Consider the following 100450-nt stretch of genomic DNA (forward strand, 5'->3'; position numbering starts at 1 on the left):
AAAGCAAAGACAATAAATAAATATTTAGGAAACGATTACGTCGTTAAATCGAGCGTTGGTCATATCCGCGATCTGCCAACCAGCAGTAGCAAAGATAAAGTCCGTACTACCGATAAGAGCCTGAGCAAAGAGGAAAAAGACTATAAAGCGCTGGTTGATCGGATGGGGATCGATCCGGCGCATGGCTGGAAAGCCCGTTATGAGATCTTGCCAGGCAAAGAAAAAGTGGTAAAGGAGCTTAAAGCACTGGCTGATAAAGCTGACACCGTCTATCTGGCAACGGATTTGGACCGCGAAGGGGAAGCTATAGCATGGCACTTACAGGAAATTATTGGCGGCGAACCTGAGAAGTTTAAGCGGGTTGTTTTTAATGAAATTACCAAATCAGCCATTACCAATGCCTTTGTCGAACCCGGTCAGGTGAATGTTGATCAGGTGAATGCGCAGCAGGCCCGACGGTTTTTGGACAGGGTAGTGGGCTTTATGGTGTCCCCCCTGCTTTGGAAAAAAGTAGCACGTGGTTTATCCGCTGGCCGGGTGCAATCTGTGGCAGTACGCTTAGTGGTAGAACGGGAGCGGGAAATAAAGGCCTTTGTTCCTGAAGAATACTGGACTCTCGCTGCTGATACCCTGACCGACGCCAGGCAACCCTTGCTATTGGATGTGGTGCGGGAAAACGGTAAAGCCTTTAAGCCGGTCAATAAAAAGCAGGCTGACACTGCGATTGAACGTTTGAAAGATGCCAGTTTTGAAGTTAAAGAACGGGAAGACAAACCGAGCAGCAGCAAACCTCAGGCGCCATTTATAACCTCAACCTTACAACAAGCTGCCAGTACCCGCTTAGGTTATGGTGTTAAAAAAACCATGATGCTGGCACAACGGTTATATGAAGCTGGCCATATTACCTACATGCGTACTGACTCTACTAACCTCAGTACAGAAGCCGTCGGTGCTTGCCGGGATTATATAAATGAGAAGTTTGGTAAAAAATACCTGACCTCTGAGCCTGTCAGCTACGGCAGTAAAGCTAATGCTCAGGAAGCCCACGAAGCGGTGCGGCCATCTAATGTCAGTGTGTTAGCAAGTGATTTGGGCGATATGGAAGCCGATGCCCGTAAACTTTATGAGTTAATCTGGCGCCAGTTTGTGGCCTGTCAAATGCCACCCGCGCAATACGATGTTACTAATATTACTGTGGTTGCCGCAGATTTCGAATTAAAAGCTAAAGGTCGGGTACTTCGTTTTGATGGCTGGACCCGGGTGCAACCGGCGGTTAAACGCAAAGGTGAGGAAGACAACGAGCTGCCAGATGTGAAAAAAGGCCAGCAATTGCAGTTACAGCAATTACAAAGTGCTCAGCATTTCACTAAGCCGGCCGCACGTTTCAGTGAAGCCAGTCTGGTGAAGGAGTTAGAAAAGCGCGGAATTGGCCGACCCTCTACTTACGCTGCCATTATTTCAACTATTCAGGATCGTGGTTATGTCCGGGTTGAAAATAAGCGCTTTTATGCCGAGAAAATGGGTGAAATAGTCACCGACCGGCTGGTAGAAAACTTCGATGATTTAATGAATTATGATTTTACCGCCAACATGGAGCTGACCCTGGACGACATCGCTAAAGGGCAACGGCAATGGCGTAAAGAGCTGGACAACTTTTATACCGGCTTTTCTGACAAACTGAAAACAGCGGAGCAAGACCCTGAACAAGGCGGTATGCGCGCTAATCAGTTTGTTTTGACTGATATTGATTGCCCGAGTTGTGGCCGTAAAATGGGCATTCGTACCGCTTCTACCGGCGTATTCCTGGGATGTTCAGGCTATAACCTGCCGCCAAAGGAGCGCTGTACCACGACGATGAATCTGCTGCCGGGTGATGAGGCGGTGAAGGTAACGGATGACGATGAGCTGGAAACCGAAGCGCTGCGGCAGAAGAAACGCTGCGATAAATGCGGTACGGCAATGGACAGTTATCTGATAGATGAACAGCGAAAGCTGCACGTCTGTGGTAATAATCCGGAATGTGATGGTTATGAGCTGGAAGCGGGTAATTTCAAAATAAAAGGTTACGACGGCCCACTGATAGAGTGCGACAAGTGTGGCAGTGATATGCAGTTAAAATCTGGCCGCTTTGGCAAGTATTTTGGCTGTACCAACAGTGAGTGTAAAAACACCCGTAAACTGCTACGAAGTGGTGAAGCTGCGCCACCAAAAGAAGATCCTGTTCATTTGCCTGAGCTGAAATGCGAAAAATCTGACGCCTATTTTGTACTGCGGGATGGCGCGGCTGGATTGTTCCTTGCAGCGTCGACATTTCCTAAGTCCAGGGAGACCAGGGCGCCGTTAGTCAGTGAACTTAAGCTGTTCCGTGAACGGATTTCACCGAAATTTTATTATCTTGCTGACGCACCGGTAAAAGACAAAGAGGGTAACCCCAGCATTGTTCGTTGGAGCCGTAAAACGAAACAGCAGTATGTAATGACCGAGAAAGAGGGGAAAGCTACGGGGTGGGCGGCCTGGTATGAAAACGGCAAATGGGTGGTTTCATCCAAAGATAAACCTGCCACCAAATAAGCTCACGGTTGCTTAGCAATATGGCTGACTAAAAATGGCACTTATGGTGCCATTTTTAGTGCTCACCACTTACGTTTAGGTGCAAACAGCTCGTCGATATCTTTGTTTTCTTTTTCTTCTTTCTTCTCCCGATCCCGCAGATTGCCGGCCTTCAGTTCAGTAGCAATATCCTCGAGGGTTTGCACAACTTCTGATTTACGGCTAATAACATACTCATCCTGGTGACTGCTGCCGTTTAACGAAGTAAGGGCTTTTTCAAAATACTGACGGGCCGACCCAAGCATATTGTTACTCCGGGCCTGCTTGCCACGTTTAATCTGGCTCTCAACATTAATTCGTACCTGAAGTATCTCTAAGCGTTTGTCTTCGGCAATAACCGTAGAGGTATCGATGTTGCCTCTGGCATGTTCACTGCGAAGGGTGGTGCGTAATTTTTTGATGCCGCGTATCAGGCCGATTAATTGCTGGTCGTTGTCGGGCAGCGTCAGGTTGTCAGTTGCTGTCACGTCAGTGTTTACAGGTTCATTCAGACGGGTCTCTGTTTCTTGCAGCCGTTGCTTTAATTCTCTGGTTCCCGGGTCAAGTTCAACCATGGCACGCAAAGCAAAAGCCATCCGTTTTAACAGCATAGTCGTGATGGCGGGGGTAAATGGTACGTTAGCCGTATTTGCCAGCATATCTTCGGTATCATCAAGCAAATGGCGTAATTTGGTAAATTCCGCGCGTTTAAGACTGGCAATCCGCTCTTTGTGTTGTTGCACAACATTAACGACAACAGCAATAATCACCAAAGCCACAATGAGCGAGATGATAATGGGTAACAACATGCAGACCTCTGACCGTATACGCGTTTATAAATTATAGTAATCTGAATTGATGGCAATGAACAGTTTTCTGAAGATCAGGGTAATGCTAGCCTGAAACTTCCACCATTCAGCACTCCATCATTCTGCAGACTTACCATGCCCCGCTGGCTTTTATTGTGATGGGCCCGGGCAATTAATTTAGCAAAAAAAATGCCAAGCCCGGTATGACCATGCCGTAAGTCCAGTTTATGCATATCAGGAGCAGCGTTGTGTAGCATAAAGTCAGGAAAGCCCGGGCCGTCATCAGCAACCACGATGTGCAACATAGTATCGACGACCTCGGCGCTCAGTAGTATTCGCTGACTACTGTAGCGCATGGCATTGGCAATGGCATCGTTCAGGACATTCATCACCAGATCGCGGTCAAAAAACCAGTTTAAATCACTGTCTGAGTTGATAATCACTTCGATATTGCGCTGGGTAGCAAAGTATTGATTTTTCAACAATAACTCTTCGAAGACTTCATTCAGATAATGCTGGTCAATTTGTACTGGTAATTGCTGGCGATCCAGACGATACAGCGACAATAACTGCAGCAAATTTGAATTTAGCCGGTTTGCTTCATAGTTTAGCAGCGCCAGCTCGTCACGGGCATCATTTGACAATTTGCTGCCTTCGGCCTGTATAAGCTCTGCCGATTGAATCACCATGCACAGTGAGTTTTTCATGTCGTGAACACTGCAAGCCAGTACTGTCGCGAAGTCGATTTCTGTTGGGTTAGTCATAACTGCTCCGGGCACCTGATGATAACGTCTGTCATTCAGTTGTTAAAATTTTTTGCTACTAATAGTTATAGCTTTGCCACTTATAAAAATTAGTTGGAATATCTGACAAGACGGGTATATTGAACGGTGATCATTCTTTACCGGACCTGGGCCAGATGAAATTACAGCAATTGCGTTACATTGTTGAGGTGCTAAACCATAACTTAAATGTGTCGGCAACGGCAGAAAGCCTTTATACCTCGCAACCTGGAATCAGTAAACAGGTTAGAATGCTGGAAGATGAGCTTGGCATCCAGGTTTTTGGCCGCAGCGGCAAGCACTTAACCCATGTGACCCCGGCCGGACGCGATGTTATTGAAATAGCCCAGCAAATCCTGGCCAAAGTAGAAAGCATCAAAGCGGTTGCCAAGGAGCATACCTTACCTGACCAGGGTAAGTTAAATATTGCTACAACTCATACCCAGGCCCGCTATGCCTTACCTTCTGTTATCAGTGGTTTTATGCAGAAATATCCAAAGGTATCGCTGCATATGCATCAGGGTTCACCACAGCAAATTTCCGAGGCGGCGTCCCGTGGCGAAGCTGACTTTGCCATCGCCACCGAAGCCCTGCATTTATACGGTGATTTAGTTATGCTGCCGTGCTATCACTGGAACCGCAGCGTTATCGTCAGGCAGGATCACCCGCTGGCTCAGCTTGGCCGTAAAATTGCGGTAGAAGACGTAGCACAGCATCCCATCGTAACCTATGTATTTGGCTTTACCGGGCGCTCTGAACTTGACCGGGCTTTTGCCGCTAAGGGGTTGGAGCCGCGCATCGTATTTACCGCAACTGACGCTGATGTGCTGAAAACTTATGTCAGGTTGGGCCTGGGGGTAGGGGTGATTGCATCGATGGCGATAGACCCGCAATTGGACAAAGATTTAGTCGCCCTGGACGCCAGACATCTGTTTGAGGCCTCTACTACCAAGATTGGTTTCAGGAAAGGTGCGTTTCTGCGGACCTACATGTATGACTTTATTCAGCGGTTTGCACCTCACCTGACAAAAGACGTGGTAGAGCGGGCGAATCTGCTGCGTAACCAGGAAGAGATAGACCGGATGTTTGACACCTTTGAGTTACCCGTACGCTAAACCCTGCAGTTAAAAACGGTCAGGTGTCGCTCCTGGCCGTTTTTATCACTGTTATTGCCCTAACTGCTACAACAGCTCGCTACGAAGCTCTTTGCAGGCTTTGACCATATTCAGCAGGGCAGAACGGGTTTCGTTCCAGCCTCGGGTTTTCAAGCCACAGTCCGGGTTTACCCACAACCGCTCAGCGGGTATTTTTCCTGCAGCCTGTTTTATCAGTTGCTTTATCCAGCTTACCGTTGGCACATTCGGTGAGTGGATGTCATACACCCCGGGACCAATTTCATTCGGGTAAGCAAAGTGCTCAAATGCACTCAGCAATTCCATATTGGAACGGGATGTCTCAATGGTAATCACATCAGCATCCAGTGCCGCTATGGCCACTATAATGTCGTTAAACTCGCTGTAGCACATATGGGTGTGAATTTGCGTGGTATGGCTTACGTCACTGCAGCAATATTTAAACGCCGCTACCGCCCATTGCAGATAAGCCTGCCACTGGCTTTGCTTCAGCGGCAGGCCTTCGCGAAACGCAGGCTCATCAATCTGAATAATCTCAATGCCTGCAGCCTGTAAGTCCTGCACTTCAGCTGCCAGTGCCAGACTGAGTTGTAAGGCGATGTCCTGGCGACTGATATCATCACGTGGAAACGACCAGCCTAAAATGGTAACCGGCCCGGTCAGCATGCCTTTGACAGGTTTACTGGTAAGCGACTGAGCATAGCGACTCCATTGTACAGTCATTGGCTGCGGTCGGCTGATATCACCGATGATAATGGGTGGCTTAACACAGCGCGAGCCATAACTTTGCACCCAACCAAACTGGCTAAACACAATACCGTCCAGCAACTCGCCAAAGTATTCCACCATGTCGTTGCGCTCTGCCTCACCGTGCACGAATACATCGAGGCCAATCTGTTCCTGCTCAGCAATGGCAAGTTGAATGTGCTGCTTAATTTGTTGCTGGTATTGGCTGCTATCAATCTTGCCGGTCTTAACGGCCAGTCGCTGCTGGCGTATTTCTGCGGTTTGCGGAAATGAGCCAATAGTCGTGGTTGGCAGCAGTGGCAATTTAAAATGCTGACGCTGGGCTTGCTGGCGCACAGTGAAAGATGCAGAACGATCGGCTGAACGTGTTTTAAGAGCTGCTACCGCCTGCAATACGGTCGGGTTATGCACCCTGGCCGACTGCGCCCTGGCTTGAATTGGCACACTGTACTGATCAACAGCACTAAGTTCATTTGTTTGCAGGGCATGCTTCAACAGGGCCAGCTCCTGACACTTTTGTTTGGCAAAAGCAAACCAGCTCAGGCATTCACTATCCAGCGCCGTTTCCAGCTCAAGGTCTACCGGACAATGCAGCAGTGAGCAGGAGGGCGCCAGCCACAGCTTATCACCGCGTTGCTGATAAACCGGCTGTAACTGCTGGTACAGCGCTGCCAGATCACTGCGCCAGACATTGCGGCCATTTATAACACCTGCAGACAATACCCAATTGTCTGGTACAGCCTTATGTAGCGCTGCTATATCACTGTTATCGGCAACCAGGTCAACATGCAGGCCGTCCAGTGGCAGCCCTGCAAGCAATGGGAGCTGGTGGCTAACATCACCAAAGTAGGTTGCCAGTAATAACTTTACCTTGCCTTTGTTCAGTTGTTGGTAGCCTGCAGCCAGGGCCTGTAGCCAGTTGTCCTCCAGCTCCAGTGCCAGCAAGGGCTCATCAAGTTGCAGCCAGCTGACTCCCAGCGCGTTTAGCTTATCGAAAATGTGCTGATAAGTTTTTAATAGCTGTGGCAACAGGGTCAGTTTGTCCTGTCCGGCAACGCTTTTGCCTAAGTACAGGTAACTTAGCGGTCCCAGCAGCACCGGCTTTGCGTTAACGCCAGCTTGCTGCGCTTCACTGATCTGCTCGAACCAAAAGTTGTCGGTTAGCTCAAATGTCTGGTTTTCAGAAAATTCCGGCACGATATAGTGATAGTTAGTGTTAAACCATTTGGTCATGTCACTGGCAGCCGCAGGCTTACCTTTGGGCGCGCGGCCACGGGCGATCCGAAATAACGTATTGAGATCAACAGTATCGTTATCAGCACGATGACGCTCTGGGATCACCCCAAGCAATAACGATGTCGCCAGCACATGATCGTACCAGGCAAAATCGCCCACAGCTACCAGGTCAATTCCTGCTTCGGTTTGAATTTTCCAGTTTTGCCGGCGTAAATCGCTACCCTTTTGCAGTAATTGTTGCTGGCTGATTTCGCCTTGCCAATATGCCTCTAATGCTCTTTTTAACTCACGCTTACGGCCGATACGGGGAAATCCAAGATTGTGTGTTAGCATAATACTTTCCTTTTAGACGTCTAGATGTTGATGCGTCTATTGTTAGTGGTTATGCTGATGCTGACAAATGAAAAAAAGGCTCGCGGCAGATGAAGAAAATTCATAATGATTGAAATTAAACACTTAAAAGCCATTCAGGCCATTGCTGAACAAGGCACCGTTCAGGGTGCAGCAGAATCGCTGTGCATCACTCAGTCTGCCTTATCGCACCAGCTGGCGGAGCTTGAGCGGCGACTGGGGCAGCAACTGTTTGTTCGAAAAAGCCAACCGCTGGTATTTAGCCAAAGTGGCCAGTTGCTGTTAAGCACCGCGGCTAAGGTCTTACCGGAAATTAATACTATAATTCAGTTGCTTAAACCGGTAACGGCTAAACCAAAACGTCTTAAACTCTGTGTCGAGTGTCATGCCTGTTTTCACTGGTTAATGCCGGCAGTAAAGGCGTTTACCAGTCAGTCGCCGCGAGATCAAATTGAATGGGTAGCGGAGATTGAGCATCAGGCCGTAGAAAAGCTACTGCAGTGGGAGTTGGACGTGGTGCTGACTTCAGACAAGCGGTCTGATAGCAGGGTGAGTTACCAGCCACTTTTCAGTATGCAACTGCGGGTATTATTGAGCCCTGAGCATCCCTTAGCCACAAAAAGCTGGCTAGAACCGGCGGATTTGCAGCAGCAGACATTATTAGGGTACCCGCTACCTCAAGCCCGACAGGACGTTTTTCGCTTTTTCCTGGCGGATTTACCTTTTCTGGGGGTGCAAAGACAGATAAGTCAGGCCAGCCAGATTTTGCAATTGGTAGCAGCCAATCAGGGAGTGGCGGTTTTGCCAGACTGGATGGCTCAGCCATTCTTACAGCAAGGACTGATTGCCAGCCTGGCACTGGGCCGTAATGGGTTGTGGCGACCTATGTACCTGTGCTGCCGGCAACAGGACGCCAATACACAACCCATTACGCATCTCATTGATGCCCTGTGCAGCAACCGCCCCGAAAGCAGCCGCGCGGCTTGTGCAGTGCCGCTGGAATAACGTACTATTTGTCGTCGATATACCAAACAGTGAACAGCCATGCCACCAGTTGAGTTAATTTTATTACTGCTAAGCCCGGTATTTTTGCTCTGTGTAATGCTGGAGTGGCGCTTTGCCGTGCTCAGACAGCAAAACTGGTATCAGTGGCGTGATACTCTGGCGAACGCCGTGCTGGCGCTACTGCATCAGGGTTCAGATATGCTGGCGCTGTTGCTGTTAATGCCATTTTTTTACTGGTTACATCAATACAGCTTGTTTACTATTGAACTCACTGCGTTGAATCTGCTGCTGGCCTTTGTGCTGCAGGACTTTCTGTACTACTGGTTTCATCGTGGCTCGCATCATATTCGTTGGCTGTGGGCATCCCATGTGGCACATCATAGTTCCCGACTGATGAATTTCAGCACTGCCTTTCGCCAAAGCCTGACGTATCCACTGTCAGGTATGTGGTTGTTCTGGCTGCCAATGATTTTGCTGGGATATGACCCAACGTTAGTGTTCGCTGTAGTTGCCCTTAATTTAGCATTTCAGTTTTTTGTTCATACCCAGGCCATTGGCCGGCTTGGTTTGCTGGAGCACATTTTTAATACCCCTTCACACCATCGGGTGCATCACGCTTGTAATACTATTTACATTGACCGTAATTTTGCCGGCGTACTGATTATCTGGGATAAAATGTTTGGCACTTTTGTCCCCGAGCAGACGGACGAGCCTTGCCGCTACGGTATTACAGATGATTTCAACTCGACTAATCCGCTTACCATTACTTTTTATGAATGGCGGCGGATGTGGCGTGAGGCAAGTAGCGCCGGGCGGCAGCAGTCTTTGTGGCAGGTACTTTTTAGAATGCCGCCAAAATTAACCGCTGGCACCACAGAAAAATTAGCTGAATAAGTTGCCGTTCAGCTGCGCAAAAAAAGCAATTTGCACTAAGCTTGAATAAAGTCATAACACCCTGAGGTGATTTATGAAGTCTATCAAGCTTTTAGTCTTACTAGCTGTCACGTTAATGCTGTTTTCTTGCAAACCTGTCTCTGAACCTGAAATAGCCGTGCCGGCCGAGCCGGTGGCGCAGCGGATGTCGGCGGTACCGCCCCAGTGCTCCCTTACCATGGGCTTTGATGCTTGGGAGCCTTACCAGTATATGACGGTAGGTAACACCGTTACCGGACTCGATGTTGAGCTGGTAAGGGCTGTCGCTTCTGAAATGCAGTGTGAACTGAGTATTGTTCAGGGGAGCTGGGTGGAATTGCTGGGTTTACTCAAAGAGGGGGAAATAGACTTTGTGCTGGGGGCTTCCATTACTGAAGATCGTCAGACTTTCGCCTATTTCTCTGAACCCTATCGCCAGGAACAGTTTTCGTTGTTTGTACGTGCAGACGACGCTGAGTTGCCCGTGACCAGTATTCAGGAGTTCGTCAGCGCCGGTCACAAGCTGGGTATCGTCAACGAGTATTACTATGGCGATGAAATTGCAGAGCTTTATGCCTCAGCCGAGTTTAGGCCGCAGTTTGTTGGCGCCATCATCAGTGAGATGAACATGGCGCGGCTACTGGACGAAGAAATAGACGGCTTTCTGGAGGACAGCTTCGTCGCCACGTCGATACTGCGACGTAAAGGGCTGGATGAACTTATCAAGCCGCATCAGGTAACCCTGGGCAATAATGATGTATATGTGATGTTCAGTAGAGCGTCTGTTGAAGAAGAGTCAGTTGCTGAGTTTAATCGTGGGTTAGCGGCTATTAAGCAGAATGGTCTTTATCAGCAAATTGTCCAACGTTATCAGGACTAACGTTATCAGCGTTAGTATTTTAAGGACTGTTCAGCCAGATTGAATTGGCGGCTGAGAATGGCTGCAGTGAAACTGGCTTTCAGATAAAAGCCGCGGGGCAGGGTTTGAATCGGTTCACCATTGGCCCCGACCGCGGCAGTTAATGCTTTGCTATCGGCTGCTTTGGGTCTGAGTTGTAATACTTTGCCATGGGCACCACGGATCTGGTCGATGCCACCGAGAGTGATTAATTCCATTAACTCTTCCCAATCCTGCTGCAGCGCTTGCTGTTCAGCAACAGAGGGCTGCCATAAAAAGCCAGTGCCAATAACGCGCTCTGCCAGAGGAATTTGTCGTTCGGCCAATATGGGTACCCAAAGTACGTGCTGCAGCTTCTGGCAAATCCAAGATTGCTGCCAGCTTTGACTGGTGACGCCAGTCAGAGGCGCGACACAAACGTAGGTGCTTTCCAGTGGCTTGCCTTGTTGATCAATGGGTAAGGTTTTTAATTCAATGCCCAGCGCCGGGAAATCGGGTATTGCCTGAGAGCCCGCCTCTGCACCAAGCGCGAGTTCAAGTAACTGACCAACCCAGCCTTTATCCCGTTTTAAATTAGCGGGAACGTCTACCTTTAGCTGGGCAGCCAATTGACCAAGGGTCAGACCTGCAATGCTATGACAACAATGCAGTAATTGTCCGGCTGTGTTCAATGGCGTTTTTTTCAACGAATTACTCGCCGTAGTATGCGGTTACAGGTCGACGTTACCGTAGCATTTTTATCGCATTGACGCTGCTTAAAAACGCAGCAAACTAACTTATGCACAGCCTGCAAATAAAAATATCGGCAGTATTGCGTGCATAAGTTATTGTAATTTGCAGGATTAACAAAAAATAATAAGGCGATGAACAGGCAGAATCTATCGTTACTCAACAGCCTTGTGCAACTTAACAACAGTTTTATCCACAGAGTCTGTGAAGAAGTTCACATAGGTTAGGTAAAGAAAATGGGAAATGTGGATAACTATGGATTAGCACAAGCATTGCGGCTAATGAAATTCCGTTTGCCGTAACCGCGACTTTGTGAAAGAATCTTTGTTATAGCAGAAATAGACTCGCTAGAGGTTTGTGTGATCGATGCCGAAGGTTTTCGGGCCAATGTCGGCATAGTGATTTGTAACACCCAGGGACAGGTGTTTTGGGCGAAAAGATATGGTCAGCATTCCTGGCAGTATCCACAGGGTGGTATCGACGATGGCGAAACGCCAGAGCAGGCCATGTATCGCGAACTGCATGAGGAAGTCGGGCTACGGCCTGAAGATGTAGAAATAATCAGTGTTACCAAGCATTGGTTGCGCTACAAACTTCCGAAACGCTTAATTCGCAAAGACAGTAATCCTGTGTGTATCGGGCAAAAGCAAAAGTGGTTTTTATTGCGTTTGACCTGTCGGGAAGAAGATGTAAATCTGGCTGTAACATCGCATCCTGAGTTCGATAACTGGCGTTGGGTCAGTTATTGGTATCCAGTGCGTCAGGTAGTGGCTTTTAAACGAGAAGTGTATCGAAAAGTCATGCGTGAATTTGCCCCGGTTGCTTTGCCATTTACCCGCAGAGATATTAAAAAAAAGTATTAAGAAAATATATTAATAACTATTAAATTTGCTAAAACCGACAGGACAATGAGGTTCTTATGCTAAGCCAGTTGCGGCGGATTGTTCAGGATGTGGCTCAGGAGCCAGCTCTAGACAATGCTCTGGCTGGCTTAGTCTCAAGCATTAAAACCGCATTGGCCACCGAATGTTGTTCGGTGTATCTGGCTGATTATCAGCAACAGCATTTTATGCTGATGGCTACCGACGGCTTAAATCAGGATGCTGTGGGTAACGTTGCTATCGGCTTTTCTGAAGGATTAATCGGTTGGGTAGGGCAACGGGAAGAACCTATCAACCTCGCTCAGGCTCAACTCCATCCGCGCTTCAGGGTTACGCCTGAAGTTAGTGAAGATCGCTTCTCTGCTTTTCTCGGTTGTCCTATTATTCACCATCGAAAAGTGCTTGGCGTATTAACCATTCAGCAATCGGCTGAGCGGGTGTTTAGTGAAGATGAAGAGTCTTTTCTGGTTACCCTTGGTGCCCAGTTAGCCTCGGTATTAGCGAATGCAGAAATGCGTGATGCGGCCAGTCAGAGCCCATCTACCATGGCGAAGTCAGGTCAGCTGGCTGGATTGCCGGGCGCGCCGGGTATGGCCATTGGCGAAGCATATGTACTGCAGCCCTCCAGCGATTTCGACGCCATTTCCCTGAAAAAGTCTGATGAACCAGAAAAAGAACTGGCATTGTTCTACCGTGCCGTAAAAGTGACTAAAGCTGAGTTTAACCGGCTGGCCGAGCGAATGGCCGGCCATATCCCGGCAGACGCCCTGGCGATATTTGATGTATATCACCAGTTGCTTGATGCGGCCAGTCTGGGCCAGGAAATTGAGCAGCAAATTGCTGAGGGCTGGTGTGCGAAAAGCGCGCTGAAGCGGGTAGTGGAAAAGTTTGCCCGCCAATTTGACGATATGGACGACGCTTACCTGCGAGAGCGGGGCACTGACATCCGGGATTTGGGACAGCGGGTTTTGAATAATCTGCTCGACTCGGAGCAGCGTAAAGTGAAACTGCCGCAACGAGTGGTATTAGTTGCTGACAACGTTACTGCCACCATGCTGGCTGAGGTCCCCCGTGAGCAACTGGTTGCTATTGTTTCGCTGCGGGGCTCGGTTAACTCTCATGCGGCTATTATGGCCAGGGCCCTGGGCATCCCGGCCGTAATGGGCGTGAACGAACTGCCGTTGCTGCACTGGCAAAATCAGCAGGTGATAGTGGATGGTTATGAAGGCCATATTCTGCTGTCGCCGGTTGAAGCTATTTGCGCGGAATATCGGCGGCTGATTAATGAAGATGCAGAACTAACAGCGCGTTACCAGCAGGAAGTGGCGCTGCCGTCACAGTCTTCATGTGGCAAGCCTTTTAAGCTGATGGTGAACTGTGGCCTGGCTATTGAGCTGGAAACCAGTAATGCCGAATACACCGATGGGGTTGGCCTGTATCGTACCGAGTTTCCGTTTATTATGCGTAATCGTTTTCCCACTGAACAAGAGCAAGTGGAGCTTTACCGCAAAGTACTGAGTGGTTATGCCGGCAAGGCCGTGGTGATGCGTACGCTGGATGTCGGTGGTGACAAAGCTTTACCCTATTTTAGTATTGTTGAAGAAAACCCGTTTCTTGGCTGGCGCGGCATAAGGCTGACGCTTGATCATCCTGAGATTTTTCTGGTGCAAATCCGGGCGATGTTAAAAGCCAACATCACTTTGGATAATTTACACATTCTGCTGCCAATGATTTCTGATCTGGCTGAGGTCGATGAAGCGATCCGGCTGATCAGACAAGCCAGTTTTGAAGTCAGTGACGAGCTTAATATTGCGCTACCAAAACCGAAAATTGGCGTAATGATTGAAGTTCCGTCAATTATGTATCAGCTGCCAGAACTGGCAGCGCGAGTTGACTTTTGCTCAGTGGGTACCAACGATCTTACTCAGTATCTGCTGGCAGTTGACAGAAACAATGCCCGGGTTGCTAACCTGTATGATGCGCTGCATCCGTCGGTGCTACGCGCGTTGAATTTATTGGCTGAACAGGCCCGGCAGTTAAAGTTCCCAATTAGTATTTGTGGTGAGCTTGGTGGTGAGCCGGCAGGTGTGTTGGTATTAGCAGCAATGGGCTACAGTCGCTTTAGTATGAACAACAGTAATCTGGCGAAAATTAAGTGGTTGTTACGTCGGGTGAAAGTGACTGAGCTCGAAGCAATATTACCCGAGGTGCTGGCATGCCAGTCGCCAAAGCAGGTGAAACAGTTGGTACAACGCTTTTTGGAGCAAAAGCAGTTGCTTAGCCAATTGAGAGCTTAAAACTTATTCAGCTGATTTAATGGTACAAGCAGCACGCTTGTACCGCAGTATTTATATTGAGATGTCCTTTGTTAACAATACTTCTGATTTCTGCGCTAATTGGTTGTCTGGCTGGCTTTCTGGCCGGTTTACTGGGTATTGGCGGTGGTCTGGTTATTGTGCCGGTTTTGGTGGTGCTGCTGCCGGCATTAGGCGTGGTTAGTCTGGATAACGTTATGGTGGTTGCAGTAGCCACGTCACTGGCCTCGATTATTATTACCTCAGGCTCCTCTATTCGTGCCCATCATAAACGCAATAATGTCAGTTGGTCATTGGCCGGCACTGTTATGCTGGGTGCCGGTATTGGTGCAGGGATGATTGGTCTGGTTGCCCATCATATAAATGGCACGACCTTAAGAGTAATTTTTGGGGTGGCAGTATTTTTGCTGGCATTAAGAATGCTTGGCTCACGCAGTGTAATGGGCCGGGCGCCGTTGCCGGCAAAACCCGTGCTTGGTGCTATTTCAGCAGTGCTTGGCGCTATATCAGGTTTACTGGGTATCGGCGGCGGCGCGCTGGTGGTACCGGTGCTGAACTATTTTTCTGTCGACATGCGCCGGGCTATCGGCTGTGCCGCAGCCAGCGGTATCGCTATTGCTGTCCTTGGCACCCTGGGGTATGTTATTGCCGGCTGGCAACGCTACCAACTGACCGACGGTTTTGTTGGTTATATTTATTTGCCTGCATTAATTGGTGTTGTCTCCACCTCGGTATTTACGGCGACGTTGGGTGCAGCTATGACCCAGCGCCTGCCAGTGCTTACCATAAAAAGAGTGTTTGGTGTGTTCCTGATGCTGGTTGCCGCCAGAATGGTTTTTAGTTAATAATATCAACAGTTTAAAATTTTTGGTTATGATGGTTTTTAAAGGATAAAGATGACAAGTTCCTACCTCGACTTTCCTGATATCGATCCGGTATTAGTTTCTATAGGCCCGTTATTTGGTTATGGACCGCTCAATATCCATTGGTACGGCGTCATGTATGCAGTCGCATTTGGCCTTGCATACTGGTTGGCCAACCGCGCAGCCGCGAAACCGGGCTCGGGCTGGACTAAAGAGCAAGTCAGCGATTTGCTGTTTTTTGGCTTTCTCGGGGTAATTGTTGGCGGCAGACTGGGCTATGTGTTCTTCTACAATTTCGGACAACTGCTGGCAGAGCCGCTGTACCTGTTTAAAACCTGGGAAGGCGGTATGTCGTTTCATGGCGGTTTGCTCGGAGTGTTACTGGCGATGGCCTGGTTTGCCCGGCGTTACCATAAATCTTATCTGCAGCTGGGCGACTTTGTCGCGCCACTGATTCCTCTTGGCCTGGCTGCCGGCCGGCTGGGCAATTTTATCAACGGCGAATTATGGGGCCGCACCACTGACGTGCCGTGGGCGGTAATGTTTCCCAATGCAGGAAGTTTACCCCGTCATCCGTCGCAGCTATACCATGTGCTGCTGGAAGGCATTTTATTGTTTATTATTATTATGCTGGTTCGGCGCTTAAAACCGGCTACCGGTACTGTGGGTGGGGTGTTCCTGCTGGGCTACGGTGTGTTTCGCTTTTTCGTGGAGTTTTTCCGTCAGCCCGATGCCCATCTTGGTGTATTATCAGCCGGTATGACAATGGGGCAATGGCTGTGTCTGCCGATGATCGCAGCAGGCCTCGGCCTGATAATTTACGTGAATAGTAAGCCCGCAGTGTCAGTACGGGGGAGAAAATGAAGCAATATCTTGATTTAATGCGTCATGTGCTGGAGCACGGCCATAAAAAAACCGACCGTACCGGCACTGGTACCATAAGTGTATTTGGTTACCAGATGCGTTTTGATTTGCAGCAGGGCTTTCCGCTTATTACCACCAAAAAATGCCATCTGCGTTCGATTATTCATGAGTTATTATGGTTTTTAAAAGGTGAAACCAATATTGGCTACCTGCAGGACAATGGCGTATCTATCTGGAATGAATGGGCGACTGAAACAGGAGAGCTGGGGCCGGTATACGGCGCGCAGTGGCGCAGCTGGACCAGTCATGACGGCCAGGTAATTGACCAGATAAGCGAGCTAATTAACGATATAAAACGCACACCTGACTCACGCCGCTTAATTGTCAGCGCCTGGAATCCTGCTGTACTACCCGATACCCGTTATTCACCTAAAGAAAACGCCGCTATGGGTAAACAGGCTTTACCGCCGTGTCATACTTTGTTCCAGTTCTATGTCAATGATGGCCGTTTATCATGTCAGCTATATCAGCGCAGTGCCGATATCTTCCTCGGTGTGCCATTTAATATTGCCAGTTATGCCTTGTTAACGTTAATGGTGGCACAGGTTTGCGGCCTGGAACCCGGCGATTTCGTGCATACGTTTGGCGATGCGCATCTTTATTTAAACCATTTAGAGCAAGTGAATACCCAACTGGCCCGCGAACCTTATCCGATGCCAACCATGCGGTTGAATCCGGACATTAAAGATATTTTTGGTTTTAGCATTACTGATTTTACTTTAGAGAATTATCAGGCTCATCCCCACATTAAAGCGCCAGTGGCGATTTAATGACAAAAATATCCTGATTTTCTGGCCTGGATCTTGCTTTTGATAATGGCAAAGCATTCAGGCTTGAAAAGAGGTAAATATGAAGTGGCTATGGTTTGCAGCAGGTTTTCTGCTGACAGGCGTGGTGCTTGCCGGTTGTGCGCGTCCGGCGGCACCTGCGGCGACACCAACAACAGTATCTGAGCTGAGTCCGCAGCCGCTGGGGTTTTATACCGAGCGAATAGCCAGGCAATTATTTGCCCAACTGGATGACAGTCCACTTTGGCTTACCCGGCCGCAAATTGCCGTCAGCAGTTTTTTACCTGCGACAGCTTTACACTTGCGCGACGCCAACACCGAGCAGCGCGACTTTGCCAATCAGCTCAGTGAAAGCATGCTTGCGCACAGCCGCCAATTCGGTTATGCCGTTTACGAGTACCGGTTGAGCAATGAAGTGATGCTGGCAGATGATTATGAGCAGGCGCTTAGCCGCCAAATAAGCGACATTAAAAGCAAAGGCGAAGCCAATACGCTGCTTACCGGTACCTACACCCTGCAACAGGACGCGGTTATTGTGAACGCCCGCCTGATCCATATTCCATCCAAGCAAGTGTTGGCAGCGGTGACTGATTATATTCCGGCAAATGTGCTGTGGAGCACACAGCAAGTTAATAAACGTGGTGCCATGTTTTACCGGCAAAGTCCGGCAGGAGAAAATCAATGAAACGGCTAACAACTATAGCAATTTTAACAGTGCTTAGCGGCTGTGCAGCACCCGAGCGCACTGTTACCGTTACAGGTCAAAGCGGTGATAGCCAGGACAACCGCACGCAACGCATCGCCCAGCTACCAAGTACGGCATCACCTGCAGGCAATGATTTGCAAAGCTCCACTGGTCTGCCGCTGTTAACGGTTAACGACTATGTAAGAAATCTGGTGCATGAATTGATGGCATTGCAGCAGAGTCTGGATAGTGACAGCCAGATCGGCGTAACAGATTTTAGTTATGTTGATTCAGCGCTGGATCAGGGCTCGGTGTTCAGCAATCATTTAAGTGAGGCAATGATTTATGATCTGCATAAATTCGGCGTTCCGGTACTGGACTATAAAGTGACTGATTATATCCGGGTCACTGAAACGGGCGATTTTGTGTTGAGCCGCAACTACGAAGAGCTTTCCGATGAAGTGGCTATTCGTTATGTGGTTACCGGCACGCTTACTACTCATCAACAAGGCGTCCTTGTTAATGCCAGGCTGGTACAAATCGACAACAAGCGGGTGGTGTCTGCAGCCCGCACTTTTGTGCCGCGCCATATTGTGCAGGCGGTTATTTCCCGTCAGGGCGAGCAAGTGATGCGGATTAAATAACCTTAAACACCTTGTTTATGTGTTGTCCGGATAAAGTCAGGACTCGCCTAAAGAAACCCTACCTGGTGCCGATATACTGAAACAGACGTTCAGTATATCGGGCATACCATGATAAAAAAAATCTCTCTAATTATCTCTGGCTGCATGGCTTTGTTTATAAGTGGCTGCAGCATGTTACCTTTCAGTCAGCATGATCCCTCACAGAATCCACAACTGTCTTCTGAAACGCCATATATTATTACCGAACCCGGCAGCCGCAGTCAGTCAACAGAACCTGATTATCAGCTGAGGGCATATCCCGCTAGCAGCAGGCTGTACGCCAGCCATAAACAGCTGGATGACTATGTCGCTGAGCTGGCCATGCAGCTGTATCATAACAGCGCCATGCCCATGGTTAATGCAACAGTAGCCGTGGCTGGCTTTGCCGAGTTAACACCGGCACGCAATACCCTGCACCCGCTGGGCAATGATCTGGCTGAGCGTTTTCTGCAGCAACTGCCCCGTTATGGCGTCACTATGGTCGATCATAAACTAACGGGAGGCCTTAAACTGACCGCAGACGGCGATGCGGTATTTAGCAATCGTACTGGCCAGATTACTGCTAACCAACAAATTGATTATGTGCTAAGCGGTACGGTACAACACAGCCAACGCGGGGCTATGGTCAATGTGCGAATTATGCATTTGAAAAACAAAACCATCCTGGCCAGCGCCAGCCAACTGATTCCACTGTTTGTGCTGGATAACAATCAGGCGCTCTGGTAAACGCCAAAACGAATGAGGTACAGCTCAATAGCCTGTCATTTCCAGGTAGCCCTTACCTGAGTGACTGCCTGTGAAGCGGATTGGTCCCTCCCAATAGGCAATCCCTGTTGCCATCCAGGCATTGGGATTTAGTGCCTGAGTGCGTATATCGATGCCAAAATCTTCTACTGTGAGCTGCCATTCTACCGGCAGCTCTCTGCCGGCTACGGTATGCTGTTGTAATAGCTGCATCCGTATTTGCTGTGGTTGCAGCGGTTGGATTGTGCCATCGGCGCGGATGTAAGTGCCGGAAAAATAATCATCCCCTTGCGCATGTCGCAGCCGAAAAAGCATCAGCTTATCTCCATGATCCAGGTGCAGCGAAAACCAGTCCCAACCTTGCTGATCTGCCGACAGCGGTTGACTGCTCCATTCTCTGTCGAGCCAGGCGTCACCGCTAACACTCAAGTGCTCATCTCCTATCTGAATTACACCCGAAACCTCCAGAAAAGGCAGGCTAAGGTAGTAGGACGCTTGTCCCGCCGCTGATTTTAAGCTAAAACCTTGCTCACCCTGTAGTACCGCAGGTCCAATTTTGTTTAATGTCAGGGTATAGTTAAAATCGGCTGTGTTGGCACGTAAAGTAAAGGCTGTGGCGTCTGCATCCAGTGCAGTAATCGACCAGTTATCTATCCAGACAGAAAATGGGTTCATCGTAACACCTGCCTGGCCAATACCACCCCGGGCATAGGTATCGGCAAAAAAATGCTGATTAGTGCTTGTTAAGCCGACATGTCCTAACCAGCGTTGTTGATTCGCCCAGCCATCACGCTGTGGTGAAGGCGAATCCGCCAGACGAAAAAGGGTCCACTGAATGCCAAGCATTTCTCCTGATTCACTTTCCAGGTTAGCCGTTACGTACCACCATTCAATGCGATATTCCGGATGTTGCTTAAGGGCATCGGGGTAGCGGATCTCAATGCCTGGCTGAACCTGGGCGAACCCGGTTGCATCTGACCCCAGCCCGGCAAAGCCCTGGTCAGACACTGAAGGTGAAGGCTCACTGCAGGCTGCTATTAGCAACAGCATCAGCAAAGACGCCAATAAAACGGCTTTATTGATCATCACGAAAACCTTTTAGAAGCTCACCGGGGGAACTGAACCGGAGTTTTAACACTGGCACAATCGCAGCTAAAAAGGCACTAAACAATGCGGCTAGTGTTAAGTATAACCATTGCAGTGGAAAAACTTGCCAGGGAAGTGCCCAGCCAAAAGCACGCACATTAATGACCGTTACTAAACAGTAACTGATAATTAAGCCCAATGGGATCGCCAATAATGCCGTCATTAAAGCTAATAGTAACAATCTGAACAATTCGGTTATGACTAATTGCCGCCGTGAGATGCCACAGGCCCAAATTGGCGCAATTTGGCTCAGCCGCATAGTTGATAAGGTTAACAGACTACTAAATAGCGCAATTGCCGCTATCGCCAACACCAACAGGTTAAGCGCCTGAGTAGCGGCAAAGGTGCGTTCAAACAGTTGTAATGAGTAGCGTTTAACGGCTTGCTGGTCGATAACCTGGGTCTCAGTAAAAGAGAACCGCTCAGTCAGTGCCTGAATGAGGACATCAATCTCTGCTGGCTCAACCCGCAGCGCAAAACTGCCACGCTTTGCATCGGCCCAGTTTAGATATAACGTATCCAAAGCCATCATCACCTGTCCTTTAGGGTTACCATAATCGCTGAATATTGCGCCAATTGTAAATTCAGTTTGTTGCATGCCGGGTATAGTGATGTTATCACCAATGTTGAGCATTAACTGTCGGGCCAGTTGCTCATTAATCATCACCGCTGCACCCGATTCAACGTCATGCCAGGCTTGAGACGTTTTGCTAAGCAAAGGCCAATGGTCAATATAGGTACTGTGGATCTGGATGCCACGCAGTTCAATCGGCATGTCTGCCAGTTGAACGTCTTTACCAGCAGAAGGAAGAATTGCAGTGACATTGGCTTGTTGGCTAAGCCATTGGGTCACTTCCTGAGCCTGTGTTTCACTGTCAGTGCGGACGTAGACTTCTGCAGCAAGACGTTGATCAAGCCAGCCTGTAAAGGTGTTTCGAAACCCCTCAACCATGCCGCCGACACCGATGCTGGTCGACAACGCCAGCAACAATGCAATCAGAGCCACGCTTAGGTGAGGGACTTGCATACGGGCATCTGCCCAGAGCCACTGTGCAGTGGCGGATGTCGGTGTGACTGAGTCTGCAGAAAATGAGTGAGCAAAGCGCTGACATAGCCGCAAAAGCGAGTCTAATATCACCGGCATGAGCAGCGCTGCACTTAGGAACACCAGAGCGAGCAGTAAAAATCCACTTAGTAAGGAATCACCCAGCCATGCCATTAATAAAGCAAGGCTTGCGGTAAAAAGGCCAGCTGCCATTAATGTGTTACGCTGTTTTTGCTGCCCCGGAAATGACATCGATTGGCTTGGATGACCACCGTCGTGCTTGATAAGTTTGAGCAGCGGCACGATGGCAGCAATCAGTGTCCCGCCCCATGCCATAAATACACCCTGCAGCCACCATTGCCATGAAAGTTGTAAGTCGCCTGAAATTTGAGCGCCATATAGCCCGGTCAAACTTGCAGACAGATCAGGTAACAACAATGCCGCAATCCAGTAACCGAGGACTAAGCCTGGCAAGGCTATAAGGCCGCTGAGTAATAACAACTCCACCAATAACCACGCCATCAGCTCACGCTGACTGACCCCACAACTGAATAGAATACGGCGCAGCGTTAATCGTTGAGTCAGCGCCAGGTGAATTGCGGAGTACACCATCAACAAGCCCACTAAGAAAGCAAGTAAGCTCAATGCGGTCAGGTTCAAATGGAAGCTTGCCGTTAACCGCGAGATATCATGATCGCTCTGCGGCAGAATTAAACGCATACGTGTGGCCAGTTCTGCCGAAAGCTGTGAGTGTTGAGTATGATCGAACAGAAGAAGCCTGGATAATTGCCCCTCCATGTTAAGCCAGTGTTGTGCCAGATAGATGTCAGTAATAAGCTCATTGTTTGCCAATGCTGAACTGACTTTAATACTGACCTGATCGCCCTCCGGGTTGATCGGAAAGCCAGCTTTGGTAGTATTTTTCAGTAGGGGGGTAATACGCTCAGCGGTTAAAGGCGATACCCAAACCTCCCAGGGGGGTGTTAAAAAATGATTTAACGACAAATTGGCCGGTAATCCGCTGGCACCTTGATAAGATGCGTTCGCACTTTGCAAGGTCAGCGGCTCAATACCAATAACGTTAAGGGTCAGATCATCTGTAGCAAGCGCCAGTGCTCCTTCCACCAGTGGCGAGACTTTCCAGCCTAAACCGCGCAACTGAATATAATCTGCTTCGGCCAGATGTTGCTCGGTTGTACTGACAATATGCGCTTGATTAATACTATTGAATCTCGCCGCTGCCTGTTCGTAACTGAAACGTGCCTGCTGGTTCAGTGCCTGAACGCCGCTCCACAGCGCCGTTGCCGCGAGTAACCCCAGAATAAGCGTGCTCAACTGCACAGGATGGCGCCACCAGTGGCTCAGTAACGCATGTAATACCCATAGCGAAGGTTGCCGGAGTTGCATTAGCTCAATTGTCCCTGGCTTAAGGTCATTGCACGATCTAGCCGCGCGGCTAACAGGGAGCTGTGAGTCACCATTAGCAAGCTGCTGCCTGTTTCTTTTACCAGCGCTAATATCAGTGACATGACCTGTTCCGCATTGGTTTCATCCAGGCTTCCGGTGGGCTCATCAGCAAACAACAGGGGCGTGCGAGCTGCCAGAGCACGTCCGATCGCAACCCGTTGCTGTTGGCCACCAGACAGTTGCGCTGGATAGCGTTTTAGCATTGTTTCCAGGCCCAACGTTACCACAAGATGCTTTAACCACTTTGGGTCTAACGTACCGGCGAGTCGGGCCTGAAAAGCTAAATTGTCCTGAATTGTCAGACTGGGAATTAAATTTAGCTGCTGAAAAATAACCCCTACATGATGACGTCGAAGCAGGGCGCGTTGGCTATCATTCATTTGAATAAGATCTTGGTTATTAATGATAACCTGTCCCCGATCAGCATGCTCAAGGCCAGCCAGAATATGTAATAAAGTTGATTTGCCACAACCTGATTCTCCCATCAAGGCGACGCTTTCGCCTGCTTTAATACCAAAACTTATGTCACTAAACAGAGGTAGCGGGCCTTGTGGCGTTTGATGTGATTTTGCTAAGCGGGTAACTTGCAGCATTTAACTATCCTGCCAGAGGGGGCTTGGTTGCCTGAGATTAATATAGACGATATGTGTACAAGTGAAATGAGGATCACCGGAAATAGCTTTTGGCTGCCCCAGCAGGAATCGAACCTGCAACTGCCCCTTAGGAGGGGGCCGTTATATCCATTTAACTATAGGGCAAATATCGTGGGTTTGAACGCGCGAAAGTTTAACAGAATAAACAGCTTAAGTGAACGGCAAAAAACCTTGTCATTCATTCGTGTTATATGAATACCAGGGTTACAAACCTGCGCTGTTGATACTGATCAAATCACCAATTTGTAAATGACTTAACAGAGTAGGGGTGCTGGCGCTGGCCCAGGCATTATCGCTGCTGATTTCAGTAATTTTAAGAGTGACCGGGCTTTTATGCATTTTTTCCAGGCCATCTTTACCGGCAAAGCGTTGAATTTGCATCACGGTTACGTTATCGCCGACCTGCAACCCCTGGCGGGCGCCTTTGTTAATTGCCACTTGATGCTGGTCAATATGGCTTACCTGCGCCAGTAAACCCTGACATTGAGTGTGCTGCTGGATGTCTTTCGCTACAGCCTTTAAAACCGTATCAATTTTCTGGCCATAAGGTTGTTGCCAGAACTGCTGGCTATGGCTGCCCGCCACAGATAACTCGCTGTTCCACTCGGCCTGGGTGCGATATTGCTGTTGAAAAACCAGTTGATTATTAAATAAGTCATACAGGGCAACATCCAACGCAAAATAGCGCTCGAAACGGTCGTCTTGCCAGAAACGGCTGGTTTGCTTACCCAGCGACAAATCAGTAATCTGGCTTAGTAACACAAACTGCTGGCCGTCGGTAAATAACTGGCGGTTTATGCTTTCAGTCATCAACTCGGGTTGTAAACTGTAATCTACTGCGTTGACCACAATTGCCGGGCTGTAGTCCTGCAGGTGGCGAGACAGCTGAGCTGTAGCGTTCTTATCCAGCTCAAACAACTGGCCGTGAATAGCGTCGCGCCGGGCGCCGAGTTCTACCCTGGCCAGTAATAGCGGTTTCTTTTGCTGGCTGCCATGACAACTTTGCTGTTGCGGTAAAATCTCAGCCTGCAAGGTCACGGTAACATAATCGCCGCCGTAGTTTTCGCTAAGCAGCCGGATCTCACGAATTTCTGAACTGCTGTCCAGGGTAAGCTGATGCTGCTGCATAACCCCGGCAACCAACTGTTGCTGGCTATTTACCCTTACGCCGGCAAACAAAGCAGCCCGCTCCAGAGCATCAGCTATGGCTGCTTGCTTCGCCTTAGCAATATCGCCTTGCTCTATCGGTGCCTGGCCTGTCATCTCATACCAGTTGGCACTAACAGGGGCACTTAGCAATAGCGCGCAACAACAAGTAGTGACTAACAGTCGTAATTTCATAAGTCGCCAATAATGAGTTGAAATTATCTTCATTTACCATCTAAAGCAAAAACTGTGCCTTGATTAAAGTGGCGTAGAATTTGCTAAGAAACTAATGATATTACTTGATATCGAATTACAGCAATAAATTCAGGATAGGTCCTGACTACGGATGCCTTATGATGAAAATAACCTTTATCACATTTTCTGCACTATCTGTACTAATGCTTAGCAGCTGCAGCCAGATTTTTGATAAGCATATTGAGTATGCGTCAGTTACGCCCAAGGCTTTCCCGTTATTGCATGCAGTCGGTATGGCGCCGATTTCGTTACAACCGGGTGAGTCCGACAGCCAGAAAATATTGCTGGCGATGCGGGCGTCGAAACTGGAAGCTTATCGCGAGCTTGCTGAGCAGGTGTATGGTCAAAGAATTGACAGCAGTAACAGTGTCAGCTCGATGGTTGCAGGTAATGATCAGTTCGGGACCTCGGTGCAGGGCGTTATTCGTGGTGCCAGGGTAGTAAAAACGTATGCGCTTGATGATGCTTATATTACGGAGTTAGAGTTGGATTTTGAGCAGGTGTATCATTTGTACCAAAACGTTTATCCACGCCAGACTATTAAAAGCATTCACTACTATTAAGCAGGAAGGGGGTCACAGCGCAAAAGCAGATTCAGGCTTTAATGCCCTTACCTATATTATCTACAGTGGGTTTACCTTTATTGGTATAGGTTAAGCCCGACTTCCCTCTGGCGGACAATAACTCTGTTTTAAGGCGTTGCAACGTAAGCTGGCTTTGTTCCAGGGTCAATTGATTCACGTCATTTTGTTGCTTACAGTCAGCCAGTAACTGCTCTAACACAGCAACCTGTTGTTTGAACCAAGGCTCTTCGCTGGCGGTTTGCAGCAGCTCACTGGCCGCAATCTTGCTATCGGTTGCTTGTATCTCTGTAAGTAGCGATTGTTTTTCGGCTGTATTGGCGCTGAGGTTTTCGATATCGCGGGCGGCAAGCGCGGCAAGTTCTTGCCGTAATAGCAACAGCAGCGCATCCAATTGCGCTTGCTGTTGTTGTAGCAGGGAGCTTAGAGGTTCAAATTGGCTGTTCATTATTTATTAAACAAGTCACCTTCGAATTGCATAATCCGCCGGGCAAGCTGTTCAACATTTACCTTGTACTTGCCTTCAGCAATAGCTTGCTTAATTTTATCAACTTTTTCCTGATCGATGCCACTGGCAGCATTTGCTTTTTCCTGCAATTTAGTAAATTGCTTAGCTTGTGGTGTAATCGATACCGAGTCCTGGCGCTGTGTAGCACCTTGCTGGGTTGCTTGTTGAGTTGCATTTTGTTGTACTGTGGCCTGCTGCCGCTGTGCACTCTGATCAACTTTGTCATTTTTTACCTGAGAAGTATTCTGCAGGTTATTGATATTTATAGCCATGATAGAACCTCTTTACCTTAAACCAGTTCCCTATGTTCAGGTTAACGGCTGAGCTTTAAAAAACTTTAATTTATTTTTTAAAATTTTACTCTTACCTGATTAACAGCAACGACTTCTGTCTGAATTTTCCGGCCAGACTGCTGATTCTTTACAGCAATGGTATCGCCAAAGGTACCATCCTGTTCAGCAATACCGCTGGCTGATACAGAAAGGCCACTGTTATCAATTAGTATTGTAACAACATCCCCGCGACAGACAAGGCAAAGATCCTGCATCGTGATCAGCTGCCCATTACTCAATGCTCTTTTACTGCGAGCGCCAACTATCTGACGCGGATCGCTGATCAGATTGCCCCGGACAAAACGCCGCTCTTTATCTGTCATATGGAGCATATCGGCTGTTATTACCGTACCTGTAGCGATATTTTGACGAACTGCAACGGCCTCAACCATTTCAGTCACCCTTACCGGTATGTATAACTGCCATGAACCCGGCTGGCTGCAGCTGATATTAACGGTGAACTGGCGGGAGTTCCCGTTTTGCGGCCGGCTGAATTCGGGGGCGCCGGCGCATACTTTACTGCCGATACGGTTATCCAGCGGCACTACCTCTACCTCAATACTACTGTCAGCTTGAATGCCGAGATCCTGTTGCAGCCATTGCCCGGTCATTTCAGTTAGTTGCTGCGGGCTGAACTCGGCCACGCCAGATAGCCCGGCCCAACTCAGATTACTGATAAAAAATAATGAGATAAAGAATATCGGATAAAATTTATCGTACTTGTTCATATGGTTTCAGCTATGCTTTGTGGGCTAACAGTTATACTATTGCCGGTGTAACGAAAATTAATATTGCCAGGACACTAACCCAGAATAAACGGTTGAGTGTCCGTCGCAATTTGCTCTGGTTGCGTCATTGGGTAATTGCCACAGACGTTGCTGCAATAATAGCGCCAGAATGTAGTAACAGGAGTGGCAAATGGCCAGTATTTTAGATTCCGTCAATCAGCGTACCCAGCTCGTCGGCCAGAACCGGCTGGAGTTACTGTTGTTTAAGTTAGCTGGCCAGCAACGATATGGTATCAATGTATTCAAAGTACGCGAAGTATTGCAGTGTCCGCCGCTAACCGCTATTCCAAAGCGAAACAAATATGTCCGTGGCATTGCCCATATTCGGGGCCAGACTATTTCCGTTATTGATCTTAGCCTGGCAACCGGTGGTCAACCGGTTGCAGATCTCACTACTGCCTTTATTATTATCGCTGAATATAATCGTTCAGTGCAGGGATTTCTGGTTAATTCGGTTGAGCGCATTATAAATATTAACTGGGAAGCGATAATGCCGCCGCCAAAAGGTACGGGTGGCAAACAAAGCTATCTGACAGCGGTAACTGAAATTGATAAAGAACTGGTTGAAATTCTCGATGTAGAGAAAATTCTGGAAGAGATTTCACCTTCACCAACCACGATAAGCAGTGAAGTGGATACGGCAACAATCAGCACTGATTTGGGCGACAGGGTAATTTTAATTGCTGATGACTCGGCGGTAGCCCGTAATCAGGTAAAAAGAGCACTGGAAGGCCTGGGTGTGAAAATGCATCTGGTTAACAATGGCCGCGAGGCGCTCAGCTACTTACAGCAGGTAGCAAAAGAGTGCGAAACCTGTGTTACCGAAAAAGTCGGTTTACTGATTTCTGATATTGAAATGCCAGAGATGGATGGTTATACCCTTACGGCTGAGATAAGGCTTGATCCGCAACTGAAAAACCTGCATGTTATTTTGCATACTTCGTTAAGCGGGGTATTCAACCAGCAAATGGTTAAAAAAGTTGGGGCTAACGACTTTATCGCAAAATTTAACCCTGATGAACTGGCAGAGTCGGTGCAAACGTGGCTACATGCAGAATAAGCGCTAAGGGCGAGTAGTGACCAATAAAGAGCTACAGGAAGGCGAATACAAACTGTTTCGGGATTTTCTCGAGCAGCAATGTGGCATTGTATTGGGTGATAATAAACAGTATCTGGTCAAAAGCCGGCTTGGGCCACTGATGCACCGGTTTAATATTGCTACGTTATCAGAACTGGTTGGTAAAACCCTAAGCCCGTTTGAGCGGCAATTACGCTCTGCGGTAATTGATGCCATGACAACTAATGAAACGTTATGGTTCCGGGATACCTACCCTTACGAGTTGTTGAAGAAACAAATTCTGCCGGAACTGGAAAAAAGTTGCCGTACGCTTAAAATCTGGTCAGCGGCCAGCTCGTCGGGGCAGGAGCCATATTCAATTGCGATGACCGGGCTGGAGTATCAGCAAAGCCGGCCAGGTGCGTTTAGTTTGGGGTTAAATATTCTCGGTACGGATATTTCTAATGCGATGCTCGAACATTGTCAGCGCGCCGAGTATGACGGCCTGGCTTTATCCAGAGGCTTGTCGCCTGAGCGACGTAGCCGGTTTTTTGAAGACAGTGGCAACGGCATGATGCGGGTCAAAGACTTTGTCCGGAAAAACGTGAGTTTTCGGCATCTTAACCTGCTGGATAGTTATACCTTACTTGGCAAATTCGATATTATTTTTTGCCGTAATGTCCTTATTTATTTCTCTCCTGATTTAAAAGCCAAAATTATTAAACAGTTTGCCCAATCCCTCAACCCCAGAGGCTATCTGTTTCTGGGCGCCTCTGAATCTATTTCCAGCGTCAATAACGATTTTGAAATGCTCCGCTGCAACCCGGGCATTATTTACCGTAAAAAGGTTTAACCCCAGCTGCTGAAAAACTGGCCTGTGTTTTGCATTTGATTTGCCATAGTTCCAGCTAAGGTGGCAAAAAAATGGCAATCAGTTTTGAAAAAGCATTTGGTATGCACCCACATGCATTATTAATTCGTGAAAAACGCTCTGAAGTGTTGGCCGAAAATATTGCAAACGCCGATACCCCTGGCTACAAAGCCAAAGACGTTGATTTTCAGCAGGCACTGCAACTAGCAAAGTCCCGCCAGGGACAAGGCGCCAGCCGCACCCACGAACAGCATTTCCATATTGCTTCTACTATGGCTAAAGACACGTTGTTCCGTCATCCGGACCAACCTGATACAGGTGACGGCAACAGTGTGGATATTCATCGTGAGCGCAACGCTGTCATGCAAAACAACCTGGAATATCAAACCAGTTTAACTTTCCTTAATAGTCGGATTTCAGGGATGAAGAAAGCTCTGACCGGCTCGGGGCAATAATTATGAGCATTTCAAAAGTCTTTGATATTGCCGGCAGCGGCATGACCGCTCAGTCGGTACGAATGAATACCACCGCCAGTAACATTGCAAACGCCAACAGCGTTAGCAGCAGTGTTGACGAAACCTACCGCGGCCGTCATCCGGTGTTTGCTGCCCAATTGTCTGAAGCGCGGCGTCAGCAAGGTGACAGTGCGGGGGTGAAGGTATTAGGCATTGTTGAATCTGATGCGCCACTTAACGTGGAGTATGCACCTAATCACCCGTTGGCGGACGAAAATGGCTATATCTACAAACCTAATGTCAACATTATGGAAGAAATGGCCAATATGATTTCTGCTTCCCGCTCATACGAGACCAATGTGCAGACTGCAGATGCGGCAAAACAAATGATCATGCGCACATTGCGAATGGGTCAGAGTTAACAAGGAATAGCAGATGAGTACTATTAACAACAACCCGGCCAATAATAACCCTGCGTTAGATGGCATGTACTGGGAAAACGGCAATAAAGTGCCGGATAAAAATAACGGTGCGCTAACCCAATCTGATTTTTTTGCGTTGTTAACCCAGCAGCTGGCGTATCAGGATCCGACCAAGCCGGTAGAAAATGATCAGATGATCGCGCAAATGACCAATTTCACCATGGCTGATGGTATTGGCTCACTGAATGAAAGCTTTAAGGGGCTTTCAGAGAGTATGACCTCTAACCAGGCATTGCAGGCATCATCGCTGGTCGGGCGCAGTGTACTAACCCAATCAGAAGAAATCGTGTTTAGCGGTGAAGCTTTGTCACGTGGCCACATTAATCTGGAAAGTCCTGCTGACAATATGCGGGTGAGGATTGAAAAACCGAACGGTGAATTGGTCACTAATTTTGATGTCAGTAATCCGGCACAGGGTAAAAATGAATTTGTCTGGGATGGCACTGACGCTAATGGTGAACAAATGCCACCCGGTGTTTACAAAATTAAAGTTGAAGCCAGCATTGCCGGTGAAAATAAGTCGGTGCCGGTAAATGTATTTACCCCGGTGTCCAGTGTCAGTCTGGCAGGCAATGGCAAAGGAATTACTCTTAACCTGGTTGGGTTAGGGGCTGTAAAATTAACTGATGTTCTGGAAGTTTCTTACGGTTAAGCGACCGTTTAAGGTGAGGTGATTTATGAGTTTTCAAATAGCATTAAGCGGCCTGGCAGCTGCCCAGAAAGATCTGGATACCACGGCAAATAACATTGCTAACGTCAATACAACCGGCTTTAAAGAGTCACGGGCTGAATTTGCTGATGTTTATGCGACATCTATTTTCTCTTCGGGCCGAACCAAGGTTGGTGATGGTGTAACCACATCGACAGTAGCACAACAGTTTAATCAGGGGTCGTTACAATTTACCAATAACTCGCTTGATTTGGCGATTACCGGTGAAGGCTTCTTTGCCACGACACCCGATTTACAGTCACAAGATTTAACCTACACCCGCTCTGGTGCTTTTAAACTCAACAAAGATAACTTTATTGTTGATAACAGAGGCAACTTTTTGCAGGGCTTCAATGTTGACGCTGTTACCGGTGAAAATAGTTCAGTGAGTTTAAGTACGTCAGCTCCTATTGCTATTCCGACGTCAGCCGGAGCGCCCAGAGCGACCAATAATATTTTTCTTAGCATGAACGTAGATTCCAGAGTTGTTGCTCCGCCTGTTGCCTTAGCTTTCGATCCAGCAGATCGGGCGTCATACAATCATTCAACTTCAGTAACTGTTTATGACAGTCTGGGGGAATCACACATAGTAACGACATATTTCCGTAAACTTGATACCCTGCCACCTGCAAACAGTGAATGGGAGACTTTTGTTGTTTGGGATGACAATACGGCAAATCCAACCGTGCCACCACCAGTTGCGCCGGCAACCCGTAATCCCGATTCTTACTTCATTGGCGACAATATTGAGTTTGACTCCAGTGGTAATTTCGTTCCAACAGCTCCTTTGCCAAATATTTCATTGCCGTTTGCAGATTTAAATGATCCCATTAACGGCTATCTGACAAATGGTGCGCAATTCTCCAGCGATGTCATAGTTAACTTTCGCGATGCGTCTGGCACTCGCACTCCGACGCAGTATGCGTCAGGTTTTGATGTCACTAACCTAAGCCAGGACGGTACTACCGTCGGTAGCCTGACGGGAGTTGACATCGACTCCTTTGGTCGGGTGCTGGCCACTTACAGTAACGGCGACTCATCGTATTTAGCGCAGGTTACTCTGGTGCGTTTCGCCAACGTACAGGGATTAAAGCAAGTTGGTAATACCTCGTGGAAACAAAGCTTAACCTCCGGTGAGCCAATAGGCGGCCAGGGCAATACCGGTACTTTTGGCTCAGTAAACGCGTCGGCATTGGAACAGTCCAACGTTAACCTCACCACTGAGCTGGTTGATTTAATAAGTGCTCAGCGTAACTTCCAGGCTAACTCACGGGCATTGGAAGTGAACAGCACCCTGCAACAAACCGTACTACAGATACGTTAAGTTTAACCCGCTTAAAATACTTAAAAACGCCACCTTCGGGTGGCGTTTTTTATTCACTTTTCCATTCACTTTTCCATTGCTCAGCTAACTGGCATTAAAGTTGCTTCACAATAGCAGAGACGTTTAACGGAGCGCGTTATGGACCATTTGTTATATATCGCCATGAGTGGTGCTAAAGAAAATATGCACGGCATCAGCGTGCGGGCTAATAACCTGGCTAACAGCAATACCGTTGGTTTTAAAGCTGATTTTGAACAGGCCCGGGCTATGCAGGCATTTGGTGAAGGATTACCGTCCAGAGTGTTTGCGATGACTGAGCAGCCAGGTCAAAACTTTGACGCCGGACCGATGATCATGACTGAGCGCGAGCTGGATATTGCTATCCAGGGTGATGGCTGGTTTGCCGTACAGGATGAAGATGGCAATGAAGCCTATACCCGGGCAGGCAATTTGCAGTTAAGCCCAACCGGCATGCTGGAAACCGCTAATGGCCGGGCAGTCATTGGTGATGGTGGACCGATCCAGTTGCCGGTACCGCTGGCAAAATTAGAAATTGGCCAGGATGGGACTATTAGTGCCTTGCCTCAGGGCGCGCCCGCAAACGCTCTGGAAGAAGTGGGGCGGATTAAGCTGGTAAACCCCGTGTATGCAGACCTTACCAAGGGGACAGATGGTCTATTCCGGCGCAAAGACGGCCAACCGGCAGCGGCTGATATCAATGTCAGCCTGTTGCATGGTGCTTATGAAGGCAGCAACGTTAATGCCGTTGGTGAAATGACTTATATGATAAGCCTGCAGCGTCAGTTTGAGCTGCAGGTAAAGATGATGAAGAGTGCCGAAGAAATGGACCGCCAGCAGAACGCCTTGCTGCGGATCATGGGCTAATAAACTGATTAATGGGCGCGAGCCCGGGAGGTAGCAGATGCATCCAGCTCTGTGGATAAGTAAAACCGGTTTAGACGCGAAACAGCGTGATATTTCGGTTATTTCAAATAACCTGGCAAACGCCAGCACAGTGGGCTTTAAAAAGAGCCGGGCAGTGTTTGAAGATCTGTTGTACCAGAATGTTAATCAGCCTGGCGGCCGCTCTTCCCAAAACTCTGAGTTGCCCAATGGTTTAATGATTGGTGCCGGTACTAAGGTAGTCGCAACCCAGAAAAACTTTACTCAGGGCAATATGATTACCACTGAGAATAGTCTGGATATGATGATTCAGGGCCATGGATTTTTTGAAGTGCTGATGCCGGATGGCACGACTTCTTATACCCGAAACGGCCAGTTTACCGTCGATGGTGACGGCAACCTGGTAACCTCTGGTGCAGGCTTTCAGGTGCAGCCAAATATTGTTATTCCGCCTGATGCCACCAGTATCACTGTATCGCAGGATGGTGAAGTATCGGTACGTCTGGCCGGCCAGGTCGATAACGCCGTGTTGGGCCAGTTAACCGTTACCAACTTTATTAACCCGGCAGGTTTAGAGCCTACAGGCCAGAACTTATTTAAAGAAACCGCGGTAAGTGGCGATCCGGTGCAAGGCATCCCGGGTCTGGAAGGGTTAGGTATTATTGTCCAGGGCTCACTGGAAACCTCCAACGTTAATGTGACTGAGGAGCTGGTGAGTCTGATTGAATCACAGCGGGTTTACGAGATGAATTCAAAAGTTATTTCCTCGGTCGATCAGATGCTGGGTTTTGCAATTCAGCAATTATAAGCGGAGGCGTTATGCGTACTTTTGTGTCGGTATTATCCGCGGTATTTGCAGGCCTGTTATTGTCGGCTTGCGCGGCAACGCAGCAACCTTTTGCTGACGATCCTTATTACTCGCCAATACCGCCGGAGCCAGCGCCACGGCCGGTGTTGAAAACCGGCTCGTTGTTTGCGCAGCATCATTCTAATAGCCTCTATTCTGATAACAAAGCGAGACACGAGGGCGACATTATAACTGTAGTACTGCGCGAGCGGACTCAGGCCTCCAAGCAAGCCAAACATGAATCTGGCAAGGACAGCAGCGTAACAGTCGACCCGATGATCGGTTTGGGTGGCCGCGCAGTGTCAGTGGCCGGCAATGTATTGCAGTTTGGTGCGAATTCAACGTCGGAATTTACCGGTGATGCCAAAGCGGATCAAAGCAACAGTCTGGTGGGTGATATTTCTGTCAATGTATTACAGGTTATGGCTAACGGCAATTTAGTTATCCGTGGTGAAAAGTGGTTAACCCTGAATACCGGCAAAGAATACATCCGCTTAACCGGCATTATCAGGCCGCAGGATGTTGATGTGAATAACACGGTTGAGTCAAACAAAATTGCTAATGCCCGCATTGAATACAGTGGTACCGGGGCTCACCATTATGGTCAGTCGCCGGGTTGGTTAAGCCGGTTCTTTAACGGGCCATTGTGGCCATTTTAGACGATTCGTTGCGACGGTTGCAGTCGATACGTTATGGCCTTCTCAGGAGTAAAGACGATGTTGCGGATAAAATTGGCCGGGTGCCTGGCACTATTGCTGCCGCTGTTTTTAACAATAGGCTCAGCCCAGGCGGCCCGGATTAAAGACGTAGCTGATATTGACGGCGTGCGGGCCAACCAGTTAGTAGGGTATGGTCTGGTAGTGGGTTTACCTGGTACCGGTGAGCAAAGCCCGTTCACTGAGCAAAGCTTTCGTACCATGCTGGCAAATTTTGGTATCAATATGCCGGCCGGTCAGCGCAGCCAGATTAAAAATGTGGCGGCGGTGGCGGTACATGCTGAGTTGCCGGCATTTGCCAAGCCGGGGCAAACTATCGATATTACGGTGTCGTCTGTTGGCAGTGCTAAGAGTCTGCGTGGTGGTACCTTACTACAAACCTTTCTTACCGGTCTGGATGGCAACGTTTACGCTATTGCCCAGGGTAGTTTAATTGTCAGTGGCCTGGGCGCTGAAGGCCTGGATGGCTCACGTATTCTGGTCAACACGCCAACCGTTGGCCGCATTCCAAATGGTGCCATGGTAGAGCGGGAAGTCATCTCGCCGTTTGGTAATGGTGACTTCATTACCTTTAACTTAAAACGGGCCGACTTTACCACGTCAAAACGACTGGCTGAGGTAATTAACCAGTTTATGGGCCCTGACACGGCGTACTCGCAAGACGCCAGTTCAGTGCAGGTAAGGGCGCCGCGTGATCTGTCGCAGCGGGTGTCTTATTTGTCTACTTTAGAAAACCTGGAGTTTGCGCCAGCGGATCATTCAGCCAAAATTATTATTAACTCGCGCACCGGCACTATTGTTATTGGCAAAGATGTCAGATTGTTTCCGGCAGCGGTTACCCATGGCGGCTTAACCGTTACCATCGCCGAAAACCCGGAAGTGGTGCAGCCTAATCCGTTTGGAGAGGGAGTTACGGCGATTGAAGAGAATACCATTATTGATGTCACCCGGGAAAACTCGCGGATGTTTAAATTTGACCCGGGAGTCACCCTTGATGACCTGGTGCGGACCGTTAACGCGGTTGGCGCAGCACCGGGTGATTTGATGGCCATTCTGGAGGCACTAAAAGAAGCGGGCGCCATTCATGGCGAACTGGTGGTGATCTAACATGAGCCTGACTAAAACCCAAGTCTCTTATCATGATGTTAACAGCCTGCAGAATATTAAAACGGCCGCTAAAACCGACGAAAAAGCCGGTTTAAGACAGGCTGCCGAGCAGTTTGAGGCGATTTTTATGAGCATGCTACTGACCAGTATGCGCAAAGCCAATTCTGCATTTGAATCCGAAGGCATGATGAATAGTCAGACCACTGAGTTTTACCGGGATATGCACGACAGTCAGTTGTCTACCGACTTGGCGCAGAAAGGCGCGCTTGGCCTGGCTGACTTATTAGTGGCCCAGCTGGACCCGACAGCGGGTATCAACCGGCCTGTAAAAGACAGTGAACTGAAGATGCCGGGCACAGCCAGTTTTAATCCGCTGCCACAGCGACCGGATGTCAGTAAGGCAGTAAACAGCAGTGAGCTGAGCACGGGTGTAAGACACACTTTACAAGCTATCGCTGATTTGCCTGCAGGCCCACCAATTACTAACATGAACAAAGCAACAACGCAGACTGCTGCAACTGAACCGGTTGTGCCAGCTGACTGGAAAATTAGCTCGCCGCAGGAATTTGTCCGTAAATTATTGCCGGCGGCAAAGCAGGCAGCAAAAGCGCTGGGGCTGGATCCGATGGCGATGATCGCCCAGGCAGCGCTGGAGACCGGCTGGGGCCAGCGGATGATTAAAACCGCCAAAGGTGACAACAGTTTCAATTTGTTCGGCATTAAGGCTAATAACAATTGGCAGGGCGAAAGTGCGGTAGTTGATACGCTGGAGTTTCGGGGGGGAGTAGCTCAGAAGGAGCAGGCCAGGTTCCGCTCTTACGGCTCGCCAGAGCAAAGCCTGCAGGATTATGCCAGTTTTATCAGTAATAGCCCGCGCTATCAGCAGGCGTTGCAGGTCACCGCGGAGCCGGCTGCATACTTTAATGAATTACAGGCGGCAGGTTATGCCACTGATCCTGAATATGCCCAAAAAATTATGGCGGTATATCAAAGCCCTACCTTTAATCAGGTGCGGGCTGAGCTAAATGCCGCTCAAGATTTTAATTTTGGCGCCGATGAATAGCATGTTAGCCACCCGATGTGGCAACGGAGCAACCTATGTCAGATAACTTACTTAGAATTGGTACTTCAGCCGTATTGGCTAATTCTACTTTGCTGAATACCACAAGTAATAATATCGCCAATATCAATACCCCGGGTTATGTCAGACAGCGCACTGAATTTGAAGCTGAGCAGCTGGGCCTGGGCGTTGGCAGGGGTACGACAGAAAGGTTGGTTAGCGAGTTTACCCTGAAACAATTACGTCGTGATACGTCAAACTATTCGTTTGCTCAGCAATATGTTTCAGAAGCAAACCGGGTGGATGCGTTGTTTTCAAACCCGGCCAATAGTATAGCCACCGGCGTGAATGATTTATTCAAACAATTTCAAATTGCTAATAATGAACCTGCTACCCTGGCCAACCGGCAACTGATTATTGGTAGCTCTCAGGCGTTGCTGGACAAGTTTTCGACCTTGTCCAGCCTGGTATTGGATCAAGAGAATTTTGTAAACCAACAACTGGATATTTATACCAGTGAAACAAATGGTTACATCAAGCAAATTGCAGATCTGAACCTGGAGATAGCCTCATTCGGTACCGGAGCCGCCCGCCCGGTGCCGCTGGACCTGCTGGATAAACGCGATTTTGCCATTCAGAAGCTGGCTGAAATGGTCGAGATTAAAACGCTTGATTCAGCAAATGGTGAAAAACTGGTTTTCTTAGGTACCGGTCAGTCTTTGGTTGTCGAGCGGGGGCAGTTTAATCTGATGACGTTGCGTGGTGATCCTGATCCAACACAGCGCGAGCTAAAACTGCAGTTATCAGCACGTTCCAGTATAGAGCGTGATATTGATATTGAGGCTGTTGGCGGCAAAATTGGCGGCTTGCTCGAGTTCAGAGAAGAAATTCTTATCCCTACCCAGAATCGTCTGGGCCAGTTGGCATTGTCGATGACCGACGCCATTAACAGCCAGAACCGCCTGGGTATGAATTTAAATGGTGAGATAGGGGGCGACTTATTCACCTTGCCTGTTAGCGAAGGTTACGATTTTGCGTCTAATGCCGGCACAGGTTTTGTAAGTGTTGCCATTGAACCCGGTAAAGGCAATAGTTTGCCGCCAAACGATTTTTTACTGACCGTAACTGCAGCTGATGAAATAACGCTGCAGGCGCTTGACGCTAAGGGCAATGTTATAGCGGGTTCCGACAAAGTCGTTAGCGGTTTAACCTTCCCGGTAACGATAAACTCAGCGGATGCTGCTGATGATTTGTATGGTCTGGAGATCACGATTGATGGTGCCCCCGCGGTCGGTGATCAGTTTGAGCTAAAACCGTTAAGCGTTGCCTCCCGTACCTTACAGCTGGCCACCACCAGGCCAGAGGATGTCGCGTTAGCATCGCCTGTGCGAACAGAGTTTACGGTTGCTAACCTGGGTAATGCTCAGGTAGAAGGTTTAACGGTAACGGACACGACTCCCGCAACCTTACCGGATTATGGCTTTGATACACCGTCAGGGTTAATTAATGGTCCCTGGACTATGACTTATACTGGTGGTGATACTTTTGAAATTGTTGACAACCTGGGTAACCCGGTAGCAACGGCAGCCTTTGGCTCAAATCAATATCAGGACGTTTTTGCTCAGGCGGGCGTAGATGTCGGCTTTGATTTTTCAGTAACCGGGGTGCCGGCGGTAGGTGATACCTTCAGTATAAGCTTCAATGATGGTGGTTTTAATGATAACCGCAATGGCCTGGCCTTGTCGGCGTTACAAACAGATAAAACAACCCGCTTGAATCCGTTGTCAGCGCCAGACAGTGCTAATGCTGTGAATTTCAATCAGTCCTATGCAGAGATGGTTAGCTTAATTGGCGAGCGAACCAGCCAGGCCCGTAACAACGAGGCTGCCAGTAAAGCTTTACTGGATCAAACTACTGCCTGGTATGAATCATTGTCAGGGGTAAGTCTGGATGAGGAAGCATCCAATTTAGTCCGTTTTCAGCAAACCTACGCAGCAGCAGCTAAGATTATTTCGACATCACAAACCGTTTTTGACACCTTGTTGGCATCGGTGAGGTAGTAATGAGATTATCATTTAATATGAAGTTTAATGCTGGCCTGGACGGCATTTTAAATACCCAGCAAAAGATGAACCGGGCGCAGGATCAACTGACCAAACAAACCCGGATCCTGACCCCTGCAGATGACCCGGCTGCCTCCGCTAAAGTGTTGGGTCTGGATCAGAACCTGGAGCAGGTTGCGCAGTTTCAGAATAATAGTGTGCTGCTGAAAAATAACCTGGCACTGGAAGAAACCGTGTTAACCAATATGCGCACTTCTATCGACCGTGCCCGGGTGTTGGCAATTGCCTCTGGCAATGGTGCTTACACCGATAATGACAAGCAAGCCGTAGCACAGGAACTAAAAAATATTCAGGTAGAATTACTGGATTTGATGAATACCCGCAATGCTGAAGGCGGCTATATTTTTTCGGGGTATCAGGACAAAACACAAAGCTACACGTTTAATGCTGCGACGGGTATTTATGAGTTTCAGGGCGATGATGGCCAGAAAGCACTGCAAATATCACCCACTATAGCCTTGCCAGGTAATGACAGTGGTAAGTCAGTATTTGAAAACGTTGATGCCAGACTCAAAACCACGCCGGCGGCGATAGTGGCTGGCGGAGCTACGGCAGCCACAGTGTCGGTCACTAACCAAAGCCGGTTTGATACATTCTATAAGCAAACCTATGACAGCCTGACACCCGCTAACAATGATTTTAATGTTGTTCTGACTGCGCCCTCGAATTATGAGATCCAGCAAAACGGTACGCCTTTGGTACCTCCGGTAACAGGCACTTTTGTGGCCGATGAGCCCATTCAGTTTAATGGTTTAACTATAGAGATTAGCGGAGCAGCAGCGGTGCCCGGCCAGGTAGATTTTTCACTGCAGCCACCAGAGAAGAAAAATATTCTGACTACCATTGGTGAATTTATCACTGCACTTGAAGATCCTTCGCTTTCTATTTCTGAATTTGGGGAATCAATCAGTGATACCCTGACTCAGGTGACATCAGCGTCATCAAATATCGACAGCACCTTGTCAACAATCGGTGGCAGAGTGAATGTGCTGGATAGTGTGTTTGGTACGAATGAAGATTTAACCATTAACAATAAGTCGTATCGCGCCGATTTGGCTGAGGTGGACTACGCGGCCGCATTGACAGAGATAACTAAGCAGGAAATTGCCCTGGAAGCCATTTCAGCAACCTTTACTAAGGTATCCGGCGTAAGTCTGTTCGACTATATAAGATAAATCATATCCTAACGCCTGACAGCCGTCAGGCAGAAAAATCTTAAAAAATAATTCAAGTTTTCCAGGATAGCACCGATAAATAAGTATCAGGCAGATAAATCAGGATTTAAGGGCTGATTTATCACTAGTTACGGATTATCGGGAGCGATATCATGGCTTTATATGTAAACACAAACATTTCATCTTTAAATGCACAACGCCAGTTGGTTAACTCTGGTAATTCACTTGATACTGCATTTAGACGCCTTTCTTCCGGTTTTCGGATTAACAGCGCTGCTGATGATGCAGCAGGCTTACAAATCAGCAACCGCTTAACCAGTCAGATAAACGGCTTAGATCAGGCAGCGCGTAACGCTAACGATGGTATTTCACTGGCTCAGGTCGCTGAGGGGGCAATGGAAGAGATTACCAATTCATTGCAACGTGTCCGCACGTTGGCCATTCAGTCACAAAATGGTATTAACAGTTCAACAGACCGTGCCGCACTTCAAAAGGAAGTCACTGCATTAAAAGCTGAGATGAGTCGTGTTGCATCCAGTACTCAATTTGGTACTCAAAATTTGTTAGCAGGTGGTTTTTCTGCTACTTTCCTGGTGGGTGCCAATGCTGGTCAAAACATTGATATTAAGTTGTCGCGCACGGGTGGCTACGGCACTAATGCGTTGGGGTTGAGCGCGTTAAGTGTGTCGTCAGTTGGCGGCGCATCAGCAGCTTTGGCACTGATCGATACCGCTATTGGGGTAATTGATGGCACACGCGCTGATTTAGGTGCGGTGCAAAATCGCTTTCAGGCAACCATTCGCAACTTAACTAATATTTCTGAGAACGTATCTGGCGCGCGTAGCCGGATACGAGATACTGACTTTGCCAAAGAAACAGCCGAGTTAACCCGAACTCAGATCCTGCAGCAAACCAGTACGACGGTGTTGGCGCAGGCGAATCAGCGGCCGCAGGCAGCGTTAAGTTTATTACAGGGCTAATATTCTCCTTCGTAAAAAAGCCACCGCAAGGTGGTTTTTTGTTTTTAAGCATGCTTAATTGCTATTTATTGATTAAGTAGTTATTTGTATTTCTTTACTAAAGTTTTTCGTTTTTTTTCCGATACATATATGACACTTTTTAACGGTTATCTGCCAAATTAAGGTTGATTCTGTTAGTGTTTAATTTAATATCAGGAGAGTAAACATGGCTTTATATGTCAATACGAATACTTCGTCATTAAATGCCCAGCGTCAGCTTTTTAACTCTGGCAATGCACTGGATACTGCATTTAAACGATTATCATCTGGTTTTCGGATTAACAGCGCAGCTGACGACGCCGCGGGCTTACAAATCAGTAACCGCTTGACCAGTCAGATTAACGGCCTTGACCAGGCTGCTCGTAATGCCAACGACGGTATTTCTCTGGCGCAGGTAGCAGAAGGCGCGATGGAAGAAATTACCAATTCATTGCAGCGTGTTCGCACATTAGCCATTCAGTCTCAAAATGGCATTAACAGTTCAACAGACCGGGCTGCGCTGCAAAAAGAGGTCACCGCATTAAAAGCTGAAATGAGCCGCGTAGCTTCTACTACTCAGTTTGGGGTAACCAACCTGTTGTCCGGTGGCTTCTCAGCGTCATTTTTGGTCGGCGCCAATGCCGGACAGAATATTGACATTAAACTGTCAAGAACAGGGGGTTATGGTACCAATGCGCTGGGGTTAAGTGCTCTGAGTGTGTCGTCAGTGGGCGGCGCTTCAGCAGCCCTGGCACTGATCGATACTGCCATAGGGGTAATTGATGGTACGCGCGCCGATTTAGGTGCGGTGCAAAACCGGTTTCAGGCAACTATTCGTAACTTAACCAACATTTCAGAAAACGTATCTGGTGCGCGTAGCCGGATCCGTGATACTGACTTTGCTAAAGAAACGGCCGAGTTGACCCGGACCCAGATTTTACAGCAAACCAGCACTACTGTGTTAGCCCAGGCTAATCAGCGGCCTCAGGCGGCCCTGAGCTTACTGCAGTAAAACCGTTAGCCGGGATTATGTCCCGGCTGCCAAAGGCTTTTACATAGGAGCAGTAATATGGCACTTGTTGTGAATAGCAACCAGTCGTCACTGGCATCTCAGCGCTTGCTAAGTAATGCTACTGCCGGTCTGTCAACCAGTTTTGAACGTCTGGCATCCGGTCTGCGGATAAACCGGGCGGCAGATGATGCAGCCGGCCTGGTAATCTCTAACGTGTTAACCAGTCAGGTCAATGGATTGGATCAGGCAGTGCGCAATGCCAATGATGCGATCTCTTTGGTACAGGTAACTGAGGGGGGAATGGATGAAATCCAGACCAGTATTCAACGCCTGCGCGTGCTGGCCATTCAGTCTGAAAATGGTATTAACAGTGAAGCTGATGTCAGCGCATTACAGCAGGAATTTGATGAACTAACAGCAGCAATTCAGAACATTGCGGAGAATACTGAATTTGGCGGTATTAAACTGCTTGACGGTTCGGTAACCGCTGCGGTGTTTCAGATCGGTGCCAACGCCGGTCAGAAAATTAGCATTGATCTGGCAACTGGTTATGGAAGTGACGCTACCGGTTTAGATATTGCGGACATCATGTTGGGTGCAGACGATATCGCCGATACCTTGCAGCGACTCGATGTCGCTCTGATAACCGTGGATGGGGCCAGAACCGACCTTGGGGCCTGGCAAAATGTACTGGAAACAACCATTAGCAACTTAAGTAATATCAGTGAAAACGTATCTGCGTCGCGGGGCAGGATCCGTGATACCGATTACGCCAGGGAAACCACTGAACTAACCCGAACTCAGATAATACAGCAAAGCAGTACCTCGGTGTTGGCACAGGCTAATCAACGACCGCAGGCTGCACTCAGTGTTCTTAACCAGTAGCTGCTTTGGTGACGCGCGCTAAAATATGACGCTAACCGTTAACACTCTGTTGAAACTATTCAGAGTGATAAACACCCATGAAAGCCATCCAGCGCCTGTTCTGCATGGCTTTTTTTACCCTCAGCTTTACACCTCGTTTTTGCTTTGCACAGCAAACTAAAAAATAATAAAAAAAATTATTTTTTTCCTAAAGTTCTTCAGAGTGCGGCCGACAACCTGATTAAGCCAAGTTGCAGCTTGGCTCAGATAGCGGAATATCCGTACTTTTAATCATAGTCTGAAGTAGCTAGTTACTGATGACTAAGGAGTGACTCATGGCTTTATATGTCAATACCAATACCTCGTCGCTGAACGCACAGCGGCAGTTATTTAATTCAGGTAACAACCTTGATACAGCGTTCAAACGTCTGTCTTCAGGTTTCCGGATCAACAGTGCTGCAGATGACGCAGCCGGCTTGCAGATCAGCAACCGCTTAACCAGTCAGGTAAATGGCCTGGACCAGGCTGCACGTAATGCCAACGATGGTATTTCAGTTGCCCAGGTTGCTGAGGGCGCGATGGAAGAGATTACTAACTCTTTACAGCGGGTTCGTACTCTGGCAATACAGTCGCAAAACGGTATAAACAGTTCTGCAGATCGTGCAGCACTGCAAAAAGAAGTTACCGCGTTAAAAGCGGAAATGAGCCGCGTTGCGTCAGTAACGCAGTTCGGTACTCAGAACTTGCTAAACGGTTCATACTCAGCCAAATTTCTGGTTGGCGCGAATGCTGGCCAGAATATTGAAATTAAATTATCACGCACCGGTGGTTACGGTACTAATGCGCTTGGTTTAAGTGCTCTGAGCGTGTCTTCTGTTGGTGGTGCATCTGCTGCTCTGGCGGCTATCGACACAGCTATCGGTGTAATTGACGGTACCCGGGCTGATTTAGGTGCGATCCAAAACCGTTTTCAGTCTACCATCCGTAACTTAACCAATATTTCAGAGAACGTATCAGGCGCTCGTAGCCGGATCCGTGATACTGACTTTGCCCGTGAAACCGCAGAGCTGACTCGTCAGCAGATTTTGCAGCAAACCAGTACAACAGTATTGGCGCAGGCAAACCAGCGGCCACAGGCAGCTTTATCGTTATTGGGTTAAACTAATACGCGTAGCGGTGAGAGCTTTAATTAAAGCTTTCACCCTGCGCGCCGATAAGGAATCTGAATATGAGTAGTATTAATGCAAACAGTGCAACGGCAGTAAGATTTTCCCCGGTTGCAGAAAGTGTCGGTAAGCCGCTTGTGGTTGAGCCGATTAAGGTAGGGCAGGCTGAGACCGCAAAAGTGGTAACACCGGTGACCGATATTAGTAAAGCTGAACTGCAGCAAGCTGTTGACGTGGTTAATCAGGCGGTAGCGCTGGAGCAACGTTCGCTCAGTTTTTCAATTGATGATGCATCGGGTCGTTCGGTAATAAAAGTGGTAGACTTTGCGACAGATGAATTGATAAAACAAATTCCAACTGAAGAGTTGTTGAAAGTCGCACAGGACATCAAACGGTTACAGGAAGAAATGGGGCAGTCAATTGGCCTGTTAATAGATAGCAAAGTGTAGAGGTTTCTTATGTCTGGTATTAATTTCCTTGGTTCTGCTTCCGGTCTGCCGCTCGAAGAGCTTGTTAGTACTCTGGTAAAAGTGGAGCGTGACAGTAAACTTAACCGTATTAATACCACCAAGCAAACGTTAGATTCCTCTCTATCTGGCGTCGGCCAGTTAAAGTCAGCCCTTTCTGCGTTTCAGGATGCAATCAAAAAGCTTGGCGGTAATAACCTAAACTCTCGTGTTGCGAGTGTAACTCAACCCACTGAAAACAAAACTTATCTGGAAGCCTCTGCTTCGAACACAGCGGTCGCCGCCAGTTTTGATATTAAGGTAAATCAGCTGGCATCGGGTAGTCGTTTAGAAAGTAATGATCTGGCATACAGCTCGGCAGATGATGTTATTTCTACCACTGATGGTACGTTAACGCTGAGTGCCGGCACCAAAAGCTTCGATGTGGAAGTGACGGCTGGCATGACGCTCAACCAGTTGAGGCAGCAAATAAATGCGCAGACGGACAACTTTGGCATAAACGCTAACATTATTAATGCTGGTGGTAGTGTTGGTACCAAGCTGGTATTAACGTCAGATGAAACCGGTGCAGGCAACGACCTGAGTATTAGTAATAACAACGCTGAGCTTGACGCGATTTCCACAGTGCCTACCGGCGCTACTGCCGGATTAACGGCAAGCCAGCTAGCACAAGATGCAATTATAGAAATTGACGGCATTGTTGCGACCAACAGCAGCAATACTTTTACTAATGCCATTCAGGACGTTAGTTTGACAGTCAAAGCCATTACGCCTGACGGTAACAATGCAAAGGTAGATATTGCCACCGATAAGGAAGCCGCTGAAGAAAATATTCAGAACTTTATTAATAACTATAATGTTTTGGTTGATCAAATTGCTGATCTTACAAAAAGCCGCACTCTCGGTGCAGACGGTAAAACCGTCACGGCTGAAGGGGGGGCATTAGCTGCTGACTCCCTTCCCCGTTCAATTATCAATCAGCTGAAAGGTATACTTGGAGGAGTAGTAGGCGAGTCTGGCTCTGAATTAGCAACACTGTATTCAATGGGCATTACCTTCAATAATGATGGGAAGCTGGAGATTTCAGCCAGCTCCGAATTTGGTGGTGACTCCGGGCGCGTGCGGTTTGACCGCGCCCTGAACGAAAACTATGATGGCGTTGCAGCTATTTTTGGTGGCGATACCGGCCTGAGTGCTTCTTTAGATGATTTTATTAAACAGTTTACTGAAGCTGGAGGCATTATCGCCAGTAAAGAAAATTCGCTAAAAACACAATTAGATAAAAATACTAAAGATTTGGAAGCGGCTAACCGATATATAGAGAGCTTTGAGCAAACATTACGTAAACGCTACACCGCTTTAGATTCCTTATTAGGCTCTATGCAAAATATGGCTTCTACAGTTACGTCGCAGCTAGCGAGTTTGCCAGGATTTGGAACCAATAAATCGAATTAGTGGAGCACCATATGAGTTACGGAATAAAAGCATATAAAGCAGTAGGTATTAAAGATGACTTGGCCGTTGCAGATCCGCATCGTGTTATTCAGCTATTAATGCAAGGTGCGCTAGAGAATATGGCGAAAGCCAAAGGTTGTATTGATCGCAAAGATTTTGCTGGCAAATCAGAGGCTATTTCTAAATCAATTAATATTATCTCTGCACTGCAAGGTTGTTTGGATATGAGTGCCGGCGAAATCTCAGATAACTTGTTTTCGCTTTATGATTTCATGCTTAACCATCTTATTCAGGCTAGCAGGGACAAGAGTATAAAGAAGCTTGACGAAGTTATTGAAATTCTAATCACAATAAAAAGTGGCTGGGATCAGATCCCACCGGCAGCTCGTGAGGAAGGCTACGTTATGCAGGCGCAAAAAAATCAGCAGCTGGCTGTTGGTACCTGATGTCATTAGTTGAGCGTTCTGAGCAGTGTGCTGCGCTGCGCACTGAAATTGATACAATAGTTGAGCAACCTGCCTATGATTTAGAGCAGGTTGCTCAATTACTGGCAAAATTAAATATACATTTATCCGAAAGTCCTTCCCCGCGAGACGATATTGAGCAATTTGCACTGTTTCTGCAGCAAAACCTTGACTGGTTGCAGGTAACAATGGCAAAACTGTCAGCTGAAAAAGATGCTGTAGCTGACAACATGATGCAGATTAAGAAAGGGTACCGCGCCCGTCATAGCTATGGCCAACATAATTAACCATTAATATCAGGCCTTTGCATGCTGAAGTATATCAATCACCAGCTTAATCCAGATAGCGACGCTCAAGCGGCATCTGAGCAAAAAGTCGCTGCCGGTGTCAAACAGCGTTTTAACAATAATCTTAGGGCTTTAGCTCAGTATATTCCCTCTGTATTGCCAATTGCTCAACAGCATACTATGCAGCAGTATTCAGTATTTTGTACCCATGCTTCTGAGCTGAATATTGTCGATTTCGCTACAGGCCGTGTCTGGTACAGCGAGAATCCCTCTGATGAAGTATTTTCTGAGGTGGACAGTTTTTGCAATCTTGCCCCTTACATTAATGTTGAGAGCAATGGTGAAGCTGTTAGTGCTGAACAGCCCTGGCCGGCTGAACGCTTACCTTCTCAGTTAGACATTGTTGTTATGTTTGGCTTGGGGCTCGGGTATCAGCTGAATGAGTTGCTGCAACGAGTAAACATTAAGTACCTTATCGTTTATGAACCCAATGTTGATACATTGATTTGTTCACTGCAGGCCAACGATTGGGGACAGCTTCTGGAAACAGCAGCGAGTAATGGCACGCAGCTTTTTCTGCAACTTGAAAATGATGGTAGCTCGGTGACGGAAGACCTGGCAGAACTGCGGAATGTCGCAGAATTTAACCGGGTTTACATTTATCGGCATTACTGTCATCCAGTTATGGATAAAGTTGCAGAATATTTGTTTGTAAACAGTGGCCGTCCTGAACAGTTGCTTGGTGGCACCGCTCAGTTTTCGGCATATGAAGATTATAACGATTACGTGGCGGAGCGTAGCGTTAATGTGCTTGGAAATTTGCATCCACAAGCAGTAAAACCGGCTGGAGATTTGGTTCAGCGAAATATGGTGGCGTTACAGAAATTTTATCCCAAACTGCATGATGAGATAGAAAAACACCAAAACGGACACTGGCAACTTTCTCTGGATCAAAACAATAAAAGTAATTTGTATCACCCCGGTCGAAAAGTTTTTTTTTATCATGACCTTGATTCTGAGTCAGAAACTCTGGTAACTCACTTTACCCGCCACCCCTACAAAGATGATGTGTTACTTGGTCAGACTTCGGTAGACAAGTTTAGTCATTACATTCATTACTCACACATAGCAAAAACGCAGCCACTGATTAATAAACAGCTACAACAGAAAATTCAGCTGCCGGAAGAAGTTGATTCACTGATTATCTTTGGTGTAGGTCTTGGTAAACACATTGAGATACTTACTGAGCAATATAAAATTAAGAATCTGTATATTTGTGAGCCTAACATAGATTTTTTTGCCGCGAGTCTCAAAGTAACAGCCTGGGCTGATATCTTTGAGAGAGCTGAGCAAAATGACCAGCGAATTTATCTTAATCTGGGGGGTGATGGCTCAACCTACTTTTACGATTTACTCGCTCAATTTTATCAGGTTGGCGCATACTCTATCGCAGATACCTATATGTTTTGCTCTTATTTTAATCAGAAAATGCACAAGGCTATCGCTGATTTGCGTGCTGAATTAAAAGTTGTTCTGGCGCTAGGAGAGTATTTTGATCATTGTCGTTACGGCATTGCTCACACATACAATAGTCTTGCAAAGCAGCATAAGTTTTTACGCTACGACAATAGTGACTATCGTGATTTGGCTGCGGTTAATCTGCCAGTTTTTGTGGTCGGCAATGGTCCGTCTTTAGACAGCAGTTTCAGCTATTTACAGGAGCATCGTGAAAATGTCGTCATAATCAGTTGTGGCACTGCATTATATTCTTTGTATAAAAAGGGTATAAAACCTGACTTTCATGCCGAAGTCGAACAAAACCGTTCGACATTTAATTGGGTGAGTCAGGTAAAGGATGCTGCTTATTTAAAAGACATTCGACTGATAAGTGTCAACGGTATTCATCCCGATACAGCAGAGTTGTTTAAAGAAACCTTGTTGTGTTTTAAAGATGGCGAGTCATCAACTAACTTTTTTGATCTGCGCCTGAAAAAACAAGGTGTTCATGTCGCATCGCTTAGTTACGCTTACCCAACGGTAACTAATTTAGTCCTTAATTATGTGTTGCGGCTGGGTTTTAAAGTGTTTTATCTGTTTGGGGTTGACCTTGGGTACGCTGATGTCCGGCAACATCATTCGCAATCCTCGGCTTACTATCGCCAGGACGGTTCAGAAGTTTATGACTACCAGCAAACTCATGGTGGCGGTATGCCTGCTAAGGGGAATTTTTTACCTTATGTGTTTACCAAGCCTGAATTTGATATGTCGCGAAAATTGCTGGAACAGGCTATCAGCAAAGCCGGACGCAAAGTAGAAATCTACAACTGCAGCAACGGCGTGAAGATTGACGGTGCTGTGCCATTGCAGCCGGAAAATATTTTGTTCAGGGATTTACCTGAACATAAAGACCAGTTGTTGCAACAGTTGATAGATAACGCCTACTACCCAGATTTATCTGCGCACGCCCAGCAAATATTTAATCAAATCGATTTTGTAACGTTTCGTCGCACTATTGACGCCTGGCTGGTGCTATTTGACGAACAGATTACCACACAAGAACAAGCCAAAACCTTTATTTCTAGACAATGGCGCTTGTTGCAAACCGCTGCGCGAGACCCGTCAGATCCAACCTTTTATTTGTTTTACGGTAGCACCAATTACTTCGGCGGCCTGATGACAAAAATCGCCTCTTGTATCAGTGATGATACACCGGAGATCTTGCCGGTGTTTAATCAGGTTCTACAGGTATGGCGTGATTATGTGCAAAGCGCCGGCGAGCAGTTTGAGCAACAGCCGTTAAAGTTTGACGATGTGGATGTACAACACTTGTTTGCCAAAAGCTGACGCGTTAGTTTTTTGACATTTTATCGGTGTAAAACCGGTAATATTCTGCATATCGCCTACAGAGTCAGGTTATTTTATCCTGTGCAAAATGTGGCGTTATCTTTGCATGCTCAAGTCCATTATAGTTTGGTTATTGCGCTGAATGGAAAGGGAAAAATGACAATTGCAGATATTAAGCAAACAGGCATCATCTTAATTGATTGCCAGGATAGCGTCGGCGATGATGTGTACTTTAATACTGCGGACCCGCAGAGCAATGTGCTGGTGTTTAACTGCGGCACCAAAGGCTATGTAGAGCCTTTATTGTCTGCACTACGGACTCATTACGTAAAGTTTAACGCCGTAAGTTTTGTCACAAATAACGCTGGCATACATGCTGAGTTAACGCAGTTCTTTCCCGAACTGTTCCGGGGAGTTCACTTAATACATCGACTGCCATTGTCAAAAGCGGACATTGCGCAGCTGATGTCGGTTGCTGTGGCCCTTCCTGCTTTTGAGCTGAAGCTGGCGGAACCTTTGGTGTCAGCAGAATTTGAGAGGTTGAAGAGCTTCTTTTTGCTGGACGAACGTCTTACCGATATTGCTGAGCATGAATCAATAAGCCAGCTTACCGCTGCGTTTATTGCCGGGTTACAAGGCCAAAAATGCGCATTTTCTGTCTATGTACAGATTCGGTTACTGAATTTTTATGCCAACAGACTAAACAAATATGGTGAGGTCTATTTTAAAAGTCTGTCATTAAAACTGGGTGACACTAATGTCAGTATTTTACATCTGTGGCAATTGGTGTCGGATAGTCGCTTTACACTTAATCAGCGGTACTTTATCTATAACCAACTTCTGTCGTTGGAGTTTAACGGAGCGTTAAAAAACAAGTCTGATTTTAATACCCGTTTTACCGCATATAGCAATGTGGTGCGGGAGTTCGCGTTGCAATTGGGCCCCCCCGGCGCTTTTTTTGATAAAGAAGAGCGAAATCCCGATATCGTGTTTGTTTTTATCGCACAGTTTCTCAGCCCCAGGCATGCCCCGAGTAAAATTGTATTAGAAACCATTAAAGCGCTGTGCTTATCTGCAAATAAGCAGGTTGTATTAATAGACACCTGCGAGCTATTGCCCACGAGCGGTGCTTTGCCCTGGTACGATGCCGCATACGGTAGCAGGGGGCAATACAATGCTGAAACACTGACTTATGAGGGCGCGCGTTTTAATTATCTGCAACTCTCCGCCGGCATGCCTAATCTTGTCGAGATAAGCGGTGTGATTGAGTTGATTAAAACGTACAAGCCTTATTTCACCATAACAGTGGGCGAGAGTATTACTGCCGATATCATCAGCCAACTTGTGCCTAATGTGGTGGTACCAACAGTGTCGCGGTTGCCTCATACCTTAAGCCAATACAGGGTTTTTAATAAGCGTTTTATTACAAATGCCGACGAAGTGCCGGAGTGTTTGCAGCCGGGGATCTTGTCTATTGACATGTTACCTGAGCGCGCTTTGGCGCAGTCAGAGCTTACACGTGATCAATTTCGTATACCCCGCGATAAAGTTGTATTGGCCGTGCCCGGTAACCGGCTTGATGCGGAAATAGACGATAACTTTATTTCTATGCTGTTATGTATCTCCAGCGATAGATATTTTGTGGTCTTTGCCGGCGTTTTTAATGACTATGAAGATTACTGCAAAAGATTTCCTGTCCTGCGCAGTATCTCTGTTTTCGTGGGCTATCAGGAAGACTTTCCGGCATTTATAAAGCTGGTTGATATATATGTTACGCCACCACGTGTTGGTGGTGGTTTAACTGCATTGTGTGCATTGAGTATGGCCGTACCGGTTTTAACGTTGAAATACGGTGATGCTTATTCGTTTGCCGGTGAGCTTTTTGCTTTTAACACTTTGTCCGAAATGGGCAGTGTAATCAGTACTGTCTGCAATGACTTTACGGCGTTAGATGCGTTGAAAAGTAACGCTTTGCAACGGTTTGTTGAGCTTGAAGCTCTTAGTGATAAATATACAGACCTCTTTGACAACGTGGTGAATGGGCCAATGTTTAATGTAGCGTCTGTGGTGGAAAGGAGAGACTGAATGAAGCGTGTAGCCATTTCTCAGTCAAATTATATACCTTGGCGTGGCTATTTTGACCTGATTGCATCGGTGGATGAATTCATCTTGTATGATGATATGCAATATACCCGCAGGGATTGGCGCAACAGAAATAAGATAAAGACCGCGCAGGGAGCTTGTTGGTTAACGATTCCTGTTGAGGTAAAAGGTAAGTACTTTCAGAAAATTAAAGATACCAAAGTATCAGATAGCCATTGGTATAAATCACACTGGCAAACGCTTTCGCAAAACTATAAGAAATCCAGATATTTCGCCGGGATTGCTGCCTGGCTTGAGCCTCTGTACCTGGCTGAAAATCAGGACATGCTGTCAAATATAAACTACACCTTTATTGCGGCGATATGCCGCTACTTAGGTATCAACACTACTATTTCACTGTCTTCTCAATACCAACTGATTGACGGGAAAACAGAACGATTGGTCGATATTTGCCGGCAGGCAGGCGCGGGGCTCTATGTATCAGGCCCGGCGGCAAAAGATTATCTCGATGTAGCCTTGTTTGAACAAGAAGGTATTGATGTCGGATGGGCTGATTACAATGGTTATCCGGCGTATCCCCAACAATGGAGTGGGTTTGAGCCTTTCGTCAGTATATTAGATCTGTTGTTTAACTGCGGTCCTGAGTCACTTTTCTATATGAAAAAGCCAACGGATTCGCTGATCAAATATGAGGGCAAAGCATGAAAGACAACAGTGGCATTATTAGTCAGGTATCTGATTATTACTCAAGTAAGCTTTGTGAGCATGGCGCAACCCCGCAGGGTGTGGATTGGAATGGCGCAGAGGGACAATTTCTGCGCTTTGAGCAATTGAACAAGGTTATTTGCAACAACGGAAAGTTTACGCTAAACGATATTGGCTGTGGCTATGGCGCTTTCTATGATTTCCTGCGGACAAAATACAGCTCTTTTGATTATGTCGGCGTTGATGTTGCTGCCAGTATGATTTCAGCCGCCCGGCAGCGCTATATTGGTTCAGCTAATGCAAAATTTCTCTGTGGTGCGGTACCGGAAGTCGCGGCAGACTTTACTGTGGCCAGTGGTATTTTCAATGTCAAATTGGAAAATTCAATACATGATTGGCAAAGTTATTTGATTGAAACTATTGCTATTATTGATAAGTTCAGCACGAAAGGGTTTGCCTTTAATTGCCTGACGTCGTACTCGGATGCTGAGAGAATGAAAGACGGACTTTTTTATGCTGATCCCTGTGAATTGTTTAACCATTGCAAAATACATTACGGCCGGAATGTTGCTTTATTGCATGACTATAATCTGTTTGAATTTACGATTATTGTGAGGAAGTCATGAAAAATAAATTAGTTATATTTGGTTCGGGCGATATCGCACAATTAGCACACTACTATTTCAGCAATGACAGCCTCTATGATGTAGTGGCTTTTACTGTCGACAGCGAATACAAGACGGTTGAGGAGTTTTGCGGTTTACCTGTAATCGCATTCTCTGAGCTGAAGGCGTTTTTTTCACCGCAGGACGTCAGCGTGTTTGTGGCGTTGAGTTACTCTAAATTGAATGCTGTAAGAAAAGAGAAATACCTCGCGGTTAAAGCTATGGGATATACCCTGGTGAGTTATATCAGCAGCAAGGCGACAGTATTGAACCAGCAGGACATCGGAGAGAACTGCTTAATTCTCGAAGATAACACCATCCAGCCTTTTGTTAAAATTGGTAATAACGTGACCTTGTGGAGCGGCAATCATATCGGCCATCACTCGATAATACGGGATCACACTTTTATTGCTTCACATATCGTTGTATCCGGCGGTGTAGATATAGGCGAGCAATGTTTTATCGGCGTTAATGCCACATTGCGTGATCATATTCGGATTGGCGACCGCTGTGTTATTGGTGCCGGTGTATTATTGCTGGCTAATGCAGAAGCTGATGGCTTGTACAAAGGTACCGCTACAGAGCGGTCTGCATTGCCAAGTTCAGGGTTGCGCAGAATATGACATTTCAACCTGAATGGCAAAAATTGGGCTTGCTGTATAGTCCGCAAGGCAAAACCCGTCACGCTAAACTGGCTACACATGCGGCCAACCCCTTAGCGTTGCATATGGCTGATGATGTCTTTCGGGTATATTACAGTGGCAGAGACGAGCAAAACCGCTCTTCTGTAGGGGCGGTAGATATCGATATTGTTCGCGGCGAAGTGGTTAAAGATCATTTTGAACCATTTTTGATACATGGCGCTGCCGGCAGTTTTTTTGCTGACGGCATCAGTATTGGTAATCACTATCAGGTTAACGGTTCAACCTTTATTCTCTTTATGGGTTGGCAAACCCCGTCGGAGGGGCATTGGCGGGGTGATATTGGCCGGATAACCGTGGCTGAAGATTTGACTTTGCAAGTGACAGACAGGCAACCCTATTTGGCTTTGGACACGGATGATCCTATCAGTCTGTCTTATCCCTGGGTTATGCAAACCGCACCTGAGCGCTATGACATGTGGTACGGTTCAACTCTTACGTGGGAAGCTGAGAACGGTGAGATGGTGCATATCATCAAGCATGCGCAGTCTGCCGATGGCGTTAGCTGGCACAAGACCGATTCAGCAGTACCCTATCAGCTAAACTATGCGCAGGTGTTTTCCAGACCTTCTGTCATTAAAAGTTCTGAGCATAGGCTGGATATGTGGTTTTCTTACCGTTGCGGTACAGGGCAGAAATACCGTATTGGCTATGCATATAACACTGGTGAGGGCTGGCAACTGGCGTTGAACAACAGTGGTATCGATGTCTCAGAATCTGGTTGGGATTCCGAGATGATTGAGTATCCGTTTGTGTTTCAGCATAAAAACAAAACGTACATGCTTTACAGCGGTAATGGATATGGCCGTACTGGTTTTGGTCTGGCGGTTCTGAACACGCCGTAAATACGCATCTGAAGGTCCTTAAACTATGGATGAAGGCAAAATTCCAACGCAGAGCTATGGCATTCTTGAGCAGAAGCAGGTGCTCACTGACATTGAAGAAATCAGGGAGCAATTTTTAACCAACGGCTATGCTATTTTGGATGCCGGCTTGTCCGGTGCAGACATTGCCACTATACAAGCGGATTTTGACACCCTGTCACAGCGTTATATTACGCATTATGGCAGTGACAAGTTGAAAAGTTGTGATGAATATCACACGGTAAGAGCGCCGCTATTGTTTGAGAACAGCGATACGTTTTTACGCTTAGCGTTAAACCCTGTCCTGCTCGAATTCGTCAGTAGTGTTATTACCGGTAGTTTCATCCTTAACCAGCAAAATGCAATTACGAATCCTTCAAGGCAACCTTATAATCAAGGGAAATGGCATAGAGATTTGCCTTATCAACACTTTGTAAGTTCACGCCCTATCGCGGTAAATGCGCTGTACTGTGTCGATGATTTTACCAGTGATAATGGTTCTACCTATGTTTTACCCTTTTCTCATTTGCGGGAAGAAATGCCCTCAACGCGGTATATAAAAAATCATGCTGTTCAGGTATGTGCAAAAGCAGGCCGGTTTATAGTGATTAATTGTATGACTTTCCACACCGGCGGCTTCAACCTTTCACCTTTAGATCGTCGCGCAGTCAATCACTTGTTCAATATTCCTTTTTTTAAACAGCAGATAAAAATACCCGGCAATTTGTCTGAAGAGGGTTTAAATGAGAAACAGAAGAAAATTCTCGGTTTCGGCTTCGACGAAATACAGTCTGTTGATGCTTTTGTCGCGCAGCGGCTACAGCGCCTTTGATGATTAAATGCAGGGATATCAGCATGCAAATTCCTTTTAACAAACCTTATATGACAGGTAAAGAGATCCAGTATATTGCCAAAGCGCACAAGCTTGGCAAGCTTGCCGGAGACGGTGACTTTACCGCTAAATGTCATGACTGGCTTGAGCAGCAGACCGGTTGCAACAAAGCGTTGTTAACCCATTCGTGTACTGCCGCACTGGAAATGGCCGCTATTCTGTTAGATTTGCAGCCGGGCGATGAAGTAATAATGCCTTCCTATACTTTTGTGTCCACGGCCAACGCCTTTGTCTTGCGCGGTGCTGTGCCTGTTTTCGTTGATATCAGATCCGACACACTGAATATCGATGAAAAGCTGATTGAAGCGGCTATTACGGCGCGAACCCGCGCGATAGTGCCTGTGCACTATGCCGGTGTGGCCTGTGAGATGGATACGATTTGTGCTATTGCTGCGCGGCATGGTCTTAAGATTGTAGAAGATGCTGCACAGGGCGTGATGTCGACATACAACGGCAGGCCGCTCGGAACTATAGGCGATATAGGAGCCTACAGTTTTCATGAGACAAAGAATGTCATTTCAGGCGAAGGTGGTGCCCTGTTAGTAAACCGGCCTGATTTAGCTACAAGAGCCGAAATTATCCGTGAGAAAGGTACCGACAGAGCACGGTTCTTCCGCGGCGTTGTAGACAAGTATACCTGGCAGGATATTGGTTCCTCATTTTTACCGGGTGAGATTATTGCAGCATTTCTGCTGGCTCAGCTGGAAGACGCTCAGAATATAACTGCACTTAGGCTTGCTCGCTGGGATTATTATCATACTTTACTTGAGAAAGCCGAAAATGAAGGCTTGCTCACAAGACCGTCAGTGCCTGCGCATTGTGGCCATAACGCACATATGTACTATGTGTTACTGCCGGCGCAACTCGAGCGGCAGGTAATTATGGATAAACTTAAAGAAAAATTAATCAGTACAGTGTTTCATTACATACCATTGCACAACTCTCCCGCGGGGCAACATTTTGGTCGTGCTGCGACTACTATGGCAGTAACAGATGATGCGTCTGCACGGATTTTAAGATTGCCATTGTGGGTAGAGCTTACCGGTGAGCAACAGGAGTATATCGTTAGCGCCTTACTGGAAAGTATCAATGAACTGATTCATGGGAAGCATTATGAACCCTCCGAAGCTTCACAGGCATAGTATTCAATGTCTGCAGAGGCCCGGAGGGCTGCTGGCGGATATCAAACGAAACTGATATTGGCTCTTTGTTTGCCATAAATAACTTTGGCAGATGAGATAAATTGATACGGCAATTCTACATAGGCGACATCTGAGTTTGAGATAGCTATATCAACAGCCTGAATCATCTGGGAACCCTTTCTGACCAGGATTACGTCAGACCAGTCAGTATTGGTAAGTGCAAGCGGGATAAAATCTGTACGCTTCATAAAGCTTGTCAACGCTTCCAGAACGCCAAGATTCTGTTTAGTACCGGCATCACTGTGACAGCAGTCATTCAGTATCATAAAGCCGTTTGGCGCCAATAATTCTTTGTAGTACATCAGGTCCCGTAAAACATACTCATACTGATGACTGGCATCGACATATATCAGATCAAACTTGTCTATGCCGGTAGCGGGGCGTATTTTACTGATTGCTTTAATCGTATCGTCGCGGATCATAGTGACATTGCTAAAGTCGCTAAACTTAACTAAACATTCTTCGTATATTTTGTCAAAAGTTGACTGTTTGTTAAGAGAGCCGCCGAAGTAGTAGGAATAGGTCTCAACCGGATTTATCCAGGGTGGCAAAGTGTCAAAAGGGCTATATGTTTTTGTAATATCTTTACTCCAACTATCAATCAGCACCATGTGTTCAGGAGATAAAATATTATACATATTTAGTGCGTTCTCGCCTCTTAGTACGCCAAGCTCAGCAATCAAAGGTTTCTTACCGTAAGCGTTAAATACAGCGCTGACGACATGTAAGAAAAATTCTCTGTTAGCATTGCAAACTTTCATATAGCCACCCGTTAATTAAAAAAATCACAGATAACCAGCAATTTTTATGCCGCTATTTATATATACTGACTGTAGATCTTACTTATGCCGTAAGACGTGTATCAGGCGTGCAGCTGAGCACCTTGTCGTTTATAAACAGCTAAAATTAGTCTGGTTTTTTTATTCCCGGTGTCATCTGATTGACTATGGGGTGTATGATAACAGTACTGAGCCGCTGGCCGGATTTGACTGTACGACTACAGAGGAAGAAAAATGAAAACCGATCGCACTTTCGAGTTAAAACAGGCGTTGTTAAATAAATACCACTCTGCAATAGACAGTGCGGCGGATACCCCCGGAAAAAGCGGCTTTGTTGATTTAACAGCTAATCAATCAAGCAGTGACAAGCTAAACAAAGCAATGTACGACAATTCACAGTCTGTTGAGATATACAGAAATTTTCTTAACTGGCTGTTTGGTACTTTTAACGTAGAGGAAATGGACTTTCGCAGAGACTGTTTTGAACGACTGGGGAATATCACGGGTAAAAAAATACTGATCACCAGTTGCGGACTTGGAGAAGATATTAAGGTCGCGGCAATGTTGGTGGGCAAAGATGGATTTGTGCATGCACAAGACCTTAGCAGGCATTTCATTTCTCTGGCGGCAGATAAGTATTCTGCGGAAAATATTGTTCTTACTGTTTCCAACGCCTTAGATCTGCCGTACAAAGATGGCTATTTTGACGCCGTTTTCCACTTTGGCGGGATAAACCTTTTTGGCGATATCGGGCTGGCCATATCGGAAATGAATCGGGTTTGTAAAGTTGGCGGAACCATTCTATTTGGTGATGAATCTGTAGCTGAGCATTTAAGAGCAGATGATTACGGCAAGATGTTTATGGAAAATAATGCCCTTTGGCAAGAAAAAGTACCACTTGAACATCTGCCATTATGTGCATCTGACATAAGCCTGAGTTACGTTTTAGGTAATTGTTTTTATCTTATCAAGTTCACTAAATCTGACCAATTGCCTTATGCAGATATTGATATAGAGCATGTGGGTTATCGCGGCGGCTCTGTGCGCAAGCGGTATTTTGGAAAGATTGAAGGTATTGCTCCGGATTTGAAAAATTCACTCTACGAGCTGGCTAAGAAAGAAGGCAAATCTGTCAGCCGGATTATCGAGGAACTAATCAAAACCAGATTGTAATGAAGATGTCCGGAAACAGCCCGGTGCCGTTATTAAAAACCGCCACTTGCACAGAGAATTTTATAGCCGTGGTTTAGAAATAATATTCTCTGATAAGTAATCTTTATAACTGCAGTCGGGCATCGTTTGCATTTGCCTTAATACCTCTTCACGTGACAGCCAGCCATTCAGATGAGCAATTTCCTCCAGACTGGCAATTTGATAGCCTTGCCGCTTCTCGATGGTTTCGACAAAGGTAGACGCTTCCGACAAGCTCTCATGTGTACCTGTATCCAGCCAGGCAAAACCACGGCCGAGCAATTCAATTTGCAGTTGTTTCTGCGCCAGATAGGCCTGATTTACACCGGTAATTTCCAACTCACCACGCTTTGAAGGGCGCAGATTTTTGGTTATCTCAACAACATTATTATCGTAAAAATACAGTCCGGTAACGGCATATTTGCTTTGCGGTTGCGCCGGTTTTTCTTCTATAGATTGTACTTTAAAGTCGGCGTCGAACTTTACTACGCCAAAACGTTCCGGATCTTTTACCTGGTAGCCAAAAATCACTGCGCCCGGCAGGCGACTGCGCGCTCTGTGTAATTTAGGAGTGAAGCCTTCGCCATAAAAAATATTGTCGCCCAGCACCAGACATACATCGTTATTGCCAATAAACTGCTCTGCAATTAAGAACGCCTGAGCAATACCTTCTGGCTTATGCTGCACGGCGTACTGCAGATGAATGCCAAATTTGCTGCCATCACCCAGTAAGCGCTGAAATGCGGCTTGTTGGTCAGCAGTGGTAATCAGAAGAATATCGCGGATACCCGCCAGCATCAGAACGGATAAAGAGTAGTAAATCATCGGCTTGTTATGAATAGGCAATAGCTGTTTGGAAATGCCCAGCGTAATAGGGTAAAGCCTGCTGCCGGTGCCCCCGGCCAGTAATATACCTTTCATAACTGCTCGCTATTCTATAACAATGTAAGAGGTAAGCGGACTCAGCGGCGAGCGTCGTATGGTGTATTTATCCAAACCAAATACCTCTTTTAATGCCAGCGTTTCTCCAGGAAACTTATGGTAATTCAGTTCATCAAAACCTATCACACTGCCTTTGGTTAAATGGTCCTTGATTAATTCCAGACATATTTTGGTCGGCTCGTAAATGTCAAAGTCAAAGTAGGCCATGGCGATAATAGTCTGTGGATTATCTGCCAGGTATCGCTCCAGGGTAGCTGTGGCATCACCTTTAACAAGTTCATACTTTTTAATGTGGCTTAGCGGACTTTCTGATTCATGATATTGCAACACACTGTCCAGGTAGTGCTCGTAACCTTCTGTAACGCTGTAAGCACCTTTTTTAATAACGTCGTTGTTGCCGTCTTTTTCAGACACGGATGGGAAACCCTCGAAGGTGTCAAAACCAATGATCTTACGGTTATAGTTGTAAGGTTCATACATGCCACGAAACGAGGAAAATAGCGCGAGGTTTTGCCCCCAACGCACGCCAAACTCCATTATCACACCGTGCACCGGCAGTGCCTTCTTATACAATTCATCCATAAACATAATACGCGACAGGTCCTGTCGGCGCATAAACAGGCCTAAGTTGTTCAGCATTTCTGCCGGTGGCACCGGGCAGTCGCTAAAGGTTTGGTAAAAGCTCTTGCGGCTATCGGCTTCTGTAGCGGATGAATCTGTTGATACCACCGGTTTGGTGTTTGCTTTGTTATTCATATTTTTTATTCCCGAAAAGTAAGGCTTACTCAGGTGTGACATAAGCGATCAGCTCGCGGCCAAAGCCCAGGGCTGTAATGGCTTCAGCATAGCGAATATAATTGTCGATGTTTTTGCCAATCATAAAGTTTTTACTAAATACCCGGCTAAAATGTATTTGTAACTGTGCCTCAGACGGCTTGGGCATCGCTTCAATAAAACCCAGCGCGTGGCGTTGTTCGGTAAATTTTGTTTGATCAGACATTATTGTGGTTACCTTTTAGCAACGGCATCAGCTCAGTAAGAGTATGCAGCCGGGTTTTAGCATCATAGCCGGGTTTAGCCTGCACATTCTTATGGCAGCCAGTCAGTATACGAATGGTTCCGGCGCCTTTTTTATTTAGATTAACAAAGTCTTTTGCCGGATTATCACCGATATAAACCAAATCCTGCCAGCGGCATTGTTCTGCTTGTTGGATTAAATCAAAACAATGGGTAGAAGGTTTTGCATGCTTTATGCCAAAGCGGTGGGTAATAAATATACGCTTAAAATAAGGTGCTAAACCCAGCGCTTGCACTTTGTTTTGCTGCACTATTTTATGACCGTCGGTAACAAGGTACAGCGGCCCTGGCAGGCTTTGCAGCATTTTCCGGTGGGTAGGCGGCAGTGAGAGCTGCGGTTTATGCAACCGGTAGCGGTGTACACAGGCGCTGATATTGGTTTTAGTGGCTAAGTTATGGGGTGCTAACCAATCGTCAAAAATACGTCCGCGGCCCTGGCTGTCTAACAACTGACATAAGCGCTGAAAACTGGTAGCGGCATCTAATTGCCAGCACTGCTGCGCCATATCGGCTACGGAACGAAAGCCACTTTCAACAAACTGGCGTTCATCGTATAAGGTGTCATCCAGATCAAAAATCAGGATCATACTGGTAGGTATCCATACTGTATCGCAGTTGCCTGATGGACTGCGTTGCTGCGGTATATGCTGTCAGGGTAGCCTCTGGCTGCATGGCTTGCAGAAAGCTCCAATACAGGCTGTCCAAGCCGGCCAAGATGCTTAACGTAGAGGCTCCGCCAAAACGGCTGTTGCACTCTATAATATGCGGCTTGCCTTTAGCATCAATTATAGCCTGCATCACCACCGGGCCTGTTAGTTTCAGCTGCCTCAATATTTTGCTGCATTGTTGCGTTAAAGCCGCATCGGTAAAGGTGGTGCTAATTTGTGATTCGCCGGCGACTACTTTATCGCGCTGTCGCAGCACCAGGCCTTTTACACTGCTGTCTTGATCCAGCCAGGCGTCGATACTGACTTCTTTGCCACTTTGCATAGGCTGATAGAGTGGATTCTGTAACTGTTTAGCATGCTGAATGGCCTGTGCCTTGCTCAGGGCAAGGCCTATTGATTTGGCGCCGGCACCAAAACGCTCTTTAACAACAAACTGCTCTGCGATGACATTATCAATATGTAATGACGCCGGAATAATGGGTAATTGATGCTGCTGGCCAAAGTCAGCAAAGGCCAGTTTATCCAGACATAAGGCTGTGCCGGTGGCCGGTGATACAATAATCTGGATGCCGGCCTCGGCAAAATAGGGCTTACTTTCAGCCCAAAACAACAGTTCTCCATCCCGGCTGGGCAGAATAACCTTGATATTTCGCTCAATACAGCCGCGGCGCAGTTCAGCTTTATTTGCATTAACTGTGGCTGGCATTTGCCAGAAACTGTCAGCAAAGGCTCTGCTTACGCACAGCGGCTGCATGTCACCGGCAATAATACCGCCGGTTGGAAACAGCCGAAGCCAGGCTTGCCTGGCTGCTTGTAACATAGGAATTTTAGCACCTGCACTGGTTAACAGGAGTGCAGCGCCGGCTTGGGACTCTGTCACAGTAGATCCCAGCTTAGCGGAGTGCCCATTACTACATCCTGCTTTACCTTGCGACCTAGAAACTGTGGCAGGTACTTCGGCTCCAGGCCAAGCCCGGGGCGCACAGAGCGCAGGTTATCTGCAGTAAAAATATCACCGGCTTGCATATCTTTGGCAATATAAAGTGAGCGGCGGTGTATCCGTGAAGCAATTTCTTTGGCAGTACAACCATAATGCACTTTACCTAACGCATCTTTAGCTTTACGGCATTCTGATACCAGCAGGTTGAATTCGGCAGGCTCCATCGAAAAAGCCGCATCAATGCCGCCTTCACTGCGGTCCAGTACAAAGTGTTTTTCAATTACTGTTGCACCCAAGGCGACAGCAGCGACGCTGACACCAATACCGGCGGTGTGATCAGATAAGCCGACCTGACAGCCAAACAGCGCCGCTAAATGCGGAATAGTATGTAAGTTGGCGTCGATGGGGCGGGCCGGGTAATTGCTGGTGCATTTTAACAAGATAATGTCACGGCAACCGTTACGTTGCAGCACGTCAACTGCTTCAGCCAGTTCGGCTTGGGTGGCCATGCCGGTAGACACAATAACCGGCTTGCCGGTGCGGGCAACGGCGGCAATCAAACCATGGTCGATATTTTCAAACGAGGCAATTTTATAGCAAGGCACATCCAGTTGTTCCAGATAGTCTACCGCGGTTAAATCAAACGGTGAGCTGAACGCCAACATACCTAACTCATTTGCGCGGTCGAACAGCGGTTTGTGCCATTCCCACGGGGTCATAGCTTGCTTGTACAAATTGTAAAGTGAGCTGCCGTGCCAGAGGCTATCAGGGTTATCGATATAGAACTCGTTATCGTGCACATCAAGCGTAATGGTATCCGGAGTGTAGGTTTGCAGTTTAATCGCGTCGGCTCCACACATCGCTGCCGCTTCCACCATTAACAATGCTTTGTCCAGACTTTGATCATGGTTACCGGATAATTCTGCAATAATAAATGGCGGTTGATCCGGACCTACCGCGTGTTTGCCAAGCATAATTACTGCCATTGCTTACCCTCGTTACTGATGTCCGTTACTCAGTGTCTTCATTATAGTTTCAGTTACCAGTGGTGTGCCTGCGGCAGCCGGTATCAAACCGGCTGCCGTGCGGCCCATACTATCAAGCAGTGCTGGCCTGGACAGGTAATAGCACAGTCGCTCTGCAAAGAACTCTGCTGACATATCAGCAGCCTGTCCCAACCACACACAAGCGCCAAGCTGGTCAAGAAAAGCCGTTGTCGCCTGCTGATTTTCGGCAACGGTAACAACCAAACCTGGCAGAGCACTAATACACCTTTCCCAATGACTGGCACCACCACCACCAAGCATGAGTCGTGCCTGATGCATTAACTTCGCCATATAGTTACATTGCACATGTAACCGCATATTGGGCAGGCTCGCAGTTAGTTTGTAAATTTCTGCATGCCACGGGTTATTAGCTCCAATTACAATATCGGCCGTAAGTCCCGGAATCTTTAGTTTATTGACTGCATCGATAGCCAGGCTAGTTAAATTTTGCTCGTCACTGCCGCCAAAGCCAATCAGTATCCGGTCAGAAACGCGTTGCTCCGGGGGGTGATAAAATTCTTCGCGCAATAGCGCATATCGCGGCCCGGTAAGCACTTTACAGTGAACCGGCACCAGTTTGCCATACCGCTGCTCTGCGTTGGCTACCAGGTTTTGATCCAGCAATAGATCGCAATCATAGCTGCGGTTGGCCAGATCATCTATTTGCATAATATGCCGAAAATGGCTTCGCAGTTGCCGGCTGTAATCCGCGGCCAGCGCGTAGTGATCTATAATCAGCAGGTCATAATTCTGTGTGAGTTGTGCAAGGGTTGCACTTGCATCTGCCATTTCAGTAGCAATAACATCCGGTAACGGCAGTATGTTAAAGCCCTGTCTGCGGATAACATCAGCCAGATGACCGGATGTTAACCGGCAGGCAAAATCACAGTTGGCACCAAGCTTTCGTAAAGCATCTGCCAATGTCAGGCAGCGCATAACATGGCCTGAACCTAACGCAACAGAAGCATCGGTGCGAAACAGTACCTTCACTGCGCAGGCGCCTGTAACAGTTGATACAACAACTCAGCACGACGCCAATCTTCAGCAGTATCAATATCCTGTACCAAATGAGCCGGTAACAGCAGCATTCGCGAACCGGTGCCGAATACGGCTTTAGCAGTATCCAGCCAGGTATCAGCGGTTGCCCAGTACAGTTGGCCGGCATCATGGAATGTCTCAGCCAGATCTTGTGAGCGCTGCATAATGCTGGCCGGGTCAAACGGCACTACGCCTTCTGCGTTTTGCAGCAAGGCGCGCTGAATGGGAAAAGAAAAACGGGCGGCGCTAAACACATAATCGGCTTTACTGCTTAACAGCATCCGGTATGCGGCTGCAATACGTTCGCTGTCTAATAACGGGGTAGTTGCATAGATGCAGGCACAGCTGCTTAACGGCCAACCCAGTTGTTGCAACTCCTTAATGGCGTTACGTATTACGTCTGTGGTGCCGGTAAAGTCATCCGCCAGCTTTGCCTTGCGCATAAACGGTGTTTCTGCACCGTACTGGCGTGCTATGGCGGCTATTTCGGTGTCATCGGTGGAGACGACTACTTTATCTACCACGCCACTGTTCAGTGCAGCCTTAATTGGATAAGCCAGCATAGGCTGGCCACAAAACAGTTTAATATTTTTACGTGGAATACGCTTACTGCCGCCACGAGCCGGAATTATGGCGACTCTCACGTTAATAGCTCTTTTAGTGTATCAGCGATAAATTGCTGCTGTTCGCTGCTTAACTCCGGAAACATCGGCAAACTGATAATCCGCTCGTAAAAATCTTCTGCGTGCGGAAAATCGCCCCAGTCAAAACCGAGTTGCTGATAGTAGGGCTGGGTATGGATTGGAATATAATGCACGTTCACCCCAATGCCGGCAGCGCGCAAGCCATCGAATACCGCTTTGCGTTTGGTTTTGTCATCCAGCCGGATAATATAGAGATGCCAGGCGCTGATAACAGAGGGGTCTGGTTCAGGTAAACCAATAGTAAGGTTTGCCAATAAGTCGTTATAGCTGGCAGCCAGCATTTGGCGTTGTTGCATAATAGGCAGCAAGCGTTGGCTTTGGCTTAACCCCAGCGCAGCTTGCAGATCGGTCATCCGGTAATTTAAACCCAGTTGGAGTTGCTGATAATACCAGGCACCATGACTGGGTTCTGTCATCAGGTTTTCATCACGGCTAATGCCGTGGCTGCGAAGTAAACGCATTCTATCGACAAGGCTGGTATTATTTGTCAGGGCGGCGCCACCTTCGCCAGTGGTGATAATTTTTACCGGATGAAAGCTGAACACGGTGATATCACTGTAACGACAGCAACCGACGGGTTCATCCTGATAACTCGCTCCTACAGCATGCGAGGCATCTTCAATAATCTGAAATCCAAACTCATTGGCCAGATAATGGATTTGCTGCATATCACAGCTGGCGCCAGCCAGATGCACCGGAATAACCACTTGCGGTAAGGTATCATTGCTTCGGGCGAGCTCCAGTTTCTGCCTCAGTTGATCCACTGCCATATTGCCGGTGTCCGGCTCTACATCAACAAAATCGATCATGGCGCCACAATACCGGGCACAATTAGCCGAGGCGACAAAGCTGATAGGGGAGGTCCAGACCCGGCTGCCAGGGCCAACACCTAATGCCAGGCAAGCGATATGCAATGCGGATGTAGCACTGTTAACGGCAACAGCATACTGTGCTGTAGTTAATTTACAAAGTCGTTGCTCAAAAGCCGGCACCGCCGGCCCCTGGGTTAAAAAATCACTTTGCAACACCTCAACAACGGCATCAATGTCCTGCTGGCTAATATGTTGGCGGCCATAGGGGATCATTAAGCATAATCCTGGTTAAACTGGCGAATAGTCTCTATATCCATAAAATCAGGGTTGGTATCAGACACATATTCAAAGTTAACATCTACAGGCTTGCCTTTCTCACCCAGGGCATTGCCACTAAAGTCATTGCTGCGATTAAAAAACTTGATGGCCGGCGCAATCACATAATGGTCAGCAAATTCATAGGTATGATAAGACATATCGCCCGGACACATCATTTCGTGCAGTTTTTCACCAGGGCGGATGCCAACAATTTTAACAGGTAAATCAGGCGCCATCGCTTTGGCTAAATCGATAATTCGAATTGACGGAATTTTAGGCACGAAAATCTCACCGCCAAGCATCCGTTCAAAGTTTTTCAAGACAAAATCTACACCTTGTTGCAGGCTGATCCAGAAACGAGTCATTTCAGCATGCGTCACCGGCAGGTGATCATGGCCTTTAGTAATAAGCTGCTGAAAAAACGGCACGACGGAACCCCTGGAGCCTACTACATTGCCATAACGAACAACGGAGAAGCGTGGCCGGGTGCCGCCGGATATATTGTTGGCTGCCACAAACAACTTATCGGAGGCGAGCTTGGTAGCACCATATAAATTAACCGGGTTGGCCGCTTTATCAGTGGACAAGGCAATCACCTTTTCCACATTGTTATCAATCGCCGCATTGATAACGTTTTCGGCACCGTTTATATTGGTTCTGATACACTCCATCGGGTTATATTCGGCAGCGGGTACCTGCTTTAAAGCTGCAGCATGAATGACGAAGTCAACGCCATGCATGGCTCTGCTCATCCGCTGGGCGTCACGGACATCGCCAATAAAATAACGCATGCAACTCTGGTCAAACTTTTGCTGCATTTCGTATTGTTTCAGCTCGTCACGCGAATAAATTATAATTTTTTTTGGCTTGTAGCGCGCGAGCAGTGTTTCGGTGTACTTGTGGCCAAAGGAGCCGGTACCGCCGGTAATTAAAATTGTTTTTCCATCAAACATAGCGCGCCCTCAAACAATTATTTCGCATTTTGCTGCCTTCTGACTTTAGCACAAAGTTGTTAGCTTGAAGTGCTATTTGCATATAGTAAGCATAAAGTATGCCCGAAATAAGATTGTTAGTACTTTTATAGCGTTAGCGGAATAATGCTGGTCTGAATGTCCTCTGGGTATTAAGTTGGTACATTATTGCCAGATCGGCTAAACTATAACCAATTTGTTTGCTTAAGTGGTGCAGTTATGAAACTGAATGACTCAACGGGTTTAAACAGTCTGAATCAGGCGCAGCAGCAACAGGAAAGTTTGCTGAAAAAACTGGCAACGGCGCGGCGGATTAACAGCGCTGCTGATGATGCTGCAGGTTTGCAAATTGCCAATCAGTTAAGTAGCAGTATTAATGCCAACGCGCAGGGTGAACGTAATGTTTACGATGGTATCTCATTGGCCCGGGTGTATGAGCAGGGCTTGCAGGGTATTAACGATAACCTGGGTGAACTTAACCGCTTGGCGGTGGCTGCCGGTAATGGCATCTACGGTGCAGAAGAACGGCAGGCGTTACAAAAAGAAGCGGACAGCTATCTGGCGAATATCCAGCAAACTATCGATAACACGGAGTTTGCGGGTAAAAAGTTATTTGGTGCTGATGCCAGTGTCGCCTTTGGTACGGGCAACGGCGCAGTCAATCTGACGACCACAGACGTGCAAACTGCTTTACAAAATGAAGATGCATTTAATATCGACTTCACTTCGGCAGCATCTGCTGAGCAGTCGTTAAGCCGGATAACCGATTCAATAGAACTGATTGGTGGTTTACAGGCACAGGCAGGGGCTGAAGCCAACCGCTTTGCCAGTGCCGGCAGTAATTTGAATAGTCAGCAGATTGCAGAATCAGCTGCCCGTAGCCGGATTGAAGACTTAGACTACGCTAAAGCGACCAGTGAAAAAACGGCGGCCGATATTCTGAGTCAAAGCTCAACCAGCGTGGCTATGCAAGCCCGGATGCAACAGCAGCAGGCATTAACTCTGCTGAGTTAACCATTGCATTAATCATCTATACCTTGCAAACGCTATTTTTTTGACAGCTGTCAAAAAAATAGCGTTTATGGTTGCAAGCTCAGGCTAGCGCAGTACAATGAAATCAAAGCAATAACAATAATGCGGCACAATGGCAGCAAATCCTCCTCTCTATATTGTTGACTCACAGCAGCGTCGCGCCGAGAGACTGGCGACAGTTCTCAGTTTTATTAATGAACCTCATCAAGCGCTCAATTATCAGGCGCTGCGGCAGCAGCTGACGCTGGATACCGCTGCGGTTGTACTGCTTGGCGCTATTGGCGAGAGCGAGCACGCTGAGTTATTGTTGCGATATCCGCGCTGCGCTTTTTTACTGATCGGCGAGCCGCTAACCCCGTTGTTGCAATATCCCAATGCTGTTGGCTTGCTGACAGAGCCATTTTCATATAACTCTCTGACGCAACTGCTGCGGGATTGTCAGCAATATCATCGTTTGTTACCCGGTCAGCGCCAGACTGAAACTACCCTGAAATTTGATGGCATGGTCGGTCAGACAGAGCCGATGCAGCAAGTCCGCTTTTTGATCTCTCAGGTTGCGAAAACCGATGCCAATGTGCTGGTATTGGGGCAGTCGGGTACCGGCAAAGAGGTTGTTGCCCGCAATATCCATTTATTGTCTAATCGCGCAGCGGGGCCTTTTGTGCCAATTAACTGCGGTGCCATTCCGGCTGAGTTACTGGAAAGTGAGTTATTCGGTCATGAAAAGGGCGCCTTTACCGGCGCAATTTCCACCCGTAAAGGCCGGTTTGAACTGGCTCAGGGCGGTACCCTGTTTCTGGATGAAATTGGTGATATGCCCCAGCCAATGCAGGTTAAGTTATTGCGGGTGCTGCAAGAGCGCATTTTTGAGCGGGTTGGTGGCAGCCAGACCATTAAAGCTGATGTCAGGATTATTGCTGCTACCCACCGTGATCTGGAACACATGATTACCGAAGGACAGTTCAGGGAAGATTTATTTTACCGGCTAAATGTCTTTCCAATTGAAACGCCGGCTTTAAGTGAGCGTTGTGATGATTTACCCCTGCTTATCCAGGAGCTACTGAACCGTCAGGCCGCAGGTCATCAGGGGCGGATCCGGTTTACTGAGCGGGCACTGGAGAGTCTGAAGCTGCACAGCTGGCCGGGGAATGTACGTGAGTTGGCAAATTTACTGGAGCGAATGCTAATCATGTACCCGGACCAGGTGGTGGATGTCGCCGAGTTACCGCAAAAATACTGTTATCTGGATGTAGACAGTTATCAGCCTGAATACCCGGAAGCGTTGCTGGAACGCGATATGCTCAATGATCTGTTTGCTGCCAGTGCCGATGATAATGATAACGAAGATAATGATAGTTTTAACCGCAGTGATAACAGACAGCATAGCACAGGCAACACCAGTGGCATCGCCGTTAGCCTGCCGCAACTCAGTGATATTCCGGCCGATGGTTTCGACCTGAAAGAATACCTGGCGGAGCTGGAAGTTCAACTGATATCCAACGCTTTGCAACACCATGATTATGTTGTTGCCCGCGCCGCAGAAGTATTGGGACTGCGCCGGACCACTCTGGTTGAAAAAATGCGCAAGTATAACCTTGGCCGGGACGAATAGCGGCATTTTGTCAAGCCTTTGACGGTGCAACTCCGCTTTTTATCATAATAATCAATAATTTAACCTTGGCATAATCTCTGCATCGACTTTATTATTTGAATAAAGGTCAGTTGTTATGCCAGGTGTCAGCCACTTTACTTTAAGCAATTCTCAGCCAGCACTGAGCCAATCTGCGTTTTGCCAGCAGGATCTGAGTAGCATGGTCAGTCAGGCTTTGGCAGGGCTTAACAGTGTTGCTGACAATCGCCTGCAGCATATTATAAATGTGTTGCCTGCCGGGGTGGTGCTGCTCAGTGCCAGAGGCATTGTGTCAGAAGCTAACCCGGTTGCGACGACGATGCTAGGCCAACCTTTATTGGGCCAGCCCTGGCTTGAAGTAATAAACCGTTGTTTCGCTCCGCGCAGTGATGATGGCCTGGAAGTGTCTTTAAAAGATGGCCGACGGATTAAGCTCGAAATCAGTCCCCTGAGTCCGGAGCCTGGCCAGCTGATTGTGCTGACAGATCTGACGCAGACCCGGCAATTGCAAAGCCGCTTGGCTCATTTACAACGCTTATCTACCCTTGGCAAAATGATGGCAACTCTGGCCCATCAGATACGCACGCCACTGTCATCCGCGATGTTGTATGCTGAAAATCTGGGGAGCAGTAAGCTTACCCCGTCTTCACAGCAGCAGTTTCAGCAGAAACTGCTGGCCAGGTTGCATGATCTGGAGCAGCAGGTAAATGATATGCTGTTATTCGCTCGTGCCGGCACCGCGCAGGCCGTGCAACCTTTTACCCTGCAAACGCTCCTGAATGAAGTTGACGCTGTAGCAGAGGCATTACTGCAGCAGCATCAGGCACAGCTTACCATCAGTACCCGCTGTCAGGACTTGTATTTACTGGGCAATCTGAGCAGTCTGGCCGGCGCTGTTAATAATCTTATTCAAAACAGTATTCAGGCCGTTAGCAGTGGCTCCCATATCCATATTTCTGCCCGCCAGGAAGGCACCAGCTTACAACTAACTGTGAGTGATAATGGCCCCGGCATTGCCGCTGATTTACATCCTCACATTTTTGAGCCTTTTTTCAGCAGACGGCAACATGGTAGTGGTTTGGGGCTTGCCGTGGTGCAGGCAGTGGTGAACTCGCATCAGGGCAATGTCCAATATGTGCAACGCCCGGATTGTGGTGCCTGCTTTGTTATTAATCTTCCCATTCATTTTTCAAAATCAACAAACTAGCACGCTAATTCTTCAAGCAGAGGTATCGAATGACGACAGCTACGCCAATACTGATAGTAGAGGATGACGCCGGGTTGCGTGAGGCCTTGTGCGACACATTGAGCCTGGCAAATTATCAGGTGTTTAGTGCTGACAGTGCCGAAAGTGCCTTGTTGCTGCTGAAAAAACAGCAGGTACGGCTGGTGGTCAGCGACGTGCAGATGGGCGAGGTCTCCGGTTTAACCTTATTAAAGACCTTACGCCAACATTATCCGCAGTTGCCGGTATTAATGATGACCGCTTATGCCAACGTGCAGGATGCGGTAGAGGCAATCCGATTGGGCGCAGTAGACTATCTGGCCAAACCGTTTGCGCCTCAGGTATTGCTCAACACCGTTAGCCGTTACGTTCTAGCCGAACAGGCCAACCCTGCGACACCCGTGGTAGCAGCACCTGCCAGCATAGCGCTACTGGAGTTAACTGCCAGAGTGGCCCGTTCGGAAGCCAGTGTAATGATCTCCGGGCCCAGCGGTTCAGGCAAAGAAGTATTGGCGCGTTATATTCATCAGCAATCTGCCCGCGCACAGGGCCCTTTTATTGCAATTAACTGTGCTGCTATTCCGGAAAACATGTTGGAATCTACCTTGTTCGGCTACGAAAAAGGCGCCTTTACCGGCGCGATTGCCGGCTGTCCTGGCAAATTCGAACAGGCGCAACATGGCACTTTGTTACTGGATGAAATAACCGAAATGGATTTAAACCTGCAAGCTAAACTGTTGCGGGTATTACAGGAGCGTGAAGTTGAGCGGCTGGGCAGCCGAAAAACTATCAAACTCGATGTAAGGGTGCTGGCCACCAGCAACCGTGATTTACAGCAGGCGGTTGCTGATGGAAGCTTCCGCCAGGATTTATTTTTCAGGTTAAATGTATTTCCGCTAAATTGGCCGGCCCTGGCTGAGCGGCGCGAGGATATCACACCACTGGCTATCCATCTTATCAGCAAATACTGTCGGCAACAGGGGCGGGCGGTGCTGACCCTGAGTGATAGTGCAAAGCAGCTGTTGTTGCAGCATAACTGGCCGGGCAATGTACGCGAACTGGACAATGTGATCCAACGCGCGCTTATTTTATGTCAGGGTGAGCACATTACCCCTGCAGATATTCTGTTATCAGCAGAGGGTAACGCTGCCACCTCAACATCAGCCCCGTCTGTCAGTCAGACGACAACAGAGTCTTTGGCCAAGCCCTCAGCAGAGCCATTGTCAATGCCATCAGCCCAAACCCATAAAGCTGTAACTGATACCGCAGTACCAGACGATTTTAAAACTGAGTTACACGAGCAGGAGCACAGAATTATTCTGGCAACGTTAAAAGCTTGTGCCTATAAACGCAAAGCGGTGGCAGAAAAGCTCGGGATAAGCGATCGCACCTTGCGTTATAAACTGGCCCGGATGCGGGAGTCAGGTATAGAGTTGCCCGCCTGAGTAACCCGAGCGTCAAGATAAAAAGCCGGCTTGCCGGCTTTTTTGTTTAAAAACAAAACCATAAATGTGGCATAACTCCTGCTTAGTAAACCTAGCAGCCAACCATTGGCAATTTATTGACACAACACTTTTCGGTCAGGTTCGTAAAACAGGGTACAGTTATGAACATTAAAGGTCAGGCGTTATACGCCCAAATGCAATCGATGGCCAGTCAGGCCCGCAGCGTGTCGGCCGAGATGAAACCGCTGCAGCAGCTGACAGAGGTTAACCCCAGCCAGTCTGAATTCAGTACCCTGTTTAAAGATGCGCTGAAAACCGTTAATACCACTCAGGTAGAGGCGGGAGAGCTGAGAAACCGGGTAGAGATGGGCGATCCTAGTGTATCGCTGGTGCAGGCAATGATAGCTGCCCAAAAATCGTCCCTGGCGTTTGAAGCAACAGTCCAGGTGCGCAACAAAATGGTTGAAGCGTACAAAGACATTATGTCAATGCCGGTTTAAGGGGTAGCACGTGGCAGATAATCAATCGACAGAGCTGGCAATTAGCCCTAATGATTACAACAGCTCAAATAATTCTGAAGCACAGGAGCAGAAGTCGGGCTTTCTGGGCGCGATTGGTGGCGTAGACATGATGCGTCAGGTTACCCTGATGGTTGCCCTGGTTATTTGTCTGGTTATTGCGGTGCTTATCTTTTTCTGGGCCAGACAGGCAGAAATGCGCCCACTGGGTACTTATGCCACGCAGGAGCTAATTCAAACGCTCGATCATTTAGATACGCAAAAAGTTGAATATCAGCTTGAAGGTAATGTTGTCTACGTGCCTGAAGATCAGTATCAGGCGGTAAAACTGGGACTGTCCCGGGCAGGCCTAACTCAGGAGCCCTCAGCGGGAACCGAGTTTTTATTGCAGGACAGTGGTTTTGGCGTAAGTCAGCGCCTGGAAATGGAGCGGTTAAAGCACAGCCGCGAACAGCAACTGGCCCGTACCATTGAAGAGTTGCAAAGCATTGCCCGCGCCAGAGTATTACTGGCTATTCCTAAAGAAAATGTATTTGCCCGTCAGGCTGCATCACCGTCGGCAACCGTGCTGGTGACCTCGCGTGGTGGTACGGTGATCCGTGACAGTGAAGTTGATGCCATTGTCGATTTGGTTGCCTCTGCTGTACAGGGAATGGAACCAAGCAAAGTAACGGTAAGCGATCAGAGCGGTCGGTTACTGAACAGTGGTTCTCAGGATGGCAGCGCTGCCCGAAGCCGGCGCGAGCATGAGCTGCAACGGGCCCGTGAAGACGAATACCGGCAGAAAGTAGATTCTATTTTGTTGCCGGTACTGGGCTATGGCAACTATACCGCGCAGGTAGACCTGATGCTGGACTTTACTGCTGTAGAACAAACTCAGAAGCGTTTTAACCCTGACTTACCTGCTATTCGTAGTGAAATGACCATTGAAGAAAGCAGCGTTGGCGGCAGCAGTGGTGGTATTCCCGGCGCTTTATCTAACCAGCCGCCACTTAATTCAACTATTCCGGAAGAAGCGGACGGTGGTAATGCCCGGCCGGTGATCCCGGGCCGCAATCACAAAGAAGCCACCCGCAATTATGAGCTGGACACGACTATCAGCCATACTTCACAGCAAAGTGGGGTTATTCGTCGGTTGTCGGTGTCGGTGGCGGTAGACTATGAGCCTGGTGAACCTAACGCCGAGGGGGTCAGTGAGCTACAACCGCGCACGCAGGAAGCGTTGGCCAATATTCGTCGCCTGTTACAGGGTGGTATTGGCTTTGATGCCCAGCGTGGCGATACCATCGAAGTTATCTCTGTGCCTTTTGTCCGCGAAGAGCTGTTTGAAGAAGAGAAGCTGGCAATTTATCAGGAGGAATGGTTTCTGCGAATTCTGCGTTTGCTGATCGGCGGCATTATTATTATTGCCCTGATGCTGGGCATCGTGCGGCCAATGCTGAAAAAGCTTATTTACCCTGAACAAACTGACGATGCTTATGATGACAATGCGCTGAGCAGTGGTTTAGACCTGGGTGATGACACCATAGATATGCTAAATTCAAGTTTTGATGAAAACGCAGTGGGTTTTGCACCTGACGGTACCTTAATGCTGCCAGACCTGCATGGCGATGAAGATTTACTGCGGGCGGTTCGGGCCCTGGTTGCCAATGAACCTGAGTTATCCTCTCTGGTAGTGAAAAACTGGTTGGCTGAAGATGAATAATATAGAAGAAAAACCCACATTTGATGTTGGTAAACTGGATGGTGTTGAAAAAGCTGCCATTCTGCTGCTCAGTTTGTCGGAAGAAGATGCCGCTCAGATTTTAAAACATCTGGAGCCAAAGCAGGTGCAGAAAGTCGGCCTGGCGATGGCACAGATGACTGATTTAAATCAGGCTAAAATTTCTGCCGTGCATCGGCTGTTTATTGAGCAAATTCAGAACTTCAGCACCATCGGCTTCCAGAGTGAAGAATTTATCAAACGGGCGCTGACCGCAGCACTGGGTGAAGAAAAAGCCGCTAATCTTATCGATCAGATTGTTCTGGGCGGCGGTGCCAAAGGCCTGGATTCCCTTAAGTGGATGGATTCAAAACAGGTTGCCAATATCATTCGCAACGAGCACCCGCAAATACAGACCATAGTGCTGTCCTATCTGGAGCCAGAGCAATCAGCCGAAATTTTATCGCAGTTCTCAGAGAAGGTACGGCTGGATTTAACCATGCGTATCGCCAATCTTGAGGAAGTGCAACCTGCAGCATTACAGGAACTAAACGAAATTATGGAAAAACAATTTGCCGGTCAGGCCGGTACCCAGTCAGCGAAAATGGGCGGCTTAAAAGCGGCTGCCGATATCCTGAACTATCTGGATACCAATATGGAAGGTCAGCTGATGGATTCTATCCGTGAGCATGATGAAGAAATGGCGCAGCAAATTCAGGATCTGATGTTCGTATTTGAAAATCTGGTTGATGTCGATGATCGCGGTATCCAGGTGTTGTTGCGGGAAATTCAGCAGGACGTGTTGATGAAAGCGCTGAAGGGAACCGATGAAAATCTGAAAGAGAAAATCCTGAAAAATATGTCGAAACGGGCAGCCGAATTGTTGCAGGACGATTTAGAAGCAATGGGACCTGTCCGGGTTAGCGAAGTAGAAACCGCTCAGAAAGAGATTCTGTCTACCGCCCGTCGCTTATCAGATGCCGGCGAAATTATGCTGGGTGGTGGCGGTGGCGAAGATTTCTTATAAACAGGCTTCCTTTAACAGGCAACGGAATCAGCGATGACTAAAACCGCCTATAGCCGTAACCGGCCTTATTCACCCGATCCTGACGCATCTGAGCAGGTAAAGCATTGGCATACTCCGGATTTGACCGCCGATGCCCGTAGTCAGGACACCCGGACTAATGCCCTGAATATGCATCTGCCAGAAGCCACAGCTGCTGCAGCTGAAGAGCAAGAACAGGAGTTAGTGATTAAACCACTGACCGCAGATGATATCGAGCAAATGCGCCAGGCAGCGCATGATGAAGGAATACTTCAGGGCAAAGAAGAGGGGTTTGCTAAAGGTTACAGCGAAGGCCGCGAGCAGGGCCAGCAAGATGGATTTAAACAGGGCCAGGCGGAAGGTAAAAGGCAGGGTTTGGAAGATGGTGCCACAGAGCTTGATACCCTGCGCGCCGAGTTAAGTGTGTTACTGGATCAATTGCAACAACCGCTGGCAAAAATTGACAACAGGGTTGAGCAAGAGCTGTTGCAGCTTTGCCTTGCTATGGCGAAAGCCGTGATCAACGTCGAAGTGACCACAAATCCGAAAGTGATACTGCAGGCATTACAGGAAGCGGTCAGTGCTCTGCCACTGCAAAGCAGCAACCTGATTATTAAGCTTAACCCGGCAGATGTTGCCAGTGTAAAGCGTCATTACAACGACACTGAACTGACTGAACGTGGTTGGCAGTTACGGCCGGAACCGTTGGTTGAACAGGGCGGCTGTCTGGTCGAAAGCATTAGCTCCAGTGTCGATCGCAGTTTGAACCAGCGAATTCAAAGCAGCCTTGAGCATTTTTTGCAATTAGCCGAGACGGCGGATAGCAGTGAACACGCTGCTGCAGAATCATCGGACATCCCAACACAGCAAGCCCAGTCAAACGACGCGCAATCAAAAGATGCCCAATCAGAGCATTCGCAGCTAAAAGATACTCAGGCAAATGATACTCAGGTAAAGGATACTCAAGTAAAGGATAGTCCGCCCAATGACTGAGAACACCAGTTTGCTGCAGCGGTTGCAACAGCAACAGCAGTATATTCACCCATCATTGCCCGCGGTATCAGGCCATCTGGTGCGGGTGGTCGGCTTAACGCTCGAGGCCACGGGCTGCCGGGCGGCAATCGGCCAGCCTTGCCTGGTTGAAAGTGCCCGCGGTGCTATTCTGGCGGAAGTGGTCGGTTTTGCTAATGACCGGTTATTTCTGATGCCGCAGGATGATATTGCCGGTGTGGTGCCTGGCGCCCGGGTTACCCCGGTCATTCAATATAAAGGTATACCGCTATCGTTAAATTTACTTGGGCGGGTGATTGATGGCGTTGGCAAACCGCTTGATGGCAAAGGGCCGATAAACGCCACAGAATTCAGTAAAGGCAAAGGTAAACCCATTAACCCATTGTTACGCCGGCCGGTAAAGCAGCCGCTGGACGTAGGCGTGCGGGCAATTAACAGTATGATTACTGTGGGTAAAGGCCAGCGGATGGGATTATTTGCTGGTAGTGGCGTGGGGAAGAGTGTTTTGCTGGGGATGATGACCCGCGGTACTGCCGCCGACGTTATCGTGGTCGGCCTGGTGGGTGAGCGGGGCCGTGAGGTAAAAGAATTTATCGATGAAATTCTTGGCGACGAAGGTAAGGCGCGCTCAGTGGTTATTGCCGCGCCAGCCGACGTTTCACCTTTAATGCGGTTAAAAGGATGTGAGACTGCGGTTCAGGTTGCCGAGTACTTCCGCGATCAGGGCCTTGATGTATTGCTGCTGATTGACTCTATCACCCGCTATGCACAGGCGCAGCGTGAAATTGCGCTGGCTGTTGGTGAGCCGCCAGCTACCAAAGGCTATCCGCCTTCGGTATTTGCCAAATTACCGGCGTTAGTGGAGCGGGCGGGTAATGGTACTGGCCACCAGGGCTCAATAACGGCCTTTTATACAGTGTTGTCAGAGGGCGACGATTTACAGGACCCGATAGCTGACGCATCCCGGGCCATTCTTGACGGCCATATCGTATTGTCCCGTACCTTAGCCGATAGTGGTCACTTTCCGGCAATAGATATCGAAAAATCGATCAGCCGGGTTATGCCTGCTGTTACCAGTACTGAGCATCAGCAACTTGCCCGCACCATCAAACAACTGTATGCCAGCTACCAGCAAAGCAAGGATCTGATTGCTATTGGCGCTTATGTGCGGGGCAGCGACCCTTTGTTGGACCAGGCCATTGGTCTGATGCCAAAAATCAACGCGTTTTTGCAACAGGGTATGCAGCAAATAGTGCCTTATGACGACAGTTTAACGGCGCTGAGCCAGGTAATGCCTGCACAGCGAATGGCTGGCTGATGGCCGCTCACCGCTTTAGTTTAATCATAAAAGTTCAGCGCGAACGGGAAGACAATTTGCAGGCGCAATTTATTAAAGCACAGCAATATTATCAGCAGGCTGAGCAAAAATATCAGGGACTGGCAAATTACCGCACTGAATATATTCAACAAAGCCAGCGCCAGGGCAGCAAGGGTTTACAAAGCCGTCAGTACAGTCAGTATGTCAATTTTATTGGTAAGTTGGATCAAGCCCTGATCCAGCAAGCCAGAGTAGTGCATCAGGCAAAAGCGGCGGCACAGCAACGCAAGCAAAGCTGGTTAAAAATGCAAACAAAGCGCAAGGCGTTGGAGCTGTTGGTAGAACGTGCAGATAGCGCAGCCCTGCAGTTGCTGGAGCGGCAGCAGCAAAGCCTGAGTGATGAATACGCCGGCCAGCAATTTTACCGCCGACAGTTGACTCAGGATCAGTAATTTCGGTTGCTTTTAAAACTGGCGCGATTTTTGTATTAATCTTTAGTCATTAAATAAAAGCGGCTGATAACCCGTGAATAATTAGCACAACCAGGAGATCCAGATGAATCCGTTGTTGTCACTTTCTTTTGCAGTCTCGGGCCCCGTGGCTGCAGGCGCTGAGCCTGCCGTTCATGATGCCGGTACTGTAATAGATAATACTGGTGGTGTGAATAAATTCGGACGCTTGCTTAATCAGTCGGGTGAGCAGCAAAAAACAGACAGGCAAAGTATTGCCGGTAATAACACTTTTGGAAACAGCACTGCCGGTTTTACCATTACTGGTAAAGGCAAGCGAGCCGCCAGCATGGAGGGGCAGCCAACAGACCGGCCGGAATATAGTGTACCGCCAGTAATCCCCCCTGAAGCTGAACTGATACTGGCAGATGAGAAAAATGCCGGCACTCTGCTGGGGTTGTTAGATTTAGCAAGCCAGACCAGGCTGCAACTGACATCACGGGCTGATGAAAAAGGTGAAGATGCAGCAAAGGCCGGCAGTAATGGTATTGCAGACAGTGATGATTCAACAAAAAGTACAAACGGAAAAAAAGTGGCAAAAGGGGAATGGTTTATTCTGCCAGTGTATCCGGGATCTTCCGCCGCAGGGTCTGCCGCTGGCTATACTGTCGAGCTTGAGCAAGCAGAGGGTGACACTAAAAACCAATCAGCAGTGGACAAAGCTGCCGCTGCACTGTTAACCGGAATTAATAATGCAGCAGGTGAGGCAGAGGAGCAAAGTGGGTCTGCACCGGAAGATAGTACAGCGGACAACCTTAAACATGGCCAGCACAACACCGTTTCTGCAATGACCGCGGCTGAACAGGCTGTTGCTAAGTCAGCAGAAGTTGACGCAATCGCGGCCAGTGCGAACATTGCTACTGAAGCGTTATCAGATAAAGCATCTGCGCAAATCAGCAGTGATAAATTGACGGATACAAGCGAAGTGGGGTCACGGGTATCTGCACTTAATCAGCAGAGTAAAGCGTCAGCAAACGTTGAAGCAGAGCTTTTAGCCCGGCAACAGTCTGTGCTGGAAGGGCTTGATATTGACTCTGAATTGACAAGCGAGCTCAAAGCACTGGCCAGTGCTGAATCTGCAGCAGTAAAAAGCACTGTGGTACCTCAGACCTCAGATCCAATGATAAGCGCAGCAGAGGCAACTGAACTTCAAAAGGCCACTGCCAGCGCGCGGTCAGCAGCAACAACCATTTTTGAAAACGCAGATAAAACTGTTTTAGCGACTGACGATAACAAACCCGGCAGCACGCTCGCCAGTGCAGCTATGGTGGCAGAGTCTTCGTTAGCAAAACAACAACGCGGCGGGTCGGCAGAAAGCCATAATCAGACAAAACAGTCGCTGCTAGCGGAACCTGAGACTGGCAGCCAGCAAACTAAAGCGGACTCTGGCTTAGCAGCCGGCAGCGCCAGAACTGATTCATCATTAAGCGGTTTTGGCAGCATATTGAGTCAGGCAGGGCAGAGCCAGAGCGAAACACTTATGGCCAGGTTGGAGGCGGCAACAGTGACAGGTTCTCAGCAAACTGCAGAGCGCGCCAAAGCCCAAAGTGTCAATAAGTCGGTTACTGAGCAATTAAAACAGGTCAATTTACTGGCACAAAATGCAGCGGGTCAGTTGAAAGAACGGATAAACATGATGGTGCGTCAGAATATTCATGTTGCTGAAATCCGGCTCGACCCCGCTGATTTAGGTCAGATGCAAATTCGGGTAAATTTGCAACAAGAGCAGGCTTCAGTGCAATTTATCGTGCAGCAACAGCATGCCAAAGAATTGTTAGAGCAGCAAATGCCCCGATTACGGGAAATGCTACAGCAGCAAGGCATTCAGCTGGGGGAGGGTAATGTTCAGCAGCAACGCCACGGCGACAGTCAGGCCAGTGGCCGGCGCGATGGCAATTCGGGTAGTGGCCAGGGAGCTAATGAGCAACCGACCGAAGAGCAGGCGACAGCGGTGCAGTTAGACGTTAAGCTTAGTGAACGTATTGTCGACTACTATGCATGATTAGCGTGGCATGCGCCCCCGTGCTTGAAAAGTGCAGATCTGGGCCGTATCGGTGACAGATTAGCAATTTACATTAGGGTCGGCCGGTGAGCATAATAGCCTGAATTAATAAAAATAGCGGAGTTCAAATGGCAGCCGATGGTGATTTAAAGCTGGGAGAGGGCAAAGGCGGTAAGAAAAAGATAATATTGCTGGCAACTGCCGTTTTAGTGGTACTGGTATTGGCTGCAGGTGCTTATTTTTATTTTCTGGGAAGTGAAAGTTCCGACCCGGCAAGCAACGTTGAAGTAGCTGATAGTCAGGCTGCTGGCGAGAGCGGGCCCCGTCCTGCTGAGGGCAATGCGCTGTATGTTGCTATGCCAAGGCCTTTTGTTTTTAATATTCCCGGTTCCGCACGCGATCGTCTGGTGCAAATAAAAGTACAGTTGCTGGTGCGGGGAAGTAATAATGAAACCTTAGCGCTGCGCCATATTCCGTTGATAGAAGCCAGCCTGCTGGCCGCGTTTAGCAGCGCTAATGCGGACGAGCTGGTAACAACCACAGGTAAAGATGCGTTAAAAAACAAAGCCCTGAGTGATTTACAGCAAGCGTTGCTGGAAGTTGCCGGGTCAGTGGTGGTGGAAGAGGTACTTTTCACCAGTTTTGTTATGCAATAAGAGTGAGCTAACGTGACCGATTTATTGTCGCAAGATGAAATTGATGCGCTGTTACACGGTGTCGACGACGTCGAAGAAGAAGAAATAGACGACGGTGGTGATGGCCGCGGCCGGTCTACCATGGAATACGATTTCTCGTCGCAGGATCGTATTGTCCGTGGCCGTATGCCTACTCTGGAGATGGTTAACGAGCGTTTTGCCCGCCATATGCGGATCAGCTTGTTTAACATGATGCGTCGCACGGCAGAGGTCTCTATTAACGGCGTGCAGATGATTAAATTTGGTGAGTATGTTCACACCCTTTTTGTACCGACCAGTCTGAACATGGTGCGGTTCCGGCCATTGAAAGGCACCGGTTTAATTACCATGGAAGCACGGTTAGTTTTTATTCTGGTAGATAACTTTTTTGGTGGTGACGGCCGCTACCATGCCAAAATTGAAGGCCGGGAGTTTACCCCGACCGAGCGGCGGATTATTCAGATGCTGCTGAAACTGATTTTTGAAGATTACAAAGAAGCCTGGGCACCGGTAATGGACGTGTCGTTCGAGTATCTTGACTCGGAAGTGAATCCGGCGATGGCCAATATCGTCAGCCCGACTGAAGTGGTCGTAATCAGCTCCTTTCATATCGAACTGGATGGCGGCGGCGGCGACTTTCACGTTGCGCTGCCGTACTCAATGCTGGAACCGATCCGCGAATTACTGGACGCTGGCGTGCAAAGCGACAAAGAAGACACCGATTTACGCTGGAGTAAGGCGCTGCGTGACGAAATTATGGATGTGAAAGTCGACTTATCCACTAAGATGCTCGATGTAGACTTAACCCTGAGGGAAGTGATGGAGCTGAAAGCCGGCGACATTATTCCGGTAGAGATCCCAGAGCATATAACGGTATTAATTGAAGACTTACCGACTTACCGGGCGAAACTGGGCCGCTCACGTGAGAATGTGGCACTGAAAATTATTGAAAAAATCAGGCGGCCGGAATCGGTTAAATCTGAGCTTCACGTATTTACCAAAGGTGGCAGGCGCCTGGACAGCGATGCAGATATTTCAGAATTAGAAGCCGATCTGAACTTAACAGAGCGGGACAGAGGATAACATTATGGCAGACGATAAAGACACAATGGATGAATGGGCTGCAGCCATGGCAGAAGCCGAGGGCGAAGACGATGGTGCAAAAGCCGTGGATCTGGAAGAGTTAAAGGACGAAAAGTCTAACATTACCGTTGATGAGCAGCGAAAATTAGACACTATTCTGGATATTCCGGTTACTATTTCGATGGAAGTGGGCCGTGCAAAAATCAGTATTCGCAACCTGTTGCAGTTAAACCAGGGCTCAGTAGTTGAGCTGGAGCGGGTAGCGGGTGAGCCACTGGATGTACTCGTCAATGGCACCCTGATTGCGCATGGTGAAGTAGTAGTGGTGAACGATAAATTTGGTATTCGGCTGACCGATGTGATCAGTCAGATTGAACGGATTAAAAAGCTACGCTAATGCAGGTATTAAATAAAACCGTTATTGCGCTATTGCTGACATTGTTGCTGGCAAACGGCGCTGTTGCAATCGCGCAGCCTGCGGCGGCTGAGCAGCAACAGACTGCTGCAGATAACGCTAAGCCTGAAGATAAAGCTACAGCTGAAGATAAAGCTACAGCTGAAGCGACAGCTGCCCCTGAACTCCTTACAGAGCCAGACGCTATTGCCGAGCCAGCAGACCCTGCAACCGAACCACGACAAAGTTCGCCGTTTCAGCGGCAGGAACCACCCACAGAGCGCAGCCCGAACAGTGGTATTAGCCTGACTAAAATCGCCATTTCTCTGGCGGCGGTAGTGCTGCTGGTCCTCGCACTGGGCTGGTTATTCAAAAAATTGACATTACGTCTGCCAGGCAGCCAGCATGTTAAAGTTATTTGTTCGGTGCCACTGGGGCAGCGCGAGCGCTTGTTAGTTATTGAAATTCAAGGAAAACAGCGGGTGCTTGGGGTTACGCCACAAAGCATAAATATGCTGTTTGAGTTAGAAAATTCCCTTCCTGAGACAAAGTTGGCATCAGACTTTCATACACAGTTGCAATCATTCCTGAAAAAGTAAGTTTTTATGTTGCGATTGCTGTGTGTGTTGTTGCTGTTACTCAGCCCAACGGTGCTGGCTGACAACAGTATGTTGTCGGCTGTAACCGTTACCACTAATGATGATGGTTCCCAGCAATACAGCTTAACGCTGCAGGTGCTGGCGTTAATGACCATGCTGAGCTTTATTCCGGCGATGGTCATTATGATGACCAGCTTTACCCGGATAATCGTGGTATTGGCAATTCTGCGTCAGGCTATTGGCTTGCAGCAAACACCCTCAAATCAGGTACTAATCGGTATCACATTGTTTCTGACTTTTTTCATTATGGCGCCGGTATTTAAAACGGTTAATGAGCAGGCTATTCAGCCTTATCTGGATGAGTCGATTACCCCGGTGCAGGCGCTGGATGCGGCAATTGTGCCGGTAAAAGCCTTTATGTTGCATCAAACCCGGGTCAGAGACTTGGATACCTTTGCGCAAATTGCTGGCATTGAAGTGTTAGAGCAGCCGCAGGACTACCCGTTAACAGTAGTAATTCCGGCTTTTATTACCAGTGAATTAAAAACGGCATTTCAAATTGGTTTTATGTTGTTTATTCCGTTTCTGATAATCGATTTGGTGGTGGCAAGCGTGCTGATGGCAATGGGTATGATGATGCTATCACCGATGATCATCTCGTTGCCATTTAAACTGATGATGTTTGTGCTGGTCGATGGCTGGATCCTGGTTATGGGTACCCTTGCTACCAGTTATGGAGTCGGCACATGAGCCCAGAGGTCTTTGTCGATGTGCTGCGTGATGCACTGTTCATTGTAATTTTGCTGGTTAGCGCCATTATTTTGCCATCGTTATTTGTTGGCCTGATTGTGGCGGTATTTCAGGCTGCCACTTCCATTAACGAACAAACGCTGAGCTTTTTGCCCAGGTTAATTGTTACCATACTGGCTTTAATCTTTGGTGGCCATTGGTTTGTGCGGGTGATAATGGATTATACCGAGAACTTAATTCTCAGTATCCCTTCCGTGGTGAGCTGATGGAATTCCCGCTCGACATCTTAATGCAGGGCATCGCAGATTTTCTGTTGCCGCTGTGCCGGGTTACCGGCATGCTGATGATTATGGCCGGGCTGGGAGCGCGTAATATTCCAATGCGGATAAAAACCGGCCTGGTGGTGATGATTACCCTGGCGGCAATGCCGATGCTACCACCGGTAACACCGCCCAACTTATTATCGGCGGCAATGTTTGTCGAAGTGTTCTTTCAGATTATGATTGGCTTTGCCCTGGGCTTTATTTCGCAGATGTTTATTACCACCTTTGTGCTGGCAGGGCAGTTGCTGGCCACCCAGACCGGCTTAGCGTTTGCATCAATGGCGGACCCGTCCAGTGGCGTCAGTGTGCCGGCCATTGGCCAGTTTTATCTGATTTTAGCCACCTTGCTGTTTTTTGTTTTTAACGGTCACTTAATTATGATCCAGATGCTGGTGTTCAGCTTTGACACCTTGCCTATTAACGGTACCTGGTGGGAGATGAGCAGCTACTGGACCATTGTTGAATTTGGCGGCTGGATGTTTGCTACAGCGTTGGCGATTGCCCTGGCGCCTATCGTGGCCATGCTGGTGGTGAATTTATCGTTTGGTATCATGACCCGGGCCGCCCCGCAGTTAAATATTTTCTCGATAGGTTTCCCGATTACCATGTTGTCAGGCTTGCTGATTTTATGGCTTACCCTTGACACCTTTTTATTCCACTACGACAAGCAATGGCAGCACGCAATAGACTACAGCTGCCGGCTTATTGGCTGTTGACGGAGGCTGACTATGGCAGAAGATTCCGGCGCAGAAAAAACCGAACAGCCCACGCCCAAGAAGCTGCAAGACGCAGCAGAAAAGGGCCAGATAGCCCGCTCAAAAGACCTTGGCACGGCTTTTGTGCTGATCGCCAGTGCGGCATCCATGCTGATGTTTGGCAAAATGCTGGCGGTAGGGGTGTTAAATGTCGGTCAACGCATGATGCACCTTGACCAAAAAGACATGTTCGACACCAACTCAATGTTTACTGCGTGGACTGAAGTAGGCAAAGAATTAATACCGCCATTAGCCGCTATTTTTGGGTTTATTCTGGTGGCCGCTTTTGTTGGTAACTGTTTGCTGGGTGGCTTTAATTTCAGCTGGCAGGCGGCGGGGCCTAAACTGAGCAAAATGGACCCGTTAAAAGGTTTTAAGCGGATGTTTGGCTTACAAGCCTTAGTAGAGCTTGGCAAAAGCATCCTGAAAGTGGCGGTGGTGGTTACCGTGGCTTATCTGCTGCTAAAGCTGTTTTTTATGGATATTATGGCGCTGTCACTGATGAGCGAACCGAATAATATCGAGTCAGCCCTGTATGTGCTGGCCTGGTTGTTTCTCGGGCTGTGTAGCAGCATCTCCATTATTGCTCTGGTTGATGCGCCCTACCAGAAATGGAACCACATTAAGCAGCTAAAAATGAGCCTGCAGGAAATTAAAGACGAGCATAAAAACTCGGAAGGTAGCCCGGAAATTAAAGCCCGCATTCGCCGCACCCAAATGCAAATGTCAATGAAACGGATGATGCAGGAAGTACCAACAGCCGATGTTATTGTCACCAACCCGACCCATTTTGCGGTAGCGCTCAAATATGACCAGGGTAAGTTCCGGGCGCCGGTTGTGGTGGCCAAAGGCGTAGACGAAGTCGCAATGCATATCCGGAAAATTGGTAATGAGCATAAAGTACCGGTGATTGAGTCGCCCGCGCTGGCCAGGTCAATTTTCTACACCACGGAGCTGGATCATCCTATTCCTGAACAGCTGTTCGCTGCGGTAGCTCAGGTTCTGGCTTACGTTTATCAGCTGAAAATGTATAAAAAAGGCAAAGGCAGCCGGCCAAAAACGTTGGCCAGAGAGTTGCCAATACCCGCCGATTATCGCCACTAAGCGCTAACCTCACAGCTAAAAGCTGTAAAATGGGTCAGAGTGAATAATTTATTCACTCTGACCCATTTTTCAGTTGTGGAACGCTTTTTGCTGTTACTGACTTAGCCTCGCGTTATGCGCCAATAATTTGTTAGGTACGCCATGCAGTTTGTTCAGTATTTCAACAACTTTGATAAATCAAAATTGTCTTTTATGAAAGGGCTTGGCACGCCAATGCTTATTCTGGCAGCGCTGGCGATGGTAGTGTTGCCGTTACCGCCTATTCTGCTGGATACCCTGTTTTCTTTTAACATTGCCTTGTCGCTGGTCGTGCTGCTGGTCACCATTTATACCTTGCGTCCGCTTGATTTCGGTATTTTCCCCAGCGTCTTGCTGGTTGCAACTATTATGCGGCTGGCCCTGAACGTGGCCAGTACCCGGGTAGTTTTGCTGGAGGGCCATAACGGCGGTGATGCTGCCGGCAAAGTGATTGAAGCCTTTGGCTCGGTGGTTATCGGCGGTAACTATGCGGTCGGTATTGTGGTGTTTTTAATTCTGATCATCATTAACTTTGTGGTTGTAACCAAAGGTGCGGGACGTATTGCTGAAGTGTCGGCCCGCTTTACTCTGGATGCGATGCCCGGTAAGCAAATGGCAATAGATGCTGATTTAAACTCAGGGCTGATTACCCAGGATGAAGCCCGGACCCGCCGTGAGGAAGTGACCAACGAAGCTGATTTTTACGGTTCAATGGATGGTGCCAGTAAATTTGTAAAAGGCGATGCGATTGCCGGTATTGTCATTCTGGTCATCAACCTAATCGGTGGCTTATTTATCGGTATGCTGCAGCATGATTTAAGCTTCGGCGATGCCATGGAAATTTATACCCTGCTAACCATCGGTGATGGCCTGGTTGCCCAAATACCGTCACTGTTACTGTCGATTGGCACCGCTATTATCGTTACCCGGCAGAATAAATCAGGTGATTTGGGCGAGCAAATGACAGCTCAGCTCAGTGACAACACTCATGTGTTGTTTATCGCGGCTGGCGTACTGACCTTAATGGGTATTGTGCCAGGCATGCCACACTTTGCGTTTTTAAGCCTGGCTGCATTAATTGGCGGTACCGCTTGGTTTATCCGGAAAAAAGCAGTTCGGGTGCAAGCAGAGCTGGTGACGAAAAATGCAGCTCCTGCCACTGATAACCAGGTACAACCGGTTAAAGAGATTGGCTGGGATGACGTCCAGGGCGTTGATACCATTGGTCTGGAAGTAGGATATCGCCTGATCCCTCTGGTAGACAAAGCCCAGGGCGGTGAGCTGTTAAACCGGATCAAGGGCGTGCGTAAGAAACTGTCACAGGAACTGGGCTTTCTGGTGCCACCGGTGCATATCCGGGATAACCTTGATTTAGAGCCAAACAGCTACCGGGTTGCCCTGATGGGTGTTACCAGCGGAGAGGGTGAACTGCGCCACGATAACGAGTTAGCGATTAACCCTGGCCAGGTATTCGGTCAGGTTAAAGGTGTGGCTACCAAAGATCCGGCTTTTGGCCTGGAAGCAGTCTGGATAAGCAAAGACCAGCGTGAACACGCACAAACATTGGGTTACACCGTAGTTGATGCTGCCACCGTAGTGGCTACCCATCTGAGCCAGATATTAACCAATAATGCCGCCAACTTACTGGGTCATGAAGAAGTGCAGAACCTGCTGGATATGCTGGCCAAGCATTCACCGAAACTGGTAGAAGGTTTGGTGCCGGATGTACTGCAACTGACCACGGTGGTTAAAGTGCTGCAAAACCTGCTGCAGGAAGGGGTGCCCATTCGTGATATGCGCACTATCGTCCAGACGCTGGTGGAATATGGTAGTAAAAGTCAGGATGTCGATGTGCTTACTGCGGCCTGCAGGATTTCGCTGCGCCGGTTAATTGTGCAGGAAGTAGTGGGTAGCAAGCCAGAAATTCCGGTGATTACTTTTGCACCTGAGCTTGAGCAAATGTTGCATCAGTCAATGCAGGCTGCGGGCAATGATGGTGCCGGCATTGAGCCCGGACTGGCAGACAGGATCCAGCAATCGTTGCAGGAAGCGCATCAGAACCAGGAATTAAGTGGCGACAGTGCGGTGATGCTAACGTCAGGAATTTTACGCTCAGTCATGGCACGATTCGTGAAGTACACTATTCCAGGTCTGCGGGTATTGTCATATCAGGAAATTCCCGATGATAAACAAATTCGAATTGTCAGCGTTATTGGTCAGCAAAACTAGGAGTAACTCATGAAAATTAAACGCTTTGTCGCTAAGGATATGCGTACCGCCTTGACGGAAGTCAAAGAGTTCCTGGGGCCAGATGCGATAATATTATCAAACAAAAAAGTGGCGGAAGGCGTCGAGATTGTGGCTGCGATTGATCCGGAGAGCCAGAGCGCTAAACTTGCTGCAGCACCGGCTGTCCCGGCTACTGCCGCGCGGCAGGCACCACGCAGCGAGCCCCGCTTCAGCGCCCGGATTGATGATGGCGAACCAGTGGCTGCAGCCAGAAATACCGCTACTGAGCAGACAGAAGCGCCAGCCGACTCATTGCGTGAGTTGCTGGCCCGGCAAATGATTAAACAGCAGGGCCGCGAGCCTGCTGCACAAAGTAATAAGCGCTCACCTGCGGCTTCGCAACAGACAGTAAACCCGGCGGCGGCATTTGAGCGTCAAAGTTCTGGCACTAATCCGGCTGCGGCGGCCAGCCAATGGCAGGAGCTGAGCAAACAGCAGCAGCAACAGAGCCAGTCGATGGCGACCCAGTTTGAGGCTATGCGTAACGAAATGTTGTCAATGCGCCAGTTATTGCAGCATCAGGTTTCAGGCTTAATGTGGCAGGACTTAGCACGGCGCGAGCCGGTGCGGGCATTGGTAATTGAACATTTACAGCAGCTGGGTTTGTCAGAGCAGGTTGCCGATCAACTAGCGTGCTTTATGCCGGAAGACATCAGCGCCTGCGAAGCCTGGGAAACCGCTATGGAACTCTTGGGCGGGCAGCTGAGCACCACCAATGACGACATCCTGCGCCACGGTGGTATAGTGGCCTTAGTCGGCCCAACCGGCGTAGGTAAAACCACTACCGTGGCTAAGCTGGCGGCAGGTTTCGCCAAACGTCATGGTGCCGATCAGGTGGCATTGATCACTACCGATTCCTACCGGATTGGTGCTTTTGAACAGCTGGCCACTTATGGCCGGATAATTGGCTGCCCGGTCAAGCAGGCGAAAGACAGTGATGAGTTAGCCCTGCTGTTAAATCAGCTGGCGCAGCGTAAACTTATTCTTATTGATACTGCCGGTATGAGTCAGCGAGACGTGCGCCTGGCGGAAAAACTTGCCAGTTTAGTGCATAATTCACGTGTCAAAATAAAAAGTTATCTGGTATTGTCTGCGACAGCGCAGGCCAGAGTAATGCAGGAGACGGTTGCGCAGTTCAAACGGATTTCTCTGGCGGGTTGTATTTTTACTAAACTTGATGAATGCTTAAGTTTGGGTGAAGTAATCAACGTGGCCATTCAAAACGCATTGCCGGTTAGTTATCTGACTAATGGTCAGCGGGTGCCGGAAGATATCGTGGTAGCCGACGCCGCCGATTTAGTGCAACGAGCTGAAATATTGCGGCTGACTCACAGCAGTGCCGGACATCAGTGGTATCAGGATGATGTGTCCCGAACGGAAACAGCCTATGCATAGTCACGAATTAATTGACGATCAAGCCAATGGCCTGAGAAGAATGAATAAGCAGATGGTAAAAGTAATTTCAATAACCGGTGGTAAGGGTGGCGTAGGTAAAACTAACGTCAGTCTGAACCTGGCAATGGCAATGGCTCAACTGGGCAAAAAAGTGCTGGTGCTGGACGCCGACCTTGGCCTGGCAAATTGCGATGTGATGCTGGGTTTACGGGTGGAAAAAAATCTTTCTCATGTGTTGTCCGGCGAGTGTGAGCTGGACGATGTCATTATTGATGGCCCTTTCGGGATCAAAATTGTACCTGCGACGTCTGGCTCGCAGAATATGACCGAGTTGTCAGCGGTCGAGCATGCTGGCCTTATCCGGGCATTCAGTGAATTAAAAACCCCGGTCGACGTGCTGTTAGTGGACACTGCTGCAGGCATTTCCGATATGGTATTAAGCTTCTCCCGGGCCTCGCAGGATGTGGTGGTTGTGGTATGTGATGAGCCCAGTTCTATTACCGATGCCTACGCCCTGATGAAAATATTGAGTCGGGATCATGGTGTTGAAAAATTTAAGATTGTCGCCAACATGGTGCGCAATATGAAAGAAGGCCAGGAGCTGTTTGCCAAGTTAAGCCGGGTAACTGACCGTTTTCTGGATGTCAGCCTCGAACTGGTGGCAACGGTGCCTTACGATGAAAATGTTCGCAAAGCGGCCCGTAAACAAAAAGCCTTTATCGATGTCTTTCCAAAAAGCCCGGCCAGCATGGCAGTTAAAGGTTTAGCCTTAAAAGCGATAAAATGGCCGGTGCCTGCCAATGCTTCTGGCCATCTGGAGTTTTTTCTTGAGCAACTGTTGCAGCCGCATGCTGATCAGGGGGTAGTGTGAATAGTAAGCTGGCCGCATATGGTGGGGTTGACCAGATGCAGCAGCTGGTTGAACGTCATGCTCCGTTAGTAAAACGCATCGCTTATCATTTGATGGCCCGTTTACCTGCCAGCGTGCTGGTAGACGATTTAATTCAGTCCGGCATGATCGGCCTGATTGAAGCTGCGAAAAATTTTGATGGCAGCAAAGGTGCCAGTTTTGAAACCTTTGCCGGCATCCGCATTCGCGGTGCTATGCTGGATGAAATGCGCCGTGGTGACTGGACCCCTCGCTCGGTGCATCGCAACGCCCGCTTAATTGCTGATACCATAGCCGAACTTGAAGCAGAGTTTGGCCGCGATATTAAAGACTTTGAAGTTGCTGAAAAACTTGATATATCCCTCGATGAGTACCATCATATGTTAACCGATGTCAGCACAGGCAGAATTATCGGTATTGAAGATCTCGGCGTATCTGAAGATGTTCTGGTGACCTCTGACGATAGGGACGGTGATCAGTTATATGAACAGCAAGCGAATGAAGCGTTTAATAAAGCATTGGTATCGACTATTAGCAGTTTGCCGGAGCGCGAAGCTCTGGTACTCTCACTGTATTACAACGAAGAATTAAATTTAAAAGAAATTGGGGCAGTGCTGGATGTCAGCGAGTCCCGGATAAGTCAGATCCATAGCCAGGCACTCGTGCGGTTAAAAGCCAGAATGCAGGCTTGGGTATAAATTAAAGCAGTTGAGATACCAGGCGTATTATCTCGTCGGAGGGGACTTTGGATAAAAATATGAAAATTCTTGTGGTTGATGACTTTTCAACCATGAGGCGCATTATTAAGAACTTGCTGCGTGACTTAGGCTTCACTAACGTGTCAGAAGCTGATGATGGCAGTACAGCGCTGCCGATGTTGCAAAACAGCGAGTTTGATTTTGTTGTTACCGACTGGAACATGCCGGGAATGCAAGGTATCGATTTGTTGCGTGCTATCCGGGCCGATGCCAAGTTAAAGCATATTCCGGTGCTGATGGTGACCGCAGAAGCGAAAAAAGAGCAAATTATTGCCGCCGCTCAGGCTGGCGTTAATGGCTATATTGTTAAACCTTTTACTGCCGCCACCCTGCAAGAAAAGCTGGCAAAAGTCTTTGAGCGTTTAGGTTAAGCCGTAACTGACAAGGAGTGACACTATGTCTGACACGACGGCTGCTGATATTACGCTGGAGCAAGCAAAAGAACTGGTGCAGTTACTGGAGATTGGCGAGCAACAGCTGGCAAACAAGCTGGTGCAATCAATCACGGTACCCGGTTCTTCTGAATTATTTGCTGAGGTAGGTAAACTCACCCGGCAATTACATGATTCGCTGAAGAACTTTCATATCGACCCGGCGCTGAACAATTTGCTGGAGGAAGATATTCCAGATGCAAAAAAACGGCTCAATCATGTTATTGATATGACGGAGCAAGCGGCCAATAAAACCATGGACGCAGTAGAAGCCTGCTTACCGATAGCAGATCAAATTACCCAGCAACTAAATCAGCTACAGCCACAATGGCAGCGTTTAATGCAACGGCAAATTCAGCTGGCTGAATTTAAACAGTTGTGCCATGGGGTAGATGGCTTTATGCAGCAGGCCAGTGTCGACTCCGCTACATTGAACGCATTGCTGACTGACGTGTTAATGGCGCAGGACTATCAGGATTTAACCGGCCAGATTTTGCGCCGGGTGATTGAGCTGGTGCGTGAGGTTGAAGACAGCCTGATTGGCCTGCTTACTGCGTTTGGACAAACTAACCCTGAATTACCAGAAGTCAAAGCTAAGCCAGCTAAGGCGAAAGCCAAGGCAGCGCATGAAGCAGAAGGTCCTATTATTGATGCAGCGGAACGTGATGATGTGGTGTCTGGTCAGGACGACGTTGATGATTTACTGTCCAGTTTGGGTTTCTAACAGAGGTGTCTGCGCATGAGCTTTGATATGGATGAAGACATTTTACAAGACTTTCTGGTCGAAGCCGGCGAGATCCTGGAATTATTGCAGGAACAATTGGTTGAACTGGAAAACAATCCTGATGATGCCAATTTACTGAATGCCATTTTCCGTGGCTTTCATACCGTAAAAGGTGGCGCTGGGTTTTTATCATTGACTGAACTGGTTGATGCCTGCCACGGTGCTGAAAACGTATTTGATATTTTGCGCACTGGCAAACGTCGGGTTACCCCGGAATTGATGGATGTTATTTTACAAACACTGGATGCGATAAACGCCATGTTTGTCGAAGTACAGGCACGTCAGCCGTTGACTGCGGCTAACCCTGCAATCCTGGATGCATTGCATCACTACAGTGAACCTGAAAGTGAAGGCGAGGCGCCGCCGCCGATTGCCGTATCTGCTGAACCGGAATTGCCTGCTGAACCTGAACCTGCTCCTGTTGCTCAGAGTCTGTCAGCTACTGACAGTGCTGATGGCGGTGATATAGACGATATCAGCGAAGCTGAGTTTGAAAGAATGCTCGATGAGTTGCATGGTAAAGGTGCGCCAGGCCGCACCGAATCCTCACCAGCAAAAGCGCCAGCCAGCAATAACGCTAGCGATGACAGCAGTGATATTACTGACGACGAATTTGAAGCTATTCTGGACCAATTGCATGGCAAAGGCTCTTTTGTACCAGACACCAATAAAACCGCTGGTACGGCGCCTGCAGCTGATGCCAATAAGACACCGGCCAAGCCCGCAGCGAGCTCGGCGGGTGATGATGAAATAAGCGACGACGAGTTTGAAGCACTGCTGGACCAATTGCATGGCAAAGGTAACGCTCCGGTAGAAGTTCCAGCTCCGGCAGAACGCAAACCCGTTCCTACTGCTGCCGCCAAGCCGGCAACGCCCGCCGCTGCCGCGCCAGCTCAGGCAGCTGCTGCTAAACAGCCAGCGTCTGCAACACCTTCAGCAACATCGGCAGCAGCGCCGGCCGCAGATAAAGCGGCGGCAGCCAATGCAGCACCAGCAGCTGAGACGACAGTGCGGGTTGATACCAAGCGGCTTGACCAGATTATGAACATGGTAGGTGAACTGGTATTGGTGCGTAACCGCCTGGTCAGTTTGTCGACCAGCACTCAGGATGAAGAAATGACCAAAGCCATTTCTAATCTTGACGTGGTGACCGCTGATATTCAGGGTGCTGTGATGAAAACCCGGATGCAGCCTATCAAAAAAGTATTTGGCCGTTTTCCCCGGGTTGTTCGTGACTTAGCCCGTTCGCTACAAAAAGACATTAACCTGGTGTTGGAAGGTGAAGATACCGATTTAGATAAGAATCTGGTAGAAGCGCTGGCCGATCCGTTAGTGCATTTGGTGCGCAACTCGGTCGACCACGGCATTGAAATGCCTGATGTCCGCTTAAAGGCGGGGAAACCGAAGGTAGGTCTGGTCAAACTGGCAGCAACCCAGGCTGGCGATCATATTTTGCTGACCATTCAGGATGATGGTGCCGGCATGGACCCTGAAAAATTAAAAGGTATTGCCATTAAGCGTGGCATTCTTGATGTTGACGCTGCCGCGCGGATGTCGGATAACGACGCCTTTAATCTTATTTTTGCCCCGGGTTTCTCCACCAAGGAACAGATTTCTGATATTTCCGGCCGTGGCGTGGGTATGGATGTGGTTAAAACCAAAATTAACCAGCTAAACGGTACTGTGCAAATTAACTCCAAGCTGGGTGAAGGCACCTTACTGGAAATTAAAGTGCCTCTCACTCTGGCTATTCTGCCAACGCTGATGGTGATGGTGGGTAAACAAACCTTTGCTTTACCACTGGCCGGCGTTAATGAAATTTTCCATCTTGATCTGGCAAAAACCAACATTGTCGATGGCCAGCTAACTATCGTCGTACGCAATAAAGCTATTCCGCTGTTTTACCTCGAGCACTGGTTAGTAAAAGGCTCGAATAAACAATTACGCCGGGAGCAAGGCCACGTAGTCATCGTCCAAATTGGTACCCAGCAGGTGGGTTTTGTGGTTGATTCCTTAATTGGCCAGGAAGAGGTCGTCATTAAACCATTGGATGCGTTGCTACAGGGCACGCCGGGTATGGCGGGCGCGACTATCACCTCTGACGGGGGTATTGCTTTAATTTTGGATGTACCAAACTTACTTAAAAATTATGCCAAGAAATCCAAGATTAAATTTGATCGGTTTAATAAGCTGAACGCTTAAGAGAGTGCCGCATGACGATCAGGGTACTGATTGTAGATGATTCCAGTTTTTTTCGCCGTCGATTGACGGAAATTCTGAATTCTGATCCGCAGCTGGAGGTGATAGATACCGCCAGCGACGGTCGCGAAGCAGTCACTAAAGCGCTGGCATTAAAGCCTGATGTCATCACCATGGATATCGAAATGCCGGTGCTGGACGGCATCAGTGCGGTGCGCGAAATTCTGCAAAGCCAACGCATTCCAATTCTGATGTTTTCGTCGCTGACCCACGAAGGTGCCAAAGCGACCTTTGATGCGCTGGATGCCGGTGCAGTTGATTTTCTGCCGAAGAAATTCGAAGATATTGCCCGTGATAAAGAAGAAGCCGGTAATGTGTTAAGGGAAAGGGTAAAGGCAGTTGCGCGCAAAAGACCGCTGGGACGCAGCACCTTTAGCACTTCTCTAAGCAGTTCAGCAACCAGTATATCAGGTAGCAGTTCAAACGATACAAGCCGATCTGCGGCGCAGGGCCTCAGCTCTGGTTTAACCCGGGGTGGGCTTGGCCGGCCTCAGCTTACAGAGCGGCTGGGGGGCAACGCCGCCCGCACGACTAACTTTAAAGCCAGTGGCCAGAGCTATAAACTCGTCGCTATCGGTACGTCTACCGGTGGCCCTGTTGCCTTGCAACGGATCCTGACTAACTTACCTGCTGACTTTCCGCTACCGATAATCCTAATTCAGCATATGCCAGCGGCCTTTACCGGCGCGTTTGCCCAGCGTCTGAATACCCTGGCAAAGATAGAAATTAAAGAAGCTGCAGATAACGATATGTTGCGCCCTGGCGTGGCCTATCTGGCGCCAGGCGGTAAGCAAATGCTGGTAGAAGGCAACGACAATCAGGCCAGACTCAGGATTAAAGAAGACGATTCAGCGCGTATTACCTTTAAACCCAGTGTCGATGTGACCTTTGCCACCGCCGCCAGGGTATTTCAGGATAAAGTACTGGCGGTAGTGTTAACCGGTATGGGAGCAGATGGCCGGGAAGGTGCCAGAATGCTCAAACAAGCGGGCTCGCGGGTTTGGGCTCAGGACGAGGCAAGTTGCGTAGTATATGGCATGCCTCAGGCAATTGCGGCGGCGGGATTAATGGACCTCGAAGTCAGTCTGAATGAGGTGGCCGGCCGGCTGATAACGGAAGTGAAACATGGATAAACTGGCAATCAGTGGTTTTTTACTGGCGGTATTAGCAGTGGCCGGGGGCTTTATGCTGGAGGGTGGCGCCCTCAGCACCTTACTGCATTTACCGGCTTTTATTATCGTAGTGGGCGGCACGGTTGGGGCCGTGATGTTACAAACTCCGCTTCCTCAGTTCCGCTTGGGCCTGAGCATGCTACCCTGGGTATTAAGGCCACAAAGTTTACCAATGCAAAATGCGGTAGAGCGCATTGTCAACTGGGGCAGTTCAGCCAGAACCAATGGCTTTTTGTCACTGGAGTCTGCGGCGCTGGAGGAAAGCGACCCGTTTTTACACCGGGGTTTAAACTTACTGGTAGACGGTGTTGAGGCTAAAGTATTACAAGACACTCTTGACGCTGAATTGACCCTGGAGCGTGAACGCTTGTTGCGCGGTGCCCGAATTTTTGAAGCCATGGGTGGCTATAGCCCGACGATTGGTATTGTTGGTGCGGTACTGGGCTTAATTCAGGCGATGGCTAATATTTCTGAACCTAAATTACTGGGTATGGGCGTCGCCACTGCTTTTGTGGCAACCATATATGGTGTGGGTTTTGCCAACCTGATATTTATTCCGGTAGGAAATAAACTAAAAAGTCTGGTGTATCAGCATACCTTGTATCATGAACTGATTGTCGAGGGCCTGGTGTCGATAGCCCAGGGCGAAAATCCGCGTAACATCGAGCGTAAGCTCGCCGCATATCGGCTGAGTTAATTACTATGTACCGGCACAAGCAGCAACATCAGCATGATGAACCCGAACAACTCGACCGCTGGTTAGTGTCTTATGCTGATTATATGACACTGATGTTTGCGCTGTTTGTGGTGCTGTATGCCATGTCGGTAGTTAAAGATGAAGAATTCAGCGCGTTGGCGGATACCCTGACTAATGTGTTTGAACGTCCCGCCAAAACAGGCAGTGGTGTTACAGGCAGTGGCGTGCTGCCGCAGGCCGCACCGCAAAGTGATTTCAGCAAATACGGCACCTCACTCGAGCCGGCTGAAGGGCCAGAGCTGGTAGCAGATGCCAGTAAGTTATCAGAAGTACAACAACAGCATCTGGGCAGTCCGCTGGTATCACTGGAGCAAGAGCTGAAGCAGGCGCTGGCTAATTTAATAGAGCTGGGCGTAGTTGATATTCAGCAAGAAGAAAACTGGCTTATTATTGAACTGAGCAGCGGCTTGCTATTTGCCAGCGGCAGTGCAACAGCCACCAATTCTGCCAGGACCTTACTAAACGAAATTACCCGGATAATTAACCCGATAAATAACTTTATCCGGATCCGCGGCTACACCGATGATCAGCCGATTAATAACGAATTATTTTCTTCAAACTGGGAATTGTCAGTGGCCAGGGCGACATCAGTATTGCGGGTACTGGAAGATCTGGGTACGCCATCCTATCGCATGGCGATAGAGGGTTATGGCCAGTATTATGCGCAAGCAAGCAACGAAACGGCGCAGGGCCGGGCAGAAAATCGTAAAGTCGTCATTGCGTTGTCGCGTTATGGCTATATGCCGGATGAACTGGAACAGCAGCAACAAAGTGAAGATTTACAACAACAGTTACAGCAGGTTACTCAGGAAGATGGCAGTATCAGAGTAATCGCGTTGCCAGGTGGTGGGGTAAGGATCACCACCCGTCAGGACAATCCGGATGCACTGCCCGAACAACAGGAACCCTGAACGTGGTAATTTGGACAATAGCAAATCAGAAAGGTGGTGTTGGTAAAACAACCACGACCGTTACGTTAGGTGGCTTGCTCGCTGAGCGGGGTAAACGGGTGTTACTGGTTGACACCGACCCGCATGCATCGCTGACCTATTACTTCGGTATCGATGCTGAAGAGCTGGAAAACAGCGTCTATGATATTTTTATTCGCGGCAAAGATATTACCCGGGAAGAAATTCTGCAGTCGTTATGTCCAAGCGGGGTCAGTAATCTGGATATTCTGCCCTCCTCCATGGCGTTAGCTACCTTGGACCGCTCGTTAGGCAATAAGGGCGGTATGGGACTGATTTTAAAAAAAGCCCTGCAAAAAGTTAAAACAGAATATGACTATGTGTTACTCGACTGCCCACCCGTTATGGGCGTACTGATGGTCAATGCTATTGCCGCCTGCAACCGGATATTAATTCCGGTGCAGACCGAGTTCCTCGCACTGAAAGGCTTGGAGCGGATGATAGCCACGATGGCACTGATGCGCAACTCGCAGCAAAAAGATTACGCTTTTACTATAATTCCCACTATGTACGACAAAAGAACCCGGGCCTCGCTGGAGGCGTATAAAGAGCTGAAGGCTAAGTATCAGGACAAAGTATGGTCGGCAGTGGTGCCGGTCGATACCAAGTTCCGTGACGCCAGTGTGGCGCAAACGCCACCCAATGTTTATGCGCCGGCATCGCGTGGAGTGTTTGCTTACAATACGCTGCTGACCTACTTATTGCAGTTGGCACCGGAGGCATAATGAGCAGTTTAATTGCCAGCCAGAAAGTGATGCAGCACTACTTATCAGCTTTATTAACTGACGATGGTGCGACAGAAACCAGTCTGGTAGAAGATGCCAAAACCCGTGACCTGAACCGGCTGTTGGCTCAGGCAAGCCCGGTAGTTAAGGTAGCGGCACCGGATATGCCGCAGCCTTTAATAAGCGCCCCGGCGCCTGTTAAACCGCAGCTGAAAACTGAAATTCACTCAGCGGCACCAGCAGATATTGCCGTGCAGAGCCGTGATATCCCTATCGCCCAGCGCCTGGGCGCTACTGAGTTAACCCAGCCAGCGGTTGCGGTTAAAAAAGCTGAAACCCGGGCTTATCGGCAGGGACGTTTTCAGGCATTATTTTTCAATGTGGCCGGTTTAAAACTGGCGGTACCACTTACTGAGCTTGGCGGTATCCATCAACTGGGTGAAATTAACAGCTTATTTGGCAAGCCTGCCTGGTTTAAAGGCGTTATGTTGTATCGGCAGCAGAAAATCAGTGTGGTAGACAGTGCCCGTTGGGTAATGCCGGAAAAATATGATCATCAGCTACAGCAAAAGCTAAACTATCAGTATGTTATTATGCTCGGTACCAGTAACTGGGGGCTAACCTGCGAAACGCTGATTAATACCTTTAGTCTGGAGCAGGACGAGGTAAAATGGCGGGAAACTGACGGCAAAAGACCCTGGATGGCAGGATTAATTAAAAAGCATATGTGTGCTTTAGTTGATGTTGACGCTATGATTAACTTACTTAATCGCGGTCAGGACATTAATGCCTGAGCAGGCAGTAAAAATTTACAGGAGCGGTATATGAGCAATAATCAGGCAAAAGCAGCCGGCAAAAAAGAAAATGCCGATCTGGTGTTACAGTGGGTGACTTTCCGTTTACAGGAAGAAACGTACGGTATCAATGTAATGCAGGTACAGGAAGTATTGCGCTATACCGAAATTGCTCCGGTACCTGGCGCACCCGGTTATGTGATGGGGATCATCAACCTGCGGGGCAACGTGGTAACCGTTATTGATACCCGCGCTCGTTTTGGCCTGGCACCGGGCGATGTTACCGACAACAGCCGGATAGTGATTATTGAAGCCGAACGTCAGGTCATTGGCATCCTGGTCGACAGCGTCGCTGAAGTGGTGTACCTGAAGCAGTCTGAAGTGGATACCGCTCCAAATGTCGGTACTGACGAAAGTGCCCGTTTTATCCAGGGCGTATCAAATCGCGAAGGTGAATTATTGATATTGGTTGACTTAAACAAACTGCTCAACGATGAAGAGTGGGAAGAAATTAATAGTCTGTGAGCGGAGAACTCCCGATGAACCCATGGCTGCTGGGCCAGGCAATTGTTATTGCAATTTTACTGGTGCTGTTATTCTGGTTGTTATTGAAACAGCGTAGCAGTGGTGGTGAACAGCTTGCCATTCTGCAACGACAGCTGGAACAGAATAATCAGCAACTTAGCAGTGCTCAAAGCGAAACTGAAGAATTACGGGCGGGTATTATCGGGGTAGGTCAACGGGTACTGACCCTCGACCAGCGGGTACTGACCCTGGAAAACGAACTGCAACAATTGCAAGGTGCCTGCGCCGAGTTAGCCGAGCAACAACAGGCGTTGTCGCTGACCGATCCTGAAAGTAAAATTTATACCCGGGCGATGAAAATGGTCCAGTTGGGCGCCGATTTAGACGAAATTATGCGCGAGTGTGAACTACCCCGGGCCGAAGCCGAACTGCTGTTTAACCTGCATCAAGCCAAAACTTAAAAAGGGTCAGAGTCTGAGGTATCCCCACAAAATTGTTAGCTAAAACAAAAAGATGAATTCAGAAGGAACATTCATGGCGTTCGGTGATCAGATCAATCGCCAAACATC

The 100450-nt window shown here is 48.2% G+C and carries 99 protein-coding genes and 1 tRNA gene (1 of these 100 only partly in view); 77 read left to right on the forward strand and 23 right to left on the reverse strand.

The annotated features are described in order from the left end of the window. Positions 1-2571, forward strand: the 3' portion of a protein-coding gene (gene topA, locus CRO03_RS13635) for a type I DNA topoisomerase (RefSeq protein WP_097112176.1). Its footprint begins 36 nt before the window's first position; 2571 of the gene's 2607 nt are visible here — the last part of the coding sequence; its start codon lies off the left edge, out of view; it ends in the stop codon at positions 2569-2571. Positions 2572-2633: 62 nt separating this feature from the next. On the opposite strand, the gene CRO03_RS13640 is transcribed toward topA, so the two are convergent. Together CRO03_RS13640 and CRO03_RS13645 are read right to left on the reverse strand one after the other, a co-directional pair. Then, the gene (locus tag CRO03_RS13640) at positions 2634-3398 is read right to left on the reverse strand and encodes a hypothetical protein (protein WP_097112177.1); all 765 of its coding nucleotides are present in this window, start codon (positions 3396-3398) and stop codon (positions 2634-2636) included. A gap of 74 nt (positions 3399-3472) precedes the next feature. Further along, on the reverse strand, positions 3473-4162 hold the full coding sequence (locus CRO03_RS13645) for a sensor histidine kinase (RefSeq protein ID WP_097112178.1): 690 nt from the start codon (positions 4160-4162) through the stop codon (positions 3473-3475). A gap of 155 nt (positions 4163-4317) precedes the next feature. Between CRO03_RS13645 and cysB the strand changes: the two genes are divergently transcribed. Next, entirely contained in the window at positions 4318-5295 is a 978-nt protein-coding gene (cysB, locus tag CRO03_RS13650; protein WP_097112179.1) for an HTH-type transcriptional regulator CysB, read from the forward strand. 66 nt (positions 5296-5361) lie between these two features. Here the strand turns inward: cysB and metE are convergent, their stop codons facing one another. Further along, entirely contained in the window at positions 5362-7629 is a 2268-nt protein-coding gene (metE, locus tag CRO03_RS13655) for a 5-methyltetrahydropteroyltriglutamate--homocysteine S-methyltransferase (protein WP_097112180.1), read from the reverse strand. Positions 7630-7734: 105 nt separating this feature from the next. Between metE and CRO03_RS13660 the strand changes: the two genes are divergently transcribed. The 3 genes from CRO03_RS13660 to CRO03_RS13670 all read left to right on the forward strand — a co-directional run bounded on the left by CRO03_RS13660 (position 7735) and on the right by CRO03_RS13670 (position 10444). Then, positions 7735-8652 (forward strand): LysR substrate-binding domain-containing protein, encoded by a 918-nt coding sequence (locus CRO03_RS13660; RefSeq protein WP_097112181.1) that lies wholly within the window; start codon positions 7735-7737, stop codon positions 8650-8652. Positions 8653-8691: 39 nt separating this feature from the next. Next, entirely contained in the window at positions 8692-9546 is an 855-nt protein-coding gene (locus tag CRO03_RS13665) for a sterol desaturase family protein (protein WP_097112182.1), read from the forward strand. A 73-nt stretch (positions 9547-9619) separates the two neighbouring features. Next, positions 9620-10444, forward strand: coding sequence for a substrate-binding periplasmic protein (locus tag CRO03_RS13670; protein ID WP_245861667.1), 825 nt, complete (start codon positions 9620-9622; stop codon positions 10442-10444). Positions 10445-10455: 11 nt separating this feature from the next. Here CRO03_RS13670 and mutH read toward each other — a convergent pair whose 3' ends face one another. Next, positions 10456-11148 carry a DNA mismatch repair endonuclease MutH gene (gene mutH, locus CRO03_RS13675; RefSeq protein WP_170949020.1) on the reverse strand — a complete coding sequence of 231 codons (693 nt, stop codon included), beginning with the start codon at positions 11146-11148 and terminating at the stop codon, positions 10456-10458. Positions 11149-11550: 402 nt separating this feature from the next. Here mutH and rppH point away from each other — a divergent pair, with 402 nt between their 5' ends. From rppH to CRO03_RS13715, 8 genes are all read left to right on the forward strand, one after another. After that, positions 11551-12054: an RNA pyrophosphohydrolase gene (gene rppH, locus CRO03_RS13680; RefSeq protein ID WP_097112183.1), complete on the forward strand. Its 504-nt coding sequence runs from the start codon at positions 11551-11553 to the stop codon at positions 12052-12054. A 56-nt stretch (positions 12055-12110) separates the two neighbouring features. Next, complete coding sequence (ptsP, locus tag CRO03_RS13685) at positions 12111-14369, forward strand: phosphoenolpyruvate--protein phosphotransferase (RefSeq protein ID WP_097112184.1); 2259 nt, start codon at positions 12111-12113, stop codon at positions 14367-14369. Between the two features lie 68 nt (positions 14370-14437). Continuing rightward, the gene (locus CRO03_RS13690; RefSeq protein ID WP_097112185.1) at positions 14438-15232 is read left to right on the forward strand and encodes a sulfite exporter TauE/SafE family protein; all 795 of its coding nucleotides are present in this window, start codon (positions 14438-14440) and stop codon (positions 15230-15232) included. Between the two features lie 51 nt (positions 15233-15283). After that, positions 15284-16114 carry a prolipoprotein diacylglyceryl transferase gene (gene lgt, locus CRO03_RS13695; protein ID WP_097112186.1) on the forward strand — a complete coding sequence of 277 codons (831 nt, stop codon included), beginning with the start codon at positions 15284-15286 and terminating at the stop codon, positions 16112-16114. Further along, positions 16111-16944 carry a thymidylate synthase gene (locus tag CRO03_RS13700; protein WP_097112187.1) on the forward strand — a complete coding sequence of 278 codons (834 nt, stop codon included), beginning with the start codon at positions 16111-16113 and terminating at the stop codon, positions 16942-16944. Before lgt ends, CRO03_RS13700 begins: the two co-directional genes overlap by 4 nt. Before the next feature lie 79 nt (positions 16945-17023). Further along, entirely contained in the window at positions 17024-17647 is a 624-nt protein-coding gene (locus CRO03_RS13705; RefSeq protein WP_097112188.1) for a FlgO family outer membrane protein, read from the forward strand. Beyond that, positions 17644-18291, forward strand: a complete 648-nt coding sequence (locus tag CRO03_RS13710) for a FlgO family outer membrane protein (RefSeq protein ID WP_097112189.1) — start codon at positions 17644-17646, stop codon at positions 18289-18291. The genes CRO03_RS13705 and CRO03_RS13710 overlap by 4 nt, the downstream gene beginning before the upstream one ends. 171 nt (positions 18292-18462) lie before the next feature. Further along, positions 18463-19056 carry a FlgO family outer membrane protein gene (locus CRO03_RS13715; protein WP_141397751.1) on the forward strand — a complete coding sequence of 198 codons (594 nt, stop codon included), beginning with the start codon at positions 18463-18465 and terminating at the stop codon, positions 19054-19056. Between the two features lie 24 nt (positions 19057-19080). Here CRO03_RS13715 and CRO03_RS13720 read toward each other — a convergent pair whose 3' ends face one another. The 5 genes from CRO03_RS13720 to CRO03_RS13740 form a co-directional block, all read right to left on the reverse strand. Then, complete coding sequence (locus tag CRO03_RS13720; RefSeq protein WP_097112191.1) at positions 19081-20160, reverse strand: lipocalin-like domain-containing protein; 1080 nt, start codon at positions 20158-20160, stop codon at positions 19081-19083. After that, positions 20150-22672 (reverse strand): ABC transporter permease, encoded by a 2523-nt coding sequence (locus CRO03_RS13725; RefSeq protein WP_097112192.1) that lies wholly within the window; start codon positions 22670-22672, stop codon positions 20150-20152. Before CRO03_RS13725 ends, CRO03_RS13720 begins: the two co-directional genes overlap by 11 nt. Next, positions 22672-23325 (reverse strand): ABC transporter ATP-binding protein, encoded by a 654-nt coding sequence (locus tag CRO03_RS13730; protein ID WP_097112193.1) that lies wholly within the window; start codon positions 23323-23325, stop codon positions 22672-22674. Before CRO03_RS13730 ends, CRO03_RS13725 begins: the two co-directional genes overlap by 1 nt. 90 nt (positions 23326-23415) lie before the next feature. Beyond that, positions 23416-23490, reverse strand: a tRNA-Arg gene (locus tag CRO03_RS13735). 99 nt (positions 23491-23589) lie between these two features. Next, the gene (locus tag CRO03_RS13740) at positions 23590-24726 is read right to left on the reverse strand and encodes a flagellar assembly protein T N-terminal domain-containing protein (protein WP_245861669.1); all 1137 of its coding nucleotides are present in this window, start codon (positions 24724-24726) and stop codon (positions 23590-23592) included. 158 nt (positions 24727-24884) lie between these two features. Between CRO03_RS13740 and CRO03_RS13745 the strand changes: the two genes are divergently transcribed. Then, a complete protein-coding gene (locus CRO03_RS13745) occupies positions 24885-25349 on the forward strand; it encodes an LPP20 family lipoprotein (RefSeq protein WP_097112195.1) in 465 nt (154 codons plus the stop codon). A gap of 31 nt (positions 25350-25380) precedes the next feature. Here the strand turns inward: CRO03_RS13745 and flgN are convergent, their stop codons facing one another. From flgN to flgA, 3 genes are all read right to left on the reverse strand, one after another. Beyond that, entirely contained in the window at positions 25381-25815 is a 435-nt protein-coding gene (flgN, locus tag CRO03_RS13750; protein ID WP_097112196.1) for a flagellar export chaperone FlgN, read from the reverse strand. Next, the gene (gene flgM, locus CRO03_RS13755; protein ID WP_097112197.1) at positions 25815-26147 is read right to left on the reverse strand and encodes a flagellar biosynthesis anti-sigma factor FlgM; all 333 of its coding nucleotides are present in this window, start codon (positions 26145-26147) and stop codon (positions 25815-25817) included. The genes flgN and flgM overlap by 1 nt, the downstream gene beginning before the upstream one ends. Before the next feature lie 77 nt (positions 26148-26224). Beyond that, the gene (gene flgA / locus CRO03_RS13760; protein WP_097112198.1) at positions 26225-26935 is read right to left on the reverse strand and encodes a flagellar basal body P-ring formation chaperone FlgA; all 711 of its coding nucleotides are present in this window, start codon (positions 26933-26935) and stop codon (positions 26225-26227) included. 190 nt (positions 26936-27125) lie between these two features. On the opposite strand from flgA, the gene CRO03_RS13765 reads away from it, so the two are divergent. From CRO03_RS13765 to rffA, 29 genes are all read left to right on the forward strand, one after another. Then, positions 27126-28055: a chemotaxis protein CheV gene (locus CRO03_RS13765; RefSeq protein WP_097112199.1), complete on the forward strand. Its 930-nt coding sequence runs from the start codon at positions 27126-27128 to the stop codon at positions 28053-28055. A 16-nt stretch (positions 28056-28071) separates the two neighbouring features. Further along, entirely contained in the window at positions 28072-28905 is an 834-nt protein-coding gene (locus tag CRO03_RS13770; RefSeq protein WP_097112200.1) for a CheR family methyltransferase, read from the forward strand. A gap of 71 nt (positions 28906-28976) precedes the next feature. Further along, positions 28977-29378 carry a flagellar basal body rod protein FlgB gene (gene flgB, locus CRO03_RS13775; protein ID WP_097112201.1) on the forward strand — a complete coding sequence of 134 codons (402 nt, stop codon included), beginning with the start codon at positions 28977-28979 and terminating at the stop codon, positions 29376-29378. A 2-nt stretch (positions 29379-29380) separates the two neighbouring features. Next, positions 29381-29800 carry a flagellar basal body rod protein FlgC gene (gene flgC, locus CRO03_RS13780; RefSeq protein WP_097112202.1) on the forward strand — a complete coding sequence of 140 codons (420 nt, stop codon included), beginning with the start codon at positions 29381-29383 and terminating at the stop codon, positions 29798-29800. A gap of 13 nt (positions 29801-29813) precedes the next feature. Further along, complete coding sequence (locus CRO03_RS13785) at positions 29814-30512, forward strand: flagellar hook assembly protein FlgD (protein ID WP_097112203.1); 699 nt, start codon at positions 29814-29816, stop codon at positions 30510-30512. Positions 30513-30537: 25 nt separating this feature from the next. Next, positions 30538-31893, forward strand: a complete 1356-nt coding sequence (gene flgE, locus CRO03_RS13790; protein ID WP_097112204.1) for a flagellar hook protein FlgE — start codon at positions 30538-30540, stop codon at positions 31891-31893. Between the two features lie 138 nt (positions 31894-32031). Beyond that, complete coding sequence (flgF, locus tag CRO03_RS13795) at positions 32032-32778, forward strand: flagellar basal-body rod protein FlgF (RefSeq protein ID WP_097112205.1); 747 nt, start codon at positions 32032-32034, stop codon at positions 32776-32778. A 37-nt stretch (positions 32779-32815) separates the two neighbouring features. Next, entirely contained in the window at positions 32816-33604 is a 789-nt protein-coding gene (gene flgG, locus CRO03_RS13800) for a flagellar basal-body rod protein FlgG (protein WP_097112206.1), read from the forward strand. An 11-nt stretch (positions 33605-33615) separates the two neighbouring features. After that, a complete protein-coding gene (gene flgH / locus CRO03_RS13805; RefSeq protein WP_097112207.1) occupies positions 33616-34302 on the forward strand; it encodes a flagellar basal body L-ring protein FlgH in 687 nt (228 codons plus the stop codon). A 57-nt stretch (positions 34303-34359) separates the two neighbouring features. Next, entirely contained in the window at positions 34360-35466 is a 1107-nt protein-coding gene (locus CRO03_RS13810; protein ID WP_097112208.1) for a flagellar basal body P-ring protein FlgI, read from the forward strand. 1 nt (position 35467) lies between these two features. Beyond that, a complete protein-coding gene (flgJ, locus tag CRO03_RS13815) occupies positions 35468-36529 on the forward strand; it encodes a flagellar assembly peptidoglycan hydrolase FlgJ (RefSeq protein WP_097112209.1) in 1062 nt (353 codons plus the stop codon). 35 nt (positions 36530-36564) lie between these two features. Beyond that, positions 36565-38586, forward strand: a complete 2022-nt coding sequence (gene flgK / locus CRO03_RS13820; RefSeq protein ID WP_097112210.1) for a flagellar hook-associated protein FlgK — start codon at positions 36565-36567, stop codon at positions 38584-38586. A 2-nt stretch (positions 38587-38588) separates the two neighbouring features. Further along, positions 38589-39824 (forward strand): flagellar hook-associated protein FlgL, encoded by a 1236-nt coding sequence (gene flgL / locus CRO03_RS13825; protein WP_097112211.1) that lies wholly within the window; start codon positions 38589-38591, stop codon positions 39822-39824. 152 nt (positions 39825-39976) lie between these two features. Further along, on the forward strand, positions 39977-40804 hold the full coding sequence (locus CRO03_RS13830) for a flagellin N-terminal helical domain-containing protein (RefSeq protein WP_097112212.1): 828 nt from the start codon (positions 39977-39979) through the stop codon (positions 40802-40804). A 205-nt stretch (positions 40805-41009) separates the two neighbouring features. Next, on the forward strand, positions 41010-41834 hold the full coding sequence (locus CRO03_RS13835; protein WP_097112213.1) for a flagellin N-terminal helical domain-containing protein: 825 nt from the start codon (positions 41010-41012) through the stop codon (positions 41832-41834). 57 nt (positions 41835-41891) lie between these two features. Beyond that, positions 41892-42719 (forward strand): flagellin N-terminal helical domain-containing protein, encoded by an 828-nt coding sequence (locus CRO03_RS13840; protein WP_097112214.1) that lies wholly within the window; start codon positions 41892-41894, stop codon positions 42717-42719. Positions 42720-43033: 314 nt separating this feature from the next. Then, the gene (locus CRO03_RS13845) at positions 43034-43858 is read left to right on the forward strand and encodes a flagellin N-terminal helical domain-containing protein (RefSeq protein ID WP_097112215.1); all 825 of its coding nucleotides are present in this window, start codon (positions 43034-43036) and stop codon (positions 43856-43858) included. 68 nt (positions 43859-43926) lie between these two features. Further along, complete coding sequence (locus CRO03_RS13850) at positions 43927-44313, forward strand: flagellar protein FlaG (RefSeq protein ID WP_097112216.1); 387 nt, start codon at positions 43927-43929, stop codon at positions 44311-44313. A gap of 9 nt (positions 44314-44322) precedes the next feature. Further along, positions 44323-45786 (forward strand): flagellar filament capping protein FliD, encoded by a 1464-nt coding sequence (fliD, locus tag CRO03_RS13855; RefSeq protein ID WP_097112217.1) that lies wholly within the window; start codon positions 44323-44325, stop codon positions 45784-45786. 11 nt (positions 45787-45797) lie between these two features. Continuing rightward, complete coding sequence (gene fliS / locus CRO03_RS13860; RefSeq protein WP_097112218.1) at positions 45798-46232, forward strand: flagellar export chaperone FliS; 435 nt, start codon at positions 45798-45800, stop codon at positions 46230-46232. After that, the gene (locus CRO03_RS13865) at positions 46232-46537 is read left to right on the forward strand and encodes a hypothetical protein (protein WP_097112219.1); all 306 of its coding nucleotides are present in this window, start codon (positions 46232-46234) and stop codon (positions 46535-46537) included. Before fliS ends, CRO03_RS13865 begins: the two co-directional genes overlap by 1 nt. 21 nt (positions 46538-46558) lie before the next feature. Continuing rightward, a complete protein-coding gene (locus CRO03_RS13870) occupies positions 46559-49381 on the forward strand; it encodes a motility associated factor glycosyltransferase family protein (RefSeq protein WP_097112220.1) in 2823 nt (940 codons plus the stop codon). An 81-nt stretch (positions 49382-49462) separates the two neighbouring features. Further along, positions 49463-51466: a glycosyltransferase family protein gene (locus tag CRO03_RS13875; protein ID WP_141397752.1), complete on the forward strand. Its 2004-nt coding sequence runs from the start codon at positions 49463-49465 to the stop codon at positions 51464-51466. After that, positions 51467-52189, forward strand: coding sequence for a WbqC family protein (locus tag CRO03_RS13880; RefSeq protein WP_097112222.1), 723 nt, complete (start codon positions 51467-51469; stop codon positions 52187-52189). After that, entirely contained in the window at positions 52186-52815 is a 630-nt protein-coding gene (locus CRO03_RS13885) for a class I SAM-dependent methyltransferase (protein WP_097112223.1), read from the forward strand. Before CRO03_RS13880 ends, CRO03_RS13885 begins: the two co-directional genes overlap by 4 nt. Continuing rightward, positions 52812-53477 (forward strand): acetyltransferase, encoded by a 666-nt coding sequence (locus CRO03_RS13890; RefSeq protein ID WP_097112224.1) that lies wholly within the window; start codon positions 52812-52814, stop codon positions 53475-53477. The genes CRO03_RS13885 and CRO03_RS13890 overlap by 4 nt, the downstream gene beginning before the upstream one ends. Then, the gene (locus CRO03_RS13895) at positions 53474-54400 is read left to right on the forward strand and encodes a hypothetical protein (RefSeq protein WP_097112225.1); all 927 of its coding nucleotides are present in this window, start codon (positions 53474-53476) and stop codon (positions 54398-54400) included. Before CRO03_RS13890 ends, CRO03_RS13895 begins: the two co-directional genes overlap by 4 nt. Before the next feature lie 25 nt (positions 54401-54425). Further along, complete coding sequence (locus CRO03_RS13900) at positions 54426-55250, forward strand: phytanoyl-CoA dioxygenase family protein (RefSeq protein WP_097112226.1); 825 nt, start codon at positions 54426-54428, stop codon at positions 55248-55250. Positions 55251-55273: 23 nt separating this feature from the next. Further along, complete coding sequence (rffA, locus tag CRO03_RS13905; protein WP_097112291.1) at positions 55274-56452, forward strand: dTDP-4-amino-4,6-dideoxygalactose transaminase; 1179 nt, start codon at positions 55274-55276, stop codon at positions 56450-56452. Positions 56453-56493: 41 nt separating this feature from the next. On the opposite strand, the gene CRO03_RS13910 is transcribed toward rffA, so the two are convergent. Beyond that, entirely contained in the window at positions 56494-57273 is a 780-nt protein-coding gene (locus tag CRO03_RS13910) for a class I SAM-dependent methyltransferase (RefSeq protein WP_097112227.1), read from the reverse strand. Positions 57274-57525: 252 nt separating this feature from the next. Between CRO03_RS13910 and CRO03_RS13920 the strand changes: the two genes are divergently transcribed. Then, positions 57526-58464, forward strand: coding sequence for a class I SAM-dependent methyltransferase (locus CRO03_RS13920; RefSeq protein ID WP_097112229.1), 939 nt, complete (start codon positions 57526-57528; stop codon positions 58462-58464). Positions 58465-58524: 60 nt separating this feature from the next. Here CRO03_RS13920 and rfbA read toward each other — a convergent pair whose 3' ends face one another. From rfbA to pseB, 10 genes are read right to left on the reverse strand one after another with little or no spacing between them, the layout of a single operon-like run. After that, entirely contained in the window at positions 58525-59403 is an 879-nt protein-coding gene (gene rfbA / locus CRO03_RS13925) for a glucose-1-phosphate thymidylyltransferase RfbA (protein WP_097112230.1), read from the reverse strand. Positions 59404-59412: 9 nt separating this feature from the next. Then, on the reverse strand, positions 59413-60180 hold the full coding sequence (locus CRO03_RS13930) for a class I SAM-dependent methyltransferase (RefSeq protein WP_141397753.1): 768 nt from the start codon (positions 60178-60180) through the stop codon (positions 59413-59415). Positions 60181-60205: 25 nt separating this feature from the next. Continuing rightward, positions 60206-60424, reverse strand: coding sequence for a hypothetical protein (locus CRO03_RS13935; RefSeq protein ID WP_097112231.1), 219 nt, complete (start codon positions 60422-60424; stop codon positions 60206-60208). After that, positions 60417-61088 carry an HAD family hydrolase gene (locus tag CRO03_RS13940; RefSeq protein WP_097112232.1) on the reverse strand — a complete coding sequence of 224 codons (672 nt, stop codon included), beginning with the start codon at positions 61086-61088 and terminating at the stop codon, positions 60417-60419. Before CRO03_RS13940 ends, CRO03_RS13935 begins: the two co-directional genes overlap by 8 nt. Next, positions 61072-62049, reverse strand: a complete 978-nt coding sequence (locus CRO03_RS13945; RefSeq protein WP_097112233.1) for an ATP-grasp domain-containing protein — start codon at positions 62047-62049, stop codon at positions 61072-61074. The genes CRO03_RS13940 and CRO03_RS13945 overlap by 17 nt, the downstream gene beginning before the upstream one ends. Continuing rightward, positions 62046-63095 carry a pseudaminic acid synthase gene (pseI, locus tag CRO03_RS13950; protein ID WP_097112234.1) on the reverse strand — a complete coding sequence of 350 codons (1050 nt, stop codon included), beginning with the start codon at positions 63093-63095 and terminating at the stop codon, positions 62046-62048. Before pseI ends, CRO03_RS13945 begins: the two co-directional genes overlap by 4 nt. A gap of 12 nt (positions 63096-63107) precedes the next feature. Next, the gene (gene pseG, locus CRO03_RS13955; protein ID WP_097112235.1) at positions 63108-64145 is read right to left on the reverse strand and encodes a UDP-2,4-diacetamido-2,4,6-trideoxy-beta-L-altropyranose hydrolase; all 1038 of its coding nucleotides are present in this window, start codon (positions 64143-64145) and stop codon (positions 63108-63110) included. Beyond that, positions 64142-64837 (reverse strand): pseudaminic acid cytidylyltransferase, encoded by a 696-nt coding sequence (pseF, locus tag CRO03_RS13960; RefSeq protein WP_097112236.1) that lies wholly within the window; start codon positions 64835-64837, stop codon positions 64142-64144. The genes pseG and pseF overlap by 4 nt, the downstream gene beginning before the upstream one ends. Then, the gene (pseC, locus tag CRO03_RS13965; protein ID WP_097112237.1) at positions 64834-65982 is read right to left on the reverse strand and encodes a UDP-4-amino-4,6-dideoxy-N-acetyl-beta-L-altrosamine transaminase; all 1149 of its coding nucleotides are present in this window, start codon (positions 65980-65982) and stop codon (positions 64834-64836) included. Before pseC ends, pseF begins: the two co-directional genes overlap by 4 nt. Beyond that, positions 65982-66980 carry a UDP-N-acetylglucosamine 4,6-dehydratase (inverting) gene (gene pseB, locus CRO03_RS13970; RefSeq protein ID WP_097112238.1) on the reverse strand — a complete coding sequence of 333 codons (999 nt, stop codon included), beginning with the start codon at positions 66978-66980 and terminating at the stop codon, positions 65982-65984. Before pseB ends, pseC begins: the two co-directional genes overlap by 1 nt. A gap of 237 nt (positions 66981-67217) precedes the next feature. Between pseB and CRO03_RS13975 the strand changes: the two genes are divergently transcribed. The 33 genes from CRO03_RS13975 (at position 67218) to CRO03_RS14135 (ending at position 100342) form a co-directional block, all read left to right on the forward strand. Continuing rightward, positions 67218-68012 carry a flagellin gene (locus CRO03_RS13975; protein WP_097112239.1) on the forward strand — a complete coding sequence of 265 codons (795 nt, stop codon included), beginning with the start codon at positions 67218-67220 and terminating at the stop codon, positions 68010-68012. 130 nt (positions 68013-68142) lie between these two features. After that, a complete protein-coding gene (locus CRO03_RS13980; RefSeq protein WP_097112240.1) occupies positions 68143-69642 on the forward strand; it encodes a sigma-54 dependent transcriptional regulator in 1500 nt (499 codons plus the stop codon). A 115-nt stretch (positions 69643-69757) separates the two neighbouring features. Beyond that, on the forward strand, positions 69758-70867 hold the full coding sequence (locus CRO03_RS13985; RefSeq protein WP_170949021.1) for a sensor histidine kinase: 1110 nt from the start codon (positions 69758-69760) through the stop codon (positions 70865-70867). Between the two features lie 29 nt (positions 70868-70896). After that, positions 70897-72330, forward strand: coding sequence for a sigma-54-dependent transcriptional regulator (locus CRO03_RS13990; RefSeq protein WP_097112241.1), 1434 nt, complete (start codon positions 70897-70899; stop codon positions 72328-72330). Positions 72331-72491: 161 nt separating this feature from the next. Continuing rightward, positions 72492-72830, forward strand: coding sequence for a flagellar hook-basal body complex protein FliE (gene fliE, locus CRO03_RS13995; protein WP_097112242.1), 339 nt, complete (start codon positions 72492-72494; stop codon positions 72828-72830). Positions 72831-72840: 10 nt separating this feature from the next. Beyond that, positions 72841-74553, forward strand: a complete 1713-nt coding sequence (gene fliF, locus CRO03_RS14000; RefSeq protein WP_097112243.1) for a flagellar basal-body MS-ring/collar protein FliF — start codon at positions 72841-72843, stop codon at positions 74551-74553. Then, a complete protein-coding gene (gene fliG, locus CRO03_RS14005) occupies positions 74546-75577 on the forward strand; it encodes a flagellar motor switch protein FliG (protein ID WP_097112244.1) in 1032 nt (343 codons plus the stop codon). The genes fliF and fliG overlap by 8 nt, the downstream gene beginning before the upstream one ends. A 33-nt stretch (positions 75578-75610) precedes the next feature. Further along, the gene (gene fliH / locus CRO03_RS14010) at positions 75611-76588 is read left to right on the forward strand and encodes a flagellar assembly protein FliH (protein WP_097112245.1); all 978 of its coding nucleotides are present in this window, start codon (positions 75611-75613) and stop codon (positions 76586-76588) included. Next, positions 76581-77924: a flagellar protein export ATPase FliI gene (gene fliI / locus CRO03_RS14015; RefSeq protein WP_097112246.1), complete on the forward strand. Its 1344-nt coding sequence runs from the start codon at positions 76581-76583 to the stop codon at positions 77922-77924. The genes fliH and fliI overlap by 8 nt, the downstream gene beginning before the upstream one ends. Next, entirely contained in the window at positions 77924-78376 is a 453-nt protein-coding gene (gene fliJ, locus CRO03_RS14020) for a flagellar export protein FliJ (RefSeq protein WP_097112247.1), read from the forward strand. Before fliI ends, fliJ begins: the two co-directional genes overlap by 1 nt. Before the next feature lie 103 nt (positions 78377-78479). After that, positions 78480-80435 carry a flagellar hook-length control protein FliK gene (locus CRO03_RS14025; RefSeq protein ID WP_097112248.1) on the forward strand — a complete coding sequence of 652 codons (1956 nt, stop codon included), beginning with the start codon at positions 78480-78482 and terminating at the stop codon, positions 80433-80435. A gap of 128 nt (positions 80436-80563) precedes the next feature. After that, positions 80564-81091 carry a flagellar basal body-associated protein FliL gene (gene fliL, locus CRO03_RS14030; RefSeq protein WP_097112249.1) on the forward strand — a complete coding sequence of 176 codons (528 nt, stop codon included), beginning with the start codon at positions 80564-80566 and terminating at the stop codon, positions 81089-81091. Positions 81092-81103: 12 nt separating this feature from the next. Next, entirely contained in the window at positions 81104-82192 is a 1089-nt protein-coding gene (gene fliM, locus CRO03_RS14035) for a flagellar motor switch protein FliM (protein ID WP_097112250.1), read from the forward strand. Between the two features lie 4 nt (positions 82193-82196). After that, positions 82197-82589, forward strand: coding sequence for a flagellar motor switch protein FliN (fliN, locus tag CRO03_RS14040; protein WP_097112251.1), 393 nt, complete (start codon positions 82197-82199; stop codon positions 82587-82589). After that, positions 82589-83185: a flagellar biosynthetic protein FliO gene (gene fliO, locus CRO03_RS14045; RefSeq protein WP_097112252.1), complete on the forward strand. Its 597-nt coding sequence runs from the start codon at positions 82589-82591 to the stop codon at positions 83183-83185. The genes fliN and fliO overlap by 1 nt, the downstream gene beginning before the upstream one ends. Before the next feature lie 6 nt (positions 83186-83191). After that, positions 83192-83935: a flagellar type III secretion system pore protein FliP gene (gene fliP / locus CRO03_RS14050; protein ID WP_097112253.1), complete on the forward strand. Its 744-nt coding sequence runs from the start codon at positions 83192-83194 to the stop codon at positions 83933-83935. Further along, positions 83932-84201: a flagellar biosynthesis protein FliQ gene (fliQ, locus tag CRO03_RS14055; protein ID WP_097112254.1), complete on the forward strand. Its 270-nt coding sequence runs from the start codon at positions 83932-83934 to the stop codon at positions 84199-84201. Before fliP ends, fliQ begins: the two co-directional genes overlap by 4 nt. Beyond that, complete coding sequence (fliR, locus tag CRO03_RS14060; RefSeq protein WP_097112255.1) at positions 84201-84974, forward strand: flagellar biosynthetic protein FliR; 774 nt, start codon at positions 84201-84203, stop codon at positions 84972-84974. The genes fliQ and fliR overlap by 1 nt, the downstream gene beginning before the upstream one ends. A 12-nt stretch (positions 84975-84986) precedes the next feature. Continuing rightward, positions 84987-86117, forward strand: a complete 1131-nt coding sequence (gene flhB, locus CRO03_RS14065; RefSeq protein ID WP_097112256.1) for a flagellar biosynthesis protein FlhB — start codon at positions 84987-84989, stop codon at positions 86115-86117. Positions 86118-86258: 141 nt separating this feature from the next. Next, positions 86259-88364 (forward strand): flagellar biosynthesis protein FlhA, encoded by a 2106-nt coding sequence (gene flhA / locus CRO03_RS14070; RefSeq protein WP_097112257.1) that lies wholly within the window; start codon positions 86259-86261, stop codon positions 88362-88364. Between the two features lie 9 nt (positions 88365-88373). Next, positions 88374-89819, forward strand: coding sequence for a flagellar biosynthesis GTPase FlhF (gene flhF / locus CRO03_RS14075; RefSeq protein ID WP_097112258.1), 1446 nt, complete (start codon positions 88374-88376; stop codon positions 89817-89819). Further along, positions 89812-90690 carry a MinD/ParA family protein gene (locus CRO03_RS14080; protein ID WP_097112259.1) on the forward strand — a complete coding sequence of 293 codons (879 nt, stop codon included), beginning with the start codon at positions 89812-89814 and terminating at the stop codon, positions 90688-90690. The genes flhF and CRO03_RS14080 overlap by 8 nt, the downstream gene beginning before the upstream one ends. Continuing rightward, a complete protein-coding gene (locus CRO03_RS14085) occupies positions 90687-91406 on the forward strand; it encodes an RNA polymerase sigma factor FliA (RefSeq protein WP_097112260.1) in 720 nt (239 codons plus the stop codon). Before CRO03_RS14080 ends, CRO03_RS14085 begins: the two co-directional genes overlap by 4 nt. A 59-nt stretch (positions 91407-91465) precedes the next feature. After that, positions 91466-91837 (forward strand): chemotaxis response regulator CheY, encoded by a 372-nt coding sequence (gene cheY / locus CRO03_RS14090; protein WP_425427020.1) that lies wholly within the window; start codon positions 91466-91468, stop codon positions 91835-91837. 25 nt (positions 91838-91862) lie between these two features. After that, entirely contained in the window at positions 91863-92621 is a 759-nt protein-coding gene (locus tag CRO03_RS14095) for a protein phosphatase CheZ (protein ID WP_097112262.1), read from the forward strand. A gap of 15 nt (positions 92622-92636) precedes the next feature. Next, a complete protein-coding gene (locus CRO03_RS14100) occupies positions 92637-94883 on the forward strand; it encodes a chemotaxis protein CheA (protein ID WP_097112263.1) in 2247 nt (748 codons plus the stop codon). 11 nt (positions 94884-94894) lie between these two features. Next, a complete protein-coding gene (locus CRO03_RS14105) occupies positions 94895-96073 on the forward strand; it encodes a protein-glutamate methylesterase/protein-glutamine glutaminase (RefSeq protein WP_097112264.1) in 1179 nt (392 codons plus the stop codon). Continuing rightward, on the forward strand, positions 96066-96809 hold the full coding sequence (locus CRO03_RS14110) for a flagellar motor protein (RefSeq protein ID WP_097112265.1): 744 nt from the start codon (positions 96066-96068) through the stop codon (positions 96807-96809). The genes CRO03_RS14105 and CRO03_RS14110 overlap by 8 nt, the downstream gene beginning before the upstream one ends. A 5-nt stretch (positions 96810-96814) precedes the next feature. Then, positions 96815-97780, forward strand: a complete 966-nt coding sequence (locus CRO03_RS14115) for a flagellar motor protein MotB (RefSeq protein WP_097112266.1) — start codon at positions 96815-96817, stop codon at positions 97778-97780. A gap of 2 nt (positions 97781-97782) precedes the next feature. Then, positions 97783-98562, forward strand: a complete 780-nt coding sequence (locus tag CRO03_RS14120) for a ParA family protein (protein ID WP_097112267.1) — start codon at positions 97783-97785, stop codon at positions 98560-98562. Continuing rightward, positions 98562-99356, forward strand: a complete 795-nt coding sequence (locus CRO03_RS14125) for a chemotaxis protein CheW (protein WP_097112268.1) — start codon at positions 98562-98564, stop codon at positions 99354-99356. Before CRO03_RS14120 ends, CRO03_RS14125 begins: the two co-directional genes overlap by 1 nt. A 30-nt stretch (positions 99357-99386) precedes the next feature. After that, complete coding sequence (locus CRO03_RS14130) at positions 99387-99881, forward strand: chemotaxis protein CheW (protein WP_019676457.1); 495 nt, start codon at positions 99387-99389, stop codon at positions 99879-99881. Between the two features lie 14 nt (positions 99882-99895). After that, positions 99896-100342, forward strand: coding sequence for a DUF2802 domain-containing protein (locus CRO03_RS14135; RefSeq protein ID WP_097112269.1), 447 nt, complete (start codon positions 99896-99898; stop codon positions 100340-100342). Positions 100343-100450 lie beyond the last annotated feature (108 nt).

This window comes from Arsukibacterium tuosuense (assembly GCF_900215315.1).
GTDB classification, from domain to species: domain Bacteria; phylum Pseudomonadota; class Gammaproteobacteria; order Enterobacterales; family Alteromonadaceae; genus Alishewanella; species Alishewanella tuosuense.

Bases quoted from the DNA above. Each gene is read 5' to 3' on its own strand.
- fliI (WP_097112246.1), top strand. From the start codon at position 76,581: ATGACTGAGAACACCAGTTTGCTGCAGCGGTTGCAACAGCAACAGCAG.
- flgK (WP_097112210.1), top strand. From the start codon at position 36,565: ATGTCAGATAACTTACTTAGAATTGGTACTTCAGCCGTATTGGCTAAT.
- CRO03_RS13940 (WP_097112232.1), bottom strand. From the start codon at position 61,088: ATGATCCTGATTTTTGATCTGGATGACACCTTATACGATGAACGCCAG.
- CRO03_RS13870 (WP_097112220.1), top strand. From the start codon at position 46,559: ATGCTGAAGTATATCAATCACCAGCTTAATCCAGATAGCGACGCTCAA.
- fliJ (WP_097112247.1), top strand. From the start codon at position 77,924: ATGGCCGCTCACCGCTTTAGTTTAATCATAAAAGTTCAGCGCGAACGG.
- CRO03_RS13835 (WP_097112213.1), top strand. From the start codon at position 41,010: ATGGCTTTATATGTCAATACGAATACTTCGTCATTAAATGCCCAGCGT.
- flgA (WP_097112198.1), bottom strand. From the start codon at position 26,935: ATGAACAAGTACGATAAATTTTATCCGATATTCTTTATCTCATTATTT.
- CRO03_RS13845 (WP_097112215.1), top strand. From the start codon at position 43,034: ATGGCTTTATATGTCAATACCAATACCTCGTCGCTGAACGCACAGCGG.
- rfbA (WP_097112230.1), bottom strand. From the start codon at position 59,403: ATGAAAGGTATATTACTGGCCGGGGGCACCGGCAGCAGGCTTTACCCT.
- CRO03_RS14110 (WP_097112265.1), top strand. From the start codon at position 96,066: ATGGATAAACTGGCAATCAGTGGTTTTTTACTGGCGGTATTAGCAGTG.
- flhA (WP_097112257.1), top strand. From the start codon at position 86,259: ATGCAGTTTGTTCAGTATTTCAACAACTTTGATAAATCAAAATTGTCT.
- CRO03_RS14025 (WP_097112248.1), top strand. From the start codon at position 78,480: ATGAATCCGTTGTTGTCACTTTCTTTTGCAGTCTCGGGCCCCGTGGCT.
- fliL (WP_097112249.1), top strand. From the start codon at position 80,564: ATGGCAGCCGATGGTGATTTAAAGCTGGGAGAGGGCAAAGGCGGTAAG.
- cheY (WP_425427020.1), top strand. From the start codon at position 91,466: ATGAAAATTCTTGTGGTTGATGACTTTTCAACCATGAGGCGCATTATT.
- fliD (WP_097112217.1), top strand. From the start codon at position 44,323: ATGTCTGGTATTAATTTCCTTGGTTCTGCTTCCGGTCTGCCGCTCGAA.
- CRO03_RS13710 (WP_097112189.1), top strand. From the start codon at position 17,644: ATGAAACGGCTAACAACTATAGCAATTTTAACAGTGCTTAGCGGCTGT.
- flgB (WP_097112201.1), top strand. From the start codon at position 28,977: ATGGCAATCAGTTTTGAAAAAGCATTTGGTATGCACCCACATGCATTA.
- flgL (WP_097112211.1), top strand. From the start codon at position 38,589: ATGAGATTATCATTTAATATGAAGTTTAATGCTGGCCTGGACGGCATT.
- CRO03_RS13715 (WP_141397751.1), top strand. From the start codon at position 18,463: ATGTTACCTTTCAGTCAGCATGATCCCTCACAGAATCCACAACTGTCT.
- fliE (WP_097112242.1), top strand. From the start codon at position 72,492: ATGAACATTAAAGGTCAGGCGTTATACGCCCAAATGCAATCGATGGCC.
- fliP (WP_097112253.1), top strand. From the start codon at position 83,192: ATGTTGCGATTGCTGTGTGTGTTGTTGCTGTTACTCAGCCCAACGGTG.
- CRO03_RS13910 (WP_097112227.1), bottom strand. From the start codon at position 57,273: ATGAAAGTTTGCAATGCTAACAGAGAATTTTTCTTACATGTCGTCAGC.
- fliR (WP_097112255.1), top strand. From the start codon at position 84,201: ATGGAATTCCCGCTCGACATCTTAATGCAGGGCATCGCAGATTTTCTG.
- CRO03_RS14125 (WP_097112268.1), top strand. From the start codon at position 98,562: ATGAGCAGTTTAATTGCCAGCCAGAAAGTGATGCAGCACTACTTATCA.
- CRO03_RS13765 (WP_097112199.1), top strand. From the start codon at position 27,126: ATGGCCAGTATTTTAGATTCCGTCAATCAGCGTACCCAGCTCGTCGGC.
- flgC (WP_097112202.1), top strand. From the start codon at position 29,381: ATGAGCATTTCAAAAGTCTTTGATATTGCCGGCAGCGGCATGACCGCT.
- CRO03_RS13730 (WP_097112193.1), bottom strand. From the start codon at position 23,325: ATGCTGCAAGTTACCCGCTTAGCAAAATCACATCAAACGCCACAAGGC.
- CRO03_RS13665 (WP_097112182.1), top strand. From the start codon at position 8,692: ATGCCACCAGTTGAGTTAATTTTATTACTGCTAAGCCCGGTATTTTTG.
- CRO03_RS13975 (WP_097112239.1), top strand. From the start codon at position 67,218: ATGAAACTGAATGACTCAACGGGTTTAAACAGTCTGAATCAGGCGCAG.
- CRO03_RS14105 (WP_097112264.1), top strand. From the start codon at position 94,895: ATGACGATCAGGGTACTGATTGTAGATGATTCCAGTTTTTTTCGCCGT.
- CRO03_RS13895 (WP_097112225.1), top strand. From the start codon at position 53,474: ATGACATTTCAACCTGAATGGCAAAAATTGGGCTTGCTGTATAGTCCG.
- CRO03_RS13830 (WP_097112212.1), top strand. From the start codon at position 39,977: ATGGCTTTATATGTAAACACAAACATTTCATCTTTAAATGCACAACGC.
- flgM (WP_097112197.1), bottom strand. From the start codon at position 26,147: ATGGCTATAAATATCAATAACCTGCAGAATACTTCTCAGGTAAAAAAT.
- flgN (WP_097112196.1), bottom strand. From the start codon at position 25,815: ATGAACAGCCAATTTGAACCTCTAAGCTCCCTGCTACAACAACAGCAA.
- flgF (WP_097112205.1), top strand. From the start codon at position 32,032: ATGGACCATTTGTTATATATCGCCATGAGTGGTGCTAAAGAAAATATG.
- CRO03_RS14115 (WP_097112266.1), top strand. From the start codon at position 96,815: ATGTACCGGCACAAGCAGCAACATCAGCATGATGAACCCGAACAACTC.
- CRO03_RS13810 (WP_097112208.1), top strand. From the start codon at position 34,360: ATGTTGCGGATAAAATTGGCCGGGTGCCTGGCACTATTGCTGCCGCTG.
- CRO03_RS14130 (WP_019676457.1), top strand. From the start codon at position 99,387: ATGAGCAATAATCAGGCAAAAGCAGCCGGCAAAAAAGAAAATGCCGAT.
- pseB (WP_097112238.1), bottom strand. From the start codon at position 66,980: ATGTTTGATGGAAAAACAATTTTAATTACCGGCGGTACCGGCTCCTTT.
- CRO03_RS13900 (WP_097112226.1), top strand. From the start codon at position 54,426: ATGGATGAAGGCAAAATTCCAACGCAGAGCTATGGCATTCTTGAGCAG.
- CRO03_RS13985 (WP_170949021.1), top strand. From the start codon at position 69,758: ATGCCAGGTGTCAGCCACTTTACTTTAAGCAATTCTCAGCCAGCACTG.
- CRO03_RS13850 (WP_097112216.1), top strand. From the start codon at position 43,927: ATGAGTAGTATTAATGCAAACAGTGCAACGGCAGTAAGATTTTCCCCG.
- cysB (WP_097112179.1), top strand. From the start codon at position 4,318: ATGAAATTACAGCAATTGCGTTACATTGTTGAGGTGCTAAACCATAAC.
- fliS (WP_097112218.1), top strand. From the start codon at position 45,798: ATGAGTTACGGAATAAAAGCATATAAAGCAGTAGGTATTAAAGATGAC.
- fliQ (WP_097112254.1), top strand. From the start codon at position 83,932: ATGAGCCCAGAGGTCTTTGTCGATGTGCTGCGTGATGCACTGTTCATT.
- fliH (WP_097112245.1), top strand. From the start codon at position 75,611: ATGACTAAAACCGCCTATAGCCGTAACCGGCCTTATTCACCCGATCCT.
- CRO03_RS13890 (WP_097112224.1), top strand. From the start codon at position 52,812: ATGAAAAATAAATTAGTTATATTTGGTTCGGGCGATATCGCACAATTA.
- fliG (WP_097112244.1), top strand. From the start codon at position 74,546: ATGAATAATATAGAAGAAAAACCCACATTTGATGTTGGTAAACTGGAT.
- CRO03_RS13865 (WP_097112219.1), top strand. From the start codon at position 46,232: ATGTCATTAGTTGAGCGTTCTGAGCAGTGTGCTGCGCTGCGCACTGAA.
- CRO03_RS13920 (WP_097112229.1), top strand. From the start codon at position 57,526: ATGAAAACCGATCGCACTTTCGAGTTAAAACAGGCGTTGTTAAATAAA.
- CRO03_RS13740 (WP_245861669.1), bottom strand. From the start codon at position 24,726: ATGAAATTACGACTGTTAGTCACTACTTGTTGTTGCGCGCTATTGCTA.
- CRO03_RS13980 (WP_097112240.1), top strand. From the start codon at position 68,143: ATGGCAGCAAATCCTCCTCTCTATATTGTTGACTCACAGCAGCGTCGC.
- ptsP (WP_097112184.1), top strand. From the start codon at position 12,111: ATGCTAAGCCAGTTGCGGCGGATTGTTCAGGATGTGGCTCAGGAGCCA.
- CRO03_RS13880 (WP_097112222.1), top strand. From the start codon at position 51,467: ATGAAGCGTGTAGCCATTTCTCAGTCAAATTATATACCTTGGCGTGGC.
- CRO03_RS13725 (WP_097112192.1), bottom strand. From the start codon at position 22,672: ATGCAACTCCGGCAACCTTCGCTATGGGTATTACATGCGTTACTGAGC.
- CRO03_RS13720 (WP_097112191.1), bottom strand. From the start codon at position 20,160: ATGATCAATAAAGCCGTTTTATTGGCGTCTTTGCTGATGCTGTTGCTA.
- flgH (WP_097112207.1), top strand. From the start codon at position 33,616: ATGCGTACTTTTGTGTCGGTATTATCCGCGGTATTTGCAGGCCTGTTA.
- CRO03_RS13930 (WP_141397753.1), bottom strand. From the start codon at position 60,180: ATGAATAACAAAGCAAACACCAAACCGGTGGTATCAACAGATTCATCC.
- CRO03_RS13840 (WP_097112214.1), top strand. From the start codon at position 41,892: ATGGCACTTGTTGTGAATAGCAACCAGTCGTCACTGGCATCTCAGCGC.
- CRO03_RS13785 (WP_097112203.1), top strand. From the start codon at position 29,814: ATGAGTACTATTAACAACAACCCGGCCAATAATAACCCTGCGTTAGAT.
- pseI (WP_097112234.1), bottom strand. From the start codon at position 63,095: ATGGCAGTAATTATGCTTGGCAAACACGCGGTAGGTCCGGATCAACCG.
- CRO03_RS13640 (WP_097112177.1), bottom strand. From the start codon at position 3,398: ATGTTGTTACCCATTATCATCTCGCTCATTGTGGCTTTGGTGATTATT.
- lgt (WP_097112186.1), top strand. From the start codon at position 15,284: ATGACAAGTTCCTACCTCGACTTTCCTGATATCGATCCGGTATTAGTT.
- flgG (WP_097112206.1), top strand. From the start codon at position 32,816: ATGCATCCAGCTCTGTGGATAAGTAAAACCGGTTTAGACGCGAAACAG.
- fliN (WP_097112251.1), top strand. From the start codon at position 82,197: ATGGCAGACGATAAAGACACAATGGATGAATGGGCTGCAGCCATGGCA.
- CRO03_RS13885 (WP_097112223.1), top strand. From the start codon at position 52,186: ATGAAAGACAACAGTGGCATTATTAGTCAGGTATCTGATTATTACTCA.
- CRO03_RS13705 (WP_097112188.1), top strand. From the start codon at position 17,024: ATGAAGTGGCTATGGTTTGCAGCAGGTTTTCTGCTGACAGGCGTGGTG.
- CRO03_RS13745 (WP_097112195.1), top strand. From the start codon at position 24,885: ATGATGAAAATAACCTTTATCACATTTTCTGCACTATCTGTACTAATG.
- CRO03_RS13935 (WP_097112231.1), bottom strand. From the start codon at position 60,424: ATGTCTGATCAAACAAAATTTACCGAACAACGCCACGCGCTGGGTTTT.
- CRO03_RS13990 (WP_097112241.1), top strand. From the start codon at position 70,897: ATGACGACAGCTACGCCAATACTGATAGTAGAGGATGACGCCGGGTTG.
- flgE (WP_097112204.1), top strand. From the start codon at position 30,538: ATGAGTTTTCAAATAGCATTAAGCGGCCTGGCAGCTGCCCAGAAAGAT.
- pseC (WP_097112237.1), bottom strand. From the start codon at position 65,982: ATGATCCCCTATGGCCGCCAACATATTAGCCAGCAGGACATTGATGCC.
- flhB (WP_097112256.1), top strand. From the start codon at position 84,987: ATGGCAGAAGATTCCGGCGCAGAAAAAACCGAACAGCCCACGCCCAAG.
- CRO03_RS13645 (WP_097112178.1), bottom strand. From the start codon at position 4,162: ATGACTAACCCAACAGAAATCGACTTCGCGACAGTACTGGCTTGCAGT.
- flgJ (WP_097112209.1), top strand. From the start codon at position 35,468: ATGAGCCTGACTAAAACCCAAGTCTCTTATCATGATGTTAACAGCCTG.
- metE (WP_097112180.1), bottom strand. From the start codon at position 7,629: ATGCTAACACACAATCTTGGATTTCCCCGTATCGGCCGTAAGCGTGAG.
- CRO03_RS14095 (WP_097112262.1), top strand. From the start codon at position 91,863: ATGTCTGACACGACGGCTGCTGATATTACGCTGGAGCAAGCAAAAGAA.
- CRO03_RS14135 (WP_097112269.1), top strand. From the start codon at position 99,896: ATGAACCCATGGCTGCTGGGCCAGGCAATTGTTATTGCAATTTTACTG.
- rffA (WP_097112291.1), top strand. From the start codon at position 55,274: ATGCAAATTCCTTTTAACAAACCTTATATGACAGGTAAAGAGATCCAG.
- CRO03_RS13660 (WP_097112181.1), top strand. From the start codon at position 7,735: ATGATTGAAATTAAACACTTAAAAGCCATTCAGGCCATTGCTGAACAA.
- fliO (WP_097112252.1), top strand. From the start codon at position 82,589: ATGCAGGTATTAAATAAAACCGTTATTGCGCTATTGCTGACATTGTTG.
- CRO03_RS13670 (WP_245861667.1), top strand. From the start codon at position 9,620: ATGAAGTCTATCAAGCTTTTAGTCTTACTAGCTGTCACGTTAATGCTG.
- flhF (WP_097112258.1), top strand. From the start codon at position 88,374: ATGAAAATTAAACGCTTTGTCGCTAAGGATATGCGTACCGCCTTGACG.
- CRO03_RS14080 (WP_097112259.1), top strand. From the start codon at position 89,812: ATGCATAGTCACGAATTAATTGACGATCAAGCCAATGGCCTGAGAAGA.
- CRO03_RS13700 (WP_097112187.1), top strand. From the start codon at position 16,111: ATGAAGCAATATCTTGATTTAATGCGTCATGTGCTGGAGCACGGCCAT.
- CRO03_RS14100 (WP_097112263.1), top strand. From the start codon at position 92,637: ATGAGCTTTGATATGGATGAAGACATTTTACAAGACTTTCTGGTCGAA.